The sequence below is a fragment of the Sphingobium sp. UBA5915 genome (assembly GCF_002431195.1).
Classification (GTDB): Bacteria; Pseudomonadota; Alphaproteobacteria; order Sphingomonadales; family Sphingomonadaceae; genus Sphingobium; species Sphingobium soli.
In genome coordinates this window covers 14,692-125,947 of the sequence record NZ_DJDV01000119.1, presented here as the reverse complement: position 1 = coordinate 125,947, position 111,256 = coordinate 14,692, and the positions used below count along the sequence as shown (strand labels likewise).

At 65.0% G+C, this 111,256-nt stretch carries 119 protein-coding genes and 1 pseudogene; 83 read left to right on the top strand and 37 right to left on the bottom strand.

The annotated features are described in order from the left end of the window. Positions 1-39 precede the first annotated feature (39 nt). The 12 genes from B2V90_RS21085 (at position 40) to B2V90_RS21030 (ending at position 9,201) form a co-directional block, all read left to right on the top strand. Positions 40-723 (top strand): LuxR family transcriptional regulator, encoded by a 684-nt coding sequence (locus B2V90_RS21085; RefSeq protein ID WP_223181515.1) that lies wholly within the window; start codon positions 40-42, stop codon positions 721-723. Between the two features lie 92 nt (positions 724-815). Next, entirely contained in the window at positions 816-1,430 is a 615-nt protein-coding gene (locus B2V90_RS21080) for an acyl-homoserine-lactone synthase (protein ID WP_017499961.1), read from the top strand. Positions 1,431-1,435: 5 nt separating this feature from the next. Continuing rightward, positions 1,436-2,317 carry a phytanoyl-CoA dioxygenase family protein gene (locus B2V90_RS21075; protein WP_017499960.1) on the top strand — a complete coding sequence of 294 codons (882 nt, stop codon included), beginning with the start codon at positions 1,436-1,438 and terminating at the stop codon, positions 2,315-2,317. 30 nt (positions 2,318-2,347) lie between these two features. Continuing rightward, entirely contained in the window at positions 2,348-2,659 is a 312-nt protein-coding gene (locus B2V90_RS21070; RefSeq protein ID WP_081095412.1) for a helix-turn-helix domain-containing protein, read from the top strand. After that, the gene (locus B2V90_RS21065) at positions 2,652-3,173 is read left to right on the top strand and encodes a S26 family signal peptidase (protein WP_017499958.1); all 522 of its coding nucleotides are present in this window, start codon (positions 2,652-2,654) and stop codon (positions 3,171-3,173) included. The genes B2V90_RS21070 and B2V90_RS21065 overlap by 8 nt, the downstream gene beginning before the upstream one ends. Then, on the top strand, positions 3,161-3,802 hold the full coding sequence (locus B2V90_RS21060; RefSeq protein ID WP_017499957.1) for a lytic transglycosylase domain-containing protein: 642 nt from the start codon (positions 3,161-3,163) through the stop codon (positions 3,800-3,802). The genes B2V90_RS21065 and B2V90_RS21060 overlap by 13 nt, the downstream gene beginning before the upstream one ends. 69 nt (positions 3,803-3,871) lie before the next feature. After that, the gene (locus B2V90_RS21055) at positions 3,872-4,312 is read left to right on the top strand and encodes a hypothetical protein (RefSeq protein WP_155644762.1); all 441 of its coding nucleotides are present in this window, start codon (positions 3,872-3,874) and stop codon (positions 4,310-4,312) included. A gap of 515 nt (positions 4,313-4,827) precedes the next feature. Then, positions 4,828-5,799, top strand: coding sequence for an ArdC family protein (locus B2V90_RS21050; protein ID WP_017499955.1), 972 nt, complete (start codon positions 4,828-4,830; stop codon positions 5,797-5,799). Beyond that, on the top strand, positions 5,796-6,230 hold the full coding sequence (locus B2V90_RS21045) for a DUF2958 domain-containing protein (protein WP_017499954.1): 435 nt from the start codon (positions 5,796-5,798) through the stop codon (positions 6,228-6,230). The genes B2V90_RS21050 and B2V90_RS21045 overlap by 4 nt, the downstream gene beginning before the upstream one ends. 85 nt (positions 6,231-6,315) lie before the next feature. Beyond that, the gene (locus B2V90_RS21040; RefSeq protein ID WP_017499953.1) at positions 6,316-8,127 is read left to right on the top strand and encodes a ParB/RepB/Spo0J family partition protein; all 1,812 of its coding nucleotides are present in this window, start codon (positions 6,316-6,318) and stop codon (positions 8,125-8,127) included. 110 nt (positions 8,128-8,237) lie between these two features. Continuing rightward, positions 8,238-8,705, top strand: a complete 468-nt coding sequence (locus B2V90_RS21035; protein WP_017499952.1) for a hypothetical protein — start codon at positions 8,238-8,240, stop codon at positions 8,703-8,705. Then, positions 8,698-9,201, top strand: a complete 504-nt coding sequence (locus tag B2V90_RS21030; RefSeq protein WP_017499951.1) for a hypothetical protein — start codon at positions 8,698-8,700, stop codon at positions 9,199-9,201. The genes B2V90_RS21035 and B2V90_RS21030 overlap by 8 nt, the downstream gene beginning before the upstream one ends. Positions 9,202-9,254: 53 nt before the next feature. Here the strand turns inward: B2V90_RS21030 and B2V90_RS21025 are convergent, their stop codons facing one another. Then, the gene (locus tag B2V90_RS21025) at positions 9,255-9,482 is read right to left on the bottom strand and encodes a hypothetical protein (RefSeq protein WP_017499950.1); all 228 of its coding nucleotides are present in this window, start codon (positions 9,480-9,482) and stop codon (positions 9,255-9,257) included. 360 nt (positions 9,483-9,842) lie between these two features. Between B2V90_RS21025 and B2V90_RS21020 the strand changes: the two genes are divergently transcribed. From B2V90_RS21020 to B2V90_RS21000, 5 genes are all read left to right on the top strand, one after another. Next, positions 9,843-10,163 (top strand): DUF736 domain-containing protein, encoded by a 321-nt coding sequence (locus B2V90_RS21020; protein WP_017499949.1) that lies wholly within the window; start codon positions 9,843-9,845, stop codon positions 10,161-10,163. Positions 10,164-11,003: 840 nt separating this feature from the next. Continuing rightward, positions 11,004-12,968, top strand: coding sequence for a relaxase/mobilization nuclease RlxS (gene rlxS / locus B2V90_RS21015; protein WP_017499947.1), 1,965 nt, complete (start codon positions 11,004-11,006; stop codon positions 12,966-12,968). A gap of 51 nt (positions 12,969-13,019) precedes the next feature. Then, a complete protein-coding gene (locus B2V90_RS21010; protein ID WP_017499946.1) occupies positions 13,020-13,220 on the top strand; it encodes a hypothetical protein in 201 nt (66 codons plus the stop codon). Further along, the gene (locus B2V90_RS21005) at positions 13,217-14,395 is read left to right on the top strand and encodes a nucleoside triphosphate pyrophosphohydrolase family protein (RefSeq protein WP_017499945.1); all 1,179 of its coding nucleotides are present in this window, start codon (positions 13,217-13,219) and stop codon (positions 14,393-14,395) included. Before B2V90_RS21010 ends, B2V90_RS21005 begins: the two co-directional genes overlap by 4 nt. After that, positions 14,392-15,096, top strand: coding sequence for a uracil-DNA glycosylase (locus tag B2V90_RS21000; protein ID WP_017499944.1), 705 nt, complete (start codon positions 14,392-14,394; stop codon positions 15,094-15,096). Before B2V90_RS21005 ends, B2V90_RS21000 begins: the two co-directional genes overlap by 4 nt. Here the strand turns inward: B2V90_RS21000 and B2V90_RS20995 are convergent. Genes B2V90_RS20995 through B2V90_RS20975 form a run of 5 tightly spaced genes read right to left on the bottom strand, consistent with a single transcriptional unit; the run spans position 15,063 to position 18,224 of the window. Next, entirely contained in the window at positions 15,063-15,842 is a 780-nt protein-coding gene (locus B2V90_RS20995) for a hypothetical protein (RefSeq protein ID WP_017499943.1), read from the bottom strand. The genes B2V90_RS21000 and B2V90_RS20995 overlap by 34 nt on opposite strands. Next, the gene (locus B2V90_RS20990) at positions 15,814-16,494 is read right to left on the bottom strand and encodes a C1 family peptidase (protein ID WP_017499942.1); all 681 of its coding nucleotides are present in this window, start codon (positions 16,492-16,494) and stop codon (positions 15,814-15,816) included. Before B2V90_RS20990 ends, B2V90_RS20995 begins: the two co-directional genes overlap by 29 nt. 6 nt (positions 16,495-16,500) lie before the next feature. Then, positions 16,501-17,511 (bottom strand): ImmA/IrrE family metallo-endopeptidase, encoded by a 1,011-nt coding sequence (locus tag B2V90_RS20985; protein ID WP_017499941.1) that lies wholly within the window; start codon positions 17,509-17,511, stop codon positions 16,501-16,503. Positions 17,512-17,514: 3 nt separating this feature from the next. Continuing rightward, positions 17,515-17,889, bottom strand: coding sequence for a helix-turn-helix domain-containing protein (locus B2V90_RS20980; protein ID WP_017499940.1), 375 nt, complete (start codon positions 17,887-17,889; stop codon positions 17,515-17,517). Beyond that, the gene (locus B2V90_RS20975) at positions 17,886-18,224 is read right to left on the bottom strand and encodes a hypothetical protein (RefSeq protein ID WP_017499939.1); all 339 of its coding nucleotides are present in this window, start codon (positions 18,222-18,224) and stop codon (positions 17,886-17,888) included. Before B2V90_RS20975 ends, B2V90_RS20980 begins: the two co-directional genes overlap by 4 nt. Positions 18,225-18,566: 342 nt before the next feature. Between B2V90_RS20975 and B2V90_RS20970 the strand changes: the two genes are divergently transcribed. From B2V90_RS20970 to ccoS, 23 genes are all read left to right on the top strand, one after another. Further along, entirely contained in the window at positions 18,567-20,594 is a 2,028-nt protein-coding gene (locus B2V90_RS20970; RefSeq protein WP_038292469.1) for a conjugal transfer protein TraG, read from the top strand. A gap of 2 nt (positions 20,595-20,596) precedes the next feature. Further along, entirely contained in the window at positions 20,597-21,022 is a 426-nt protein-coding gene (locus B2V90_RS20965; protein ID WP_017499937.1) for a hypothetical protein, read from the top strand. Further along, a complete protein-coding gene (trbB, locus tag B2V90_RS20960) occupies positions 21,019-22,041 on the top strand; it encodes a P-type conjugative transfer ATPase TrbB (protein WP_017499936.1) in 1,023 nt (340 codons plus the stop codon). Before B2V90_RS20965 ends, trbB begins: the two co-directional genes overlap by 4 nt. Continuing rightward, a complete protein-coding gene (locus B2V90_RS20955; RefSeq protein ID WP_017499935.1) occupies positions 22,038-22,391 on the top strand; it encodes a TrbC/VirB2 family protein in 354 nt (117 codons plus the stop codon). The genes trbB and B2V90_RS20955 overlap by 4 nt, the downstream gene beginning before the upstream one ends. A 50-nt stretch (positions 22,392-22,441) precedes the next feature. Then, positions 22,442-22,672 (top strand): VirB3 family type IV secretion system protein, encoded by a 231-nt coding sequence (locus B2V90_RS20950; protein ID WP_051035683.1) that lies wholly within the window; start codon positions 22,442-22,444, stop codon positions 22,670-22,672. Beyond that, positions 22,666-25,134 carry a conjugal transfer protein TrbE gene (gene trbE / locus B2V90_RS20945; protein ID WP_017499933.1) on the top strand — a complete coding sequence of 823 codons (2,469 nt, stop codon included), beginning with the start codon at positions 22,666-22,668 and terminating at the stop codon, positions 25,132-25,134. Before B2V90_RS20950 ends, trbE begins: the two co-directional genes overlap by 7 nt. A gap of 6 nt (positions 25,135-25,140) precedes the next feature. Further along, positions 25,141-25,893: a P-type conjugative transfer protein TrbJ gene (gene trbJ, locus B2V90_RS20940; protein WP_017499932.1), complete on the top strand. Its 753-nt coding sequence runs from the start codon at positions 25,141-25,143 to the stop codon at positions 25,891-25,893. 136 nt (positions 25,894-26,029) lie between these two features. Continuing rightward, a complete protein-coding gene (gene trbL, locus B2V90_RS20935) occupies positions 26,030-27,337 on the top strand; it encodes a P-type conjugative transfer protein TrbL (RefSeq protein WP_017499931.1) in 1,308 nt (435 codons plus the stop codon). Positions 27,338-27,340: 3 nt separating this feature from the next. Beyond that, complete coding sequence (gene trbF, locus B2V90_RS20930; RefSeq protein ID WP_026108910.1) at positions 27,341-28,183, top strand: conjugal transfer protein TrbF; 843 nt, start codon at positions 27,341-27,343, stop codon at positions 28,181-28,183. Then, the gene (trbG, locus tag B2V90_RS20925) at positions 28,180-29,031 is read left to right on the top strand and encodes a P-type conjugative transfer protein TrbG (RefSeq protein WP_006635655.1); all 852 of its coding nucleotides are present in this window, start codon (positions 28,180-28,182) and stop codon (positions 29,029-29,031) included. The genes trbF and trbG overlap by 4 nt, the downstream gene beginning before the upstream one ends. Next, positions 29,028-30,266, top strand: a complete 1,239-nt coding sequence (locus B2V90_RS20920) for a TrbI/VirB10 family protein (protein WP_017499929.1) — start codon at positions 29,028-29,030, stop codon at positions 30,264-30,266. Before trbG ends, B2V90_RS20920 begins: the two co-directional genes overlap by 4 nt. After that, the gene (locus B2V90_RS20915; RefSeq protein ID WP_017499928.1) at positions 30,259-30,471 is read left to right on the top strand and encodes a DUF2274 domain-containing protein; all 213 of its coding nucleotides are present in this window, start codon (positions 30,259-30,261) and stop codon (positions 30,469-30,471) included. The genes B2V90_RS20920 and B2V90_RS20915 overlap by 8 nt, the downstream gene beginning before the upstream one ends. 4 nt (positions 30,472-30,475) lie before the next feature. Then, positions 30,476-30,709 carry a helix-turn-helix domain-containing protein gene (locus B2V90_RS20910; RefSeq protein ID WP_051035681.1) on the top strand — a complete coding sequence of 78 codons (234 nt, stop codon included), beginning with the start codon at positions 30,476-30,478 and terminating at the stop codon, positions 30,707-30,709. 251 nt (positions 30,710-30,960) lie between these two features. Then, positions 30,961-32,187 (top strand): NAD(P)/FAD-dependent oxidoreductase, encoded by a 1,227-nt coding sequence (locus B2V90_RS20905; RefSeq protein ID WP_228220974.1) that lies wholly within the window; start codon positions 30,961-30,963, stop codon positions 32,185-32,187. Positions 32,188-32,252: 65 nt separating this feature from the next. Beyond that, positions 32,253-32,996 (top strand): Crp/Fnr family transcriptional regulator, encoded by a 744-nt coding sequence (locus B2V90_RS20900; RefSeq protein WP_228220973.1) that lies wholly within the window; start codon positions 32,253-32,255, stop codon positions 32,994-32,996. Positions 32,997-33,241: 245 nt separating this feature from the next. After that, positions 33,242-34,900 (top strand): cytochrome-c oxidase, cbb3-type subunit I, encoded by a 1,659-nt coding sequence (gene ccoN, locus B2V90_RS20895; protein WP_228220971.1) that lies wholly within the window; start codon positions 33,242-33,244, stop codon positions 34,898-34,900. Between the two features lie 14 nt (positions 34,901-34,914). Next, on the top strand, positions 34,915-35,679 hold the full coding sequence (gene ccoO, locus B2V90_RS20890; RefSeq protein WP_228220970.1) for a cytochrome-c oxidase, cbb3-type subunit II: 765 nt from the start codon (positions 34,915-34,917) through the stop codon (positions 35,677-35,679). After that, positions 35,676-35,852, top strand: a complete 177-nt coding sequence (locus tag B2V90_RS20885) for a cbb3-type cytochrome c oxidase subunit 3 (RefSeq protein ID WP_228220969.1) — start codon at positions 35,676-35,678, stop codon at positions 35,850-35,852. Before ccoO ends, B2V90_RS20885 begins: the two co-directional genes overlap by 4 nt. Then, positions 35,845-36,774 (top strand): cytochrome-c oxidase, cbb3-type subunit III, encoded by a 930-nt coding sequence (gene ccoP, locus B2V90_RS20880; RefSeq protein ID WP_228220968.1) that lies wholly within the window; start codon positions 35,845-35,847, stop codon positions 36,772-36,774. The genes B2V90_RS20885 and ccoP overlap by 8 nt, the downstream gene beginning before the upstream one ends. A gap of 11 nt (positions 36,775-36,785) precedes the next feature. Next, positions 36,786-38,219, top strand: coding sequence for a cytochrome c oxidase accessory protein CcoG (ccoG, locus tag B2V90_RS20875; RefSeq protein WP_228220967.1), 1,434 nt, complete (start codon positions 36,786-36,788; stop codon positions 38,217-38,219). A gap of 1 nt (position 38,220) precedes the next feature. Next, entirely contained in the window at positions 38,221-38,694 is a 474-nt protein-coding gene (locus B2V90_RS20870; protein WP_228220966.1) for a FixH family protein, read from the top strand. Continuing rightward, positions 38,694-40,829 (top strand): heavy metal translocating P-type ATPase, encoded by a 2,136-nt coding sequence (locus B2V90_RS20865; protein WP_228220964.1) that lies wholly within the window; start codon positions 38,694-38,696, stop codon positions 40,827-40,829. The genes B2V90_RS20870 and B2V90_RS20865 overlap by 1 nt, the downstream gene beginning before the upstream one ends. Further along, on the top strand, positions 40,826-40,972 hold the full coding sequence (gene ccoS / locus B2V90_RS20860; protein ID WP_009822804.1) for a cbb3-type cytochrome oxidase assembly protein CcoS: 147 nt from the start codon (positions 40,826-40,828) through the stop codon (positions 40,970-40,972). The genes B2V90_RS20865 and ccoS overlap by 4 nt, the downstream gene beginning before the upstream one ends. Positions 40,973-40,976: 4 nt before the next feature. Here the strand turns inward: ccoS and B2V90_RS20855 are convergent, their stop codons facing one another. Then, positions 40,977-41,339, bottom strand: a complete 363-nt coding sequence (locus B2V90_RS20855; protein WP_009822803.1) for a PilZ domain-containing protein — start codon at positions 41,337-41,339, stop codon at positions 40,977-40,979. Between the two features lie 368 nt (positions 41,340-41,707). On the opposite strand from B2V90_RS20855, the gene B2V90_RS20850 reads away from it, so the two are divergent. Continuing rightward, the gene (locus tag B2V90_RS20850) at positions 41,708-42,454 is read left to right on the top strand and encodes an SDR family NAD(P)-dependent oxidoreductase (protein ID WP_228220963.1); all 747 of its coding nucleotides are present in this window, start codon (positions 41,708-41,710) and stop codon (positions 42,452-42,454) included. Between the two features lie 19 nt (positions 42,455-42,473). Here B2V90_RS20850 and B2V90_RS20845 read toward each other — a convergent pair whose 3' ends face one another. Further along, entirely contained in the window at positions 42,474-42,692 is a 219-nt protein-coding gene (locus tag B2V90_RS20845) for a hypothetical protein (RefSeq protein ID WP_228220962.1), read from the bottom strand. A gap of 167 nt (positions 42,693-42,859) precedes the next feature. On the opposite strand from B2V90_RS20845, the gene B2V90_RS20840 reads away from it, so the two are divergent. Both B2V90_RS20840 and B2V90_RS20835 read left to right on the top strand, forming a co-directional pair. Continuing rightward, positions 42,860-43,087 (top strand): hypothetical protein, encoded by a 228-nt coding sequence (locus B2V90_RS20840; protein ID WP_009822800.1) that lies wholly within the window; start codon positions 42,860-42,862, stop codon positions 43,085-43,087. Between the two features lie 161 nt (positions 43,088-43,248). Further along, entirely contained in the window at positions 43,249-43,848 is a 600-nt protein-coding gene (locus B2V90_RS20835; protein WP_228220961.1) for a glycine zipper 2TM domain-containing protein, read from the top strand. A 43-nt stretch (positions 43,849-43,891) separates the two neighbouring features. Here the strand turns inward: B2V90_RS20835 and B2V90_RS20830 are convergent, their stop codons facing one another. After that, positions 43,892-44,494, bottom strand: coding sequence for a thermonuclease family protein (locus tag B2V90_RS20830; protein ID WP_293923025.1), 603 nt, complete (start codon positions 44,492-44,494; stop codon positions 43,892-43,894). A 147-nt stretch (positions 44,495-44,641) separates the two neighbouring features. Here B2V90_RS20830 and B2V90_RS20825 point away from each other — a divergent pair. Further along, a pseudogene (locus tag B2V90_RS20825) lies at positions 44,642-45,046 on the top strand (globin); the annotation flags it as partial. 14 nt (positions 45,047-45,060) lie between these two features. Here the strand turns inward: B2V90_RS20825 and B2V90_RS20820 are convergent. After that, on the bottom strand, positions 45,061-45,375 hold the full coding sequence (locus B2V90_RS20820; protein ID WP_228220958.1) for a hypothetical protein: 315 nt from the start codon (positions 45,373-45,375) through the stop codon (positions 45,061-45,063). A gap of 135 nt (positions 45,376-45,510) precedes the next feature. On the opposite strand from B2V90_RS20820, the gene B2V90_RS20815 reads away from it, so the two are divergent. From B2V90_RS20815 to B2V90_RS20795, 5 genes are read left to right on the top strand one after another with little or no spacing between them, the layout of a single operon-like run. Continuing rightward, positions 45,511-45,891 carry a RidA family protein gene (locus tag B2V90_RS20815; RefSeq protein ID WP_228220957.1) on the top strand — a complete coding sequence of 127 codons (381 nt, stop codon included), beginning with the start codon at positions 45,511-45,513 and terminating at the stop codon, positions 45,889-45,891. 15 nt (positions 45,892-45,906) lie between these two features. After that, a complete protein-coding gene (locus tag B2V90_RS20810; RefSeq protein WP_037543126.1) occupies positions 45,907-46,263 on the top strand; it encodes an ArsC family reductase in 357 nt (118 codons plus the stop codon). Beyond that, the gene (locus B2V90_RS20805; protein ID WP_228220956.1) at positions 46,260-47,312 is read left to right on the top strand and encodes a glycerophosphodiester phosphodiesterase; all 1,053 of its coding nucleotides are present in this window, start codon (positions 46,260-46,262) and stop codon (positions 47,310-47,312) included. Before B2V90_RS20810 ends, B2V90_RS20805 begins: the two co-directional genes overlap by 4 nt. Positions 47,313-47,351: 39 nt before the next feature. Next, entirely contained in the window at positions 47,352-47,777 is a 426-nt protein-coding gene (locus tag B2V90_RS20800; RefSeq protein ID WP_009822792.1) for an RrF2 family transcriptional regulator, read from the top strand. Between the two features lie 38 nt (positions 47,778-47,815). Continuing rightward, positions 47,816-48,475, top strand: a complete 660-nt coding sequence (locus B2V90_RS20795) for an MBL fold metallo-hydrolase (RefSeq protein ID WP_009822791.1) — start codon at positions 47,816-47,818, stop codon at positions 48,473-48,475. A 1-nt stretch (position 48,476) separates the two neighbouring features. On the opposite strand, the gene B2V90_RS20790 is transcribed toward B2V90_RS20795, so the two are convergent. Continuing rightward, a complete protein-coding gene (locus B2V90_RS20790; protein WP_228220955.1) occupies positions 48,477-48,908 on the bottom strand; it encodes an MAPEG family protein in 432 nt (143 codons plus the stop codon). Between the two features lie 219 nt (positions 48,909-49,127). Between B2V90_RS20790 and rpmF the strand changes: the two genes are divergently transcribed. The 5 genes from rpmF (at position 49,128) to B2V90_RS20765 (ending at position 52,190) form a co-directional block, all read left to right on the top strand. Continuing rightward, complete coding sequence (rpmF, locus tag B2V90_RS20785; protein WP_031298882.1) at positions 49,128-49,307, top strand: 50S ribosomal protein L32; 180 nt, start codon at positions 49,128-49,130, stop codon at positions 49,305-49,307. A gap of 68 nt (positions 49,308-49,375) precedes the next feature. Continuing rightward, complete coding sequence (gene plsX, locus B2V90_RS20780) at positions 49,376-50,401, top strand: phosphate acyltransferase PlsX (protein WP_009822788.1); 1,026 nt, start codon at positions 49,376-49,378, stop codon at positions 50,399-50,401. Beyond that, complete coding sequence (locus tag B2V90_RS20775; protein ID WP_009822787.1) at positions 50,398-51,378, top strand: beta-ketoacyl-ACP synthase III; 981 nt, start codon at positions 50,398-50,400, stop codon at positions 51,376-51,378. The genes plsX and B2V90_RS20775 overlap by 4 nt, the downstream gene beginning before the upstream one ends. Positions 51,379-51,472: 94 nt before the next feature. Then, positions 51,473-51,763 (top strand): integration host factor subunit alpha, encoded by a 291-nt coding sequence (locus B2V90_RS20770; RefSeq protein ID WP_228221083.1) that lies wholly within the window; start codon positions 51,473-51,475, stop codon positions 51,761-51,763. Between the two features lie 88 nt (positions 51,764-51,851). Next, positions 51,852-52,190 (top strand): MerR family transcriptional regulator, encoded by a 339-nt coding sequence (locus B2V90_RS20765; RefSeq protein WP_009822785.1) that lies wholly within the window; start codon positions 51,852-51,854, stop codon positions 52,188-52,190. Positions 52,191-52,207: 17 nt separating this feature from the next. Here the strand turns inward: B2V90_RS20765 and B2V90_RS20760 are convergent, their stop codons facing one another. The 3 genes from B2V90_RS20760 to B2V90_RS20750 are packed head-to-tail and all read right to left on the bottom strand — an operon-like array spanning position 52,208 to position 55,889. Next, a complete protein-coding gene (locus tag B2V90_RS20760) occupies positions 52,208-52,750 on the bottom strand; it encodes a SixA phosphatase family protein (RefSeq protein ID WP_009822784.1) in 543 nt (180 codons plus the stop codon). Between the two features lie 2 nt (positions 52,751-52,752). Continuing rightward, complete coding sequence (locus tag B2V90_RS20755) at positions 52,753-55,500, bottom strand: ATP-dependent DNA helicase (RefSeq protein WP_009822783.1); 2,748 nt, start codon at positions 55,498-55,500, stop codon at positions 52,753-52,755. 41 nt (positions 55,501-55,541) lie between these two features. Next, positions 55,542-55,889, bottom strand: a complete 348-nt coding sequence (locus tag B2V90_RS20750; RefSeq protein ID WP_228220953.1) for a PilZ domain-containing protein — start codon at positions 55,887-55,889, stop codon at positions 55,542-55,544. Between the two features lie 127 nt (positions 55,890-56,016). Here B2V90_RS20750 and B2V90_RS20745 point away from each other — a divergent pair, with 127 nt between their 5' ends. Beyond that, on the top strand, positions 56,017-57,597 hold the full coding sequence (locus B2V90_RS20745) for a lysine--tRNA ligase (RefSeq protein WP_293923020.1): 1,581 nt from the start codon (positions 56,017-56,019) through the stop codon (positions 57,595-57,597). A gap of 218 nt (positions 57,598-57,815) precedes the next feature. On the opposite strand, the gene B2V90_RS20740 is transcribed toward B2V90_RS20745, so the two are convergent. The 3 genes from B2V90_RS20740 to B2V90_RS20730 form a co-directional block, all read right to left on the bottom strand. Continuing rightward, on the bottom strand, positions 57,816-58,286 hold the full coding sequence (locus B2V90_RS20740; RefSeq protein WP_228220951.1) for an RcnB family protein: 471 nt from the start codon (positions 58,284-58,286) through the stop codon (positions 57,816-57,818). 149 nt (positions 58,287-58,435) lie between these two features. Beyond that, positions 58,436-59,125: a prolyl hydroxylase family protein gene (locus B2V90_RS20735; protein ID WP_228220950.1), complete on the bottom strand. Its 690-nt coding sequence runs from the start codon at positions 59,123-59,125 to the stop codon at positions 58,436-58,438. A 116-nt stretch (positions 59,126-59,241) separates the two neighbouring features. Next, the gene (locus B2V90_RS20730; protein WP_293923018.1) at positions 59,242-60,393 is read right to left on the bottom strand and encodes an RcnB family protein; all 1,152 of its coding nucleotides are present in this window, start codon (positions 60,391-60,393) and stop codon (positions 59,242-59,244) included. Between the two features lie 241 nt (positions 60,394-60,634). Between B2V90_RS20730 and B2V90_RS20725 the strand changes: the two genes are divergently transcribed. Continuing rightward, a complete protein-coding gene (locus B2V90_RS20725) occupies positions 60,635-61,174 on the top strand; it encodes a biliverdin-producing heme oxygenase (protein WP_228220948.1) in 540 nt (179 codons plus the stop codon). Further along, complete coding sequence (locus tag B2V90_RS20720) at positions 61,167-63,743, top strand: HWE histidine kinase domain-containing protein (RefSeq protein WP_293923016.1); 2,577 nt, start codon at positions 61,167-61,169, stop codon at positions 63,741-63,743. Before B2V90_RS20725 ends, B2V90_RS20720 begins: the two co-directional genes overlap by 8 nt. Before the next feature lie 39 nt (positions 63,744-63,782). On the opposite strand, the gene B2V90_RS20715 is transcribed toward B2V90_RS20720, so the two are convergent. The 3 genes from B2V90_RS20715 to B2V90_RS20705 are packed head-to-tail and all read right to left on the bottom strand — an operon-like array spanning position 63,783 to position 66,077. Beyond that, entirely contained in the window at positions 63,783-64,343 is a 561-nt protein-coding gene (locus B2V90_RS20715; RefSeq protein ID WP_228220946.1) for a (2Fe-2S)-binding protein, read from the bottom strand. Then, positions 64,340-64,834, bottom strand: a complete 495-nt coding sequence (locus B2V90_RS20710; protein WP_037543543.1) for a DUF2721 domain-containing protein — start codon at positions 64,832-64,834, stop codon at positions 64,340-64,342. The genes B2V90_RS20715 and B2V90_RS20710 overlap by 4 nt, the downstream gene beginning before the upstream one ends. Before the next feature lie 31 nt (positions 64,835-64,865). Further along, positions 64,866-66,077, bottom strand: coding sequence for an LL-diaminopimelate aminotransferase (locus tag B2V90_RS20705; protein ID WP_037543119.1), 1,212 nt, complete (start codon positions 66,075-66,077; stop codon positions 64,866-64,868). Between the two features lie 142 nt (positions 66,078-66,219). On the opposite strand from B2V90_RS20705, the gene B2V90_RS20700 reads away from it, so the two are divergent. From B2V90_RS20700 to B2V90_RS20670, 7 genes are all read left to right on the top strand, one after another. Beyond that, complete coding sequence (locus B2V90_RS20700; RefSeq protein WP_228220945.1) at positions 66,220-67,959, top strand: PHA/PHB synthase family protein; 1,740 nt, start codon at positions 66,220-66,222, stop codon at positions 67,957-67,959. Between the two features lie 139 nt (positions 67,960-68,098). Continuing rightward, complete coding sequence (locus tag B2V90_RS20695; protein ID WP_228220944.1) at positions 68,099-68,935, top strand: phasin family protein; 837 nt, start codon at positions 68,099-68,101, stop codon at positions 68,933-68,935. A 147-nt stretch (positions 68,936-69,082) separates the two neighbouring features. Next, positions 69,083-69,457 (top strand): ATP-dependent Clp protease adapter ClpS, encoded by a 375-nt coding sequence (clpS, locus tag B2V90_RS20690; RefSeq protein WP_009822770.1) that lies wholly within the window; start codon positions 69,083-69,085, stop codon positions 69,455-69,457. 151 nt (positions 69,458-69,608) lie between these two features. Next, positions 69,609-71,123 carry a glycerol-3-phosphate dehydrogenase gene (locus B2V90_RS20685; RefSeq protein WP_228220943.1) on the top strand — a complete coding sequence of 505 codons (1,515 nt, stop codon included), beginning with the start codon at positions 69,609-69,611 and terminating at the stop codon, positions 71,121-71,123. Then, a complete protein-coding gene (locus B2V90_RS20680) occupies positions 71,120-72,595 on the top strand; it encodes a glycerol kinase (RefSeq protein ID WP_228220942.1) in 1,476 nt (491 codons plus the stop codon). Before B2V90_RS20685 ends, B2V90_RS20680 begins: the two co-directional genes overlap by 4 nt. A 39-nt stretch (positions 72,596-72,634) precedes the next feature. Beyond that, positions 72,635-74,419 carry a sensor domain-containing diguanylate cyclase gene (locus tag B2V90_RS20675; protein ID WP_228220941.1) on the top strand — a complete coding sequence of 595 codons (1,785 nt, stop codon included), beginning with the start codon at positions 72,635-72,637 and terminating at the stop codon, positions 74,417-74,419. A gap of 76 nt (positions 74,420-74,495) precedes the next feature. Then, positions 74,496-74,873, top strand: a complete 378-nt coding sequence (locus tag B2V90_RS20670) for a MerC domain-containing protein (protein ID WP_009822766.1) — start codon at positions 74,496-74,498, stop codon at positions 74,871-74,873. A 28-nt stretch (positions 74,874-74,901) separates the two neighbouring features. On the opposite strand, the gene glpX is transcribed toward B2V90_RS20670, so the two are convergent. Beyond that, the gene (gene glpX, locus B2V90_RS20665) at positions 74,902-75,891 is read right to left on the bottom strand and encodes a class II fructose-bisphosphatase (protein WP_228220940.1); all 990 of its coding nucleotides are present in this window, start codon (positions 75,889-75,891) and stop codon (positions 74,902-74,904) included. Positions 75,892-75,992: 101 nt separating this feature from the next. Here glpX and B2V90_RS20660 point away from each other — a divergent pair, with 101 nt between their 5' ends. Further along, the gene (locus B2V90_RS20660; RefSeq protein ID WP_293923011.1) at positions 75,993-76,427 is read left to right on the top strand and encodes a hypothetical protein; all 435 of its coding nucleotides are present in this window, start codon (positions 75,993-75,995) and stop codon (positions 76,425-76,427) included. An 8-nt stretch (positions 76,428-76,435) separates the two neighbouring features. Here B2V90_RS20660 and B2V90_RS20655 read toward each other — a convergent pair whose 3' ends face one another. Together B2V90_RS20655 and B2V90_RS20650 are read right to left on the bottom strand one after the other, a co-directional pair. Beyond that, positions 76,436-77,755 carry a homoserine dehydrogenase gene (locus tag B2V90_RS20655; RefSeq protein ID WP_228220938.1) on the bottom strand — a complete coding sequence of 440 codons (1,320 nt, stop codon included), beginning with the start codon at positions 77,753-77,755 and terminating at the stop codon, positions 76,436-76,438. A 75-nt stretch (positions 77,756-77,830) separates the two neighbouring features. Then, positions 77,831-78,619, bottom strand: a complete 789-nt coding sequence (locus B2V90_RS20650; protein WP_228220937.1) for a hypothetical protein — start codon at positions 78,617-78,619, stop codon at positions 77,831-77,833. Between the two features lie 350 nt (positions 78,620-78,969). Between B2V90_RS20650 and B2V90_RS20645 the strand changes: the two genes are divergently transcribed. The 5 genes from B2V90_RS20645 (at position 78,970) to B2V90_RS20625 (ending at position 82,052) form a co-directional block, all read left to right on the top strand. Then, positions 78,970-79,632 (top strand): energy transducer TonB, encoded by a 663-nt coding sequence (locus tag B2V90_RS20645; protein ID WP_009822760.1) that lies wholly within the window; start codon positions 78,970-78,972, stop codon positions 79,630-79,632. A gap of 72 nt (positions 79,633-79,704) precedes the next feature. Continuing rightward, a complete protein-coding gene (locus tag B2V90_RS20640; protein WP_009822759.1) occupies positions 79,705-80,460 on the top strand; it encodes a MotA/TolQ/ExbB proton channel family protein in 756 nt (251 codons plus the stop codon). Between the two features lie 130 nt (positions 80,461-80,590). Further along, entirely contained in the window at positions 80,591-81,079 is a 489-nt protein-coding gene (locus B2V90_RS20635; RefSeq protein WP_021227926.1) for an ExbD/TolR family protein, read from the top strand. 24 nt (positions 81,080-81,103) lie between these two features. Beyond that, positions 81,104-81,526, top strand: coding sequence for an ExbD/TolR family protein (locus tag B2V90_RS20630; protein ID WP_021227927.1), 423 nt, complete (start codon positions 81,104-81,106; stop codon positions 81,524-81,526). 196 nt (positions 81,527-81,722) lie between these two features. After that, positions 81,723-82,052, top strand: a complete 330-nt coding sequence (locus tag B2V90_RS20625; protein WP_037543540.1) for a PilZ domain-containing protein — start codon at positions 81,723-81,725, stop codon at positions 82,050-82,052. 10 nt (positions 82,053-82,062) lie between these two features. Here the strand turns inward: B2V90_RS20625 and B2V90_RS20620 are convergent, their stop codons facing one another. From B2V90_RS20620 to B2V90_RS20600, 5 genes are all read right to left on the bottom strand, one after another. Further along, positions 82,063-83,841: an ABC transporter transmembrane domain-containing protein gene (locus B2V90_RS20620; protein WP_228220936.1), complete on the bottom strand. Its 1,779-nt coding sequence runs from the start codon at positions 83,839-83,841 to the stop codon at positions 82,063-82,065. A 43-nt stretch (positions 83,842-83,884) separates the two neighbouring features. Next, positions 83,885-85,177 carry a class I SAM-dependent methyltransferase gene (locus B2V90_RS20615; RefSeq protein WP_228220935.1) on the bottom strand — a complete coding sequence of 431 codons (1,293 nt, stop codon included), beginning with the start codon at positions 85,175-85,177 and terminating at the stop codon, positions 83,885-83,887. Between the two features lie 131 nt (positions 85,178-85,308). Beyond that, entirely contained in the window at positions 85,309-85,698 is a 390-nt protein-coding gene (locus B2V90_RS20610; RefSeq protein ID WP_228220934.1) for a hypothetical protein, read from the bottom strand. A gap of 79 nt (positions 85,699-85,777) precedes the next feature. Next, positions 85,778-86,944: a mechanosensitive ion channel family protein gene (locus B2V90_RS20605; RefSeq protein ID WP_228220933.1), complete on the bottom strand. Its 1,167-nt coding sequence runs from the start codon at positions 86,942-86,944 to the stop codon at positions 85,778-85,780. Positions 86,945-87,032: 88 nt separating this feature from the next. Further along, positions 87,033-88,040 carry a DNA topoisomerase IB gene (locus tag B2V90_RS20600; protein ID WP_228220932.1) on the bottom strand — a complete coding sequence of 336 codons (1,008 nt, stop codon included), beginning with the start codon at positions 88,038-88,040 and terminating at the stop codon, positions 87,033-87,035. A gap of 103 nt (positions 88,041-88,143) precedes the next feature. Here B2V90_RS20600 and B2V90_RS20595 point away from each other — a divergent pair, with 103 nt between their 5' ends. Then, positions 88,144-88,698 (top strand): type 1 glutamine amidotransferase domain-containing protein, encoded by a 555-nt coding sequence (locus tag B2V90_RS20595; protein ID WP_228220931.1) that lies wholly within the window; start codon positions 88,144-88,146, stop codon positions 88,696-88,698. Here B2V90_RS20595 and B2V90_RS20590 read toward each other — a convergent pair. Further along, a complete protein-coding gene (locus B2V90_RS20590; RefSeq protein ID WP_228220930.1) occupies positions 88,658-89,365 on the bottom strand; it encodes a hypothetical protein in 708 nt (235 codons plus the stop codon). The two genes, B2V90_RS20595 and B2V90_RS20590, sit on opposite strands and share 41 nt — an antisense overlap. An 8-nt stretch (positions 89,366-89,373) precedes the next feature. After that, positions 89,374-90,738 (bottom strand): putative O-glycosylation ligase, exosortase A system-associated, encoded by a 1,365-nt coding sequence (locus B2V90_RS20585; RefSeq protein ID WP_228221082.1) that lies wholly within the window; start codon positions 90,736-90,738, stop codon positions 89,374-89,376. A gap of 204 nt (positions 90,739-90,942) precedes the next feature. On the opposite strand from B2V90_RS20585, the gene B2V90_RS20580 reads away from it, so the two are divergent. Continuing rightward, positions 90,943-92,169: a TIGR04063 family PEP-CTERM/XrtA system glycosyltransferase gene (locus B2V90_RS20580; RefSeq protein WP_228220929.1), complete on the top strand. Its 1,227-nt coding sequence runs from the start codon at positions 90,943-90,945 to the stop codon at positions 92,167-92,169. Between the two features lie 54 nt (positions 92,170-92,223). Then, the gene (locus B2V90_RS20575) at positions 92,224-93,132 is read left to right on the top strand and encodes a hypothetical protein (protein ID WP_228220928.1); all 909 of its coding nucleotides are present in this window, start codon (positions 92,224-92,226) and stop codon (positions 93,130-93,132) included. 9 nt (positions 93,133-93,141) lie between these two features. On the opposite strand, the gene B2V90_RS20570 is transcribed toward B2V90_RS20575, so the two are convergent. Both B2V90_RS20570 and B2V90_RS20565 read right to left on the bottom strand, forming a co-directional pair. Then, complete coding sequence (locus B2V90_RS20570) at positions 93,142-93,513, bottom strand: hypothetical protein (protein WP_009822744.1); 372 nt, start codon at positions 93,511-93,513, stop codon at positions 93,142-93,144. Next, the gene (locus B2V90_RS20565; protein WP_228220927.1) at positions 93,510-93,695 is read right to left on the bottom strand and encodes a hypothetical protein; all 186 of its coding nucleotides are present in this window, start codon (positions 93,693-93,695) and stop codon (positions 93,510-93,512) included. The genes B2V90_RS20570 and B2V90_RS20565 overlap by 4 nt, the downstream gene beginning before the upstream one ends. A gap of 119 nt (positions 93,696-93,814) precedes the next feature. On the opposite strand from B2V90_RS20565, the gene B2V90_RS20560 reads away from it, so the two are divergent. Then, positions 93,815-94,483, top strand: coding sequence for a S24 family peptidase (locus B2V90_RS20560; RefSeq protein WP_228220926.1), 669 nt, complete (start codon positions 93,815-93,817; stop codon positions 94,481-94,483). Between the two features lie 64 nt (positions 94,484-94,547). After that, positions 94,548-95,465 carry an XdhC family protein gene (locus B2V90_RS20555; RefSeq protein WP_228221081.1) on the top strand — a complete coding sequence of 306 codons (918 nt, stop codon included), beginning with the start codon at positions 94,548-94,550 and terminating at the stop codon, positions 95,463-95,465. 170 nt (positions 95,466-95,635) lie between these two features. On the opposite strand, the gene B2V90_RS20550 is transcribed toward B2V90_RS20555, so the two are convergent. From B2V90_RS20550 to B2V90_RS20540, 3 genes are all read right to left on the bottom strand, one after another. Then, the gene (locus B2V90_RS20550) at positions 95,636-95,821 is read right to left on the bottom strand and encodes a YbdD/YjiX family protein (protein ID WP_037543102.1); all 186 of its coding nucleotides are present in this window, start codon (positions 95,819-95,821) and stop codon (positions 95,636-95,638) included. Further along, complete coding sequence (locus B2V90_RS20545; RefSeq protein ID WP_228220925.1) at positions 95,818-97,866, bottom strand: carbon starvation CstA family protein; 2,049 nt, start codon at positions 97,864-97,866, stop codon at positions 95,818-95,820. Before B2V90_RS20545 ends, B2V90_RS20550 begins: the two co-directional genes overlap by 4 nt. A gap of 68 nt (positions 97,867-97,934) precedes the next feature. Continuing rightward, the gene (locus tag B2V90_RS20540) at positions 97,935-98,342 is read right to left on the bottom strand and encodes a DoxX family protein (RefSeq protein WP_228220924.1); all 408 of its coding nucleotides are present in this window, start codon (positions 98,340-98,342) and stop codon (positions 97,935-97,937) included. 103 nt (positions 98,343-98,445) lie between these two features. Here B2V90_RS20540 and B2V90_RS20535 point away from each other — a divergent pair, with 103 nt between their 5' ends. Beyond that, positions 98,446-99,321 (top strand): class I SAM-dependent methyltransferase, encoded by an 876-nt coding sequence (locus tag B2V90_RS20535; protein ID WP_293923007.1) that lies wholly within the window; start codon positions 98,446-98,448, stop codon positions 99,319-99,321. Between the two features lie 28 nt (positions 99,322-99,349). Here the strand turns inward: B2V90_RS20535 and B2V90_RS20530 are convergent, their stop codons facing one another. Beyond that, complete coding sequence (locus B2V90_RS20530) at positions 99,350-101,893, bottom strand: penicillin-binding protein 1A (protein ID WP_228220922.1); 2,544 nt, start codon at positions 101,891-101,893, stop codon at positions 99,350-99,352. 62 nt (positions 101,894-101,955) lie between these two features. Then, positions 101,956-103,233, bottom strand: coding sequence for an N-acetylmuramoyl-L-alanine amidase (locus tag B2V90_RS20525; RefSeq protein ID WP_228221080.1), 1,278 nt, complete (start codon positions 103,231-103,233; stop codon positions 101,956-101,958). Positions 103,234-103,743: 510 nt separating this feature from the next. On the opposite strand from B2V90_RS20525, the gene B2V90_RS20520 reads away from it, so the two are divergent. The 7 genes from B2V90_RS20520 to yidC form a co-directional block, all read left to right on the top strand. Continuing rightward, positions 103,744-106,512 (top strand): Rne/Rng family ribonuclease, encoded by a 2,769-nt coding sequence (locus B2V90_RS20520; protein WP_228220921.1) that lies wholly within the window; start codon positions 103,744-103,746, stop codon positions 106,510-106,512. Between the two features lie 124 nt (positions 106,513-106,636). Continuing rightward, positions 106,637-107,986 carry a M48 family metalloprotease gene (locus B2V90_RS20515; RefSeq protein ID WP_228220920.1) on the top strand — a complete coding sequence of 450 codons (1,350 nt, stop codon included), beginning with the start codon at positions 106,637-106,639 and terminating at the stop codon, positions 107,984-107,986. Positions 107,987-107,988: 2 nt separating this feature from the next. Next, positions 107,989-108,756 (top strand): DsbA family protein, encoded by a 768-nt coding sequence (locus B2V90_RS20510; protein ID WP_228220919.1) that lies wholly within the window; start codon positions 107,989-107,991, stop codon positions 108,754-108,756. 147 nt (positions 108,757-108,903) lie between these two features. Beyond that, positions 108,904-109,038, top strand: a complete 135-nt coding sequence (gene rpmH, locus B2V90_RS20505; protein ID WP_021227954.1) for a 50S ribosomal protein L34 — start codon at positions 108,904-108,906, stop codon at positions 109,036-109,038. Positions 109,039-109,073: 35 nt separating this feature from the next. Further along, entirely contained in the window at positions 109,074-109,469 is a 396-nt protein-coding gene (gene rnpA / locus B2V90_RS20500; RefSeq protein WP_228220918.1) for a ribonuclease P protein component, read from the top strand. After that, positions 109,466-109,678 carry a membrane protein insertion efficiency factor YidD gene (yidD, locus tag B2V90_RS20495; protein WP_009822730.1) on the top strand — a complete coding sequence of 71 codons (213 nt, stop codon included), beginning with the start codon at positions 109,466-109,468 and terminating at the stop codon, positions 109,676-109,678. Before rnpA ends, yidD begins: the two co-directional genes overlap by 4 nt. A 34-nt stretch (positions 109,679-109,712) precedes the next feature. After that, positions 109,713-111,256, top strand: a 1,544-nt coding sequence (gene yidC, locus B2V90_RS20490) for a membrane protein insertase YidC (protein WP_293923001.1), incomplete at its 3' end; no start/stop codon positions are given.

Here is a 111,256-nt window from a genome sequence, read left to right as displayed (position 1 = left end):
GTGGGCTGAGAACATCGCTTACCGAACAGTGATCGCGAGCTGTTCAGTTGCAGCGAGGCCGCCGCACGCCAGCTCGGCCTCCCATGGCTCGCGATCGTCCAGAGCATGGCCTTCTTTCAGCCCGGTGGGCGATATTTCCGCATGGACAATTTCCAGAGCTGGGGCGACGTTTTCGTCGCCGAAGGCTATTACCGCGACGATCCCGCCTTGCTCGCGGCGCGCTCGACAAGCCGGGCGTTCTGCTGGCACGAAATGGAGCGACTGCTGGGCGGCTTCACGCGGCGACAGGCGCGCATCGTGCGCGAAGCCGCGCGTCATGGCCTGCGCAACGGCCTCACCGTTCCGATTGGCGTCGCCGGCGAGCCGCCCGGATGCTGTACGTTCGCAACGCGCGACGGGCAATTGCCGCCATCGCATATCTGCCGGATCGCGACGCTGATGGCGAGCGAGGCGTTTACCGAGGCGCGGCGCTTGCACGGCTTTCCGGCGCGCCCGCTGAAATTACCCCATCTCAGCCCAAAGCGGCTCGAATGCTTTCGCTTGGCGGCGATGGGCAAGAGCGACGTCGAGATCGGGATCATGATGAACATCGCCCCGACGACAGTGCGCACCTACATGCGTGACCTGCGCGAACATTTCGGAATCTATTCCCGCGCGCAGCTCCCGGCGATCGCGCTCGCCTGCGGAATCGTCTGCATCGAGGAGATCGTCCCGCGGTTCTGAGCGGGATCGCCGCATCCTCAATATTGACGACTGTTTGAGCCCTTCATCTCTGCTCCCTTCGCGACTGTTCAATTTGAACGGGAGCTACTGCCATGATCCATATTGTCAAAGGGTGCTCGCTTACCGATGCGCGCGCCGCCTCGATGTTCGAGGACCGCAAGACCCTGTTCGTCGATCTGCTGGGCTGGGATGTTCCGGTCGTCGGCGGCCGCTATGAAATCGACAGCTATGACGGCGACAAGGCGGTCTATCTGATCGCCACCGACGATGGCTGCATTCACCAGGGGTCGATGCGGCTGCTATCGACAGAGGGCGCACATCTTCTCGCCGATCGTTTCGCGTCGCTCTGCGAGTGCGATGCGCCCCGGGGGGAGCAGGTTCGCGAGATTACGCGACTTTGCCTGCCGCAACGATTGGGCGCCCCCGGACGCCTGCGTGTCCGCAACCGGCTCATCTCGGCGATGGTCGATCATGCGCTCGGCAGCGGAATCACCATGCTAACCGGCGTCGTGACCGCTGCTTTTCGCGAGGAGGTTTTGGCGATGGGCTGGCGCGCAGCGCCGCTCGGCCCCGCGCGCCGCATCGATGGCGCGTTCCTTGGAGCGTTCCGCATCGAGATCTGCGCCGGTACGCCTGCGCTGCTGGCGTCGAACGGCATCTATGTACCGGGTGCGATCACTCCCGATGCGGCGGCAAGAGCCGCGTGAAGGGAATGGCGATGCACGACCCCGCCCGCCTCGCCGCGATGCTGCTCGCCGACGGTTATGTCATTGTCGATAACGCCGTGCCGACCGAGCTAATCACCGCGCTCGAAGCCGAACTCGCACCGCGCTTCGTCGCCACGCCCTTTTGCGAAGGCGGATTCTACGGAGCCCGCACCAAGCGCTTTGGCGCGTTGTTGCGGCGTTCACGGCATATCGCCGGCCTTGTGCTGCACCCGATCATCCGCGGTATCGCCGAAACGGTGCTCGGGGAATGGTGCGATCGTATCGTTCTCAACCTCACCCAGGCGATCGAAATCCATCCCGGCGCGCTCGCGCAGGTGCCGCACCGCGACCAGGATCTCTGGGGCGGCGTCAAGACCGGGATGCACTATCAGATCAACGTCATCTGGCCGATCGATCCGTTCACGCTGGAGAGTGGCGCGACGCTGGTCTGGCCGGGCAGCCATCACGATGCGGCATCGCAACCGGGCGATGCACGTCCGGTCGCCGCCGAAATGCCACCCGGCTCCGCGCTGCTGTTCCTCGGATCGATCCTGCATGGTGCCGGCGCTAACCAGTCCGATCATGTGCGCCGCGCGGTCATCACCTCCTATTGCCTCGGATGGCTGCGGACGTTCGAGAATCAGTATCTCGTCTATCCGCCCGCCATCGCTCGAGCGTTCGATCCCGATCTGGCCGCGCTCATCGGCTATGCCCAGCATCGCCCCAATCTCGGCAATGTCGAAGGCCAGTGCCCGTCCGTGCTGCTTCACCGGGACGATATCGACGGCCTCCCTGCGATCGACGCGCTGCTCCCCGGCCAGGCCGACATGCTGGATGCCTATGTCGCCGAACAGGAAGCCGCGCGTGCGGGCCTGATCGGCGGGTAACGCGGGTTCGTCGGACCGGGCGCTGCACTCATGACACACGATCCAAACCCCGAAGCAGGCGGCGGCGCGCGAACACGGATCGAGGCGGATTCATCCGCTGTGGACGGTGGAGCCACGGCGTCGTCGGCCGCGGAGCGCGCTCGGCGGGCACGCGAGCATTGCCCGTTTCTGACAACCAAGCAGGCCGCGTTCCATCTCGGTCTCGCGGGGGACACGCTCAAGAAGATGCGCCGGGAGCGGCGCGGCCCGCCGTGCCGAAAGCATGGCACCGTCTGGCGCTACCATATCGACGATATCGAGGCCTGGTCGCGCGCGAACATGCGGGAGGGAGGCAATGGCTAGGCTGCTACCCTCCCGTCTGCCGGCTAAACCCACCGCGCTGATCGGTCTCGGCGCGGCCGCGCTGGCGACCACGATCGCGCTGCCGCCAACGCCGTGGCTGGTCTGGAACGCATCGGCCAGCGCGCCGATCGGTCTCTATGCCGTCAGCGGACGGCAGGACATCGCATCGGGCGACATGGTGCTGGTCCGGGTGCCCGACCGCTGGCGCCGGCTCGCCGCCGAGCGGCGCTACATTCCGATCAATATCCCGCTGGTCAAGCGCGTCGCGGCCGCGCCCGGCGATCGCGTCTGTGCGCGCGGGCGGGAGATCTATGTCAACGGCCACCCGGTGGCCGAACGCCGCGAAGCCGATGGCCGCGACCGTCCGATGCCGTGGTGGAATGGCTGCGTGATGTTGCGTTCGGGCGCATTGTTCCTGCTGATGGACAGCCCGGATTCGTTCGATGGGCGTTATTTCGGACCGACATCGCGCGGCGACGTCATCGGCGAGGTGCGACTGCTGTGGCTGGGCTGAGGGTCGCCATCACCGCCCTGGCGCTGCTGGCGGCGGCACCGGCTGACGCGCAGTCGGTCGTTCACTGGCGGCCCTATATCGAGGCAGCCTCGGCGCGTTTCGGCGTGCCGGTAGAATGGATCGAGCGCGTCATGCGCGCCGAGAGCGGCGGGCGCACGGTGCTGGACGGGCGCCCGATTACCAGCCACGCCGGCGCGATGGGACTGATGCAGCTCATGCCCGGCACCTGGTCCGAAATGCGCGCGCGGCTCGGGCTCGGACGTGATCCCCATAGCCCGCGCGACAACATATTGGCGGGGACGCTCTATCTTCGTCTGATGTATGACCGCTTCGGTTATCCCGGACTGTTCGCAGCCTATAACGCGGGACCGGCACGCTATGCCGAGCACGTGCGGACCGGCCGCGCGCTGCCCGGTGAGACCCGCGCCTATCTCGCGAGCGTCGCCGGAGTGCCCGTCAATTCCCGGTCGGCTGTCACGGCCGCCAGTGCAACGCCGCGTACCGTCAATGCCATCTTCTTCGCGATCGGCGACCGGCCCCCTGCCGGCCGGAGCGAAGCCGGTGCGGCCACGCTGTTCGTCGCGCTGCGATCGACGTCGCCCGAGAAGAACGCGCCAGACCGCCCATAGTGCGAGCCGATCGGGGCTTCATGCCGAATCGTGTTTCTGCTATGTTCCGAGCCTATGGAGTTGGTCGTGATGTTGCTCGGTCTGATCCTGTCCGCCACCGGCATCGTCCTCTTCGCCTGGGCGATGTTCCGGCTCGCCGTCTTCGCACTCCCGGTCGGGCTCGGTGCGGCCGCATTTCTGTGGGCGGGGGGTGGCGAACTGGGGCCGTTGCTCGGTCTGCTTCTCGGCCTCGTCGTCGGCGTCGCGGTCTTGCTGATCGGACGCATGCTCATCGCGTCGCGGTTGCCCGTTCCGCTTCGCGGAGCGATCGCGCTTCTCTTCGCCGTGCCCGCCGGGATCGCCGGCGGCAGTGTCGTCTCCAGCCTGATGCAGCTCGGCGGTGCGGGGCCGACCGCGACCGGCATCGCCGCGGCGGTCGGCGCGATCATCATCGCCGGTGCCGCCATGATGAGCCTGTTGCCCGCGATGACCGCTTGCACCGGTTCGAACGGATCCCCGCTGCACGGTTGATCTGTTGGGGCCAGTGGGCCGAGTGCTCGCTCCTCGTGTCACCGCGCGCATGGCGACCACGACGAGAGTGCTTCAAGACGGCAGGGTCTGACCTGACGCATCCGGGTTTTCAGGCGCCTCGCGCCTGCGGCGCGACCGCCGCTCTATTCCGCTAGGCTCACATCCGTTCGCCAAGCTCCACCGGGCCACGCTTCGCGCGTCCCGGCCAAAGGTGACGATCGGACTGGCGGGATGCCGGAGCCTTGCTCCGGCCTGTCGTCGCCGCGCCTGACCGGCGCGGCGGCATTTTTCGTTGGGCCTTCCCCTCGTCGCGCGGGTGGGCGGCGCTCCCTTCTGGGCCCGGCCCGGCGTCCCGCAAGCCGGCCTTCGACTGCGCTCGGGTCCGGCTCCTCCATTGCATTTCGGCCCTGCGGGTGCGGACCGCCTCCTGGCCGCGCCCGGCAGGTCGCAATTCGCCGCCCACCCCCGCTCCGGGGGAGGCCCTGGGGTTTTTGGGGCGGCATTGGAGGATAGCCATGCACCAGACCGGCAGCCAACGCGCGCGCGCAGAGGGCAGCAAACGCCAGCCCCCGGCGGAGCGCGCCAATCTTTACGACGAGGTGACGGGCCGCATTGTTTCCGAACTTGAGGCGGGCCGCTTCCCTTGGGTCCAGCCTTGGGGCCGCCCCAATGGTCAAGGCTTCTCCGCCGCCCCCGGCCTCCCGCGCAACGGGCTCACCAGCCGCAATTACAGCGGCGTCAATGTCCTGATCCTGTGGGGAGCAGTGATCGAGAACGGCTATCCGTCGCAATCGTGGCTGACCTTCCGCCAAGCCTTGGAGGCGGGCGGCAATGTCAGGAAAGGCGAGCGCGGGACAAGGGTTGTCTATGCCGACCGCTTCACCCCCGAAGCCGAGAAGGAACGCGCGCGCCAGACCGGCGGCGAAGCCCGCGCGGTGCCGTTCCTCAAACGCTTCACCGTGTTCAACGTCGCACAGTGCGAAGGCTTGCGCCCCGGCCTTGCCACCGACCCCGCACCGCTTCCCGAACGCCAAGTCGTGCCGATCGCCGAAGCGGTCATTGCGGCATCGGGCGTCGATTTCCGCATCGGTGGGGACAAGGCCTACTATGTCCCGAGCGCCGACTATGTGCAGGTGCCCCCGCAACCGGCCTTCCACGAACAGATCAATTTCTACCGGACGGCGCTGCACGAACTCTGTCATGCCAGCGGCCACCCGTCGCGCCTCAATCGCAATCTGCGCAATGCGTTCGGCAGCAAGGACTATGCGCGCGAAGAATTGATCGCCGAGATGGGATCGGCCTTCCTTTGCGCCGCGCTCGGCATCGTGCCGACCGTTCGTCACGCCGATTATCTGGCATCATGGCTCGACGTGCTGCGCGAGGACAATCGCGCGATCTTTCGCGCGGCCAGTCAGGCGAGCAAGGCCGCCGATTGGCTGCTTGCCCGCTACGCCGAGACGCAGGACGAAGGGAGGGAAGCGGCATGATTACGCTCCCCCATGCGATCCTTTCGGCGCTGCGCGCGAATGCGCGCGCCAGCCGCCTCCACGAGCAGCGCGACGAACGGTTCGACCCGTTCCCGGTGGTCAAATTCTTCAATCCGGTCGGCGCGGCGACGTGGATCGCCACCGAGCTTTACGACGATGGAGACACGCTGTTCGGCCTCGCCGACTTGGGGTTCGGATGCCCGGAAATGGGCGTGTTCTCGCTTACCGAGATTGCGGGCGTCCGCTTGCCCTTCGGCCTGTTCATCGAGCGCGACGAGCATTTCGAGCCGCTGGCCCCGCTTTCGCTATGGTCCGATACCGCGCGGCGCATGGGTGCAATCGTTCTGGCCGAAGCCGAACTTCGCCGCATCACCGATAGCCGGAACGGCAACGAGCTTCCGCCGCCTCTTGATGATCGAGGGGCCGGATGACGCGCGGCGCGTTTCGCCGCATTGAGTGCCGGTCCCGCCCATCCAGCAAGACAAACGGGACCGGCGCTCCAGAAGGAGCAGACCAATGAAACTCGACTTTATCGACCATAGCAAGCTGGTTCCGTCCAAGGTGAACATGCGGCACGGACCCAAGCCCCCGGACGTGGGCGACATTCTGCCCTCGATCCGCAAGCGCGGTGTCATCGTGCCGCTGATCGTGCGCCCGCAGGCGGGCAACGATAATGGCGTCCACGAAATCGTCGCCGGGCGGCGGCGCTGGACGGCGAACGCCATCGCGCTTGTCGAGGGCATCGACCACGGCCCGCTTCCCGTCGCCATCCTCGACGCCGGGGACGACGCCGACGCCATCGAGGCATCGCTTCTCGAGAACACCCGGCTCGATCCCGACGAGGTGACGCGATGGGAAACCTTCGCACGGCTGGTCAAGGAGGGCCGCGACATTGCGGATATCTCCGCGACGTTCGGCATTCCCGAGCTTGGCGTGAAGCGTATCCTAGCGCTCGGCAACCTGCTTCCGCGCATCCGCGATCTTTACCGCAAGGAGAAGATCAACGCGGCGACCGTCCGGCATCTGACGCTGGCGAGCAAGCAGCAGCAGAAGGCATGGCTGGCGCTCTACGACGATGACGACGCCTATTGCCCGACCGGCCAGCAATTGAAGGCATGGCTGTTCGGCGGGCAGTCGATCAAGGTCGAACATGCCCTGTTCGACGTCGATGCGAGCGGCCTTGCGATCGTCGCCGATCTGTTCGGCGAAGACCGCTATTTTGCAGATGCCGACGCGTTCTGGACCGCGCAGAACGCCGTAATCGACGCGCGCAAGGAGGACTATCTGGATGCCGGATGGTTCGACGTGGTGATCGTCCCGCCCGGCGAATATTTCTACCGCTATGAGTTCGCCAAGGCACCCAAGCGCAAGGGCGGGCGCGTGTATATAGATGTGCGCGAAAGCGGCGAGGTCGAGGTCCACGAAGGCTATGTGACGAGCAAGGAGGCCAAGCGGCTCGAACGCGGCGAGGCAATCGAAACCGGCCCCAAAGTGCCGCGCCCCGAAGTGACGAGCACGATGCAGACCTATATCAACCTGCACCGTCATGCCGCTGTCCGCGCCTCGCTGACCCGTCATCCCAAGGTCGCGCTGCGCTTGATGGTCGCCCATGTCATCGTCGGGTCGCCACTGTGGACGGTCAAGCCCGAGCCGCAGACCGCGCGCAACGACGATGTGCGCGAAAGCGTCGAAACTTGCCGCGCGGAAACCGACTTCGACGCGAAGCGCCGCGCCGTATTGGACCTTCTCGGCTTCTCGCCCGAGGAACCGACCGTCACAGGCGGCAACGGCGACGACTTCGGACTGGTCGGCGTGTTCCTGCGCTTGCTCGACGTGCCCGACCGCGCCGTAATGGACGTGATCGTCATCGTCATGGGCGAAACGCTCGCCAGCGGCAGCGCCGCCATCGAGGCGGTCGGCGGCGAGATCGGCGTCGATATGGCCCGCTACTGGCAGGCCGACGACGCCTTTTTCGAGTGTGTCCGCGACAAGGAGGTGCTGACCCGCATCGTCGCCGAGGTGGCGGGCGAACCTGTCGCCGCCGCCAATGCGAAGGAACCGGGCAAGGTCTTGAAGCGCATCGTCCGCGACCATCTGGAGGGTGCGAACGGGCGGCCCAAGGTCGAGGGTTGGGTGCCGAAATGGATGGCGTTCCCGCCCGCTACCTATACGGCGCGCGGCGGCGTCGGCACCGTCGCGGCTCATGCCAAGGTGCTCGCGGCGCGCCCCGACCGCGAGCCGGAACCGACCGGCCCCGGCGCGGTGATTGCGCTTCCGGCCCCTGCCAAGGCCGAGCCGCAGGAACAGCCCGAGCGCGAAGCCGCATGAAACTGGACGGGCGGCGGCGCACCCGCCGCCCGTTCCGTCCCCCATAAAATCGCCGCGCCGCTCGGCCGCAAGCGGCCCTCGCGGCGCGGATTTCAGACAGGAGACTTGTCATGGCCGACCGTGTTTCGGCATCCATCACCATCGGCGGGACGCTCCCCGCCAGCCAGCTTCCCGCCTTCGCCGAGGCCATCGCGAACGAAGGGCTGTCCACCGAATGGGACGGCGAACCCTTCGCGCTCGGCGATCTGCCCGAGGGCGAGCCCTTGGCGCTCATGGCGCACGAGGTCGCCTGGGGGCGGTTCGAGGGACTCGAAGCCTTCTGCATCGCGCATGGGCTTTTCTTCGCGCGCTGGTCGGGCGCCTATGCCTGCCAGTGGGGTGCGGAACGCACCGTGTTCACCGGCAGCGGCGAACCGCAAAGCTACGCTGCCGACGAGGACGACTATATCCTCATGGGGCGCTGCACCGCCGAGCGATTGGGCAGCTATGCGGCGATCATCGCGCATTTCGATGCGGCCGACTTCGCGGTGCCCCCGCTTGTCATCACGCCCGAACGGGAGGAGGCGAGCAATGGCTGACATCTGGATTCAGGGCAGCTTCGCCTTTCGCTGCACCGCCGCCGAGTGCGCGCTGATCGAGGAAGTCGCAAACGCTGGCTACGCGCTAGCGAATGACGACGCGCCCGATCCGCCGAGCGCGGCGCTGCTCGCAGCCTTTCCGCCGGACGATGCGAACGCGCGGTGGAGCGGGTTTCGCGAGGCGTTCAACGATCCCGAATTTCCCACCATCGGAGCCGATTTCATCGCTGAAACCTGCCCCGACGATCCATCCGCGCGGATCGTGTGTTTCGCCAGCATGGACGATTTCGATGCCGCTGCCATCGCGGTGGTGATCCAGCGATGTTGCCCCGAAACGCTCGCCAAGGGGCCGATCGGCTTTGAATGGGCCATGACCTGTTCCAAGCCCCGCATCGGGGAGTTCGGTGGCGGCTGGTGCGCGATTTTCGCAGACCGCATCGAGATCGACGCGACCAACGAGGCGCTGTCGCGCGCGCTCGCGGGCGACGGCAACTAGCCCAAATCGCGCCGCACTGCGCGCTCGCGTGCCGAAAACCCCTGCCGCCTGACCTACCGGGCGGTGCGGCGGATCACCGTCCGGGCGCTTCCGCATAACGTGCATTCGTCCTTCTGCCGCTCGAATCCGCGCGTGCCGCCGAGCGCGCAGGTGACGACATTGGCCTGTGCGGTAACCGACAGGTTGAGCCGGTCAGTCACGCAGGCATCGCACACCGCCGCGCCGTCCAGCCGCACGATCAGCCGTTCGATCTGCCCCGCAATCGTCGTTCCTTCGTTCATCGCCGTGAGGCTATAGCCGCGGCCTCGTGGCCGCGAAAGCAATCATGGCTTCCCGGAAAGACGCCGGACTGGGCTTCCTGTCCGCGCGCGCATCTCGTCCTTTCGTGTCTCACCAACCCGTCGCCGGCTCCTTGGGCGCATGACCTGGGACGGCCGCGCGCCTCGCGAAACCATCGCGCGGAACTGATTTCCCCGCGCCGCTTTGGCGGCGCTCCTCGCGGCCGCTTCGCTCCAAATCAGCCCCGCGCTTCCGGTCCTCCGCTTCGCTTCGGCCTGCGGTTCGCAGCGCGCTCAAGGGCCGTCCCTTCGGTCCGCCCATCGCCCGGCATCGGGTCGGGCGAATGTGCAAGGAGACGAGAAATGCCCTCAATCGGTCATGTCCAGCGCCAGAACGACGGTTCGTTCCGGGGCGCCTTGAAGACGCTTTCGGTCAATGCCGAGATCGCCATCATCCCCAACCGCAGTAAGACCGGGGACCAGCCCGACTACCGCGTGCTGTCGAACGGCGTCGAACTGGGCGGCGGCTGGATCCGCACCGGCGAGGTGAGCCAGCGCGAATATGTCCGCCTCGCCATGTCGGCCCCCGAACTTGGCGGCCGCACCCTCTACGCCAATCTCGGCCGCGCCGCCGGGCAGGACGACGACGACGCGTTCGCCGTTATCTGGAACCCCGGCGACTGAGCCGGATCGGCCCCGCGCCGGTCACCCGGCGCGGGGCTTTCCTCATGCCTTGAGGGCTTGGCGTGGGCCTTTTCCTGCACCGGAACGCGCTTGCGGGCCTGCAGAGAGGAAGAAATCCGCTCAGCAAGCACCGAGTATCCGGCGGCGAACGGACCGCCTCAACCATCGACGGTTCCCCCAATTTTCACGCCACCTGCGTTCCGCTTCGCTCCACTCCGGCGACGAGAAAATCGGCTCCCCCGTCGCCCGCTTCGCGGCCGCTGCGCGGTGGTTGACCCCGCCCGCTCCCCGCCGGGCGATGGCTCATCTTTCGCTTGTATCAGGAGGATGAGATGTCGGTTGAACAACAGATCGAGGAGCTTCGCGCGGAGCTTTCATGGTGCGATGACGCGGGAGAACGGCGGCAGATCGAAGCCGAATTAAGGGCCGCTGAGAAGAGGCTGAAGCGGTGCAATCGGGCGCTGCGTCAGGCCGAACAGGCAGGCTGGCAATAAGGCGATGCGCTGTTGAAGGGGCAGGTTCGCGGGAGTGGTGCCGCATGGCGCCGCTCCCCTTTTTTGATCGGGAAGGCGGGAAGGCAAAGCGGGCGTCTGGGGCGGCAGGTGGCAGTCGGGCTCGATGGCAAGATAGAGGCAAAATCTCGCGATTTTGTAAGTGTTTGTCTGCACATCGTTTTTTGAAGGCTTTTGCGAGACTCGCCCTTTGAGTGCGAGACAGGGTTACCAGGAGTGGCGGTTTTCTGGGCTTTTCCGATCCCAATCGCGAGACTCCTTGCGCTCTGGCGAGGACGCGCCATTCTTATCGGCGGGGAGCGTCATTCCGGCATGGAAGGACGCCGCTATGCGCGATGATGAGTTCGAACCGCAGCTGGGCCGGATGCGCGGCCGGGGCAAGGAGCAGCGCTACCTGAGCCGCGTCGTGAAAGCGGCAAAGCGGGCCGGCATGAAAACGGGCAGGCGCGGCCGTTTCGACGGCAGCCGGATCGGGCGCGGCGCGAGTGTTGCGCGGGTGCTCAGATCGCGCGACCGATTGGGCGCGTTCCGGTCGCGCCGCGTGATCGTCAAGATACGGCCTGTCGGCCTTGGCGGGAAAGGCATGGGCGGTGCGAAGGCGCACCTTCGCTATATTCAGCGCGACGGCGTGACCCGTGAGGGCGAGGCTGGTGCGCTCTACTCGCCCGACAGCGACGTCGCCGATGGCAAGGCGTTCCTCGAACGGTGTGACGGCGACCGCCGCCAGTTCCGGTTCATCGTGTCGGCCGAGGACGCCGACCAGTATCCCGACTTGAAGCCGTTCGTGCGCCGGCTGATGACGCAGATGGAGCAGGATCTTGGGACAAAGCTCGATTGGGTGGCGGTCGACCATTTCAATACCGGCCATCCGCACACGCATATCGTGGTGCGCGGCGTAAACGATCGGGGTGAGAATCTGCTGATCGCGCGCGAGTATATCTCGCACGGGAGCCGGCAGCGGGCGATCGAGATCGTCAACCTCGACCTGGGGCCGCGCACCGACCTTGAAATCGAAGAGCGGCTTCGCAGCGATACGGGTGCCGAGCGGCTGACCGCGATCGACAGACGGCTGATCCGCGACATGGATACCGCGCGGCTGGTCAGCGCGAGCGATGGCGATCCCTTCCAGCAATCGCTTCGCGTCGGTCGCCTGCAGAAACTCGGGCGCATGGGACTCGCCTCGCATGTCGGCAACGGCACCTGGCGGCTTGAGCCCGACCTTGCGAACACACTGCGCCAGATCGGCGAGCGCGGCGACATCATCCGCACCATGCAGCGCGAGCTGACCGCGCGGAAGCTCGATCGTGCTGCGGTCGATCGCGTCATCTACGACCCGGTCGCGAAGGAGGCGACGCCGATCATCGGCCGCGTCGTGATGCGCGGGCTCGCCGACGAACATGAAGACCGTCATTATCTGCTGGTCGACGGCATCGACGGGCGCACCCATTATGCCGAGATCGGCAAGGGCGAGCTGGTCGACACGATCCCCGAAAATGCCATCGTCCGGATCGCGCCACGCGAGGGCGGCATTCGCGCCGTCGATCGGACGATCGACGAGATCGCGGCGGCGAACGGCGGGCGCTATTCGATCGACGCCCATCTGAAGCACGATCCGACCGCCAGCGAACGCTTCGCCGAAACGCATGTCCGGCGGCTTGAAGCGATGCGAAAAATCTCGGGCGTCGTCGAGCGCGAGCCCGACGGAAGCTGGATCATCGCGCCGGACCATCTCGCCAGGGTCGAGAGGTTCGAAGCCATGCAGTTCCGCGACCACCCCGTTGCCATTGAAACCCTGTCGGCGATCCCGCTCGACAAATTACCGGGAACCGATGCCGCGACCTGGCTCGATCGCGAGCTGGTCGCCGAAGCGCCGGTGCCAGTGCGCGATGCTGGGTTCGGGCACGAGGTTCGTTCAGCGCAGGCGATGCGACGGCAATGGCTGATCACCGAACAGCTTGCAGACGAACAGGATGGGCAGACGGTCTATCGGCGAGGGATGCTCGCCGCGCTCCAGCGGCGAGAATTGCTGCGTGTCGCCCGCCAGCTCTCCGACAAGTTAGGCGTTCCGTTCGCCGAGGCCAGAGAGGGGGAGGCTGTTCAAGGCAGGCTCGTGCGCGCAGTCGAGATGACGAGTGGTCGCCATGCGCTCATCGAACGGTCGCGCGATTTCACGCTGGTGCCGTGGCGCTCTGTTCTCGATCGCCATGTCGGTAAATCGGTCTCGGGCATCATGCGCGACGGCGGGATCAACTGGACACTCGGGCGGCAGCGCAGCGGGCCGAGCGTCTCCTGATCCGGAGGATTCGGGCTTTCTATTTTCATGAAATTATGTTTTCATGGATTCATGAAAAATATCGCAGCGCAAACCGATGTCGGCGACGAGCATCTTCAGGTGCAGATTCCTGCCGTTACGAAACGCGATCTCGGTCAACGGTCGCTCGATTCCCGCGAGCCGATCCGGATGATCGTACTGCGGGCACTTGAAGCCTATGGCGTGAGCGTCCCCGCAGACGCGATATCGGATCGCCGGAAGGGCAGGCGATGAGCGAGGATTTCGAAGCTCTCACTGTTGCGGATTATGCGAAGCAGGCCGCGCGGACTGATCAACGCAGCGGTGGCCGCGCACTGGGCTTCTCGATGCTTGGCCTTTTCGGCGAAGTCGGCAGCTTGCTCAGTGAGGCCAAGAAAAAGCAGCGCGACGATGCCTCCTACCTGGGTTACGCTCACGCCGTCGCGGAAGAGCTTGGTGACGTCCTTTGGTATCTGGCGGCGATCGCACGGCGCAGCCGCATGGCGCTCAGCGACATCGCTGCCGCCGCGGCGACAAACGGCGGACAATGGCAGACGGGCGGCAACGAAACGCTCAGTTTCCATGCGCTGCAGCCGCAGCACATTCCGCTTGCCAAGGCACCGATGCCGCAGTTCGAGCATAGCCTGCTCGCGCTGGCAGGCGACGTTGGGCTGCTCATCAACGATTTCCAGGCGGGCGGTCTTGCGAAGGACCGCGAAGCACTCGCGGGCCGGCTGGTCGCGGTCATGCGCCGGTTGATCCAGGCGGCAAACGAATCCGGTGTTACCATCGAGGCTGCCGCCGTGAAGAATCTTCACAAGATCTTCGATCGCTGGCCGCGCGAGCGCATCTATCCGGCGCCGACCGATGCGGCGCTCGACCCAGAAGAGCAATTGCCGCGGCGGATGGCGATCGACGTCTATGAACGCACCGTTCGCGGGCAGACATTCGTGTATCAACGCTCAAGCGGTGTGTATGTCGGCGACCGGCTCACCGACAACGCGCTCGAACCCGACGACTATCGTTTCCACGATGTCTTTCACTACGCTTATGTCGCGGTGCTTGGCTGGTCGCCAGTGCTGCGTGCGCTGCTCCGTCTCAAGCGCAAGAGCGATCCGAAACTCGACGACGCCGAAGACGGTGCTCGGGCGATTCTCATCGAAGAGGGCATAACTTCCTGGATTTTCGGACAAGCGCAGCAACTCCGGTACTTTGAAAACGTGAAGCGCGGTGGCCTTCCGCTGGACATGCTGAAGCATGTCCGCCAGTTCGTCGCCGGCTACGAATCAGAACGCTGTCCGCTGTGGCTTTGGGAGGAAGCGATCCTCCAGGGCTATACGGCTTTCCGCTTCCTTCAGGAGCATCGGCGCGGCCGCGTCCTGATCGACTTCGCCAATCGCCGCCTGCGTATCAAGGAATTGCCGTCATGACCCCGAAATCCTTTGTGTCCACCCTGGCGGCGACCGAACTTCCCTCAGTGTTCAATCCCTGGCGCGATCGCTGCACGGTCCATGACCGCAGCGACGCCGCCGCCCGGCGCCGCGACAATCTCGAAATGCTGCTCACCGCGGCGCTTGATCATCGCGTCGAAACGATCTGGATCGCGCGTGATCTCGGCTATCGCGGGGGGCGGCGTACGGGCGTACCGCTGACCGACGAAATTCACCTCGGACATGCCGGCACGCTGATGGGCGGCATCGCATTTGAACGTGCGACGCAGGGACCCGCCGTGGCGGAGCGCACCGCGGCGATCGTCTGGCGTGTGCTAGAGCGGATCGGTCAGCCTGTCATGCTCTGGAACGTTTTCCCGTTCCATCCCCATGAAGCGGATGATCCGATGTCGAACCGATGCCACACGCGAAGCGAGCGCGAGGCGACCTGGCCGATATTGCAAGCCCTCGTGTCAATGATCCGGCCCCGCCAGATCGTCGCGATCGGGCGCGACGCTCACCTGGCGCTGGACGGTCTCGACATTCCGACCACCGCGGTCCGCCATCCGAGCTACGGCGGGCAGCGCGAGTTCATCGAGGGCATGTTCAGCCTGTACGGTGTCGCGGATGACAACGATGAGCCGCTAGAACTGCCGTTGGGCGCGCCTCACGCCGCAGCACGGAGATGTGCGCTCGCCTGATCGCAGCGTTCAAAGAGTTGCTTAAGATCGCCGCGGTTCCAGTTGGCGGTGTCGACCGTGGCGTTGGTCGAGACGATCGTGAGCGGACCCAGCGCGACCCCGCCTTCCTTGGCGATGAATTCGAGCAGACGGCCGAGGCCGATCAGATTGCCGAGCAGTTTTTCGATATAGTAGTGATTGCGGTAGAGCGCGGTCATGCCGAGGCGACGATCGTCGCCCTTGCCGATCAGCTTGAGACTGGCAAAGCTCAGGCACTGACCGCCGTAGGGCGAGTCATTCACGTCGCGGGCGGGGTCGAAGATCAGCAGTTCGAATTTGTTGAGCGCTCGGACGTTCGGGTTGCGCAGGCGCTCGACGATGCCCCAGATTTGATTGATTGGCTGGCCGTCGGCGCGGGGCAATTCCATCATCCGTTCGAAATAATAGCCCGACCAAGCGCCCGACCTCCGGACCTTCGGCAGCACGTTGTCGCGAAACCGGTCGAAGAATTGCGGCGCGCCGTAGCGCCTGTACAGCGCTGCCGGAAAAATCGTGTTGGCGACCGTCTCGATGGGCTTCTTGCCATGGCCCGAAAGGAAGGCATCGACTTCCGCCACGACGGGATCGGCGAGTGTTGCGCGCGCAGTCGGCTCGGCCACGGAGATGACGACATTCTGCGCCTGGTGTCCGGTGGCGAGGTCGACGAGCCGGACCGCCTCGCGCCAGCCAGCAACGCAGTCAGGCTGCGGCGGTATGGGAAGATACATCGACTTCCTCCGTCAAATTTGCCGTGGCGAAAAGGCGCGGCGCTAGAAAGCGCTCAGTAAGCCAGGCGTGGCCTTCCAAGCCCCAACCTGGTCCCCAGCTGTTGCGGATGAGAATGGCCGGGGTGCCGTCCACGGTTCCATGCCCGACCGCGACGACCGCGTGCCGTTGCGCTGGCTCGGGGAGTTCGTCGTTCGCCGGATCGACGACGCCATCACCGCGCGGCTGGAAGAAAGACCGTGACAGCATCGTCAGCATGAGCACCGGCGTGTCACGATCCAGCGCGGCAAGGATGGATGACAGGTCGGTTCCATCCCTCTGTCCGTTGCGGCCATAGAGCGGGCCAACGGTCGCCGGCGGCGTCCACAGTCGATGATCGGCTGGAACCGCTGCCAGATACGGCCAGCCTTTCTCGTCGGGTTGGCCATCGAGCCGTAGCGCGTCCAGCATTGTGGATAGCAGTGCGCCGCTCGTCGGCGGTCTGCCCGCCCGTTTCTGCGCGGCATAAAAGGCGAATTCACACGACAGCGGTGCCCAGCCGTCGCGAAGCCCGGCGTGGGTGTCGCTCGCGGCGAATGCGAGGCATGTCGGCCGCGCGCCTTGATCGCGCGCAGGCCCGAACAGCGGCCGAAGGTCACGGACGATATCGATCATGGGGCGTCAGGCGGCCTCGAGCAGGTGCCGCCGTTCGGCGCGCGACAGGCCCGTCTGTTCCGGGCCGGTGAGGTCGAAATCGAGCGTCAGGCTGGTGAGGGCCGGCGCAGGCTGCCACGGCCGCCGCTCGTCGAGCGACATGCGGCCGCGCCGCGGCGCATCGGGCGCCGCGGTGACACGGCGGACAACGGGACCACCGATGCCATCGCCGTCGATTGCCTCACGCTCGTCTCGAACGACGGCGAAGCCGCTGGCGATCAGTTGGTCGAGATCCCAGAGATACCCACCGCCGCTATGTTCTTCGAGCTGCAGCACGAAAAGATCATTGCGACTGCCATCGATCCGCGAGCCGGCATCGCGCTCGGTCAGCAGCCAGACGTCGCCGCGATAGTTGTCGGGCCGATAGTCCTTGAGGAGATCGACCTTCAGGCTGCGCGGCTGCGTCCGGAGCAGGTCGGTCATCACCGATGGCGAAATCAGATTGTAGCGAACCAGGGTGCGGCACGTCGCCTCATAGCTGGCGCCGATCCGCAGCGAGAGCTGATAGACGACATTGGGGCGCCGGAAATGATCGATCTGCCATCCTTGTCGCGCGCTGTGCGCGAGCACCAGCCATTTCGGCATCATGAAGGCGATCGCAAAGGCGTCGGCTTCGGTTTCCTCGAAGTTGTTTCCCGGTTCGGGCGACATCGGCATCCGGCGCAGGATGCTCTCATCGTCGAGGCTCGGCTCGTGTCGCATCGAAAAATGCCCGAGTTCGTGCGCGGCCGTGAAGCGCTGGATGCTCATCGGTCGTTCCGTCGTGACGAGAACGCCAGGAGCAGGTGCGCTGAGATAGGCGCCGAGCAGGCCTTTCAGAGGACGAAGCAGCAAGGGTAGACCCACGGCATGGATCGCGCCGAAGACATCGACGCTGCCGCCTTGGGTCTCGATCAGTGCGCGCGTATCGAGTTCGCGATGCAGGCGGCCCGCTGCCATCGTACCAGCGCGAACCGCGCTCGCATAATCCGACGCCATCGATCAGCTCCGTTCGCCGCCAGACCGCGAGCGGAGATATTCGGCAAACCGGCTCAGCTCGGCCCGGTCCTCAGTCGACAAGGCCGCAACGCGTCGCGCCAGATGGGCGACATCGGCGGGAAGGCTCGCGGAGGCCTCGTCTTCGCCGGTAAAATAGGCCACCGACTGGCGGTAAAGACGGGCAAGCCGCGTCAGTTCGATCGCTTCAACGCGGCGCTGGCCATTCTCGATATCGGTAAGCGCGGTCCGGGGAATCTTGAGATAGGCAGCAACTTCTTCCTGCTTGAGGCCGAGATATTTCCGTGCTTCGCGCAGACGGTCGCCCAAGCGCCGCCGCTCCTGCTCGTCGCCTTCCTGGCGGAGTGCGAGATTGGTCATGGCTTCGACCCTTTCTTCTTAACCCAGACGCGTTCGATCTTAGGGAGGAGGTCGTCAATCGCCTTCTCGATCGAATTGTAGCCGCCGGTGCGGACGATGCTGTCGCGAAGCTCGATGTCGAGGACCTGCTCCACCGCGCAAAGCGTGTCGACCACGGACAAGGAGTCGAGTGGCACGGGCGCCTGGATGATCTTCGGGTTTTCCGGAGGCAGGGCAATTCCGCGCACCTGTGCCTCAGCCCTGGCCACTTGCAGCAGTTCGTCGACCAACGCCCTAATGGCGTCGGCTTTGGGAAACGCGGTTGCCGCGGGCTGCGGAGGAGCGATTGTCGCCATGCATGCCTCGCACGATTTCACTACATTAAATGCGATATAATGTCTGATAATCCGACACGCAAGCCCGAATTTGCAGCTCGGATTTTTGCAGGGTGTAGCGGGTCATCGGCGGTGCGGTGTGGTGGTCAGTGCCACCTCGAGGGACAACGACAGGGCAGAATCATCAACTCGGGTCATAGCTCGATCAAAAGAACAGAGCTGGAATATTGAGTCAGTCGCCGACGAGTGATCTCCTTCGGTCACCCACCAGCCCCCAGCGGCTCCGTTCATTTCGGGCGGCCCATAGCCGAGTCTTGAAGCCGCGCCCCGACCGCATCCGGCGGTATGGGCGGGAGCTTCAACGTGACCCCGACCAAATTGCTCATCGGCCAGATCCTTGTCGTGTTCGCAATCGTGATCGCGGGCCTCTGGGCGGCGACCCAATGGGCGGCGGCGATGCTCGCCTACCAGCCCGAACTTGGTCCGGCCTGGTTCATGGCTGGAAGCACGCCGGTCTATCGTCCCTGGGCGCTCTTCCCCTGGTGGTATCACTACGATGCCTATGCGCCGCATGTTTTCGACAAGGCCGGCGCGCTCGCCGGCGCGAGCGGTTTCATCGGCTGCGGCGCGGCGATCGCAGGCTCGCTCTGGCGCGCGCGGCAGTCGCGTCACGTCACCACCTATGGTTCGGCGCGCTGGGCCAGGCCGAACGAGATCGAGCGGGCCGGCCTTTACGGTGATGCCGGCGTATTCCTGGGCCGCTCGCGCGGCCGCTATCTCCGGCATGACGGCCCCGAACATATCATGGCGTTCGCGCCAACCCGTTCGGGCAAGGGCGTCGGGCTGGTCATACCGACACTGCTTGGCTGGACCGGCAGCGCCGTGGTTCACGACATCAAGGGCGAGAACTGGCAGCTCACCGCCGGCTGGCGCGCGCGCTTCTCCCACGTCCTGCTGTTCAATCCGACCGATCCCGCTTCCGCCAAATACAACCCGCTGCTGGAGGTCCGGCGCGGCGAGCATGAGGTCCGCGACGTCCAGAACATCGCCGACATCCTGGTCGATCCCGAAGGCGCGCTCGAACGGCGCAACCACTGGGAGAAAACCTCCCATTCGCTCCTGGTCGGCGCGATCCTCCACGTCCTTTATGCGGAGGAAGAAAAGACGCTCGCACGGGTAGCCACATTCCTGTCGGACCCGCAGCGGCCGTTCACCGCCACGCTCCGGCGGATGATGACCACCAATCACCTCGGCACGAAGGATGCGCCGCAGATCCATCCCGTCGTCGCCTCGGCGGCGCGCGAGGTGCTCAACAAGAGCGAGAACGAGCGCAGCGGCGTCCTCTCCACCGCAATGTCGTTTCTCGGGCTCTATCGCGACCCGACCGTCGCCGCGGTGACATCGCGCTGCGACTGGCGGATCGCCGATCTCGTCGAGGCCGGCCATCCGGTCTCGCTCTACCTTGTCATCCCGCCATCGGACATCAGCCGCACCAAGCCGCTGGTGCGGTTGGTGCTCAACCAGATCGGCCGCCGCCTCACCGAAAAGCTCGATGCCGATCCCGCCAGGGCGGGCAAGCACAAGCTCCTGATGATGCTCGACGAGTTCCCGGCATTGGGGCGGCTCGACTTCTTCGAGACCAGTCTTGCCTTTCTCGCGGGCTATGGAGTGCGCGCCTTCCTGATCGCGCAGTCCTTGAACCAGATCGAGAAGGCTTATGGCGAGCACAACTCGATCCTCGACAACTGCCATGTCCGCGTCGCGTTTGCGACCAACGACGAGCGCACGGCGCGGCGGATTTCGGACGCGCTCGGCATCGCCACCGAACAGCGCGCGATGCGCAACTATGCCGGCCACCGGCTCGCGCCCTGGCTGGCGCACGTCATGGTCAGCCGGCAGGAGACCGCCCGGCCACTCCTGACCACCGGCGAGGTGATGCAGCTCCCGCCCAAGGATGAGCTTGTCCTTGTCTCCGGCATGGCCCCGATCCGCGCGAGGAAGCTGCGCTATTACGAGGACCGCAATTTCCGCGAGCGGATCGCACCGCCGCCGCAGCCCGCGCCCGGAGACTATCCCGACCGGCCGCAGGCACGCCCCAACGACTGGAGCGGACTGGTCCGCGCGCCCGATACCCGGCTCGGCAAGCCCGATGACGATGCGAAGGCGGATGAGGACGGCGGCTTGCAACAGCAGCGCCACCCCGGCCTCGGCGAAGAACCCGCCAAAAAACCCGAGCCGCCAAAGCAGCTCGACCTGCTCGGCCTGGACAGCGACGACACCGACACGATCGCCGACAAGCACGCGATGGACCGCGCCGGCGCCACCGGCACGCTGATCCGCGCTCACGCGATCAATCAGGGTCGCAGCGCCGACATGCTGCCGGACTTCTGACAATGGCCGCGATCAAACCCAACCGCGTCCGCTACCAGCTCTTCCTGCCCGAAGATCTGAGCCACCGCTTCGAGGCGCTGGCGAGCCAGCCCGGCGCGTCCAAATCGGCGATCCTCACCGACGCGCTCACCGCCTGGCTCAACCGGCAGGCGGCGAGCGAGCTGGAGAACAAGTTCAGCCAGCGGCTCGATCGCATGTCGCTCGCGCTGGGGCGTGTCGAGCGTGACGGGCATGTGCTGCTCGAGAGCCTGGCGCTGTTCATCCGCTATGAACTGATGGTGCAGGCCCCTTTGGCCGAAGCCGACGAAGCGGCGCGTGCGATCGGCCGAGACCGCTTCGAGGCGTTCATTGCCCGCGTCGGCGAAGCGCTCGCCAGCGGCCAGCGCACGCTTGCTGCCTCCGCGAAAGACAATGGAGGTGGGCGATGAGCGACACGCTTTTCGGCTCCGATAATTCCGCAGGGCGTCGGCGCGCGATGCTGCGCACCGCGATGGGGCCGACCATCGCCGCAGCGCTGGCCGATCCGGTGGTCATCGAGATCATGGTGAACCCGGACGGCGTGTTGCGCCTTGATCGACTCGGCGAAGGCCGGATCGATACCGGCACCAAATATGAGCCCGCGCAGGTCGAGCGGATCATCCGCCTGGTTGCCAGCCACGCACGGACAGAGGTTCATGGCAATGCGCCGATCGTGTCAGCCGAGCTGCCACCGCACGGCGAAGGCGCGGGCGAGCGGTTCGAGGGTATCCTGCCGCCGGTCAGCCTCGCGCCGTGCTTCTCGATCCGCAAGCCCGCGGCGCGCATCTACACTTTGCTCGACTATGTGCGGGACGGCATCATGCCCGCCGACACGGCGCGACTGCTGTCGATGGCCGTGGTCGAGCGCAAGAACATCCTGGTCGCGGGTGGCACCAGTTCGGGCAAGACGACGCTTGCCAACGCGCTGCTCGCCGAGATGGCGCACCTCGACGAACGCGTCATCATCATTGAAGACACGCGTGAGTTGCAATGCGCCGCGCCCGACGTGGTGGGGCTGCGCACGCGTACGATTGGCACTGCCGGAGCCGGCGGCGTCACGATGGCTGATCTTGTCCGCTCGACATTGCGGCTCCGCCCCGATCGCATCGTCGTTGGCGAGGTGCGCGGGCGCGAAGCGCTCGACATGCTCAAAGCCTGGAACACCGGGCATCCGGGCGGCATCGCAACCGTCCACGCCAATTCGGCAGTGTCGGCGCTCTACCGGCTCGAGCAGCTCGTGCAGGAAAGCGTCGTCACCGTTCCGCGCCGGCTGATCGCCGACGCCATCGACATGATCGTGTTCATCGCCGGGCGCGGCCTCGCGCGCCGCGTCGACACGATCGCGCGCGTCGCCGGCCTCGATCCCGACGGCGGCTACGCCGTCCTCGACCTTACTCCCGACCACGCCCTCGAACCCCAAGGAGAATGACCATGCGCTTGTCCCGTATTCCTGCCCGTATTCCCGATCGTCGGAGCATCTTCCTCACCGGCGCCGCCATCGGCCTCGGGCTTGCGCTCGCCGCCACCGCGCAGGCCGCCGGCTCGGGCATGCCGTGGGAGGAACCGCTTCAGCAGGTCCTCGAATCGGTCCAGGGTCCTGTCGCCAAGATCGTCGCGGTGATCATCATCATCGTCACCGGTTTGACGCTCGCGTTCGGCGAGACGGCAGGCGGGTTCCGGCGCCTCATCCAGATCATCTTCGGCCTGTCGATCGCGTTTGCGGCGTCGAGCTTCTTCCTCAGCTTCTTCAGCTTCGGCGGCGGGGCGCTCATCTCGTGAACGCGCCAAATTCCTATGGCGCCAGCCATATCGAGGGGTTCGAGGCGCCGATGCACCGCGCGCTTGCCGAGCCGATCCTGCTTGGCGGGGCGCCGCGAGCGATCGCGATCGTCAATGGTACGATCGCGGCCGCGCTCGGACTCGGTCTCCAGCAGTGGATCGCCGGGCTGGCCATGTGGGCGTTCGGGCACACTCTCGCGGTGTTCGCCGCCAAGCGCGATCCCGACTTCGCCCCGGTCCTTGTCCGCCACCTTCGCCAGAAGGGGCATCTGTCATGCTGAATCTGCGCGAATACCGTCAGAAGGCCGACCGGCTCGCCGATCATCTTCCATGGGCGGCGCTTGTCGCGCCCGGCGTGGTGCTCAACAAGGACGGCAGCTTTTTGCGCGTCCTCAGGTTCCGCGGCCCCGATCTAGAATCCGCCACCGAAGCCGAGCTTGTCGCCGCCTGCGCGCGGGCGAACAATGTCCTGAAGCGCTTCGGCTCGGGCTGGGCACTCCATTTCGAGGCCGAGCGGCGCGAAGCGCTGGGTTATCCCGACAGCAGCTTTCCCGATGCGGCGTCGTGGCTGGTCGATGAGGAACGGCGCGCGGCGTTCGAAAGCGCGGGCGCGCATTTCGAGAGCCGCTATTATCTGACGCTCACCCTCCTGCCTCCGCCCGATCAGGCGGACACGGCGGGCCGAGCGCTGATCGAGCGCAGCGACGACGCGAAGGGCCGCGACTGGCGACAAGCGCTTGCCGGCTTCATCGCCGAGACGGATCGTGCGCTTGACCTGTTCAGAGGCTTCATGCCCGAGGTGCGCGCGCTCGGCGACAGCGAAATGCTGACCTTTCTCCACGGTGCGATCTCCGCGCGCCGCCATGTCGTCGCCGTGCCCGAAACGCCCATCTATCTGGACGGGCTGCTCGCCGACACGCCGCTGACCGGCGGGCTCGAACCGATGCTCGGCGACGAGCATCTGCGGACGCTCACCATCCTCGGATTTCCGAACGCGAGCCGTCCCGGCATCCTCGACGGACTCAACCATGAGGATTTTGGCTATCGCTGGGTGACGCGCTTCATTGCGCTCGACAAGACCGACGCAACCAAAGCGCTCACTCGCCTGCGGCGGCAGTGGTTCAACAAGCGCAAGTCGATCACCGCGCTGCTGCGCGAAGTCATCTACAACCAGCCGGTCCAGCTTCTCGACAGCGATGCCGACAACAAGGTGGTCGATGCCGACCTCGCCTTGCAGGCGCTCGGCGGCGATCATGTCGCGTTCGGCTATCTGACGACGACGATCACCGTTGCCGATATCGACCGCGCCCGCGTCGAGGAAAAGGTCCGCGCGGTCGAGCGCATCGTCAACGGGCTCGGCTTCACCTGCATCCGCGAGGGCATGAATGTGGTCGAGGCGTGGCTGTCGAGCCTGCCGGGCCATGTCTATGCGAACGTCCGGCAACCGATCGTCCACACCCTGAATCTCGCGCATCTCATGCCGCTGTCCTCGGTATGGGCAGGACCGGCGCGTAATCCGCACCTCGACGGTCCGCCGCTGCTTTATGCGGAAACCAGCGGCTCGACGCCGTTCCGTCTCAGCACGCATGTCGGCGACGTCGGTCATATGCTGATCGTCGGACCCACCGGGGCCGGAAAGTCGGTGCTGCTCGCAATGCTCGCGCTTCAGTTCCGGCGATATCCAGACTCCCAGGTCTATGTCTTCGACAAGGGATTTTCGGCGCGCGCGGCCGTGCTGGCGATGGGCGGCGCGCATCACGCGCTCGGGCTTGGCGGTGAGAGCGGTCATGCCGATGACGTGGGCGGGCGAACGATCGCCTTCCAGCCGCTGCGCCACATCGATCGCTCCAACGCACGCGCCTGGGCGACCGAATGGATCGGCGCGCTGCTCGCCCATGAGAAAGTACTGGTCACACCCGAGATCAAGGAGGCCGTCTGGTCGGCGCTCACCAATCTCGCGACCGCCCCGATCGAGGAACGCACGCTCACCGGCCTGTCGCTGCTGCTGCAATCGGCACCGCTGCGATCGGCGCTCGCGCCCTATACGCTCGAAGGATCGTTCGGCCGCCTGCTCGACGCCGCCGAAGACGATCTAGCGATCGCCGACGTGCAGTGCTTCGAGACTGAAGCGCTGATGGGGCAGGCGGGCGTCGTTGCGCCCGTGCTGACCTACCTGTTCCATCGTCTCGAGGAGCGCTTCACCGGGCGGCCGACGCTTCTCGTACTGGATGAAGCCTGGGTGTTCCTCGACCACCCGCTGTTCGCCGCGCGCATCCGTGAGTGGCTGAAGGTGCTGCGCAAGAAGAACGTCAGCGTCGTGTTCGCGACACAGAGCCTAGCCGATATCGCCGACAGCACGATCGCGCCGGCCATCATCGAAAGCTGTCCGCAGCGCATCTTGCTGCCCAATGATCGGGCGATCGAGCCGCAGGGCCAGACGGTCTACGTCCGCTTCGGTCTCAACGCGCGCCAGATCGAACTGGTCAGCCGCGCGACGCCCAAGCGGCAATATTATCTGCAATCAGCGCGCGGCAACCGGCTGTTCGAGCTTGGGCTAGGCCCGATCGCGCTGGCGTTGTGCGGCGCGTCCGATCCCGACAGCCAGAAGCGCATAGACGCGGTGCTGGCCGAAAAGGGCCAGGCCGACTTCGCCGCGACCTTTCTCTCCCAAGCCGGCCTCGATTGGGCGGCCGACCTGCTTGGGCGTCACCCTGCCGCCCGCCCCCCAGAAGACAAGGAGTAATTTCCCGTGCCCCGTATCCCTATCCGCAAATATGCGTGCCTCTCCGCTCTCGCGCTCGGCGCCGTCGGCTCGCTCGGTATCGGCATCGCGTTGACCTCGACGCCCGTCGCGGCCCAGCTCAGTGTGTTCGATCCATCGAACTATTCGCAAAACCTGCTCACCGCCGCGCGCACGCTTGCCCAGATCAACAACCAGATCCAGAGTCTCCAGAACGAAGCGCAGATGCTGATCAACCAGGGCAAGAACCTGTCCCGGATCGATTTCCCGCAACTTCAGGAGCTTCGCCAGCGCCTCCAGCAGATCGACCAGCTCATGGGCCAGGCGCAGGGCGTCGACTTCCGCATCGATCAGCTCGACGAGCGCTTCCGCCAGCTCTACCCGCAGGAGTTCGATCAGGTGTTCCGCCGCGATCAGCGTGTGGCTCGCGCACGCGATCAACTCGATACCGCGATGTCCGCGTTTCGCCAGACGATGGGGGTCCAGAACCGCATCGTCGACAACGTACGGAGCGACACGCAGGCGCTCGCCGACATCGTCGCGCGCAGCCAGGGCGCGGAAGGCTCGCTTCAGGCGCAGCAGGCCACGAACCAGCTTCTCGCGCTCACCGCCAAGCAGCAGCTCCAGCTTCAGCAAATGATGGCGGCGCAGTTCCGGGCGGAATCGGTCGAGCAGGCGCAGCGGGGCCAGATCGCGCGCGAGGCACGCGAGTCGACGCGCCGCTTCCTCGGCGACGGCAAGGCTTACACGCCACGCCAATGAGCTGAGGCAGGCGAGGACCGCGCCCCCAGCTCCCCCCGGGTCCGAACCTGTCTCGTCGCGGGGGCCGTAGGGCTTGCCCCTCTCATGGCCGCCGGTCCCCGCGACACCTTTCAACTTCAAGCAGGAACCCGCCCATATGGATGACCTGAATGTCATCGATCAGTTCATGGAGGCCTTCGCCTCCTACATCGACAGCGGGTTCGGCCTGTTGGGCGGTGACGTCGGTTTCCTGACCACGATCCTGATCGGCATCGACATCACGCTCGCCGGGCTGTTCTGGGCGCTCGGCGGCGAAGACGACGTCATCGCCAAGTTCCTCAAAAAGATCCTCTATGTCGGCGTCTTCGCCCTGATCCTCAACAGCTTCTCGACACTGTCCGATATCATCTTTCGCAGCTTCGCCGGCCTCGGCCTCACCGCAGGGGGCAGCGCGATTACGGCTGACGATTTATTGCGACCCGGCAAGCTGGCCGGGACCGGCTTCGAGGCAGCATGGCCGCTCCTCGAGCAGGCGAAGGAGTTGGTTGGCCCGATCGCCTTCTTCGACAATTTCATCGAGATCGCCGTGCTGGTGATCGCCTGGGTCGTCGTCATCGCCGCCTTTTTCATCCTCGCGATCCAGCTTTTCATCACAATCCTCGAATTCAAGCTTACTTCGCTCGCCGGCTTCGTGCTCGTGCCCTTTGCGCTGTGGAACCGCACGTCGTTCCTCGCCGAACGGGTGCTCGGGAACGTCGTCAGTTCGGGCATCAAGGTCATGGTGCTCGCGGTCATCGTCGGCATCGGCTCTAACTATTTCGCCGACTTCACCAGTGCGATCACCGGCGACGAGGTGTCGATCGAACAGGCCGTGTCGCTGATGCTCGCGAGCCTCGCGATCTTTGGCCTCTCCATCTTCGGCCCGGGAATCGCATCCGGCCTCGTCGCCGGCGCGCCGCAGCTCGGCGCCGGATCGGTGATCGCCACTACCGTGCTTGCCGGCGGAGGTCTTGCGATGGCAGGCGCTGGCGCCGTCGGCGCGGCACGCGGTCTCGCGGGGGCCGGTCTCGGCGCGATCCGCGCCGGTACATCGATGGGGTCTGCCGCATCCACTGCCTACAAGCTCGGGCAGGAAACCTCGGGCTCGACCAGCGTCGGCGCGGGCCTCGGCGGCGTTGCGACCGCCATGCGCGGCGCGGCTGCCAACCGGATGAGCGGCGGTCTCGGCGTTAGCGCTGCCGCCGATCGTGGGCAGCGCGCCGCATGGGAAGCAGGAAGCACCCGTGCCGGCGGCGCCGCCCCCGCAGCCGCGCCGATAGGCGCAGCTGAAGGAACACCCGCCTGGGCGCAGAAGCTTCATGCCAGCCAGAATGCTCGCCACCGCCGCCAGATGGCGATCCACGCAATCCAGGGCGGCGACCGCGGCGGCGCTGGCGCCACTCCAGACATCAAGGAAAGGGACTGAGCGATGAAATTTCGACGCGCATTGCAGCGCTATGGGCGAACGCCCGAACCCGAGACACCCTACCAACGAGCGGGCCAGCTTTGGGATGAGCGTATCGGCTCGGCTCGCGCACAGGCGAAGAACTGGCGGCTGATGGCCTTCGGCGGCCTGTTCCTGACCACTGGTCTGTCGGGCGCGCTGGTCTGGCAATCGATGCAAAGCCGCGTCGTGCCCTATGTGGTCGAGGTCGATGCACTCGGGCAAGCACAGGCCGTCGCGCCTGCCGCCAAGGACTATCGGCCGACCGATCCGCAGATCGCATGGTTCCTCGGCCGGTTCATCACCGGCGTTCGAGCGCGCTCGCTCGATCCGGTATTGATGCGTGAAAACTGGCTATCAGCCTATGATTTCGCGACCGAACGTGCGTCACTGTTCCTCGGCGAATATGCCCGCACCTCCAATCCGTTCGCCGATGTCGGGCGCAAGACGGTTTCGGTGCAGGTGACGAGCGTCGTCCGCGCGTCGGATACGAGCTTCCAGGTCAAATGGACCGAGCAGCAATATGAGCGGGGAAGCCTCGCCAGCACGTCACGCTGGACGGCGATGCTCACGGTGAAGATCAAGCCGCCGCGCTTGGCCGATGTGCTCCGAAAAAACCCGCTCGGTCTCTATGTTGACGCGATCGACTGGAGCCGCGAACTGGAAACGCCTCAGGACCGGCCGCCTTCGCCGCAACCATCGGCCGTGCCCGATCCCGCACAATCACTCCCGGTCGCGCCGCCCACCGACATTCCGCTGGGCTCGCCGCTCGATCCGACCCTTGCTCAACCCGCAGCCGCACCATCCCCCGAAAGGACCGACCAATGATCCGTGCCCTCATCCTGGCGGCGAGCGCGATGGCGCTTGCCATGGGCGTCGCTGCGCAGAGCCGCGAACCCGCGTCACCCACCGCGCGCGTCACTGCCGCCAACCGGGCGGCACTGCGCGAGCCGTCGAGCGCGGGATATATATATGCCGTCCAGGTCTATCCCTGGGCGGAAGGCGTGCTCTACCGGCTCTATGCCGCGCCCGAGCGCATCACCGACATTGCCTTGCAGCCGGGCGAAACGATTGTGTCCGTCGCCGCCGGCGACACCGTGCGCTGGACTGTCGGCGATACCACCAGCGGCATCGGCGAAAGCAAGCGCGTGCACATCCTCGTCAAGCCGTTTTCGGCGGGCCTACGCACAAACCTTGTCATTGCTACCGATCGCCGGACCTACCATCTCCAGCTCGAAAGCACGCCCGCGACCGCGATGGCGGCGATCTCCTGGACCTATCCACATGACGAGCTGATCGCGCTCCGGCGTCAGCGCGATGCAGCCGTGGCGGCGACGCCGATCGCGTCGGGCCTCTCGGTCGAAAGCCTCAACTTCAACTATGCGATCTCGGGCGACAAGCCGGCCTGGCGGCCGCTGCGCGCGTTCGACGATGGGCGGCAGACCTACATCGAGTTCTCGCCTGCGATCGCCGTGGGTGAGGCGCCCCCGCTGTTCGTGATTGGCGAGGATGGCGAGGCCCAGCTCGTCAACTATCGCGTCGCCGGCCGCTATTATGTGGTCGACCGCCTGTTCGGTGTCGCCGAGCTGCGCCTTGGCGGCAAGAAACAGCAGATTGTCCGTATCACCGCCGCCCAGCCGAAGAGCCGGCAGCGCAAGGCCGGGAGGGGCGCGTGACCGATCCAACCGCTTCTTCCGCGCCGATCGCGGCGCCCAAAGCCGACCCCGAAACGCTCGTTCTGCGCGCGGCGCCGGGCCGCGTCACCCGTTTTCGCCGCGGTGCGATCGTCGCCATCGCTGCCGCCGGCTCGACCGCGATCATCGGCGTCGCCTGGCTGGCGCTCAAGCCCGCGACCCTGAGCCTGATCGCACGAAGCGATGAAAAGCTGGTTGGCGCGAAGGCGCCGCCTGATGCGCTCGCGGGCGCGCCGACGAGCTATGGCGACGTGCCGAAGCTCGGGCTACCGCTTCCCGGTGATCTCGGGCGGCCGATCCTCGAGCGCCAGCGGCAGCTTGGCGGGATGGTTCCCCCTGACCCCGCTGCCGATGCGGTGAGCCGGGCCGCGCAGGAAGCCGAAGCCGAGCGCCAGCGCATCGCCGCTGAGCAGAAGGCCGCACGCGAGTCTGGCGTCATGCTGCAATTGGCGGGCGGCGGTCGCGCCGCCGCCCCTGCACCGGTGACTACCGATGCAAGTGTTCCGCCAGCATCGGCCGAGACTGCCAAGCCGCTCCTCGACCCTGACCGAGATCCTAACGCCCAGGGGCGCAAGAACGAATTGGTCGGCCACGCCAATCGCGACGACGACATCAATCCGCACGCGCTGGCGCAGTCCGTATCGCCTTGGACCTTGCAGGCCGGCAGCATCATTGCCGCGAGCCTCATAACCGGGCTCAACTCGGATCTTCCCGGGCTCGTCACCGCGCAGATCACGGAGAACGTCTATGACAGTGTGACCGGGCGCGGTCTGCTCATTCCGCAAGGATCGCGGCTGATCGGCAGCTACGACAGCGTTGTAGCGTTTGGGCAGAGCCGTGCGCTGGTCGTCTGGCAGCGGATTATCCTGCCCGACGGCTCGTCGATTCGTATCGACAATGTGCCGGCGACCGATACGCAGGGCTATGCGGGTCTGTCCGACCGGATCGACCGGCATACTTGGCAACTTCTGAAGGGCGTCGCCCTGTCGACACTGCTGGGCGTCGGCACTGAATTGAGCTTCGGCAGCACCGAAAGCGACCTTGTCCGGGCGATCCGCGAGTCAGCGCAGCAGAGCGGCGCGCGCGCCGGCGATCAGCTCGTCACGCGCAATCTCAATATCCAGCCGACCTTGCGCGTGCGTCCCGGCTGGCCGCTACGGGTGGTCGTGCACAAAGACATCATATTGCCCGGACCCTGGGGAGGCCGTCATGGCTGATTTGAAGCTGCCAAGGCTGCCCGATCGGACGCCGGCTAAGATCACGATCAACGTCATGCCGGATCTCATCGAAGCGCTGAACGACTACGCCGAGGCCTATGAGGCGGCCTACGGCCGACGCGAGTCCGTACCGGACCTCATTCCATTCATGCTTAGCGGCTTCCTGGCGAGCGACCGCTCGTTCAGCCGGGCACGTAAGAAATAGTCCGATGTCGGCCCGGCAGCCTGCAACGAATGGCGACGACGCGCCCCCGATTGGGCCGATAAGCGTTCGCATTCCCGACGCAGTACGGATGACGGGGCTCAGCAAATCCAAGATCTACCAGCTCATCGCTTCCGGCGACATCGAGGCAGCCAAGGTCGGCCGTGCAACCGTGGTGTTTGTCGATAGTCTGCGGTCCTTTCTGCGATCACACTGTAAACAGCCGCGTTCTCGGGCGTAGCAGGGATCGCGCATGTCGGCCTGTCGATATTTCGGCACGGCCTGTCGCGAAGGGGTAAAATTGGGGGTGGATTGAGCGGAATTATCGGCACGACGATCAAGAACGTTGTTATAAATCAGTATCTTATGTTTTTCGTGTGAATCCCTCCTCCGCTACCATTTTCCCTGTCCATTCGGATATCGCCTTGCCTCCGCTGGCAAAGCGCGCCAATCACCCCCACAAAAGGCGGCAAGGTGAAGAGGATTGCGGGCATGAGCCTTTATGACGTTCTGATCGTGGGTGCGGGCCATGCCGGCGCCCAGGCGGCGATTTCGCTGCGGCAATTGGGGTTTGAAGGGTCGATCGGCATGATCGGCGACGAAAAGGACCCGCCTTATGAGCGTCCGCCGCTGTCCAAGGAATATTTCGCTGGCGACAAGCCGTTCGAGCGCATCCTGATCCGCCCCGCCGCCTTCTGGGAAGAGCGCAAGATTGACATGCTGCTGGGCAAGCGGGCGAAGAGCGTCGATCCTGCGGGCAAGTTTGTGACCGTGGGGGATAAGGAGATCGGCTATGACAAGCTGATCTGGTGCACGGGCGGCAGCCCGCGCATGCTGACCTGCAATGGCGCGGATGCCGATAACGTCCACGCCGTGCGCCGCCGCGCCGATGTCGACGCGATGATGGCCAAGATGGACAGCGTCCGGCATGTGACCATCATCGGGGGCGGTTATATCGGGCTGGAAGCGGCGGCTGTGCTTACCAAGTTTGGCAAGACGGTCGTGTTGCTCGAAGCGCTGGACCGGGTGCTGGCGCGCGTTGCGGGCGAGCCGCTGTCGCGCTTTTACGAGGCGGAACACCGCACCCATGGCGTCGACCTGCGCACCGGCGCGCAGATGGATTGCATCGAGGTGGCCGACGGCAAGGCCACGGCCGTGCTGATGGCCGATGGCGAACGGATCGAGACCGACATGGTGATCGTTGGCATCGGCATCGTGCCGGAAACCGGCCCGCTGATCGCGGCGGGCGCGGTTGGCGGCAATGGCGTCGATGTCGATGAATATTGCCGCACATCGCTGCCTGACGTTTATGCGATCGGCGACTGCGCCGCGCATGCCAACCGTTTTGCGGGCGGCGCGACGATGCGGCTGGAATCGGTGCAGAACGCCAATGACCAGGCCAAGACTGCCGTCGCGCACATTGTCGGAAAAGGCGAGCCCTATAATGCCGTGCCCTGGTTCTGGTCGAACCAATATGATCTGAAGCTCCAGACCGTGGGCCTTTCCACCGGTTTCGACGAGGTGGTGGTGCGCGGCGATCCTGACAGCCGAAGTTTTTCCGTGGTGTATCTGAAGGGCGGCAAGGTGATCGCGCTCGATTGCGTCAATGCGGTCAAGGATTATGTCCAGGGCCGCGCCCATGTCCTGTCCGGGGCGGCGTTGGATATGCAGCAACTGGCCGACCCGGCCATTCCGCTGAAGGAAGTGGGGCTGGCCTGACGGCGCCGCCTGCATAGGGACGATTACGGATAGGGCGCGACCTGCCGCTGCGTCATGCAGCAGCCATGGATATGCGATTTGACCTGGCGCAAAATGGCGCCGCGCCCGCCGCCCTTCGGCTCCGTCCGATTGACGCCTGCACCATCTGCCTGGTGCGCGACGCGGCGATCTGCGCCGACCTGTGCGACGCGGATCGTGCGGCCTTGAGCCGGATCGGGCGGCGCGTGTCGGTGAAGGCCGGGCAAACGGTGATGTGGGAAGGCGACGACAGCAGCATCGTCGCCAATGTCATCGAAGGCACGCTCAAGCTGTCCACATCGACCGGAGGCGGGCGCGAACAGATTGTCGGCGTGGTCTATCCATCGGATTTCATCGGCCGGCCTTTCGGCGCGCGCACGCCGCACAGCGTCACGGCGCTAACGGACGCGCGGCTGTGTCTTTTTCCGCGCGGCAGCTTCGATGGCTTTGCGACAGGTCATGGGGCGTTGCAGCACCGCTTGTTGCAACGCACGCTCGACGAGCTCGACCGCACCCGCGCCTGGATGCTGTTGCTAGGCCGAAAGAGCGCGCGGGAAAAGGTCGCGACATTCCTGATCGACATCGGGCGGCGATTGCACGGTGATCGCGATGGCGTGATCGCGCTGCCCTTGTCGCGCCAGCAGATTGCCGATGTGCTGGGACTGACGATCGAGACCGTATCGCGTCAGATGACGGACATGAAGCGGCAGGGGCTGATCGACCTGGTCGGGCGCAGGGGCGTACGGCTGGTGGATGAGGCCGCATTGGAGCGCCTCGCCGAAATTTCCTGAGCCGCCCGTCATCGACAAGCCTGTTTTGACGCAGCCGCCATCGCACGACATTCGAACGGGCGCGTGGAGCAGCCCCCTCGCACGGCAGAAGCCGCGGGATTGGGGAGCTTCGCCACTGCCACCAGGCGCCTACGCACTTTCCCGTAAAGACCCGCTTTCCTGCATTTGACACAGCAATCCCAGGACACGCCGCGTGCTTTTTCTGACGGGCGGCGCGGACCGGGACGTGAAGCGGGGAAAGGTCCATGGATAGACTGGTTTTGCGGACGGGAGGCTGGTTCGCGCTGGCCCTGGTCGCCTTTGCAGCGATGCTGGGTGCGCGCGATGGGGGCTTTGCCGTTCATATGGGCATTGTCAGCCTGGTCGCGCTGGGGCTGGCGATTATCGCCATGCGCCGGGCCGATTATGCAGCCGTTGCCCGCGGCCTGCTGAAGATGCCGGCCGATCAGGGGCGCTATTATGACGATGTGATCCGCTGGGGCGTGATTGCCACGGTATTCTGGGCGCTGGCGGGGTTTCTCGCCGGACTCTATATCGCGTTGCAACTCGCCTTTCCGGCGCTCAATCTGGGTCTGGAATATACCAGCTTCGGCCGGCTGCGGCCGCTGCACACATCGGCGGTGATCTTTGCCTTTGGCGGCAACGCCCTCATCGCCACCAGCTTCTATGTGGTGCAGCGCACTTGTCGCGCGCGACTGTTCGCGCCCAAACTGGCCGACTTCGTCTTCTGGGGCTATCAGCTGTTCATCGTGCTGGCCGCGACCGGCTATCTGATGGGCATTACCGAAGGCAAGGAATATGCCGAGCCCGAATGGTATGTCGACCTGTGGCTGACGATCGTCTGGGTCGCCTATTTGGTCGTGTTCGGCGGCACCATCGTCAAACGGTCCGAACCGCACATCTACGTCGCCAACTGGTTCTACCTGGCGTTCATCCTGACGATCGCGATGCTGCACATCGTCAACAACCTGTCGATGCCGGTCAGCCTGCTGGGGTCCAAAAGCTATGCCGCCTTTGCCGGCGTGCAGGATGCGCTGACCCAATGGTGGTACGGCCATAATGCGGTCGGCTTCTTCCTGACCGCCGGCTTCCTGGCCATGATGTATTATTTCGTGCCCAAACAGGCGCAGCGGCCGGTTTACAGCTATCGCCTGTCGATCATCCATTTCTGGTCGCTGATCTTCCTCTACATCTGGGCGGGGCCGCACCATCTGCACTACACCGCGCTGCCCGACTGGGCGCAGACGCTGGGCATGGTGTTTTCGATCATGCTGTGGATGCCGAGCTGGGGCGGGATGATCAACGGCCTGATGACGCTCAACGGCGCCTGGGACAAGATCCGCACCGATCCGATCATCCGTATGATGGTGATGGCGCTGGCCTTCTACGGCATGTCCACCTTCGAAGGGCCGATGATGTCGGTCAAGGCGGTCAACAGCCTGTCCCATTATACCGACTGGACCATCGGCCATGTACATTCGGGCGCACTCGGCTGGAACGGCATGATCACCTTCGCCTGCCTCTATTATCTGGCGCCGCGCCTGTGGAAGCGCGAGCGGCTCTACAGCCTGCGGCTGGTCAACTGGCACTTCTGGCTCGCGACCGTGGGTATCGTCCTTTACGCCGCGTCGATGTGGGTGGCGGGCATCATGCAAGGGCTGATGTGGCGCGAATATGGGGCCGACGGCTACCTGGTCTACGCCTTTTCCGAAGTCGTGAGCGCGATGTGGCCCATGTATCTGATCCGCGCGGCGGGCGGGCTGCTCTATCTGAGCGGGGCCATCATCATGGCCTGGAATATCGGCCGCACCATCGCGGGCAGCCCGCTGCGGCAAGAAAAGCCGATGCACGACGCGTCGCACGACATGGCGGCCGACAAGCCGCTGATCGCCCGCCCGGCCTGAAGGGGAAACAGGACATGGCTTCCAAATTTTTCAACCATGGCACGCTGGAGCGGAACGTGTCCCTGCTGGGCATTGCCGCTTTGATCACCGTTGCCATCGGCGGCATCGTGGAGATCGCGCCGCTCTTCTGGATCGACAACACGATCGAGAAGGTGGAGGGCATGCGCCCCTATACGCCGCTGGAGCTGGCCGGGCGCAACATCTACATCCGCGAAGGCTGCTATAACTGCCACAGCCAGATGATCCGCCCCTTTCGCGACGAGGTGGAACGCTATGGGCATTACAGCCTGGCCGCCGAGAGCATGTATGATCACCCGTTCCAATGGGGGTCGAAGCGCACCGGGCCGGACCTGGCGCGGGTGGGCGGCCGCTATTCCGACGAATGGCATGTCCAGCATCTGAAGGACCCCCGCGCGGTGGTGCCCGAATCCATCATGCCGACCTATCCCTTCCTCGCCGAGCGCGACCTCAAGCCCGGGGACATGCGCGCCGACCTCAAGGCCCTGACGCGGGTGGGCGTTCCCTACAGCGACGCCGACATCAGCAAGGCGAATGACGATCTGGCCGCGCAGGCCGATCCCGATACCGACACGACCGACCTGCTCAAACGCTATCCCAAGGCGCAGGCGCGCGATTTCGACGGTGATCCGAGCCGCCTGACCGAGATGGACGCGCTGGTCGCCTATCTCCAGATGATCGGCACGCTGGTCGATGTCGATGCCGCCCGACCCCAGGAATCCCTGCCGGGTCAGGTCGCGCCGAAGGAGGAAGGGCGATGAGCTACGACGCGCTGCGCCATTTCGCGGACAGCTGGGGGCTGGTGTTCATGGGGGCGACCTATGGGCTGCTGATCGGGTGGCATTTCCTGCCGCACGGGCGACAACACAGCCATCGCGCCGCGACGATGATCTTCGAAAGCGAAAGTGAAGCGACGGAGGCCGAACATGGCTGACGAACCGACAAAAGCCGTCGATGCCGCGACCGGCACGCCCTTCAAGGGGCATGAATGGGACGGTATCCGCGAACTGGACACGCCGTTGCCGCGCTGGTGGCTGTGGACCTTCTACGCGACGATCCTCTTCGCGATCGGCTACACCATCGCCTATCCCGCCTGGCCCATGATCGACAGCGCCACGCGCGGGATGCTGGGATGGTCGAGTCGGGGGGCGCTGGCGAGCGAGCTGGCCGCGCGGGATGCGCAACTGGCACCTGTGCATCAGGCGATCGCCGCCACCACCATCGAGAAGCTGGCCGGTCGGCCGGAATTGATGCGCGTTGCGGTCGAAGGCGGTCGGGCGGCGTTCAAGGTGCATTGCGTCCAATGCCATGGGGCGGGGGCGGCCGGATCGAACGGCTATCCCAATCTCAACGATGACGACTGGCTGTGGGGCGGCGATCTCGCCACCATTGAGAAGACGATCACCGATGGCATCCGCAACCCCGACCATGCCGACACGCGCCAGTCGATCATGCCGGCATTTGGCCGCGACCAGTTGCTGACGCCCCAGCAGGTGGATGATGTCGTCGCGCATGTTCGCGTCATCAGCCACCAGGGCAAGCCGAACGACGCAGCGCGTCGGGGCGCGCAGCTGTTCGCTGACAATTGCGCGGTCTGCCATGGTGCGGGCGGCACGGGCAGCCGCGAACTGGGCGCGCCCAATCTGACGGACGGCATATGGCTGTATGGCGGCGATGCAGACACGATCCGGCAGACCATATGGAACAGCCGCCAGGGGGTCATGCCGCGCTGGAACGACAAGTTGGACAAGGCGACGATCCGGATGCTGGCGGCCTATGTGCACAGCCTGGGTGGCGGCGAAGCCCTGCCAGCGGCCGCCCCAGCCCCTGCGGACAACGCCGCCGCCCAACCCTGAAGGAGGATGCCATGCTGATGCCCGCCGGCTCCGGCGATCTCTACGAGAAGCGCAAGGGTGTCTACCCCAAGGCGGTGGATGGCTTTTACCGGCGTTTCAAATGGGCGGTCATGGCGGTGACGTTGGCGATCTATTGGGGGACGCCGTGGCTTCGATGGGACCGGGGGCCTTATGCGCCCGACCAAGCGGTGCTCGTCGACCTGGCGCATCGGCGCTTCTACATGTTCGCGATCGAAATCTGGCCGCATGAATTCTATTATGTGGCGGGCCTGCTGATCATGGCGGGGATCGGGCTGTTCCTTGTGACTTCGGCGGTGGGGCGCGCCTGGTGCGGCTATGCCTGTCCGCAGACCGTATGGACCGACCTGTTCCAGCATGTCGAACGCTTCATCGATGGCGATCGCAATGCGCAGATCCGGCTTGCGAAGGCGCCATGGAGCGCGGGCAAGCTGGCGCGGCGGCTGGCGAAGTGGAGCGTCTGGCTGGTCATCGCCTTCCTGACCGGAGGTGCCTGGATCTTTTATTTCGCCGATGCGCCGACCTTGCAGCGCGCCTTCTGGAACGGCACGGCTGCGCCGGTCGCCTATGCAACGACAGCGGTGCTGACGGCGACGACGTTCCTGCTGGGCGGTTTCCTGCGCGAACAGGTCTGCATCTATATGTGCCCGTGGCCGCGCATCCAAACGGCCATGCTGGACGAAAAGTCGCTGGTCGTCACCTATAAGCACTGGCGGGGGGAAAAGCGTGGCAGCCTGAAGAAGGCTGCCGCCCATCCGCAGCAATTTGGCGATTGCGTCGATTGCGACCAGTGCGTCGCGGTCTGCCCGACCGGCATCGATATTCGCGAAGGGCCGCAGATCGGCTGCATCACCTGCGCGCTGTGCATCGATGCGTGCGACCGGGTGATGGCGCAGGTCGGCCGGCCCCGGGGCCTGATCGATTATTGCACCGAGGACGACGCCGAAGCGGAAAAGCAGGGCAGCCCGCCGCGACCCCTGTCGCAATCGCTGCTGCGTCCCCGGACGATCGCTTATCTGGCGGCGTGGAGCGCGATCGGCGCGGCGATGCTGTTCGCACTGGGCGCGCGAACGCGCATTGACATCGCGGCGCAGCAGGACCGCAACCCCATTTTCGTGCGACTTTCGGATGGCTCCATCCGCAACGCCTATACCATCAAGATCCGCAACATGGAGGCGCGGCCGCGCCCGGTTGCCATATCGACCGATGGCCTGGCCGGGGGTGCCTTGTGGACCGACGCGACGCCCAGGGACGACGCATCGAGCCGCATCGTCGCCACCGTGCCGGCCGACAGCGTCGCCAAGCTGCGCCTGTTCATTGCCGCGCCGGCCGTCGGCCCGCAGCGGCAGGATTTCCGCTTCATCGTGCGGGCGACTGATCGCGAAGGCGGCGGCGACAGCGAAGATGCTCGTTTCGAAAGGCCCTGACATGCGCGATGCAGTTTCCTCCCGCCGGTTCACCGGCTGGCACATGACCGCAATCCTGGTCGGCTTCTTTGTCGTGGTGATCGCGGTCAACATGGTGATGGCGACGGTCGCGGTCCGCAGCTTCGGTGGGACCGTGGTCGACAACAGCTATGTCGAGAGCCAGAAGTTCAATGCCTATCTAGGGCAGGCAAGGGCGCAGGCCGCACTGGGATGGCGCCAGCAAATCGCGACGGATGCGGGCCGGCATGTCATGGTGCGGCTGGACGACGAAGCGGGCGCGGCGGTGAAGGGGGCCAAGGTGCGTGCCGTCGCCCAGCATCCGTTGGGACGCGCCGACGATATCGCCCTGGTGATGCAGGAGGAACGGCCGGGGCGCTATGTCAGCGATCGCGTCCTGCCAGCCGGGCGCTGGCAACTGCGCGTGACGGTAACGCGGGATCGCCAGCAGCGGCATCTGATGGCGGAGATCGACTGATGGCGACCCAGCCCCTGGTCGACGACGCTCCGGCCGAGGCCGCCCTGAGCGAAAGCCAGTTCGTCGTTCCTTCGCTTCACTGTGCCGGATGCATCGCCAAGATCGAGAACGGCCTGGCGTGCATCGACGGGATCGCGTCCGCGCGCGTCAACATGAGCGCCAAGCGCGTGACCGTGCGCCATGATCCGGCAATGGAGCCGCCCGCGCTCAAGGCGGCGATCGTGGCGCTGGGGTTCGACGCTGAACCGCTGGCCGATCCGGGCGTCGATCTGGCGGCGGCGGAAGGCCGGGCGCTGCTGCGCGCGCTGGCGGTGGCGGGTTTCGCCGCCATGAACATCATGTTGCTGTCGGTTTCGGTGTGGTCCGGGGCGGACGGCGGCACACGGCAGATGTTCCACTGGCTTTCCGCGCTGATCGCGCTGCCCGCGATCGCCTATGCCGGTCAGACCTTTTTCCGGTCCGCCTGGGCGGCGGCACGGCAGGGGCGGACCAATATGGACGTTCCGATCAGCATCGGCGTGCTGCTGACGACGGGCATGAGCCTGTATGAAACCGCGACGGGGGGTGCGGACGCCTGGTTCGACGGCGCGGTGATGCTGCTGTTCTTCCTGCTGGCGGGGCGGAGCCTGGACGCGATGGTGCGCGGGCGCGCCCGCGCCAGCGTCGCGGCGCTGCTGAAACATGGCGCGCCCGGCGCGCTGGTGTTGACCGACAGCGGACAAAGCCGCTGGACGGCGGCGGCGCAGTTGCAGCCGGGGATGCGGATGCTGGTCGCAGCAGGGGAGCGACTGGCTGCGGACGGGCGCGTTGTCGAAGGGGCGTCGGGCATGGACATCGCGTTCCTGACCGGCGAAAGCGCGCCCGTCCGTGTCGGGCCGGGCGACGCGGTGCAGGCCGGCGCGCTGAATGTCGAGGCTCCGATCACCGTGATGGTGACGGCGGCGGGGCCGGACACGGTGATAGCCGATATCGCCCGGCTGATGGACGAAGCGGGGCAGGGCCGGTCGCGGCATGTCCGCATCGCCGACCAGGCTGCGCGCTATTATGCGCCCGCCGTGCACCTGACCGCCGCGCTGGCCTTTGCGGGATGGATGATGGCCGGGGCCGGAGTGCATCAGGCGATGCTGGTCGCCATTGCCGTGCTGTTGATCACCTGCCCCTGCGCGCTGGGACTGGCGGTGCCCGCTGCGCAGGTCGTCGCGTGCGGCGCGCTGATGCGCCGGGGTATCCTCGTCAAGGATGGGTCGGCGCTCGAGCGCATGGCCGAGGTGGACAGCATCGTCTTTGACAAGACCGGCACGCTGACGCTGGGCCGTCCGGTGCCCGAGGAAATGGATGCGATGGCGCGGCAGGATCGGGCGATCCTGCTGGCCCTAGCGCGCGCCAGTCGCCATCCGCTCAGCATCGCGCTGCGGCAGGCGCTGGAGGCGCAAGGCGTCGAGGCGGTACCGCTGGATGATTTGCGGGAGGTGCCGGGGGAGGGGCTGTTCGCGCGCCATGCGGGGGTCGCGGTATCGCTGGCGCGGCCGCGCGGCCTTGTCAGCCTGTTCGGCCTTGCCAGCGAATATCGGCGCGGGACGGAGGCGCACCTGCTGCGATTTTCGGATGCCTTGCGCCGGGACGCCGGCGAAATCCTGCCAGCCTTGCGGACCGCCGGCTACCGGATCGTGATCGCGAGCGGCGATCGGCCGGAGGCGCTGGGTCCGGTGGCGCGCGCGACGGGGGCCACCGCGATCGGGCATTTGCGGCCCGCCGACAAGCTGGCGCTGGTTGAACGCATGAAGCGCCAGGGGCGCAAGGTGCTGATGGTGGGGGACGGACTGAATGACGGACCGGCGCTGGCGGCGGGGCATGCCAGCATGGCCCCGGCCTGCGCCAGCGACGCCAGTCAGTTGGCGGCGGACATGGTGTTTCTGGGCGATGTCCTGGCGCCTGTCGGCATCACCTTGCGCGCGGCCCGGCGCACCATTCACATCGTGCGGCAGAATTTCGCGCTGGCGATCGGCTATAATATGCTGGCCGTTCCGCTGGCGGTGGCGGGCAAGGTCACGCCGCTGGTTGCTGCCGTCGCCATGTCGCTGTCGTCGCTGATCGTCGTCGCCAACGCGCTCCGGCTCAATGGCGCCGCCCGATGACCGGGCTGGCGCTGCTCATTCCCCTTGCGCTGCTGTGCGGCGGGGTGGCGCTGGCGGGCTTTTTCGCGGCTTTGCGCTCGGGCCAGTTCGACGATCCGGACGGCGCAGCGATGCGCATCCTGAGCGACGAGGAGGATCGCTAGGATTTTAGCGGGTGGGTTCAGGCCGCAGGCGCGCCGCCTGATTCATCATGTCCTCAATCCGCGCGGCACCATCGACATTGGCGCGGATAACCTGCCAAGGATCGACGCTCTGGGCGAAACGCATGCCGCACAGGTCGCCGCGCGACCACATGATGCGCGCTTCCATGTCGATATCCTTGGCCCGCAGCCGAACCGTTGTCCCAATGCGGAAGCCATCGCGATGTTCGAGCAGGCACCCGCCCGCCGAAACGTCGCCCACGATGACCTTGCGGCAGTCCTCGCCCTCCAGCAAATCCGCTTCGAACGCGGTGACGAAGCGCGCATGGCGACGCCGATCGAAACGTGCTGCCAATTCCGTGATAGTCATTGTCCGGCACCTCCGAAAATACGCCCGCAGCCCTGATGCGCCACGATGGCAAGGAGCCGAATCTGGCAGTCAATCGTTAACAACAGGTAACTCGATGCGGCCGCCACGGCAGGCGGAGTGTTTGGTGCGGGGACGTGATAATGCGCCTTGGGCCGGCCCGGCTGACAGTCCGTCGGAGGACCCCGACGAGGAATTTGCATCCAAAAGGAACTCGATCCTCCGCGATGGAAAGTCCGATCAGTGATCAGCCTGTCGCCTGAGCCCTGCCGTGAGCGGTTGTCTCGCGCGCATCGCTACGCCACATAGGCGCGACGATGCACGCGGGATGGCTGATATTCGCCGGTCCCGCCTTGCCAACAGGAGGCCGCATGACTGACCGGACCGTTCTCATCACAGGCGCCACCGCCGGCATTGGCGAAGCGGCCGCACGCGCCTTTGCAGCAGCGGGATGGCGCGTGATCGGCACGGGCCGACGGGCCGAACGGCTGGAAGCGCTGGCGACCGAAATTGGCCCTAAGATGCACATGCTTGCTTTCGACATGCGCGACGAGGCGGCGATCGACGGGGCGCTGGCATCGCTTCCCCCGGAATTTCAGGCCATCGACCTGCTGATCAACAATGCCGGTCTGGCGCTCGGCACCGCGCCGGCGCACAAGGCGGACCTGGCGCAATGGCGGCAGATGATCGACACCAATATAAACGGGCTTATCGCCATCACCCACAAGCTGCTGCCGCGTCTGGTGGAGCGCAAGGGCGCGATCATCAATCTGAGTTCGGTGGCGGCGACCTATCCCTATGCGGGCGGGAATGTCTATGGCGGGACCAAGGCGTTCGTACAGCAATTCTCGCTTGGCCTGCGGTCCGATCTGCACGGCACGGGAGTGCGCGTCACCTCGATCGAACCGGGCATGGTCGAAACCGAATTCACCTTCGTGCGCACCGGTAGCCAGGATGCTTCGGATACGCTTTACGGCGGCGCCGATCCGATGACGGGAGAGGATATTGCGCAGACCCTGTTGTGGGTCGCGACGCTGCCGCCGCACCTCAACGTCAACCGGCTGGAGTTGATGCCGGTAAGTCAGTCCTTTGCGGGATTTCAGGTCGCGCGGGGATAATCGGTCGGGGTGGTCGCCGTCAGGCGCAGAGCCCCTCCGCCTCCTCCACATGCAGCGGTTCCTGGTCCTTGGGCATTGCAGGCGCCCTGCCATAGGGAACATGCATGCCGGAAACCTGCAGCGCCTCGGCATAGAAGTCCCACCATTGGAGCGTCATCTGCCACGGGATTTGCCAGGCCTGAAACAGCGGGGTCCAGACGTCTGCAGCAGGATAATCTTCGAAACGTGCGATGGTCATGCGTCGTCTCCTTGTGAGTCGTGCTTATATCATGACCGGAAGGCAGCCCGACCCATGATGTTCCCGATTTCCCGAAAAATCGGACGGTCTGATGTGGGGGTGCGCAATCAGGTCCGAAATGGCGCAAATTGCCGCCATTTCGGCGGTAAGGGCGATAAGGTGGAGGCATGCCTCTGTCCGGACCAATCCGCCACGCCTATATTTGCCATATTTGCGGCAGCGACCATGTCGCGCGCGATGCACGGGTCATATGGGATGTATCGGCGCAGAACTGGGTGATCGAAACGCTGTTCGATCAGGCCCATTGCCAGCATTGTGACGATCGCACGCGGCTACAACGTGTGGTGCTGACCAGCCCAACCACCTTTGCCGCGCCCGAACGAGGCGTTGATTGAAGCCATCATCCTGGTTTTGGGGAACAGGGCGTCCCCCTGCGGTCCACGTAAAGCTAAGTCGCACTGTCCCCTGCCTGAACGGCAGGTTTTGTATCGTTCATGCAACATGTTTCAGAACAGCGAGTTCTGTCGCCATGATATGATTCAAGGAGCTTCGAGCCATGATGAGCCCGTTCAAGCGCGCCCTTGCGGCCCTGTCGCTGGGCGCGATGACGCTGACCGGCATCACCGCTGTGCCTGCGCTGGCCCAGCCGGGCCATAACGCACGCGAGCATCGCAGGGATGTCCGCGATGCCCGCCGTGAGTATCGCCGCGACAGCCGCCAGGCGCAGCGACGCTATGTGCAGGATCAGCGCCGCGCGCAGCGCGACTATCGCCGGGACGTGCGCGAGGCGCGGCGCGACTGGCGGGGCGACCGTCGCGGTGCTTATCGCCGGCCCGGCCGGGTCGTCTATCGCTATGACTGGAACCGGCCCGACCCGCGCTATGGCCGCTTCTATCGTCCAGACCGCTATTATCGAACCGGGTACGCGCCGATCCGTGTCGATCGCCGTACGCGCATCTATCGCGGCTATGACGATCGCTATTATTGCCGCCGTTCGGACGGCACGACCGGCCTGATCGTCGGCGCGGCGCTGGGTGGCCTGCTGGGCAGCCAGATTGATCGGGGTCAGTCCAACATCGCGGGCGTGCTGATCGGTGGTGGCGCCGGCGCGCTGCTAGGCCGGGAAATTGATCGTGGCGGATTGAACTGCCGCTGAAGATACGGCGGGAAGGGGTTAGGTTTCGTAACGTCTTCCCGCTTCAGCACCAGGGATGGCGCGCGCCATCCCAGTCTCGCGCCAGCCCCTCGGCGACCAAAATGGCCCCGATCGACTCTCCGCTGCGCGTGACAATGCGGAGCGAGCGGCCATAGCGATCCGTATCGCGATCTCCCTGCTCCAGTGAAAACGCGCCCGCGTTCATCAGGCTTTGCAATCGACGGGTTGCCCGCGCGCCGAGTGCCGCTTCGGCCGGGCAGCGGGGGCCATGGGTTTCGGGCGTATCGATGTCGGCGATGCGATATTTGGCCCCCTGGAACCAGAAGGTGTCGCCGTCGACCACGCAATTTGTCCCGCCGCCGCTGTGGCAGAAGCCGAAGCTGGCGGTCAGCATGTCGGCCGATGCCGCAGGAAGCGCGGGCGAATGCTCGCCGGCGTGATCGAATAACCGGGCGGCTTCCAGCCAGCCGGGGCCATACCAACCCAGCAACAGCCCCAGGCAAACCATATAAACGAGCGCAGGGCCGCTGACGCTGCCATCCACCGCTTTGCGCTGGAGTCTGGCGGTAGCACCGCTGCGCGACCAGCTATTATGCGCATCGCGTGTGCGTGACCGCCGCTTGGTCCGGAGAAATCCTGTTGCCATGCCCTGTTGTGCCATGGCGTCGGGAAAGGAGAGGTTAAGACTGCGCCATCTCTCCGCGAGTGTGGATCAGACAGGAATTGACCACGGTCAAAGCGCCACTTGCTGATGGTGCTACCATGGGATGATGATCCAGATTGGAGCCAGTCCATGAACGCCGCCGCATCGCCCCAGTCGCTACCCAATCCTTATGGCCGCATCGGCGGTGAGATCGTCGTGAGAGCGATCGTGGATCGCTTTTACGATCTGGTGGAACAGGACAGCCGGTTCGTGGCGCTACGCGGCATTCATGCGGCGGACCTGGGGCCGGTGCGGCACGGCCTGACGCGATTCATCGTCGGATGGCTCGGCGGTCCGCGAGACTGGTTCGAACGCGGCCCCTGCATCATGACGCTGCACCGGGTCTTTCCCGTGACCCCGGCGCTGGCCGATCAATGGGCGACGGCGATGACCTGCGCCATCGCCGGACAAGACGGGCTGGACCCGGCCATGGGTGATGCCATGGCGCAAGCACTGGGCCACCTCGCCCGGGGCATGATCAATCTGGCGCTGGATGCCGGTCAGACCGATCAGGGCAGTCCATCCTCGTCATCCGCATCCTCGGTATCGCCCAGAACGTCCTCTTCGTCGTCCATTTGCGGCTCGCCGGCATAGGCATCCATGTCGAGCCGACCCGAACGGTTCATCGCGTTCATCTTTTCTACCAGATCCTCGGTGTCGTCTGGCACGAGCTGCGCTGGATCGGTCTTGCCGCCCCGCTCGCTGTCTTCGCTCAGATCTATGGTGCGGGTGGCGGCGTCATCGGCCACGTCCTGCGCCTGGGTGCCGGCTTCGGCCTGTTCGCTATTCTCTTCCATCTCGCGATCGGGGGTGGGGCGGTCCATGATGCGTCTCCTGTCAACTATACGGCCTTGATGAACGGCCGGCCGGGGCGGCTGTTCCGGGAAAAGCGCTGGACAGGGCGCGGAGGAGGGGGCAAAGCGCCCTGCGATCCTTTCGCACCGCAGCAGGAATCCTTCATGCCTCGCCAGCTCATCTCCTCCGGCTCGCCCTTCGAGGCGCAGGTCGGCTATTCGCGCGCCGTCGTCCAGGGCAACTGGTGCTTTGTCGCCGGCACGACGGGCACGGACCCGGATACCAAAGTGATGCCCGGCGATGTGGTCGAACAGGGGCGCAACGCATTCGAGACCATTGGCAAGGCGCTCGACGAAGCGGGCTTTTCCTTCGCCGACGTGGTGCGCGTCACCTATTATATCACCGACGCCGCCTATTGGGACGTGATGGGCGACATCGCCGGCCCCATATTCGGCGACATCCGCCCGGCGGCAAGCTGCATCATCGCGGGGCTGGTCAAGCCGGAAATGAAGATCGAGATCGAAGTCACCGCGTTCAAAGGGTGACAGGAGCACAGCATCATGATTACCATGTACGGCATCAAGAATTGCGACACCATCAAGAAGGCCCGCAACTGGCTGGACAATGAGCGCGTCCCCTACAGCTTTCACGATTACAAGGTATCGGGCGTCGACAAGGACCGCCTGGAGGAATGGGTGATGGAGCATGGCTGGGAAACCATCCTCAATCGCTCTGGCACGACCTTCAAGGCGCTGGACGCGGGCGACAAGGCGCATATCGATGCGGACAAGGCGATTTTGCTGATGATGGCCAACCCCTCGATGATCAAGCGCCCGATCCTGGACACCGGCAAGGGTACGATCGTCGGGTTCAAGGCGACGACCTACGAAAATGCGCTGCATGGCGTGAAGGCATGAGCGTGCGGAGGCTGGCGCGATTAGGGCTGATTGTTCTGATGAGCCTCCTCCCTCTCTCGATAGCCCGGGCGGCGCCCGGCGCGGACCCCATCCTCATTGCGCATCGCGGCGCGAGCGGCGAACGGCCCGAACATACGCTGGCCGCCTATGAGCGCGCGATCGACCAGGGCGCGGATTATATCGAACCCGACTTGGTGCTGACCAAGGACGGTGTGCTGGTCGCCCGCCACGAAAATGAGATTGGCGGGACGACGGACGTCGCCAATCATCCCGAATTTGCCGATCGCAAGACGACCAAGGTCATTGACGGCGTCGAAATGGCGGGCTGGTTCACCGAGGACTTCACTTTGGCGGAACTGCGCACCCTGCGCGCGCGCGAACGGTTGCCCGACCTGCGCCCGGCCAACAAGCGCTTTGACGCGCTCTACCAGATCCCGACATTCGAGGAGATATTGAAGCTGGTGCGCGCCAAGGAAGCGGAAAGCGGCCGGCGGATCGGCCTTTATCCCGAAACCAAGCACCCCAGCTATTTCGCGGGCATCGGCCTGCCCCACCAGGCACCCTTGCTCGATCTGCTCAGCCGCTACGGCTATATGACGCAGGCCGATCCGGTCTTCATCCAGTCGTTCGAGGTCGGCAATCTGAAGGCGCTGCGCGCCGCCACCCGGCTGCGCCTCATCCAGTTGGTGGATGCGCAGGGCGGCCCGGCCGATATGCCGGGCACCAGCTATGACGACATGCTGACGGTCCAGGGGTTGGCGGAGATCGCGACCTATGCCGATGGCATAGGTCCGTCCGCCGCACAGGTGCTGACGCCCGAGGGCGCGACGGCGCTGGTCGGCCGCGCCCATGACGCGGGGTTGCAGGTGCATGTCTGGACGCTGCGGATGGAAAACCCCTTCCTGCCCGCCCAATATCAGCGCGGCGCCGATCCAGAAGGCCGCGGTGACTTTGCCGGCTATGTCCGCGCGATCGTCGCAGCCGGGGTCGATGGCTTTTTCACCGACTTTCCGGGGCAGGCGCGCGCGGCGATGACGGCCGCGCTCTAAGCGCTTGTCAAAAGGCGGGCGGGCGCGAATAACGGGATCATGCTGTCCCAGAAGACCCGTTACGCCATTCGCGCTCTCCAGCATCTTGCCGACCGCTACCGCCAGGGCCCCGTGCCGTTGAACGAGATCGCCACGCGGCAGAATATTCCGGCCAAGTTCCTGACCGTGATCCTGTCCGAATTGTCGCGCGAAGGGCTGGTGGCGACGCAGCGCGGCCGGGACGGGGGCTATTGGCTGGCGCTGGCGCCAGTCGATGTGAGCTATGGTGATATCGTCCGGCTGACCCGCGGATCGCTGGCCCTGACCCCCTGCGCCAGCCGCTTCGCGCATGAAAGCTGCACCAACTGCCTGCCCGAAAGCGAATGCCGCCTGCATCGCATCATGCTGCGCGTGCGCGACGAGACGGCCAAGGTGCTGGACGGCATCAGCCTGGCCGAGCCGATCCCACTGGCTGCGGAGGACTGACCCTTGCGCGGCGCGTGTGGTTTCGCCACATCGGGCGCATGACCAACCCGCCGCTCAAAGCCGCCCTGATCCCCGTCACCCCGTTGCAGCAGAATTGCACGTTGTTCTGGTGCACGGAGACGATGCGGGGTGCCTTCGTCGATCCGGGCGGCGACCTGCCGATGCTCAAAAAAGCGGCGCAGCAGCATGGCGTGACCATCGAGAAGCTGCTGATCACCCACGGGCATATCGACCATTGCGGGCAGGCGGGCGTTCTGGCGCGCGACCTGGGCGTCCCGATCGAGGGGCCGCATGAGGAGGACCGGTTCTGGATCGAGCGGTTGGCGCAGGATGGCGAGCGCTGGAATGTGCCGGGGGAAAGTTTCGAACCAGACCGCTGGCTGGCGGATGGCGACCAGGTGACGGTTGGCCATCTGACGCTGGACGTCTATCATTGCCCTGGCCACACGCCCGGCCATGTCGTGTTCCACCATGCGCCCAGCAAGCTGGCGATCGTGGGCGACGTGCTGTTCCAGGGGGCGATTGGCCGCACTGATTTCCCGCGTGGCGATCACCAGCAACTGATCGACGCCATCACCGGGAAATTATGGCCGCTGGGCGGCGAAACCGCCTTCGTGCCCGGCCATGGGCCGATGAGCAATTTCGCCCATGAACGCCGCACTAATCCGTTCGTGGCCGATTCGGTGCTGGCGCGCTGATCTAGGCCTGCGCCGCCAAGGCTGGCGGCACCGGCACTTCGCGCGTCTGGTGATAGGCCAGGGCAAGCGCGGCGCCCGCAAGCAGCACCATGACGCCCCAGGTGACGAGCGCCCCGCCCGCACGCCACAGGGTCGGTTTGTCCGCATCCATTCCGATGGCATGGGCGACGCGCGCCAGGATATAGGCCAGCGCCCCGATCCACAGCCACAGCGAAGGCCCGGCCGCCAGTTCGATCAGCGCGAACAGGATGAGGATGATCGGCGTATATTCGATGAAATTGGCGTGGGCGCGCATCCGTTTGGCGAGCAGCGCATGACCGGCATCGCCATGCATGATCTTGTCCGAAATGCGAAACCGCGCACAGCGAATCGCCAGCCACAGATTGAGCAGCGCGCAGGCGGCGGCAAAGGTCAATGTGATCGGCAGCAACATCCGGCATTCCCCTGTATATCGACGTGCGTACCCTATCGCGCGGGGCCGGGCGGGCAAGCGCAAAGGAAGGAAGGGGTTGCGTGGACGGCAAAAAGCGCTATAGGCGCATGGCTTCGCGATCACCCGGGCCGCATGGGTCTGCGGCGCCGTTGGCGTCGGCATCCCATCGGAAACCGGCCAGTCGCACAACCAGATCATTATACGGAACAAGGTGCCGACATGGCTGTCCCCAAGCGGAAAACTTCTCCCTCCCGTCGCGGCATGCGCCGCAGCCACGACGCGCTGCGCGTCGAGGCCTATCAGGAATGCTCCAACTGCGGTGAACTCAAGCGCCCGCACAATCTGTGCGACGCCTGCGGGCACTATAACGGCCGCGAAGTCGTCGCCGTCGGGGCCTGAGCCCATTCTCTACTCCGCAAAGGGGTGACCTGACAGTGTCCAGACAACCGCGAATCGCAATCGACGCGATGGGCGGGGACGAAGGCGTGCGTGTGATGATGGCCGGTGCCGCCTTGGCCCGCCATCGGCACGAAGGCCTGCGGTTCACCCTGTTCGGCGACGAAGTGCGGATCAAGGCCGCGCTTGACCGTCACCCCAATTTGCGGGCGGCGTCCGATGTCGTTCATAGCGACAGCGTGGTCGACGGTTCGGACAAGCCAAGCGTCGCTATTCGCAAGAAGAGCAGCTCCATGGCGATGGCGATCGCCGCGGTGAAGGCAGGCGACGCGGGTGCCGCGGTGTCCGCCGGCAATACCGGCGCGCTGATGGCGATGGCGAAGCTGGCGCTGCGCACCATGCCCGGCGTGGATCGGCCGGCCCTTGCCGCCATGTTACCGACGCTGGGCGACAATGATGCCATCATGCTGGATCTGGGCGCGAACACCGAATGCGACGCGCGCAACCTGGTCCAGTTCGCGGTGATGGGCGCCGCCTATGCCCGCATTGCCTTCGATCTTGACCGGCCGCGCGTGCGCCTGCTCAACATCGGCACCGAAGAATTGAAGGGCACGGACGAAATTCGTGATGCCGCGGCCATTCTGCGCGCCGCCAATGACCTGTCGCTTCAGTTCGACGGCTTCACCGAAGGCGACAAGATCGCGCGCGGGGACAGCGACGTCATCGTGTGCGACGGTTTTTCCGGCAATGTCGCGCTCAAGACGGCGGAGGGCACGGCCCGCTTCGTCACCGACGTCCTGCGCAAGGCCTTCACCAGCTCCATCCGGTCCAAGATCGGCTTCCTCATTTCGAAGCCGGCCATGTATATGCTCAAACATCATCTGGACCCGAATAACCATAATGGCGCGGTGTTCCTGGGCCTCAACGGCGTCGTGGTGAAAAGCCATGGCGGCGCGGACGAAAAGGGCGTAGCCAATGCCGTCCATGTCGCTGCGCGGTTGCTGGAAGAGGATATTACCCGCCGCATCGCCGCCGACATGGCGGGCGTCGAGGGGCTGGGCGCCGTCGCATCGAAGCTGGAGCAGCCCGTCAAGTGATCCGCCGTTCTATTCTCCTGGGGACAGGCTCCGCCCTGCCCAAGCGCGTCGTCACCAATGCCGAACTGACAGAGACGGTCGACACCAGCGATGAATGGATCGTCGAGCGCACCGGCATCCGCATGCGCCATATCGCGGGTGAGGGGGAAACCACAGCCACGCTGGCGACCGATGCCGCCAAGGCCGCGCTGGAAGCGGCTGGCCTGGCCGCGCAGGACATCGACCTCATCATCCTGGCGACGGCGACGCCCGACCAGACCTTCCCCGCTAGCGCAACCAAGGTGCAGGCGGCGCTCGGCATCGACGATTGTGTCGCGTTCGACGTCGCAGCAGTATGTTCGGGCTTTCTTTATGCCGTGACCGTGGCGGACAGCATGATCCGGTCGGGCGCGGCGCAGCATGCGCTGGTGATCGGGTCGGAAACCTTCAGCCGCATCCTCGATTGGGAAGATCGCACGACCTGCGTCCTGTTCGGCGACGGCGCGGGCGCGATCGTGCTGGGCGCGGAGGAAAGCGCGGCCACCGACCCCCGCTCCGCACGGGGCATCCTGGCGTCGAAACTCCATGCCGATGGTCGGCACAATCAGCTTCTCTATGTCGATGGCGGCCCTTCGACCACCGGCACTGTAGGCAAGCTGCGCATGAAGGGGCAGGAAGTGTTCCGCCATGCCGTGGTCAATTTGGCCTCGGTCTTGAACGAAGTCATGAGCCTGGCTGGCCTGGACGCGCGCGACATCGACTGGCTGGTGCCGCATCAGGCCAATGCCCGCATTCTCGATGCGACCGCGCGCAAGCTCAAGCTGCCTGCCGAGCGTGTGATCGTGACGGTCGACCGGCACGCCAATACGTCGGCTGCGTCGGTTCCGCTGGCGCTCGACCTTGCAATGCGCGACGGGCGGATCAAAGCCGGCGACCTCGTCGTGCTGGAAGCCATGGGCGGCGGCTTTACCTGGGGTGCCTGCGTCTTACGTCTATGATCATTGGTGCTGCTTGCCGAATCAGCAGGAATCGGTCAAATTTGCCTTTGGTCATCGGGGGGTGACTGACGCAATCGGTCGAGAGGGGACCAATATGGGCGAAATGAGCACTTTGACGCGGGCGGACTTGGCGGACAGCCTAAACCGTCATGTCGGATTGTCGCGCGCGGAAGCGGCGGCGCTGGTCGAATCCATTCTGGATCATATGTCGGACGCGCTGGAGCGCGGCGAGAATGTGAAAATCTCCAGCTTCGGCACCTTCGTCCTGCGCGACAAGACCCAGCGCATGGGGCGCAATCCAAAGACCGGCGTGGAAGTGCCGATCGAGCCGCGCCGGGTGCTGACATTCCGCGCCAGCCAGACCATGCGCGATCGCGTCGCCTGACAAGCGCAGGATTATCCGCCGCTTTTTCCTGTCGGACGCCGTCGGTTGCGGTTGACGCCCTGGTGGGGGCGGGTGCAACATTGCAGTTATGAAAAAGGCGGAGGGGGCATTTCTGACGATCAGCGAATTATCCGCTGAACTCGATGTGCCCCAGCATATCCTGCGCTATTGGGAAACGCGCTTTCCGGCCTTGCGGCCCCTGCAACGCGCCGGCAACCGCCGCTATTACCGGCCCGACGACGTGCTGCTGGCGCGGCGGATCCATCATCTGCTGAGCGTCGAGGGCTTCACGGTGAAGGGGGCGCAGAAGGCGTTGAGCGAGGGCGCGGGCAGCATGCCGCCTGCGCCGGTTGACGCCGCGCCCGAAACCCTGCTCAGCCAATTGGAAACGGTGCGCGCCATGTTGGCGCGGGCGCTCGGCGTCTGACCGACCGGCGCGCCGCGTCAGCGCGTTTCCGGCCCGAGTGCAGGATCAAGGTCGCGCGGCCGCGTAAAGCTTTTGAGCGTGGCGACGCCGGGCCGCGCATCGGCCCAGCGCTCGATCGCCAAGTCCATGACGGCCAGGCTGGCGGTGGGGAATTTGACTTCGACATCGTCGCGCAGGGCGCTTTTGCCGTCGTCGGGCACCAGATCCAGGATCAGTTCCTCAAAGCCGGGATTGTGACCTGACATGAGCGCTGCTTCCGCCGTTTCGGGCAGGTCGCGCACCACGTCGAACAGCGTCGCGGACGAGGCGAGGTAGATGCGCCGGTCCCAGCGCGCCTCCAGCGTTTCGCCATAGCCGGTGAAAAAGGCGTCCAGCGTCTGCACCACACGCTCGGCAGGGGAGGCCACCAGCTGGTCGAAACGCATCCCCTGGCGCGCGGCGAACTTTCCCATCAGCCGCGCGGCCTTTTCACCGCGCTGGTTGAGCGGGCGATCGAAATCGCGCGCCACCGGATCGTCCCAATCGGACTTCGCGTGGCGCAACAGGGTCAGCCGCTTCATTGTCACTCCTGTCGGGGCAAGCCGGATTCGTGCCCCTGATGCCCGATGGCGGGGCGTTCGCCAAGGCTTTCGCTCCGGGCGGATCGACTGACGGCGATGATCGCTTCATCCAGCGTCAGCCGACGCACCGGCGTTCCGGGCGGAAAGGCGGAGAGCAGGCGGCTGGGCATGGCGGCGGACAGGATGACGAAGCTACCCCGATCCTCGGCCCGGCGGATCAGACGACCAAAGGCCTGCGCCAGCCGCGCCCGGATCAGCCGGTCGTCATAGGCGCTACCCCCGCCGGCCAATCGGCGCGCGGCATGCAACACCGTGGGCTTGGACCATGGCACGCCCTCCATCACCACCAGTCGCAACGAATGGCCGGGCACATCGACCCCGTCGCGCAGCGCGTCGGTGCCCAGCAGGGACGCGCGCGGATCGTCGCGGAAAATATCGACCAGTGTCCCTGTGTCCATCGGATCGACATGCTGGGCATAAAGCGGCAGGCCCGCGCGTGCGAGTCGATCGGCGATGCGGGCATGGACCGCGCGCAGCCGACGGATGGCGGTGAACAGGCCCAGCGTCCCGCCGCCGGCCGCCTCGATCAAACGGCCATAGGCGCCCGACAGCGCGGCGATGTCGCCTCGCTTGATGTCGGTGACGATCAGCACTTCGGCGCGATCCGGATAGTCGAACGGGCTGCTTGCCTCGAACCGTTGGGCGCCATGGGGCAGATGGATCGCGCCAGCGCGCGCTTCGGCATTGTCCCATTCGCCCCCGCCCTTGAGCGTGGCCGAGGTGATGAGCACGCCCTGCGCGGGCTTCAGCACGGTTTCGGCCAGCGGACGGGTCGGGTCCAGCCAATGGCGGTGGATGCCGATATCATATTCGCGCCCTTCGACCCGATCGACGGTCATCCAGTCGACAAAGTCGGGATCGGCCGGGCCGCCGATCCGCGCCAGCAGCGCCAGCCAGGCCGCGATCAGATCCCGGCGCCAGCCCAGCGATGCGATCGCGCCTTCGACCCGCGCCCGCGCCGCGCCATCCAGCCAGTCGGGCGCATCCTCGATCACCGCTTCCAGCCGGCGGGCCAGGCGCACCAGCGGCTTGATGAGCGCATCGAGCGCAAGCGCGGCCTCCTGCGCCGCTTCCACCAATGCCCCGTCGGGTTCGGCCAGTTCGGTTTCCAGCCCGTAGCCCGCATCCGCTTCGCCCGCATCGGCGGCGCGGGTGTATACGGTGCCGCGCACCGCCGCGAGCAGCGCCTCCAGCGGGCCGAACGGCTCGCCCGCCACGACGCGTTTCAACCAGTCGTCGGCCGGCAGCGCCTGCGCTGCATCGATCGCGGCGCGGATGGCTTGGCCACCTTCCTCATCATAGCTGGCCAGATCTGACAGACGCGCGGCAAGGCCACGCCTGCGGCCGCGCGATCCGCCCTCCGGCCCCATGATCCAGCGGCGCAACTCGATCGCTTCCTGCCCGGAAAGGGCAACGGAAAAGGTCGAATCGGCTGCGTCGAACAGATGATGACCTTCGTCGAAGATGATGCGCTGGGGCCGCTGTCCGGTTTCGCGCCCGCGCGCGGCGTTGATCATGACCAGCGCATGATTGGCGATGACGATGTCGGCGTCCGCGCTCGCCCGGGCTGATCGTTCGATGAAGCATTTGCGATAATGGGGGCAACCGGCATAGATGCACTCGCCGCGCCGGTCGGTGAGCGCGGTGGAGCCATTGCGGCGGAACAGCGTCGGCAGCCAGCCAGGCAGGTCGCCGCCCACCATGTCGCCATCCTTGGTAAAAGCCGCCCAGCGCGCGACCAGTTGCGCCAGGATCGCGGCGCGCCCGGAAAAGCCGCCCTGCAACGCATCCTCCAGATTGAGGAGGCAGAGATAATTTTCACGCCCCTTGCGCACGACCACCCGCCTTGCCGCGAGCGCCGGGTCGGGAAACAGACGCAGGGATTCGCGATCAAGCTGGCGTTGCAGCGCCTTGGTATAGGTCGATACCCATACCGTCCCCTGCGCTTCGCTGGCCCAGAGGGAGGCTGGCGCCAGATAGCCCAAAGTCTTGCCGATGCCCGTGCCCGCTTCGGCCAGCAGCATATTGGGCTGGTCGCGATGGCGTTTGGGGGTGAAGGCATCGCCGGCGGCGGCGGCATAGGCGCGCTGGCCCGGGCGCGGCTCGGCCCCAGCGCCCGTCAGCGCGTCAAGCCGGGCGAGCACCTGATCCTCGTTCAGGCTGATGGTGCGCGGGGCAGGGCGAGGCTGCGCCTCCTCCCACTCCGGCAATTTGGAAAAAAGCCAGCGTTCAGCGTCCTTCGGGCGCGGGATGCGCGGTGCGACCAGCGGCGACCACGGCCAGCGCAAACGGTGCAGCGCCTGCGCCGCGGTCCAGCCGCCCTCTCGCTCCAGCCAGTCCGGCGCGTCCAGACGGTCCAGCAACAGCGTCGCGGCCTGTTGCAGCAAGGCGGGAATGTCGCCCTCCTGCGGCGGCGCTGGCAGTCCCAGCGCCGCCGCCAGCCCCTTGGGCGTGGGCACCAGAAAGCGGGCGGGATGGAGAAATGCCCATAGCTCCAGCAGATCGAGGCCGTTGAGTTCGGGATAGCCAAGGCGCTGGCCGGTCAGGGGCGCGTTGAGCAACAGCACCGGCGTTTCGGCCGCGCGAGCGATGGCCTGCCCCTTTGCCAGGCCCATCGTGCGGCCCTCTTCACGAAGCCAGATGCCGCCATGGCTGGCGTGGAGCGCTGGCAGGGAGGCGGGATCAATCACCCCGCCGGCTTAGAGCAGCGGGAACAAAAGGAAAACCTGTTTCAGCCCATCCGGCGGCCAAAACCAGCACCCTGCACACGAGGCGGCACAGTCATCGCCTCGGTGCGCGCGGCGCGGGCCAGCATCAGCTTGTCGAACAAGGGGCCTTCGGCCAGCGGATAGGGGAAACGGATGCCCATGCGATCCTCTTCGGACCAGCGCACCAGGCCAAAGGTGATGTGGCCATCAAGATCCAGCTGGCAGGACATTCCCGCAGGCAGGGAACACCCCGCCACCTGCGCGCCGCCCTCGCTCAGGTCGATCACCACCCCATCCTGATAGTCGAGCACGGTTGTCACGACGACAGGTATCTCAACAGACACGCGTTGATGGCTGCGTTGTATGTGCATATCGCCTCCATTTCACACATCTATAGCATATTGTACATCGATGACGCAAAGCGGCGCGTGCTCCTGTCGGCCTTTGTCATCAAAAGGCGTTTTCTTTCCTTGCCGTCAGGACTAGGGGCTGTGCATCATGACTATCCCCGATCCGCTCCGCTCCGCCGCTCAGGCGTCCAAGGCCTGGCCCTATGAAGAAGCGCGCAAGCTGCTCAAGCGCTATCCGAACGGCGCGCCGGACAAAGGGCATATCCTGTTCGAAACCGGCTATGGCCCATCGGGTCTTCCCCATATCGGCACGTTCAACGAAGTGCTGCGCACGACGATGGTGCGCAACGCCTATCATGCGCTGTCGGATATTCCCACGCGCCTGGTGGCGTTCAGCGACGACATGGACGGGCTGCGCAAGGTGCCCGACAATGTGCCCAACCAGGCGATGCTCAATGCGCATCTGGGCAAGCCGTTGACGCAGGTGCCCGACCCGTTCGAAAAGTTCGAAAGTTTCGCCCATCATAATAATGCGATGCTGCGGGAATTTCTCGACCGCTTCGGTTTCGATTACGAGTTCGTGTCTGCGACCGAACAATATCGCGCCGGTGCCTTCGACGACGCGCTGCGGCAGGTGCTGCGGCGCTATCAGGCAATCATGGACATCATGCTGCCGACGCTGCGCAAGGAACGGCAGGCAACCTATTCGCCCGTCCTGCCGATTTCACCCAAGAGCGGCATCGTGCTCCAGGTGCCGGTTGAGGTGATCGACTCGGAAGCAGGTCTCGTGCGCTTCGAGGATGATGGCGAGACGATCGAGCAGTCGATCCTGTCGGGCGGCGCCAAGCTGCAATGGAAGGTCGACTGGGCGATGCGCTGGTATGCGCTGGGCGTCGATTATGAGATGGCGGGCAAGGACCTGATCGATTCGGTCACGCAATCGTCCAAGATTTGCCGCGCGCTGGACGGACGCCCGCCCGAAGGCTTCAACTACGAAATGTTCCTGGACGAAAAGGGCGAGAAAATCTCCAAGTCCAAGGGCAACGGCCTCAGTCTCGAACAATGGCTGACCTATGGCCCGCAGGAAAGCCTGGCCTTCTACGCCTATCGCGAGCCGAAAAAGGCGAAGCAGCTGCACATGGGCGTCATTCCGCGCGCGGTGGACGAATATTGGCAGTTCCGCGGCAACTATCCGCGCCAGACCATCGAGCAGCAACTCGGCAATCCGGTGCATCATATCCATGACGGCAAGCTGCCGCAGGGCGAGCTGCCGGTGACGTTCGGCCTGCTGTTGAATTTGGTCGGCGTGATGGGCGATGCCAGTCGCGAACAGGTATGGGGCTATCTGCAAAATTATGTGCCGGGCGCGAGCGTCGACACCTATCCCGAACTCGACGGGCTGATCGGTCATGCGCTCGCCTATCACCGCGATTTCGTCGCGCCGACGCTCCAGCGCCGCGCGCCGGAGGCGAACGAGGCAGCGGCGCTCAAGCGGCTGGACTTGGAATTGGCGGCGCTGCCGGCCGATGCCAGCGGGGAGGACATCCAGAATATCGTCTATGCCATCGGCAAGGACGAAGCATTCGGATTCGCCGAGCTGCGGGACTGGTTCAAGGCGCTGTATCAGACGCTGCTAGGCGCGGATCAGGGGCCACGCATGGGCAGCTTCATCGCCCTTTACGGCATCGAAAACAGCCGCAAACTGATCGCGGAGGCGCTGGCCGCCTGATGCGGAAAAAATGGGGAACAATGGCCATAAAACGGCGTTTGCCCCTATGGTCCACCCCCCTTTCGGACTGATGATGCGCCTCGCGCGCATTATCGGCCGCGTGCGCCTGGCAACGGGCGGCGCGGCCAAGGGCGGCATGATGCTAATCTGAATGGTATGCGCAGCAAAGCGGCCCCGCTCCATATGGAGCGGGGCCGCTGCGCTATTGGTCTGACGGCTTACCAGAAGAAGCCGCGATGCACCTGCATCACCCGCCCAGTGCGGACGTTCACCAGCAGCACGTCGTTATAGTGGCGGACCCAGCGCAGGTTCGCGCCCGGGCGGGGGAGGCGATAGCGATAGGGGTCGGCGATATAATAGCGCGAGCTGTAATAAGCCGGACGCAGCCGCGCGCCGGTATTCCAGGCGGTGTAGCGGAAGGGCGCGCGCCAGTTGCCGCCGCGATAGACATTTCGATGGCTGCGGCGATAGTCGCGCCAGTCCTCGCGCACTTCGCGACGGGCTTCGCGCACGTCGCGGCGCTGTTCGCGCACGTCACGGCGATCGCCATAGCGCTGTGCCTTGCGCAGATCGCGCTTTTCCTCGCGCAATTGCCGCTCGCTGCGGCGCGCTTCGCCATAGGATTGCGCCGAAGCGACACTGGGGGCGACGGTGGCGGCCAGCAGGCCCAATAGGATCAGTTTACGCATCTTTGGTCTCCCATTCAGCTTGGCGTCGAACCGATTTTGGCTTTCCGGTTCCTGCGCCAGTGAAGAGAGATATGGCCCCGCGCATCTGAACGAACCGGGAATGGCGCCGTCAGATTCCAGTCATTTATGTCGCAATGTGTATCAGCCTTTCAGCCCCAGGGACGTTCGCGAAACCATTTGGTGACGACATATTTGGTGCCGCGCTCCACGGGCAGGGCGGCATGCAGGCTGAAGCGATTGGGCGCGCCATCCCGGTCCATATTATTCCAGATCAGGATCATCCCTTCGACCGGTGGGACCATGAATTCGCATTGCGGGAAATGCGTCTCTCCCCCGGCCTCGACAGCGGACAGATAGATCATCGCCGTCCATGTGCGTTGCCCGCCCGTCCCGCGCATCCGTTGCCAATAGTCCGCCGTCGCCGGGAAATAGTCGCAATGGACCTTATATTCCTGGCCAGGGGTATAGCGCTGTCCCTGGAGCGTTTCGCCGTTGATCGCCGGCAATCCGGTCAGCGCGCAGATGCGCTCGGTAATCCGTTCGACCAGCGGATCGCGAGGCGACAGGTTGCCGCTGTGGCTGGTGCGATAGTCTGCGTTGGCGCTGCCGGAAAAAAGCGTCGACGGCTGCGCATTCGCGTCGATCAGGCGGCGCAGTTCGGCGCATTCTTCCGGACTGAGGAAGTCCTGCCGCCCGAATATCTCCAGGTGCGGCGTATCGATACGGCTCACCATCGGGTTGCGCTCCAGCCGCGCACGCACGGCATCGCCTATGGCGGCGCGAGCAGGAGAGGCGATGCCGCCGTCATCGGCAGCGTCTGCATCGGAAGAACCGGTCATAGGCCCTCCCTGCCACAGGGAGGGCGGCGATGAAAAGACCCCGACGCGTCGCCGCGCCGGGGCCAGGGACTCCTGAAGGCCAGTTCAGGAAGCCGCGAATTCAGGAAACCGGCGCGTCACCAGAAAAAGTCGCGGATGACGTCGACGACATAGCCGTCGCGAACATCGACCAGCAGCGCATCGTCATAATAGCGGATCCAGCGCAGTGTGCCGTAGGCGGGAGGAAGCCGATAGGCATAGGGATCGTTGATCCAATAATTATTGGCGTAGAGCAGGTCGTTCAGGAAAAGCCCGACCGAAAAGGATCGATAGCCATAGCTCCATCCGCGCGGCGCATAATAGCGCCCGACCCGGTAGCGATCGCCATAGCGGTTGCGATAGCTGCGCCAGTCATAGCGGCGGTCCTGACGCCAGCCATTGTCCCAGCGCCGCTGGTTATTCCACCGTGTCCTTTCGTCAAAGCGCCGCACATCGACCCGTTCGCGCCCGCCTGTCCAGCGCCAGTCGCCCGGCCTGGCACCGCGGCGATCATTGCGCCAATCGATCCGGTCGTCCCGCCGGTCGGAACGCCAGTCGCGACGATCACCCTGGCGATCCGCGCGCTGGTCCTGCCGGTCATCCCGACGATCGGCCCGTCGGTCCTGCCGCTCGTTGCGCCAATCGATCCGGTCGTCCCGCCGGTCGGAACGCCAGTCGCGACGATCACCCTGGCGATCCGCGCGCTGGTCCTGCCGGTCATCCCGACGATCGGCCCGTCGGTCCTGCCGCTCGTTGCGCCAATCGATCCGGTCGTCCCGCCGGTCGGAACGCCAGTCGCGACGATCACCCTGGCGATCCGCGCGCTGGTCCTGCCGGTCATCCCGACGATCGGCCCGTCGGTCCTGCCGCTCGTTGCGCCAATCCTGCCTGCCATCGCGACGATCGCCGCGCCGGTCATCCATGCCCGGTCGACGTTCGGCGCGCCCGGCCTGCCATTGTTCGCGCCGTTCGCGCGCCTGCTCGACCGCGCGGGCGGCGTTTCCGCGCAGGCGATTGTCGGGTTGCGCCGGCGCCATCTGACGCGGCGGCTGGGCGCGCGGCTGCGTTCCGGCGTCGCGGCCGGCGTCACCGCGCGGCTGGTTCATGCGATTTCCGCGCGACACGGCGGCGCCATCGCCATTACGCATGCCGCGTTCGCCACGGGGTGCACGTTCCTGCGCATAGGCCGGCACGATCCCGCCCAGCACCGTCGCACTCATCAATCCTGCCAGCATGATCCTCTTGAACATGGGTCCAGCACTTTCCTGATACGGGGCACAGCGCCCCTAATGATCAGCTTATAGGCGCATGGTGGTGAGCGATCGCTGAACCTTCATGTCAGCATTGCGAAAGAATCTTGCGACCCAATATGGTCTTTGGGGAAGGTTTTACGTAGGGTGCAAGACTGGTGCGTCAGCGCAGCCACCCCGGGGCTGACCGAAGCTGATGCAGATTAAAGACATTTTCTCCCATCCCTCTTAGGACCACCGAGTGACGAAATCCCCCGATGCTGGCCGCACCCGTCAGGCCCTGCGTGAAGCGACGATGGCGAGCCATGATCGGGTTGATGCCCTGTTTGCCGACTTTTCGCTCGATAACGCTCGGGATTATGCTGATTTTCTAAGCGCGCACAGCCGCGCTTTGTCGGCGCTGGAGCCGGCGGCGCAGCCGGACCAGACGCGTATGCCGTTTCTGGCGCAGGATCTCGCCGCTCTGGGCGTCGCGCCGCCGCAGTCGCTCAGCCTCGAATCCGCGGGGGGCGACGGGTATCGCTGGGGCTTGCTCTATGCGTTGGAAGGGTCGCGCCTTGGCGGCGCCTTCCTCGCCCGCCGGGTCGGCCCGGGGCTCCCCAGCGCCTATCTTTCCGCGACTCATGACAAGGGGGAATGGTTGGCCTTCCAGCGCGCGCTTGACGGCGCTGCTGCGGAAGGCGGCGAAGGCTGGCTGAACGACGCCGTGCAGGGCGCGCTCGCCGCCTTCGCCCTTTTTGCCGCCGGCGCGGCGGCGCAAAAGGCGGTGGCGCATGGCTGAAGGCGATCCCGGCAGCGACGCGACCGACCCCGGTTTCGCCGTCGACCTGAGCAATTGTGATCGCGAGCCGATCCATATTCTGGGGGCGGTGCAGCCGTTCGGCTTTCTCATCGCCCTGACGGCCGACTGGCTGGTGGCGCGCGCGTCCGCCAACAGCGCGCAATTTATCGGTCTGTCCCCCGACGATATGCTGGGCCGCCCGGTCGCTGATATTTTCGAAGCAGATGCGATCCACGCGCTGCGCAATCGCATCACGTTGCTGCGCGGTCCTGATTCGGTGGAGCGGCTCTTTTCGCTTCCGCTCATCAAGGATGGCCCCGCCTTCGACGTGGCGGTGCATTTTTCCGGCCCGATGGTGATCGTGGAGGCGGAACCCGCCAGCCATGACGAGATGGAGGCGAGCAGCACGGTTCGCTCCATGGTGTCGCGCCTGGCGCAGGCCGAATCCATGTCCGCCTTCCTGCGCGATGGCGCAAGGCAGGTGCGCGCGCTTACCGGGTTCGACCGCGTGATGGTCTATCGCTTCGCCGATGGCGGCGATGGCGAGGTCGTCGCCGAAGCGTTGCGGCCCGGCATCGAAAGCTTTTTCGGACTCCACTACCCCGCGTCGGACATTCCCTCGCAGGCGCGCGCCCTGTATCTGCGCAACATATTCCGCATCATCGCCGATGTGCAGGCGCAGCCGGTGCCGGTCGTGCCCGCGCTCGACCCCCATGGCGCGGCGCTCGACATGTCGCTGTGTCTGACCCGCGCGGTATCGCCCATCCATATCGAATATCTGCACAACATGGGCGTCGGCGCATCCCTGTCGATCTCGATCATCGTCGGCGGCAAGCTGTGGGGGCTGTTCGCCTGCCACCATTATGAGCCGCGATTGCCGACCTTTGCGCAGCGCAGCGCCGCTGAGTTGTTCGGCCAGATATTCTCGATGATGCTCGAAAGCCGCGAGCGGGCGGAAACCGCCCATTATGAAGGCATGGCGCGGCAGGTGGCTGACCGGTTGCTGTCGGCGGTGGCCCAGGATCATGACCTGCTGTCCAACGCGCGCTGGCTGGGCGACATCATGTTCGACACCATTCCCGCCGATGGCGTGGGCGTTTATATTGACGGGCATATCAGCCTGTCTGGGCTGACCCCGGATGAACACGCTTTTGCCGCGATCGTGTCGATGCTCAATCGAACGGCGGCGAGCCAGATATTCACCACGGACAACCTGTCCCAACTGTTGCCCGATGCGGCCCGTCATGCCGACCGGGCGGCGGGGGTACTGGCCATCCCGATTTCCCGCCGGCCACGCGATTATGTCGTGCTGTTTCGCGCCGAACAGCTGCGCTCCGTGCGGTGGGCGGGCAAGCAGGACAAGCATATCGAATATGGTCCCAACGGCCCGCGCCTGACGCCGCGCAAGAGTTTCGAGGAATGGTCGGAACTGGTCAAAGGCACCGCGCGACCCTTTACGCCCGCCGAACTGCGCGTGGCAGAGGCGATGCGCACCGCCTTGCTGGAAGTCATCCTGCGCCTGTCCGATTCGGCAGACGCGGAACGGCAACGGGCAAACGAGAAGCAGGAATTGCTGATCGCCGAATTGAATCACCGCGTTCGCAACATCCTGTCGCTTATTCGCGGCCTGATCTCCCAGACGCGGGAGAGCGCGCAGTCGGTCGAAGATTTTATTGGCACGCTGGAAAGTCGCGTCCACGCATTGGCCCGCGCGCATGACCAGATCACCGCCGACCGCTGGAGCCCGGCCCGGCTCATCGACCTCATTGAAGTGGAAGCCGGCGCCTATCTGGCCGAGCGTAGCGATCGCGTGCGCCTGACCGGCCCCAACGTCCTGTTGACCCCTGCCTGTTTCACGGTACTGGCGCTCGTCATTCATGAAATGCTGACCAACGCCGCCAAATATGGCGCGTTGTCCGATGGCGGCATCGTCGCGATCGACTGGCGGGTGGATGCGGATGGCAGCCTGCTGATCGACTGGACCGAAAGCGGCGGGCCGCCGGTCGTCGCGCCGACCCGGCGCGGTTTCGGCTCCACTGTGATCGAACGGTCCATCCCCTATGATCTGGGCGGCGATGCGGAGATCAACTATCGCCTGGCGGGGATCGAGGCGCATTTCTGCATCCCGTCGCGCCATGTCGTGTCGGTGCTGCCCGACAGCGTGGGACGCGATCGCGTAAAGCCTGCTGCCGCTCCCGTGCCCGGGTTGCTGCGCGACCGCCATGTCCTGCTGGTCGAAGACAATATGATCATCGCCATGGATGGCGAGGACGCCTTGCGCGATCTGGGCGCGGAGGTGTTTACCGCCGCCAGCGTCGGACGCGCGCGCGAAGCGATCGCGCTTCAGCCCGTCGATCTGGCCGTGCTGGATTTCAACCTTGGCCATGAAAACAGCCTGCCCATCGCCGACCTGCTGGCCGAGCGGGGCGTGCCGTTCATCTTTGCCACCGGCTATGGCGACGGGCTGGAACTGCCGCCGCGTTTTCAGCATGTGACGCTGGTCAAGAAACCCTATTCGGGCGCGACGCTGGCGCAGGCGCTGGAGCCGGTGATCGGAAAGCAGGGGTGAGCGAGGCGCAGTCCCGCTGCGCCGGGGCTACGCCATGCTTCACGGCTGCCGCTTTGGCGGGCTGGCGGATCGGCCCAGCGCCGGCACGCTGCGCGCCGCTTCCTCCGGCGTGATGCCGGGCGGCGGGGCGGCGGCGATCCGTTCCTCGCCGCGCATGATCCGGCCTGCGTGCTTGATCGCGCCCCGCAGCCGGGGATAGATGCCGCAGCGGCAGATATTGGTGATCGCAGCGTCGATCTGTTCGTCGGTTGGATTGCTGTTTCGCCGCAGCAAAACGGAAGCCGCCATGATGACGCCCGGCACGCAATAGCCGCATTGCGACACATTGTCGGCGGCAAAGGCCTGTTGCAGCGGATGGCCGCGGTCGGGCGACAAGGCTTCTATGGTGGTGACGAAACGCCCTTCGGCGTTGGCGATGCTGAGCTGGCAGGATCGCACCGCTTCCCCGTCGATATCGACCGTGCAGGCGCCGCAATCGCCCGTGCCGCAGCCATATTTGGTGCCGGTCAGGTTGGACGCGTCGCGCAACGCCCATAATAAGGGCGTGTCGGGGTCCATGCGATATTGGACCGGCCGGTCGTTAACGGTGAATTTGGTCATGCGCCGGTCGGAGCCTCGCTATCATCCTCATCCTCGGCCTGATGGAACAGCACCTCGTTGCGGATGTGGATGGTGCGCGACGCCAGCCGGATTTCCTGGATGAAGGTGGCGAAGGCGGCGGTCTGGAGCAGCATCGCGAAAATGAAGATCAACGCGATCGCCGTGCCCAGGTGCGCGTTGAACAATTCGGCGGCGAACAGCAGCATGACGACCAGACAGATGGCGCAGCCCGATGCGACCGACAGAAAGATCGCGCCGTTGACCACGCTCATCCGCTTGTCGAGCACGCGGATTTCCGCAACCAGCCGGTCATGTTCGCGCCCGCGCGTCACCAGCACGCTCTGTTCCACCTTGCGCGCCCGGTCGATCACGCGCGCCAGCCGCCCGGCGCAGACATTGAGGAACGCGCCCAGCCCCGCCAGCATGAACACCGGCGCGACCGCCAGCTGGATGGTGGCCGCCACCTGGCTGACCTGGGGAAGCAGGATCATGCCGCTCATGCGATCGGCTCCGATACCAAGCTCAGGCCGCGCCCTTGGACGATGGCGTGTTGATGCCCATGGATTTGAGATAGGCCTTGATGTTGCGCGCCGCCTGCCGCAGCCGCTGCTCATTTTCGACCATTGCGATGCGAACATAGCCTTCGCCATCCTCGCCATAGCCCACGCCCGGCGCGACCGCGACCTTGGCATGGGTGAGCAACTGCTTGGAAAATTCCAGGCTGCCCATCTCTTTCAGCGCAGGCGGCAAGGGCGCCCAGCAGAACATCGAGGCGCGCGCTGCAGGAATGTCCCATCCGGCGCGGCCGAAGCTTTCAACCAGCACGTCCCGGCGCTTGTGGTAGAGCAGGCGGTTCTTCTCCACGATATCCTGCGGCCCGTTGAGCGCGGCGCAGGCCGCCGCCTGGATGGGGGTGAAGGCGCCATAGTCTAGATAGGATTTCACCCGCGTCATCGCCGCGATCAGCTTGGCATTGCCCACGGCAAAGCCCATGCGCCAGCCGGCCATGGAATATGTCTTGGACAGGGATGTGAACTCGATCGCCACGTCCTTGGCGCCGGGCACCTGCAGGATCGACGGCGTGGGATTGCCGTCATAATAAAGTTCGGAATAGGCGAGGTCGGAGAGTATCCAGACCTTGTTCTCCTTCGCCCAAGCGACCAGCCGCTCGTAAAAGGCAAGGTCGACCGTCTCGGCCGTCGGGTTGGACGGATAGTTGACCACCAGGATCGACGGGCGCGGCACGGTGAAGGCCATGGCCCGGTCAAGCGAGCGGAAATAATTTTCGTCCGGCGTGGTCGGCACCGACCGGATGGTCGCGCCCGCGATGATGAAACCGAAAGTGTGGATTGGATAGCTGGGGTTTGGGGCCAGCACGACGTCGCCCGGCTCGGTGATCGCGGTGGCAAGGCTTGCCAGCCCCTCCTTCGATCCCATGGTGACGACGACTTCGGTTTCCGGGTCGATGTCCACGCCAAAGCGGCGGCCATAATAATTGGCCTGCGCCTTGCGCAGCCCAGGGATGCCGCGCGACTGGCTATAGCCATGGGCGCTTGGCTTGCGCGCCACTTCGACCAGCTTGTCGATGACATGGTCTGGCGGGGGCAGATCGGGATTGCCCATGCCCAGGTCAATAATATCCTCGCCCGCCGCCCGCGCCGTGGCCCGCATCGCATTGACCTCAGCGATGACATAGGGCGGCAGGCGCTTCATGCGGTAGAATTCTTCGGACATTATTGGGGCTTTCCTGAAAGCATCCTGTAGGGAATAGTGCGTGACGCGCCTCTGGCACGTCATAATCGGGCTATAACCGGCCGTATAGGGACATGCCAGCGAAAGCCGCGCCGCGCGCAATGCCAGGAAGAGGATGGTGGCCATGGAAAAAAGCAACGTCATGGAGCCCCGCCTGCCGACGCTGGAGGAGATGCAGCAATGGACGCAGGTGCTGGGCCGCGCCCAGCAATTGATGCTGGAGCAGGCGGCCGGATCGACCGGCCAGGCGCTGCCGTTCGATCCCGCACTCGTCGCGCGCATCCAGACAAGCTTCGCCGACGAAGGGCTGGCGCTGTGGCAGCGTTTTCTCGATGCGGGCGGCCTGCTGCGCGAGCGGCCCGATCCCGCGCCGGCCACCAGCCCGGCCGCCTCCAGGGACCGGCGCTTTGCCGATCCGGCGTGGACCGAGCATCCCTTCTACGACCTTATCCGCCAGAGCTATCTGCTGCTGTCCGACTATCTGATGAAGATGGCCGATGCGGTCGATGGCGTCGATCCCCGGCAGAAAGCCAAGCTGCGCTTCGCCACTACCGGGCTGCTCGATGCGATGGCCCCCAGCAATTTCCCGCTCACCAATCCGCAGGTGATGCGCAAGACAATCGAAAGCGGCGGCGAAAATCTGCTCACTGGCCTTAAGCATATGCTGGCCGACATGGAGAAGGGGCAACTCACCCACACCGATGGCACGACGTTCGAGCTTGGGCGCAATATCGCGGCGACGCCGGGCAAGGTGATCCATGAAACCCCACTTTACCAGTTGATCCACTACGCGCCCTCGACCCAAGAGGTGCTGGAAACGCCGCTCATCATCTTCCCGCCGTGGATCAACCGCTTCTACATCCTCGACCTGTCGCCGGAAAAAAGCTTCGTCAAATGGGCGGTGGACCAGGGGATCAGCGTCTTCCTCGTCTCGTGGAAATCCGCTGACGCCTCGATGAAGGACCTTATCTGGGACGATTATATCCTGGGCGGCCAGATCGACGCGATCGACACGGTGCGCGATTTGCTGGGCGTGGAGAGCGTCCACACGATCGGCTATTGCGTGGCCGGCACCACATTGGCCGCGACGCTGGCGCTGCTCGCGGCGCGGGGCGAAGCGGACAAGGTGGCGAGCGCGACCTTCTTCACCGCGCAGGTGGATTTCAGCCAGGCCGGCGACCTTGGCCTGTTCGTCGACGATGAGCAGATGAAGTTGGTGGATCAGTTGTCGGCGCAAGGGTTCCTCGATGGGCGCTATATGGCCGCGACCTTCAATTTGCTGCGCGGGCGGGACCTGATCTGGAACTATGTCGTCAACAATTATCTGCTCGGCATGGATTATCCCCCGTTCGACCTGCTTTACTGGAATGGCGACACGACCAATTTGCCGGCCCGCTGGCACAAGGATTATTTGACGCAACTCTATCGCGACAATCTGCTGGTTTCGCCCGGAGCGATCAGCGTCGCGGGCACGCCGATCGACCTGCGCGCCATCCGCACCCCGGCCTATGTCCAGGCCGGCAGGGAGGACCATATCGCGCCGCTGGACAGCGTGTGGAAGCTGACCGAACATTTTGGCGGGCCGGTGCGGTTTTTGCTGGCCGGGTCGGGCCATATCGCGGGCGTGGTCAACCCGCCGGCGGCCGGCAAATATCAATATTGGGCGTGCGAGGAGGCGCAGCCATCCCTGGCGCAGTTCCTGGAACAGGCAAAGGAGACCAAGGGTAGCTGGTGGCCGGACTGGCGTGCATGGCTCGGCGCTATCCATCCGCACATGGCGCCTGTTGAAGGCGCCCGGGTGCCCGGGAAAGGCCGTCTGAAAGCTATCGAAGATGCGCCGGGCCGATATGTAAAGGCCCGGTAAACGCTATGATTCCGTAGCGAAAGTCAGACTTCCAGAAAAATACGACGAACCGTTGGTACATTTTTGCTGCACCGCACAACAGGCCTTGCAACGGCAACCTGATTTCTATATTGTGCAGTGCAGCAAACGGAGGATGGTCATGGCCGATACCCCGAAGGGACCGAGGAATACAGCGCGCGCGAAAGCAGGGTCGACCACAATGTCGGCTGCAGAAGCCTTGATGGCGGCCGAAGCCGCCATTGGCACGGAGCCAGCGCGAAAGAAGCCCGCGCCGCGTAAGGCGGCCAGCGCCAATCCGGTCAAGGAAGCACCGGAAGGGGCGCTCAAGCCGGTTGAGACGAACCCGCAATCGGAACCTGCGCCTAAGCCGGTGGAGCCGCCTGCGCCCCCGCCGCCTGCGCCCCCGCCGCCGCCTGCTCCGGCCGCGCCCGCCTCCAGCATGATCAAGAGCCCGACAGAAATGGCCGCAACCGCCAGCACCCAGCCGCTGCCCCCGATAGAAGGAACCAAGATGATGAACGACGTTATGGAAACCGGAAAGAAGTTCGCCGAAGACGCCAAGGCGAAGTTTGAAACCGCTTATTCAGACTTCAACGACAAGGCCAAGGCCCATGTCGAAAAGTCGACCAAGGCGGTTGAGGAAATGAGCGACATGGCCAAGGGCAACATGGAAGCCATGGTCGAATCCGGCAAGATCGCCGCCAAGGGCATGGAAATGATGGGCCAGGAAGCCGTCGATTTCACCCGCAAGAATTTCGAAAAGGCGACGGCTTCGTTCAAGAGCTTGGCCACCGCCAAGACGCCGACCGAATTTTTCCAGCTGCAGAGCCAGCTGTTTTCCAGCAGCTTCGACGACTTCACCAAGGAAGCCGCGAAGAACAGCGAAGCGATGATGAAGCTGGCCGGCGACGTTGCCCAGCCGCTGACCGCGCGCATGTCGCTGGTCACCGACAAGGTGAAGTCGATCGCCGCCTGATCGGCGCGATCCGCTAAAATCCATTGAGTCACGGGCGTTCTCTTCCGCTGGAAGGGGGCGCCCTTGTCCTTTGGAGGCGGGACGAGCGGCGAACGGCGCCGTCGCCCCCTTGCCATATCAGGGCGAATCGCCATATCCTTGCGCATCATGAACAGTCTCATCACCGCATCATGGCCCGTGAACATGGCGGGCCGGGACCAGGACGATCAGGGCGAAGGCCCCGGCGGTCCCAATGTCGGCATCGCCACCCGCACGCGCACCCGCACCAAAAAGCCGTCGCTCTACAAGGTGCTGATGCTCAACGATGACTACACCCCGATGGAGTTCGTGGTGCATGTCCTGCAAAGCTTTTTTCGCATGGACATGGAGGAAGCCACGCGGGTGATGCTGCACGTCCATCAGCGCGGCGTCGGCATTTGCGGCATCTTCAGCTACGAAGTCGCGGAGACGAAGGTGAACCAGGTGATGGATTTCGCCCGGCAGAACCAGCACCCGCTTCAGTGCACGCTGGAGAAGGCCTGACCATATCCGCTTAGCCACATGGGTCCTGCTCTCGCCGCAGATCTTGGCGAGGCCTGTCTGACCCGCTGATCGACCCTGTTTGCCGTATCGACTGACAGGCCGAGGCGCTCCTCTCTTTTCATGCCTGCCGCGTCCGCCTACACCCGATGGCGTGACCCAGCAGAGCCCACCAGCCGCCCTCTATGATCTGGCCGTGATTGGCGGCGGGGTGAATGGCTGCGGCATCGCCCGCGATGCGTCGGGCCGGGGCGCGAAGGTATTGTTGCTGGAGCGAGGCGACCTGGCGCAGGGCACGTCCTCCGCCTCCACCAAGCTCATCCATGGCGGGCTGCGCTATCTGGAACATCGCGAATTCGGTTTGGTGCGCGAGGCGCTGGCCGAGCGGGAGCGTCTGTGGCGCATCGCGCCGCATATCATCCATCCGATGCGCTTCGTCCTGCCATGGACGCCGGGGCTGCGCCCACGCTGGCTGCTGCGCCTGGGCTTGTTCGTCTACGATCATCTGGGCGGACGGCGTGTCCTGCCGGCGACGCAGGGCATCGATCTGCGCCGTCATGCAGCCGGCGTGCCGCTGAAACCGGGCTTTGCCACCGGCTATTGCTATTCCGATGCCTGGGTCGATGACGCCCGGCTGGTGCTGCTCAACGCGCGCGACGCTGCTGCACACGGCGCATCCATCCAGACCCGGACGCAGGTTGTCGGGTTGACGCGGGAAGAAGGGCTGTGGGCGATAGACGCGCGTGCGGCCGATGGCGCGGGCCTGCGTTTCCACGCCCGCGCGATCGTCAACGCGACCGGGCCGTCGGTGCTGGCGCTGCCGGGGGGCGGGGAAGGGCTGGCGGGTCGCAGGATGCGGCTGGTGCGCGGATCGCATATCGTGGTGCCACGTCTGTTCGATCATGACTTTGCTTATTTCTTCCAGCTGCCCGATGGTCGGATTTTCTTCGTCATCCCCTATGAGCGTGATTTCACGCTGATCGGCACGACCGACCAGGATCATGACAGCGAAACCGACAGCATCGCGGCGAGCGCGAAGGAAATTGCCTATCTCTGCGACGCCGCCAGCGGCTATTTCGCACGACCAGTGACACCGGACGATGTGGTGTGGAGCTATGCCGGCGTGCGGCCGCTGATCGATGATGGCTCCGACCGGCCGGAAGCGGCGACGCGTGGCTATCGGCTGGAGCTTGACCAGGGCGGGAAGGGGGAAGCCCCGGCCTTGCACGTGCTGGGCGGCAAAATTACCACCTACCGGCATCTGGCCGCCGAGGCGGTCGATATGCTCAAGCCGCACCTTCCCATGTTGCGCGGCGGCGACTGGACAGCGGATGCCCCATTGCCTGGCGGGGATTTTACCATGACGGGGTTGTCGGCACTGCTGGACAGGCTGGCGCAGGACTATCCGTTTCTCGATGCCGCCAGTGTCGATCGCATCGGCCGCGCCTATGGCGCCGATGCCTGGACATGGCTGGGGACAGCGCGGGGATGGAGCGATCTGGGTGTCGCTTTCGGCGTCGGCTTCACACAGGCGGAAGCGATCTGGCAGATTGAGCGAGAATGGGCGCGCACCGCCGAGGATATGCTGTGGCGGCGGACGAAGCTGGGCCTGCGCTTCACCCCGGACCAGGTGGTCCGGCTGGACCGCTGGATAAGGGAGGGCCAATGACGGACGCCCGATTGCTGGTGCTGGACGCGGGCACCACGTCCACGCGCGCGATGCTTTACACTCCCGATGGAACGCGCATGGCGACGGCGCAGCGCAACCTTGGCCAGCATTATCCCCGCCCCGGCTGGGTCGAGCAGGACCCCATCGAGATATGGGCGCAAAGCCTGGCGTGCGCGCGCGATATGGTGGCCCAGGCCGGCGGCGCGGACCGGATCGCCGCCATCGGCATCACCAATCAGCGGGAAACCGTCATCGCCTGGGACAAACGCAACGGTCGGCCGCTCGCCCCTGCAATCGTCTGGCAGGACCGTCGCACCGCCGACCAGTGCCGGGCCTTGCGCGACGCGGGCCATGAACCGATGATCCAGGAACGGACCGGGCTAGTCATCGACCCCTATTTTTCCGCGAGCAAGATGCGCTGGCTGATCGACCATGAAACAGCTGTTGCGCAGGCCGGGGATGCGCTGGCGCTGGGCACGGTCGAAAGCTGGCTGGTCTGGAATCTGACCGGCGGCCTGCATATCAGCGACGCCAGCAATGCCAGCCGCACCCAGTTGCTGGCGCTTGATGGCGCAAACTGGGACAGCGCCTTATGCGACCTGTTCGGCGTGCCGGTCGCCGCGTTGCCCGACATCGTCGACAATGAAGGGGATTTCGGCGCGGCCAGCCCCGGCCTGCTGGGCGGCGCGATTCGGATCTGCGGCCTGGCCGGCGATCAGCAGTCCGCGACGATCGGGCAGGGGTGCCTGTCGCCCGGCCCGGCGAAAGCGACGCTGGGCACCGGCGCGTTCATCCTGGCGCCGACCGGGACTGTCCTGCCCCGATCGGACAACCGGCTGCTTGGCACGATCCTGCGCCAGCAGGGCGGTTGCCGTCACTATGCCCTGGAAGGGTCGATCTTCGTCGCGGGCAGCCTTATCAAGTGGCTGCGGGACGAACTGGGGCTGATCCGCGCGGCGCAAGAGACCGAGGCGTTGGCCCGTTCCGTTACGGACAATGGCGGCGTATCCCTGCTGCCTGCCTTGTCCGGCCTTGGCGCGCCGCACTGGCGGCCTGAAGCGCGCGGGGTGATCGCCGGGCTGACCCAGGGAACGACCCGTGCGCATATCGTGCGGGCCGCGCTCGAATCCATGGCGCATCAGGTTCATGATCTGGCCGGCGCCTTCGCGGCTGATGGCGCGCCCTGGACGAACTTGCGCATCGATGGGGGCATGAGTGCCAATGACTGGATCGCGCAGGACCTGGCCGACATACTGAACCTCCCCGTCGAGCGACCCGCCGATGTCGAAACCACCGCGCGCGGCGCTGCAATGCTGGCGGCCGTGGGCGCAGGACTGCATGCTTCGCTGGAGGATGCGGCGGCGGCGATGCCGATCCGGCAGCGTTTCAAACCCCGCATGACCGCGCCGACGCGGGCGGCGCGGCTTGGGAATTGGAACGACATTTTGCGGACCGCGATCGGGGGATCATGAGCGAAAAATTAAGGATGCCGTCCTAAATCCGATTTTACCATGTCGCGCTTCTCTTTTCGTAGCCCGAACTCTCCTTTTGCGCCCGTCATCACAGGCTGCGTCTATTTTGCTGCGGCCAGTTTCACTGTGTCGATTTCGCGCTTCGAAGGGGGGCTGGCTTTCATCTGGATCGCCAATGCGTTCCTGATGGCGGAGCTGTTGACCACCCGCATGTCCTACTGGCCACGCGCGGTATTTGCCTGTGCCCTCGCCAGCGCCGTTGCGACCGCCCTGTTTGGGATCGGTCCTGTAGCCGCCTTGCCGATGGCCTTCATCAACGTCAGCGAATCGCTGATCGTGGCGGCGATCTGCCGCTATTTCCTCAAGGACGATATCGTCACAGGGTCGGTCCGACCGCTGGTTGTCTTCATCCTGGCCCTGTGCGGCGTGGCGGACATTGTCACGGGGCTGGCGGCCGCATCCGTTGCGTCGGCGACTACGCCGGTGGGGTTCAGCGCATCCTGGCTGCAATGGTATGCCGGGCATGCGCTGGGCGGACTGACATGCACCCCGGTCGTCATCCTGTTGCTCCAGGGCGAATGGTCCCGCTGGCTGCGCGATACGCCCAAGGCCGTGAAGATCGAAGCGTTGATCTTGCTCGCCCTGTTCACGCTGGTCACGGTCCATGTCTTCTACTGGGCGCGCTATCCCATGTTGTTCGCGCCCATGCTGCCCTTGGTGCTGATCGCCTTTCGTGTGGGGCATGTCGGGGCGGCCGCCTCTATCGTGATCCTTGCGGTGATAGGCGGGGTGGCGACGATGTCGGACACCGGCCCGCTGATGCTGATCCCACTTTCGACGGGTGAGCGGGTGCTGGCGTTTCAATTCTATCTGGCGCTCAGCTTCCTGTTGTCGATGCCCGTCGCGGCCGAGCTGAACGGGCGTCGTCGCCTGTTCCAGATGTTGCAGGAAAGCGAATCGCGCTTTCGCGCCATCGCCGAACATAGCGGCGACGTCGTGCTCAACGTCAATCTTGCCGGCGTGATCGAATATGCCTCTCCGTCTGCGTTGGAACAGATGGGCTGCGCGCCCGCGCTTCTGGTGGGACAGGGCGTGACCGATCTGGCCGATGCGCGGGATCGGGAAATGGTGCGCGCGATATGCCAGAGCGCACTGGCGCATCCCGGCAGCGTCCATCAGGCGGAATTTCGCCCGCTGACGGCGCTGAGCGATCTGGACTGTTGCGAGATGGTCAGCCGCGCGGTCGTGGACGAACGCGGCCAGCCGGTTGGTGTCGTCAGCATGATCCGCGACATATCCCGGCACAAGGCGCGTCAGCGCGCCCTGCAACAGGTCGCCGCACGCGACGCGCTGACCGGCGCGGACAGCCGCCGCGCCTTTCTGGACAAGCTGGACGCCGAAATGCTGCGCGCCGCCGACGGCGCGCGGTCCAGCCTGCTGCTGATGGACCTGGATCATTTCAAGTCGGTCAATGATCGTTACGGCCATGGCGGGGGGGATCGCGTACTGACCGGTTTCGTGCAGGCGATCCAGCCCGAACTGCGGGACGGGGACAGCATCGGCCGGCTGGGCGGAGAGGAGTTTGCGATCCTGCTGGTCGATTGCGACCGGCGCGCCGCCGCGCAGTTGTGCGACCGGCTGCGCCAGCGGCTTTCGGCGCCGATCCGCGTCAACGACAAGGACGATACGATCGCCGTGACGTTCAGCGCCGGACTGGTGCAACTGGATGGCGGATCGACCCGATCGGCGATGCTGGAGGCCGCCGACCGCGCCCTCTATGACGCCAAGCATAGCGGCCGCAACTGCCTGCGTCAGGCCGCCTGACCGGGCGTTTCCAGCCCCGGTAAATTTTCGATGATATGTTGTAACTTGGTTTGAACTGGCCTATGTAGCCGGGACCATGTCGCAAAGCCTTCGCCAAGCCCTTATTTCGGGACGACTGGATCGTCTGGCGATCGCCGTATCGGGCTTGTGCGTCGCTCATTGTTTCGTGACCGCCGTCGTGCTTGGTTTGCTCGCGTCCGCCGGCGGGATTTTCGAAAGTCCGATCTTTCATGAAGCCGGCCTGATGATCGCAATCACACTGGGCGCGATCGCGCTGGGGCATGGCGCGATCGTCCATGGTTTCATGATGCCGGCCGCCGTCGGATCGCTGGGCCTGGGCGTCATGACGGGCGCGCTGACCATGGATCATGGGTTGCAGGAAAGCGTCTACACGCTGATCGGCGTTGGCATATTGGCGCTTGGCCATGATCTCAATCACAGGGCCAGCCACTAGCGCCTGGCCGGCGCTATGCACCGTTGGTTCATCCCTCGCCCGACGTGGTGCGGACGCGATGTTCGCCCTTCACCCAACGCACGGTGCCGGTGCTGGCGCGCATCACCACGCTTTCGGTCGTCAGCTTGCCGCCGGGCAGCCGCTTGACCCCGTCGAGCAGTGATCCGTCGGTCACGCCCGTCGCGGCAAAGATGCAGTCTCCTTTCGCCAGGTCCTTAAGGTCGTAGACCTTGTCGAAATCGGTGATGCCCCATTTGCGGGCGCGGTGCCGCTCATCCTCATTGCGGAAAAGAAGACGGCCCTTGAACTGGCCGCCGACACAGCGCAGCGCGGCGCAGGCCAGCACGCCCTCGGGCGCGCCGCCCGATCCCATATAGATGTCGATATTGGTTTCCGGGTCGGTCGTCGCGATGACGCCGGCCACGTCGCCATCGGGAATCAGCATGATGCCGCAGCCGATCGCCCGCAGTTCGGTGATCAGCTTTTCATGACGCGGCCGGTCGAGCACGCATACGATGATTTCATGCGGTTCGACGCCCTTGGCCGCCGCCACCGCCGCGACATTGTCGCGGACGGACCGGTCCAGGTCGATGACGCCTTCGGGATAGCCGGGACCCACGGCCAGCTTGTCCATATAGACGTCGGGCGCATTGAGCAGCCCGCCTTCCTCCGCGATGGCCAGCACGGCCAGTGCATTCGGCCCGGCCTTGGCGGTGATGGTGGTGCCCTCCAGCGGGTCGAGCGCAATGTCGATCCGTGGCCCCTTGCCGATCGCGCTGCCGACCTTCTCGCCGATATAGAGCATTGGCGCTTCGTCGCGTTCGCCTTCGCCGATCACGACGGTGCCGTCCATGTAAAGATCGTTGAAGGCCAGCCGCATGGCTTCGACCGCGGCGGCGTCGGCGGCTTTTTCGTCACCGCGCCCGATCAGCCGGGAAGCGGCGATCGCTGCTGCTTCGGTCACGCGGACCATCTCCAGAACCAGCACCCGGTCCAGATTCGCGCCTGCCTGTTCCATCACATCCTCTTTTCTTCTTTGTCGCCCAGCCGATAGGCGGTCGCTGCCGCCTTGTCGAGCATGGCCATCATTCCGCCATGATCGGATGATCCTGTGGTCGCATGCGCCTAGCAGCCCTTTTTTTCACTTTGATGCTGCTGTGGCCGGGCAGGGGGCTGGCGCAGGACGAGCCCGATCCGATGGTGGCCTACCGCGCGAAAACGCAGGTGGTAAAGCCATGCGACCGCAGCGGCGGAGGCATCATAGTGTGCGGCAACCGGGCGGAGCGCAACGCGCGTCAGCGGCTGCCATTGCCGCGCGAGCCCGATGCAGACCGCATCCTTCCGGGCGACGCGCCACGCGCTTCGGCCGCGCCGGTGCGGCAGGGGGCGTGCGGCGTGGTCGGCGGGCAAGGCGCGGGCTGCACCGGCGGCCTGTCGGTCTTTCAGGTGGTCGATGTCCTGGGCAAAGCCGCGACCGCGATCGTCGACGCGGACGCTGACTTGGCCCCGCCGCCGCCACTGCCGGATCGTTTCCGGGGCGCAACGCCGCGCTGACCCCGTGCCTAGTCCAAGATGTGCATCACCATCGGCGCTTCGAGCAGGCTGTCCGATCCGCTGAGCCGTTCCAGCGTTTCGCGCACGCACCGTTCCGCGCCCGCATGGGTGACGATCGCCACCAGAACGCCATCTTCCTGATTGGCGCCGCGCTGGATCATGCTCTCGATCGACACGCCCGCGTCACGCGTCGCCGCCGCGATCTCCGCCAGCACGCCAGGACGGTCCTTGACCCGGAAACGCAGATAGGCGCGGCCCAGGCGCGCGCCGGCGTCAGCCGACTGATGGGGCGTGAGCGCGGCGACCGGCATGGCGAAGGCGTCGCCATATTCGTCCCGCGCCACGTCGATCAGGTCGGCGACGACCGCCGATGCGGTGGGGCCATCGCCAGCCCCGCGTCCCTGGAAGAAGAGCCGGCCGACGAAATTGCCCTCCGCCACGACCGCGTTCAGCGACCCGTCGACATGGGCGAGCGGATGATCGAGCGGCACCAGCATGGGATGGACGCGCTGGAACAGGCCGCCGTCAGGCCCATCGACCGCCGCGTTCTGCGCCATGCCGACCAGGCGGATGCGATAGCCCAGCGCCGCAGCTTCCGCGATGTCGGCGGCGATGACATGACGGATGCCGGTGGTGGCCACCGCATCGAAATCCAATTCGGTGCCGAACGCCAGGCTGGCGAGGATCGACAGCTTGTGCGCGGCGTCCACCCCGTCGATGTCGATGCCGGGATCGGCCTCGGCAAAGCCGAGATCCTGCGCCTCCTTGAGCACATCGGCGAAGCTGCGCCCCTCCTTCTCCATGGTGGTCAGGATGTAATTACAGGTGCCGTTGAGAATGCCGTAGACGCGGCTGATCTCATTGGCCGCCGCGCCTTCGCGCATGCCCTTGATAACCGGGATGCCGCCCGCGACTGCCGCTTCATATTTGAGCGCGATGCCGCCCGTTTCGGCCAGCCGGGCAAGGTCAAGGCCATGATGCGCCAGCATCGCCTTGTTGGCGGTCACGAAGGGCTTGCCCGCGTTGAGGCACTGGCGTGCCAGGGTCAGCGCGGGGCCATCCGCGCCGCCGATCAGTTCGACCACCACGTCGACATCGTCGCGTGCCGCCAGCGTGGTCATGTCGTCGACCCACTCATAGGGCGACAGGTCGACGCCGCGATCCTTGTTGCGGTCGCGCGCGGAAATGGCGACGATCTGGATCGGACAGCCGGCGCGGCGGGCGATCAGGTCGCCATTGGTTTCCAGCAACCGGATGACGCCGCCGCCCACCGTGCCGAGACCGACGAGCGCGACGCGCAGCGGGGCATGGCGGTGCAGATTGGTCATGGCGGCGGCTTCCCTTCTAATTCCCAATGCCGCGCTGATAGCCATGTCTGCCCGCCTGTCCAAGGAAAAGCGCCCTTATTGGACGCTGCGGCTCCGGCGGCAGGGACCGAGCGCGGCGATCACCAATTGATAATCGGCGCGGGCGGCCTGGGCATCGGGGGGCGACAAGGTGCGAACCGATTGTGGCGGCAGGACTGGGGGGAGTCCGCAGGCGAGACGGTACCAGAGCAGGCTGCCCTCCCCAGGCGGGCGGGCAGCCTCGTCGACGATCTCGCCCAGCGCGACCGCCCAGCGCGGCGCCTGCCCCGGCCGGCGCAGGATGGAAAGCGACACTGGATCGCCCGTTTCCGTTCGCAGGAATATCTGCGTCTCGCCTTCTCCCGCGATGGTGCCCGCGACATGGAAGGCTTCGCCCGGTCCCAGGATGCGGGGCGGGGCATTGGGCGCAACCAGTGCGGACAGGATCGTCCGGACCCGCGCGACAGCCTGAGGCGTCGCCGGGACCTGGGCGTCGGGGCTTACCAACTGGATTTCACCAGGCCGGCTTCCGGCGCGGGCGAAGATGATCACCTCATCCTTCTTGAGCTTGGGCAGCTTGCCGCGCGCGTCAAGCGGCGCGTCGTAAAGATAGGTGACGGTAGGGCTGATGCCGCCTTCGCCGCGAATCAGGCCCAGGGTTTCCGCCTCGATATAGACGCGCCGATGCCCCTGCGGCACGCCCGTCGCGCGCTCAGGCTTCAGCGCGATGCTGTTGCGAATCCGCACATGGGCGACCAGCGGGGCCTGTTCGGCCAGATCAACGACATCCGCATAGGTCAGTCCGCCGACATCACGCGTTGACGCGCCGGATGATGACGTTACCATTGGAGTGTCCTGTGCAAATGCCGGAGAAACCCCGGCAGTTGCGGCGGAAATGAGGCAGGCCAGCATCAGTCTGCAAGGGCAAGTGGCGGGTTTCATCTACTGCTTCGTCCTGTATTTTCAGCCCGTGGCGCGGATGTCACAGGCAAGTGTTTCTGATAGGAAATGGTAAACGCAAATGAAGATAACGATAAAGCGTTTGCGTGCCACGATGCGTCGCGATAGGAGTTCGCTCGGTAGCAAATGAACGGACAGGGGCCAAAGGTGGCCGGGATCAGCCCGGACAGCTTGGGTCGTTTTTGGCTGATTTGTATAAACCACTGGTAAGATGAGTTAAGGAGTGTCGTTGCCGAATGGCCTATGCTGACCACTCGCAAGGATCGAGTCGCACGATATCGATCGTCATCGTCGCCCTGATTCACGCTGTTCTCGGCTATGCCTTCGTCACCGGTCTTGGCATGAAATATGTCAAAAAGGCGGCGGAACAGCTGAACGTGATCGACGTGAAGGAGGAGCCCCCGCCACCTGACGAGGAACCGCCGCCGCCGCCGCCAGACCAGCCGGTCGAGCCGCCGCCGGTCGTTGCCCCGCCGCCTATCGTTCGGACCCCGGCGCCTGCGCCGCCGATCCAGACCGTGCGGACGCCGCCCCCGGTGTTCAACCCGGTTCCGGTCGCCGCACCGCCGCCGCCACCGCCGGCTCCACCGCCGCCGCCCGTTGCTGCATCGCGTGCTTCGCCACGTGGCAATCCGGGTTCGTGGCTGAGCGATGCGGACTATCCTAGCCGCGCTCAGCGTGAAGAACGCTCGGGCACTGCTGGGTTCCGCCTGGACATCGGCGCGGACGGTCGGGTGACCAACTGCACCATCACCTCCTCGACCGGTCATAGTGATCTCGATGAGGCCACCTGTCGCCTGCTGCCGCGCCGCGCGCGGTTCAAGCCGGCGAAGGGTTCCGATGGTAAGGACATGCCCGACACTTACACCGGGCGCATCACCTGGCGTCTGCCGGAATAATCCAAATGGGCGAGGCGCGCGCCCGGCGCCGCCTTTCCCAAGCTTGATCTCATTGAGAGGGAAGTCTTGAACATGTTGATGTATCTCGCAGCTGCGGCTCCCCAGGCCGAAAACCCGTACGGCCTGATGGAAGCCCTTGAACAGGGCGGCACCATCGCCTGGACCGTATTCATCATCCTGTGCGCCATGTCGGTCGGCACTTTCTACATCCTGTTCACCAAGCTGATCGAACAGCAGAAGGTGATCAGCCAGGGCAAGAAGGTCCGCGCGACCTTCTGGCGTTCGGCCTCGCTGCGCGAAGCGTCGGCCAAGCTCGAAAAGAACTCGGCCTACAAGCAGATCGTCGACGACGGCATCAAGGCGCAGGAAGAGCATGGCAAGCTGAAGGATCCGGTCGAAGCGCATGACTGGCTGCACGGTTCGCTTGCCCGTTCGGAAGGCGCGATCAACTCGTCGCTCAACGGCGGCCTGGCGTTCCTCGCCACCGTGGGTTCGACCTCGCCGTTCATCGGTCTGTTCGGTACGGTTATCGGCATCTACCGCGCGCTCATCAAGATCGGCGCCGCCGGTCAGGCCTCGATCGACGCCGTTGCCGGTCCGGTCGGTGAAGCGCTGATCATGACCGCTCTGGGTCTGGCCGTCGCCGTTCCCGCGGTGCTTGCTTACAACTTCCTGCAGCGCCGCAACAAGGCGATCGCCGAGCAGCTGAACGGCTTCACCGTCGACCTGCTGGCCTATCTGGTTTCGGACGGTGCCGTGAAGCCGACCGTTGCTGCCGCGCCCGGCGCCCCGGTTGCCAAGCCGGCCGCCACGCCGACCAAGGCCTGATCGGTCTCAAGACGACGGTTGCGGGAATCGGGTGGCGGCTGCGACCGCCCGGTTCCCCGCCGACCATGGCTCCCATACCCGTCTCCCAGACTGATGGGCGGCCATCGACACCAAGGTTAGGATAATATCAATGGCAATGAGTGTTGGCTCCGACGGCGGTGACGACAAGCCGATGTCCGACATCAACACGACGCCGCTCGTCGACGTCATGCTGGTGTTGCTCATCATCTTTCTCATCGCGGTCCCGGTCGTCGTACAGACGGTTGAGCTGCAGCTTCCCAAGGTGGAGTTCGAGCCGACCACGACGAAGCCGGAAAATGTTTCCCTGTCGATCACGCAAGCCGCCGACGGCAGCTGTGCGGTTTTCTGGGGCATGACGCCGGTGACGTCGAGCGAACTGCTCGATCGCGCCGTCGCAAAGCTGGAAGCGGACATCAAGAAGGCGGGTGGCGTCGAAAATCTGAAGCCCGAAGATCTGCCCGAAGTGCATATCCGCGGTGACATCAATACACCCTATCGGTGCATTGGCGGCACCATCTACACGATGCAGCGCGCCGGTTTCCCCCGCGTGGGCTTCATCTCTGAACCGGAACCCGGTTCGGGCACCGTCCGCCTCTGATCGGTTGAAGAAGGAGAAATTCCCATGGCAATGAGTGCCGGCTCCGAAGATGGCGAACCGATGGTGGAAATGAACACGACGCCGTTGATCGACGTCATGCTCGTTCTGCTCATCATGTTCATCATCACCATCCCGATCCAGACCCACGCGGTGAAGATCGACCTGCCACAAAATGCGCCGCCTTCCGACAGCGTCATCGACCCGGTCAAGAACAAGGTTGCGATCGATGCCGGTGGCGTCATCACCTGGAACGGATCGCCGATCGACCTGCTGACCCTGCGTCAGTATCTGCAGCAGTCGCTGCGGTTGCCGGTCGAACCGGAACTCCAGTTCCAGCCCGATGCGCAGACCCGTTATGTGGTCGTCGATTCGGTGCTTGCGGAAATCAAGCGCGCAGGCGTTACCAAGCTGGGTTTCGTCGGCAACGAACAATATGGCAATTTCTGACGGCTGATTTCAGGCGCGGTGCGCTTCGCAAGGACTTCCCCTTCGCGCTTCTTGCCTGAGATCATTGGATAAAGATTGCACGGATCAAGGGTCGCCATCGGCGGCCCTTTTTTTGCGCCTTATCGTCAAGCCATGGCGCGTAGCGGTTTAACATTTTGCTTACCCGTGCGCGCTAATGTCCCGCAAAGGACTGATCATGAGCGCTAACCCGCAATTCGAACAGGATCGCAAACGCCGCGCTGCCGAACGACGCGCTGTCCAGATCGGCATTAAGGTTCGTCGTCCCGGCGAAACCTGGTTCAGCAGCCACATCGCGGATTTGTCCATCACCGGCTTTCGCCTGCAAAGCTTCATGAAATTGCGCCCTGGCGATGATCTCTGGATCATGCTGCCCGGCTTTGAAGGGCGGCGCGCGCGTGTTCTGTGGACCCGCGGGCATGAATCAGGCTGTAGCTTCGAACGGCCGTTACACCCTGCAATTCTGGATCATGTGGTGCAGATCGGGCGGCGGCAGGCCGACGCCTGACCCCGGCCATTCAGTCGGCCATGCCATCCTGAAACTGCAATCGCGCCAGTCGGGCGTAAAGGCCGTCGCGCGCGATCAGGGCCGCATGGTTGCCCTGTTCGACGATACGCCCTTCGTCCAGTACGATGATGCGATCGGCCGACCGGACCGTCGCCAGCCGATGCGCGATCACAATTGTTGTCCGCCCCTGCATCAACGTTGCGAGCGCGTCCTGCACCAGTCGTTCGGATTCAGCGTCCAGTGCGGACGTCGCTTCATCCAGCAACAGGATGGGGGAATCGCGCAGCAGCGCGCGGGCAATGGCGATACGTTGTCGCTGGCCGCCGGACAACCGCGCGCCGCCTTCGCCCAGGAAGCTGTCCAGCCCCTGAGGCAGGTCGCGCAGAAACATCTCGGCATTGGCTGCCCGCGCCGCGTCCCATATCTGCGCATCCGTTGCATCCCAGCGCCCATAGCGCAGGTTGTCGCGCGCGGACGCGGCAAAGATGACGCTGTCCTGCGGCACCATCGCCATCATCGCCCGGAGATCCGCCGGCGCCAAATCAGGCAGGGCGACGCCGTTCAGGCGGATGGCCCCGGCATCGGGATCATAAAAGCGCAGCGCCAGCTGGATCAGCGTTGATTTGCCGGCGCCCGAAGGTCCGACCACGGCCACCGTCTCCCCGGGATGGATGTCGAGATCGATGCCGTGAAGCGCCGCCTGGTCGGGCCGCGTGGGATAGTGGAACCGCACCTGATCGAATGTCAGGCGCGCGCCGCGCTCCATCGGCGGAAGCATGTGCGTCCGCGCGGGCGGGCTGATCTCTGGCGCAGCGGTCATGAGTTCGCCCAGCCGGCTTGCCGCGCCTGCGCCGCGCAGCAGGTCGCCCCAGCTTTCCGACAGCGATCCGAACGCGCCAGCAACAAGGCCCCCGGTCAGGACGAAGGCGGCAATGCTGCCACCCGACAGCCGTCCCGCGGCAACGTCGATCGCGCCCAGCCACATGACGCCGGTAATCGCGCCGAAAATGAGCGCGAAGGCGACCGCCGTCATCATCGCGCGCAGCCGGATGCGCTGCCGCGCCGTGGCAAAGCCGCGTTCCACCGTCGCACGGAAGCGGGCCGCTTCCCGCTCTTCCTGCCCGAAAGCCTGCACGATCTTCATCGCGCCCAGCACTTCGGTCGCGGCGCTGCCAATGTCGGCCAGCCGGTCCTGGCTGGCGCGCGAAAGGGTGCGCACCCGCCGGGCAAGGCCGATCAGCACCAGCAGGACGACCGGAATGCCGAGCAGCAGCAGCGCGGCGAGTTTCGGCGCGAGTGCGAACAGGTAGACAAGGCCACCGATCGCCGTGACCATGTTGCGCAGCGCTACCGACACGGTCGACCCCACGACCTGTTCCACGATGGCGGTGTCGGCGGTCATGCGCGACGCGATTTCGGACGGACGATTTTCTTCGAAGAACCGGGGTGCCTGTCGCAGCAGATTGGCCTGCGTCGCACAGCGTATGTCGGCCACGACGCGCTCGCCCAGCCAGGATACGAAGTAGAAGCGCAGCGCGCTGGCCAGCGCCAGCACGATGACGATCATCAGCAGATATTCGAACCAGCGGCCAATGTCGCCGCCGCCCATGAACCCCTTGTCGATGACCAGGCGAAATCCGTTGGGAATGGCGAGCGTCGCGGCTGATGAGACGATAAGGGCGATCAGCGCGCCCGCGATCCTGCCGGGATAACGACGCGCGAAGCGCCAGAGCATCGCCAGATTGCCAAGCGCCGGCCGCGTGTTCGAAATGCTGCTGTCATCCGCCATGACGAGCGCTTAGCAGCCTGCCTTGTCGCCCTCAATGGCTCCTTCAGCCCGCCGGCGCGACGGCCCCGGCCAGTTCCATGATCCGCGCCGGCGCGGCTTGCCCGGTCAGGGCATAGGCCATGTTCCCGACCTCCCAATAGGCGACGACGTCGGCGGCGCGCCGTTCGATCAGGGGCTTGGCCTCGGCCGGTGTTTCGGCGCGGTCGGCGAAAAAGGACAGATGTTCGCCGCGCGGCGTTTCCAGCGCCATGGCGATGGCCGGGCTGTCGGACGTCGGGAACAGCTGAACGTCCGTAATGCGCCAATCGCGCGGCAGTTCGGGCAGGACGATGCCGGTGGCGTTCTCGATCTCCTGCGGGTTGAGGGTGGCGCTTTCGACCTGCGACACCATGGCCTGACGCAACAGTCCCGCGCGGCGCGATGCGGCGGCTTCGTCAAGGAAGCTGCTGGCCTGCGCGGACTGCGGAAATTCGCCCAGTTCGCCGCGCGCGATCCAACCCGCGCCGATCAAAGCCGCGATCCCGGCGGCGCGCTGGATATGACGCCAGGTCCGGCCGCGGTCGTTGTCATTGGCGACCGGCACAGAGGTGTCGCGTCGACGGCCGACCAGCGTCCCTTTGGTCCCGTCCTTTACCAGCCGAAAGTCGATATGGGGCCAGCGTTGTCGCCAGCGGCGCGCGACCAGTCGTTCGCCGGGCCGCGCCGCATCGTCCAGCAGTACGACGCCATTGGGGGACAATCGTGCGAACAGGGCGTCTGCCGCGCCGCGCACGAGCGGATGCACGCTCCAGGGCGGACCGTCGATGATGATGAGGTCGATCTGGTCCGGCACCCCGTCCAGCGCATACCAGCGCCCCGGCCAGTCGCTGCTGTCCTGCGTCAGCGGAGCGTGGCGAATGTCGACCGACAGGCCATGGTCGCCCAGCCATTGCCGCGTCGCATCAACGAACCCACCATGCTGGTCGAAACTGTGCAATTGCCCGCCGCCATGTAGTTGCAAAGCGCGCGCAGCCACCAGCGATGACGCGCCCGCGCCGAGTTCCACCACATGGGCCGGGCGCAGCCGGGCAATTTCCCGAACAATATGCCGTAAAAAGCCGACATCCGCCTTCCAGCTTCCCAGATGCGGCAGGGCGTCATGGGCAAGACCCAAATCGTCAAGCAAGGCCCGCTTGTCCGCCTTGCGACCGCCCGACAGGCTGGCGAGCAGCCACGGCCAGCCCATCGCCCCGAAACCGATGCGCCACGCCATGTCGGACAGCCGGCGCGACCATTGCGCGTCCGTCAAGTGCCTGTCGTCAAGGGGCAGGAAACCGGTAAGCTCACGGGACGTCACGGACAATCATCTCCTGATGCAAGGCGGCGACTCTATGCCCGTTCATGCGGCGCGCGCATAGGGTGCAAGATGATCCGGCACGCAATTGCGGTAAAACAACCGGCCTGTGACAGTATCTTAGCGGTCGTCTTTCAATAACCCAGCGTCAGGCCCAGGGCATAATATTTCGGCCCGACATTGGCCTTGGCCCGAACCTTGGGCAGCAATGGCATGGCGACAGTGGCATAGGGGCGGACGTCGTCGCCGCTAATCCGCGCACCAGCTCCGATCCTGGCTGACAGGGGGATGGTATAGGCCGCTTCCACCCGCCCATAGAGCTTGGTGTCGCCATCGCGGAGATAAACACCGCCGCCGGGCGTCAGGCTGAAACCGGCCATGTCGAAGGCATAGCCCGCCCCGATTTCGGTGCCCCAATGACCGTCGGCGCGGCCATAGTTGATTTCAGCGCCCAACCCCTGGGCCAAGGCGGCCTGAGGCGCGGCAAAAGCGGCGGCAGCGAGCAGGAATGGCATGATCTTCATGATCAAGGCCGCTAGGGAACTGGCCTCGCCCCAGCAAGCGCGCGCCGATGAGGCGAGTCGCCTGCGCGCCAGACCGCCGTCATCCCTCCAGGTCGACGCGCTTGACCGGCTGCACTTCCGCATAGGGCATGATCATCCGGCCGTCCGGTGCAGCGGTGAAGGTCGTCTGTGTCGGATAGGCGAACTCGATGCCGCGCTCGTTGAACTGACGCAGGATGGCGAGGCCGATATTGTGGCGGATTTTGTAGATGTCGTCCCACCCTGGAAGATAGACTTCGAACTCCAGCTCGAAATCAAGGCTGGACGCGCCAAATCCGACAAAGCCGGACCGAACGAAGGTGCCGCCCAGATCATCGACGATGCCCTTGAGGATGTCGGGGATCTGTTCGGCGACATCCGGGGCGGTCTGGTAAATGACGCCGATGGCGAATTTCAGCCGGCGATGGTCGAGCGTGTGGTAGCTGGTGATTTCCTTTTGCAGCAGATTGGCGTTGGAAATCACTTTCTTCTCGCCCGTCAACGCGCGCAGCCGGGTCGATTTAAGGCCGATCTTTTCCACTGTGGCGGTCGTCGTATCATAGGAAATGGATTCGCCCCGGCGAAACGGCTTGTCGAAAATGATCGACAGCGCTGCGAAGAGGTCGGAAAAAATCCCCTGCGCGGCGAGGCCGATGGCGATGCCGCCGATGCCAAGGCCCGCGACCAGGCCGGTGACGTTGACGCCCAGATTGTCGAGCACGACGATCCCTGCGATCGCGAACAACGCCACCGTCACCAGCACGCGGATCAGGCCCATGGCATTGGCGAGCGTTTCGCCCTGGCCATCCTCCGCCAATGTGCGCCGTTCGATTAGGCCCAATATGACTTCGCGCGCCCAGATCGCGCCCTGCAAGACGGTGGCGATGGTGAACAGGAAAACGATGGTGCGATAGACGACGGGCGGCGCGTCGGCATAACCCGCCACCAGCCGGGCGGACACCATCACCATGAAGAAATGCGTGGTCTTGGAGACCGTCCGGCCCAGCACATTGGTGTAGCCGATCGTATCACCGCGGCTGCCCTTGTACCGCTTGCCCAGTCCCTTGAGCGTGGCGAGCAGCAGATAGATGACGATGGCCGCGCCGATGGCGATCAGGATCTGCATATAATGGACGGCAAACCAGTCGGCCGTATCTCTCCACATCGCCTGAAAGTCGGGCGCGCGCATGGTTTTTGTCGGGAGGGCGGGGTCTTTTGCGTCGGCCATGCCTGTCCTGTCTTGCTGGCTGGAATATCGAGGCGGATCGCGGACCCGCCGGTTTAGCTCCGGGGGTAGAGCATGACGGTGGTCGGATTCAAGCCGCTGCGGCCAATGGGCTACAATCGGCGATGTCGTCGAGGAAGGCGATGAGGCCCCGTTCCATGCGGGAGAGATAGCGGGTGCGGCGCGGCAGACGCAGCGTGCTGCGCCAATCCTCCTGGCCATCCTTGCACAAGGCGATAAGGGCCGGATGGATATAGGATTTGCGGCTGATCGCCGGCGTGTTGCCGAGCGCTTCAGCGACCGGCGCGATCATTGCCTTAAGCGACACCGGGCCGGTCGCAAGCTGTTCGAACGCGATGACGGACGCGCCCCAGGTGCGGAAATGCTTGGCCGTAAAGGGCGCGCCCATGGCCTCGGCAATATAGGCGTTGACGTCGGACGAATTGATCGGACGGGCGTCGCCGTCTTCATCCAGATATTGGAACAAATGCTGGCCGGGCAGGTCCTGCACCTGCCGCACGAAGCGCAACAGCCGCGTATCCGTCACCGCCAGTTCCCGTTCCTGGCCCGATTTGGCGCGATAGCGCAGCATGATCTTGCGTCCGGCGATGTCAAAATGGCGCCGCCGCAGCGTTGTGGCGCCGAAACTTTTGTTGGTGGTGGCATAATGTTCATTGCCCACGCGCAGCTTGGCCAGATCCAGCAGGCGGACGACGGCGGCAATCGTGCGGTCCTTGCGCAGGCCGTGCTTCGACAGGTCGCTGTCCAGCCGGGCGCGCAACCTGGGCAGGGCGCGGCCGAAGTCCGGGCAGCCGGCATATTTCGCCGCTTCCTGCGCTGCGCGGAAATCGGGATGATAGCGATATTGCTTGCGTCCCTTGTCGTCATAACCCGTCGCCTGGATATGGCCAAAGGGGGACGCGCAGAACCAGCAGTCGCTATAGGCGGGGGGCAGGGCGATGGCGTTCAGCCGGTCGATTTCGTCCCGGTCGGTGATTCGCTGCCCGTCACCGTTATAATAGGCCCATCCGCGTTTGAGTGCGCGTCGCGTGATGCCGGGGCTTGTATCATTCGTGTGGACGAGTGCGGACTGGACCATATTTTCCTTCTCATGCCGCAAAACCCGCCGTTCGTCGCTTCGTTCCGCAACCCCGCGGGCGCTCGCCCGTTGAAGGATCTCACCCCAAACGAAGGAGAGATTTATGCCAGCCATTGAGCAGAGCCGCATCCTGATCGTCGCCACCGACGGGTTTGAACAGTCCGAATTGTTCGAGCCGCGCCAGAAGCTGATCGACGCCGGTGCGAAGGTCACGCTCGCGTCGCCCGCCACTGATCCGATCCAGGGCATGCAGCATGATGAAAAGGGCGATACGATCACGCCCGACATGACCTTGGAGTCCGTCAAGATCGAGGACTATGACGGGCTGGTGCTGCCCGGCGGCGTCGCCAATCCCGACACGCTGCGGACCAATGAGCGCGCGGTGCGCATCGTCCGCGACTTTGTCGCATCGGGCAAGCCCGTCGCCGCCATCTGTCACGGTCCCTGGCTCTTGGTCGAAGCAGACTGCGTCGATGGCAAGACCGTTACATCCTGGCCGTCCGTGCGTACCGATCTTGCCAATGCCGGCGCGCAGGTCGTCGATCAGGAAGTCGTGGTCGACGGCAATCTGATCACCAGCCGGAACCCGGACGACATCCCCGCCTTTGTCGACGCCTTCAAGAAGGCGGTGACGCAAGGGGCTGCGGTCCCCGCCTGAATCGACGGATAGCGTCGCCGCCTGATTGCCACGGCATGGGGCGGCGGCGCAGCATCGACAGATGCGCCAGCGCCAATGTCGCGCTGATGGCCGTCAACGGCCACGCGAGCGGCAGCAGTTGAGGAACTGTGACTGCCACGCCGACAGCGATGGCGACACTTGTGATGGCCAGCATGGTCGTCCTAAGGTCGCCGTCCGGTCCCCGAAGCCAGAGGATACCGGTCGCGACGCCCGCCATGAATGACAGGGCGAAGCGGGCATTGCTGCCGTCCATCATCCCAAGCGTCGCCAACAGTATCAACAAAAGTGCGCCGGCGATGGCGCGGGTCGTTTTGCCCAGCAGGCGAACGCAAGCCGGATAGACCAGCGTTTCGCTCAGGATCGCTGCCAGGGCTATCGCCTGCGCATCCTGCGGGCGACGCGCGATTACGGCAATGATCGCCATTGCGCCCCAGGGCAGCAGCCGCGCCGGGGCCATGCGGATATGGCTGATCCAGTCCAGTGGGCCGCCACGCGCGTTCCAGCGCCGATCCGCCACCCGCACCTGAAATCCGCCGACCAGGAACAGCACCTCCCCGCCCCAGGGTAGCCATTCGCTCCGCCCCAGCCATGGCAAGGCCAGGAACAGGCCAAGCAGCAGTCCGTGTGCCGCGGTGAGCGGCGTCATATCGCCCCTCACGCCATCGCCCCGTTGCCCTGAGCGATGGCTCTGTCCAGTTGCTGTTTGGCCGCCGCCTTGCGCTTGCGCGTCAGATAGGTGTCGAGCCCGATCTGCAATGCCAGCATCATGAAGATGAAGGGCTGATAGGCGATGCCCACGAACAGCGATCCGATCATGTAGATGATGTGGCCTTGTTGCAGCGCCAGCGCGAAGGGCGCGACCCAGGCATCGTCCGGGCCATCACGCTTGCGATAGGCGCGGCGGATCGCTTCGGTACGGATGAAGCAGATGAGGTGCAGCAACGCCCACACCGCAAAGCCAAAATAGCCCTGCTCGCCCAAAAGTTCGAAATAGGCGCTATGATAGGCGCGGCCCCGGTCCGTCACCAACCGCCGCTCGACTCGCGTGCCGCCGCTGTCCGTGACCGTGCTCTGCGCGAAATAGGTAAAGCTGTTCTGCAGATAATTGTCGAAGCCGCCCCCGCCCGGATGCTCCTTCACATAATCGAGCGTCCACATCCACACCGCGACCCGGGTAGAGGCGCTTTCATCCCCCTGGTGATTTTCGATGGTCTGCATCCGCTGCGTGAAGCTGGCCGGCAGGAAGGGGATGGAGATCAGCGCCGCCAGCAGCATCAGCGGGCCGTAAACAAATTTGCGCTTCGAACGCATCAGCATCAGCCCGGCCAGAATGACGATGCAGACAAGGCCGGTGCGCGCCTCTGTCCCGACCGGCATCAGCAGGCAAGCGAGGCACAGGCAGTAGCAAAACATCTTCACCTTCCAGTCGGGCCGGAAGACGGTGCCATGTTTCGACAGCCACAGGATCAGCGGGATCAGCGAGATCGCCACGCAGGAAATGATGCTGCCTTCATAGAGGCCGCTGTTATTTTCAACCATCAGGTTGAGCACGCCATAGCCGCCGCCCGACAGGGCCGTCTTCATGCCGCCATTGATGATGATCGTGCTGGCGCACAGCACCATGAACAGGGCCAGCGCCTCGATCCGCAGCCTCGTGCGCAGCACCAGCGGCAGGAAGACGCCCGCGATGATCGCCTTCCAAACCCAATTCCATTTGGTCAGCGCCTCGACCGGGAAATCGGCCGTCAGCGTGGTATAGCCGCACCAGGCGAGCAGCAGCAGCATCAATCCCTGCCGCGCGGAAAAACGGCAATCCTTCTTGTCATCGACCAGCAGCCATGCGCCCACCATCATCGCAAAGGCGATTGCGGAAATCGGAATCGAATTGAGCAGGAAATAGGAAAGTCGCTGCGGCGAAACGATGTCGATATAGGCATAGACCGCGACCAGCAGGAACGGCCGCCGCAGCCCCATCAACCCGAACAGGCCCAGAAACGCGATGAAGAACAGGTCACGCATCGCCATGCGGCTCCTGCGCCGGCGGATCGCGATCCAGATCGGCACGCGGCAAAAGCCGCCAGGCGGCGAGCAGGATGACGCCATGGCTGATCAACAGGGACAAAGTGTCTATCATGGCTCGCTTGGACTATCGCTTCGGGACCTGTGTCCTAGCCTGACAGAGTTGACGGGCCGTTAAACCTTTTGCCGCAGACAGGACCGGCTATGACTCGCATTCTTCATGTGCTGGACCACAGTCTGCCGATGCACAGCGGCTATACGTTCCGGACCCGGGCGATCCTGCGTGCGCAGATCGCCAAGGGGTGGGATGTACGCGGGATTACCGGGCGGCGGCATAGTGCCGCCGGACCGGATGAGCAGATGGTGGACGGTCTGGTCTTTCACCGCACGCCTGGAACGCCGGCGGCGGGCAATGCACTGGTGCGCGAGTGGCGCGATCTTGCCGCCCATACCGAAGCGATCGAGGCCCTGGTGCAGCGATGGCGGCCCGATGTGATTCATGCGCATTCGCCGGTCCTGAACGCCATCGCCGCGCAGCGCGTCGCGCGGCGGCACGGCATTCCGATGATCTACGAAATCCGCGCTTTCTGGGAGGATGCGGCGGTCGGCAACGGCACGGGGCGGGAAGGCAGCCCCCGATATTGGCTGACGCGGCAGCTGGAAACCCGCGCCGTGCGGGATGCCGATGCGGTCGCGGTGATATGCGAAGGCCTGCGCGGCGATCTTGTCGCGCGCGGCATTGATCCGTCCAAGATCATCGTGTCGCCCAATGGCGTCGATATGGATCAGTTCGGGGCGCCGGTGCCGCGCGATCCCGGCCTGACGGCAAAGCTGGGGCTGAACGGCGCGGACGTGGTCGGCTTCATCGGCAGCTTCTATGATTATGAGGGGCTGGACGACCTGATCGCCGCCATGCCGCGACTCGTGCGCGCGCGGCCGCAGGCAAAGCTGCTGCTGGTCGGTGGCGGACCCATGGAGCAGGCGTTGCGCGCGCAGGCGATGGCGTCGCCCTTCGCCGATCATATCGCCTTCGTCGGCCGCGTGCCGCATGATCAAGTCGAACATTATTATGCGCAAGTCGATGTGCTGGCCTATCCCCGCAAGGCGATGCGGCTGACCGATCTGGTGACGCCGCTCAAGCCGCTGGAGGCGATGGCCCAGGGCAGGCTGGTGGCTGCTTCCGATGTCGGCGGTCATCGCGAACTAATTGAGGACGGGGTGACGGGCATGTTGTTCGCCCCCGACGATCCGGCGGCGATCGCCGATTCGCTGGCCGCCCTGTTCGCCGATCGCGCGCAATGGGATGAACGCCGCCGGGTCGCGCGCGCCTATGTCGAGCGTGAACGGAACTGGTCATCCAATATTCTGCGTTACGAACCTGTTTACCAACTGTTGCTAACACGGTCGCGTGAGAGTCGCGCGGCGGCGTGAACGAAAACGAAGGTCGAGAGGTTGAACAGGGCGAGCGCCAGACGGGGAACGGCAATGGCGGCGCTGGCAGGCGTCGCTGCCGCTGTCGCCTTGCTGGCGACGCCGGTCGGCCTGCTGGAAATGCTGGTGGCCTCGAGTGGCCTGAGCGAAGCGGTGCCGGCAGCCGCGCCGCCACTCGGGGTGACGGCGCGGCTGATGATGGCCGGGTTTGTGGGCCTATTGATTGCGGGGGCTGTCGCGGCGGTCCGCGATCCGCGCCAGGCCGAGGATGAACGGGATACGGACGGGCGACAGCAGAGCGCCCAAGGAGCAAGACAGATGGGTTTCGCCTTTTCCAAGCTGACAGCCCTTGCGCGGGGCCGCGCTACGCCGACCGGCGTGGCGGAGGCCCCGGCGCTTCGCCGCGCCGATGCGCATCCCGACGCGCCGCCGCGTCCGCCCATCTTCGCCAGCCGCGATTTTGACGGGGTCGAGATTTTTGCCCGGCCCGACGCCAAGCGCCGCCCCTTGGTCGTCGCGCCCGAGCCAGAGGCGCGCTCTGTCGTGCCGATGCAGGGTTTTGCCGCGCGCTCGCCTGATGACATGGCGAAAGAGGATCAACCCGTACCGGCCTTTGCGCGCCCGGTGGATCTAGCCGAGCCAACAGCCGAACCGTCCGCATTTCGGGCGGACACAGAACAGCCCGCAGCACTTCGGGACGATGAACCTGCCGATCACGAGCCGGTCGAGGCAGCCCGGCCCGCGCCGCTACCGCTGCCCACGCATGGCCTGTCGGTCGCCGAACTGACCGATCGGTTGGAACGGGGCCTGGCGTCCCGCCGCCGCGCCACCCCTGCGCCCGTGCTGGCCGACATGCCGGTAGCACCGGCCGTGCCAGTGCGCGACAGCGTCGCACCTGACGCGGACGAAGCCTTGCGCGCGGCGCTCGGCACCTTGCGCACGATGGCGGAACGGCGGCGCTGATTCGCGCGGTTACCAGTCGCGGATGGTCAGGGCCGACAACCGGACCCAGACATCCTCATCCGCAACCCCTTCGCCATCGACTGCGATGTCTGCCACAAAATGGCCGGGTAGGGTCCATTCCGCGTCGTCCAGACCAGCGAGCAGCCGATCTTTTTGTTTCTGCGCCTCCGCGCCGCTGAAGCGCAGCCAGATCGTATGGCGCTGCCCTTCGAACAGGGCGCTGGCCCATGGGCGGCTGGTCGTGCGATCGATCACCGTCGGACGGCCTGCCCTCAGCAGTAATTGCGCCAGCAGAAGCGGCAGCGGATCGGCCCCACGGCGGCGGATATCTTTATTTCGGAGCAGATTGGGGCGGCCGAAATGCGCATCCATGCTTGTCATTGGCCATGGCTCCTGCGATAAGTGTTCATGAAATGTTCTACACGTCTCGTCAGTCGTGCGCCGGGCTCGCGACCATGCCGCAGGTCGAATACCAACCGCGGATCACGCGCGCTGTCCCGCCCGAAACGCGTCGGCGGCATGTCGTGTTGACGTAGGAAAGTTTCGATCAATGGCAGCAGCATCAGCCCGTATCTCCCCGTTAAAGGCGACTCGCCCCATGCGAGCCGCTATGCATATTCCTATCTCCTCTGCGCGATTTTCCTACTTGTCTAGGAAAAATCTTATCGATAATGGATAGATAATGGATCAACCGCAGGACGCCCGCGCCACGCTGGAACGGCTGATTGCCGACCGGGGGGACAATTATGCTGATCTGTCCCGCCTGATCGGCCGCAACGCCGCTTATATTCAGCAGTTCATCAAGCGTGGCACGCCGCGCAAGCTGGACGAGGATGATCGGCGCGTATTGGCGCGCTATTTCGGCGTGTCGGAAGATATGCTGGGGGGGGTGGCGTCCGCCGCTCCTGCGCCCTTGCGCGGTCGCGGTCTGCCCGCCGTCGTTTCCGTTCCGCGGCTGGCGCTGGGTGCGTCGGCCGGCGGCGGCACATTGGATGATGATGAGCGTACGGCCGGCGTCATGGCCTTCGACGCGCGCTGGCTCCGCCATCTGGGGGTGCGGCCGCAGCGCGTCTCGATCATTCGCGTCGATGGCGAATCGATGGCGCCGACGCTGAGCGACGGGGACGACATCATGGTGGATCATGATGATGACGCCGACCGGTTGCGCGATGGCGTCTATGTGCTGCGGCTGGATGGCGTATTGATGGTGAAGCGCATCGCCATGGGGCCGCTGCGGGGTCGGTTCAGCGTCTTGAGCGACAATGCCCATTATCCCGACTGGACCGACATCGACCCGGCACTGGTCGACATCGTCGGACGCGTCGTATGGACGGGCCGGCGCTTGCACTAGCCCCGCTTCATCCCCATTGCTTGGCGGCAGCGCGATGCTGGGCACGAACCGGGAGCAGGATGTTTTGAACGACAATGGCGCGGTGATTCGCAAGGCGATCGAATGGCGCGGCGCGCCGATGGCACTGGCGACCGTGATTTCCACCTGGGGTTCCGCGCCGCGCCCGCGTGGCAGCCATATGCTGGTGCACCAGGATGGCCGACTGGAAGGAAGCATTTCGGGCGGGTGCGTGGAAACCGACGTGTTGCAACGCGCGGCGGAGGTCATTGCCGGCCGGCCCGCGCATGTGCACCGCTATGGCGTTGCGGACGGCGATGCCTGGGATGTCGGCTTGCCGTGCGGCGGCGAGATCGCAGTGCTGGTGCAGCCGGTATCGGACGCAGGCTTTCCGCCCCATCTGTTCGACCTTGTGGCGAAGGCCAGCGCAGTGGGACGGGCTGCGACGCTGGCCACCGATCTTGCCACTGGCCAGACACGCGAGGGCGATGGGGAGGGCGCATTCCTCAACCGCTACGATCCGCCGCGCCGCCTGTTGATCGTCGGCGCGGTGCAGATCGCCCAGTCGCTGGTTCCCCTGGCCCAGGCGATCGGGGTTGCCCCGGTCGTGATCGATCCGCGCGGGCGCTTCTTGACGGCGGAGCGGTTTCCGGGCGTGGAACTGGACGATCGCTGGCCCGATGACGCCATTGCCGCGTGCCATCCCGGTGAATCGACGGCGGTCGTGACGCTCAGCCATGACATCAAGATCGACGACCCCGCGCTGACGGCCGCGTTGAACGCGCCGACCGGCTATATCGCCGCCCTGGGTTCGCGGCGCAGCCATGCGGCGCGGCTCGACAGGTTGACCGCCGCGGGGTTTGACGCGGATGCGCTTGCGCGAATCGACGGCCCGGCAGGGCTGGATATCGGCGCGATCGGTCCCGCAGAAATCGCCCTGTCAATCACGGCAGGCATGATTGCGGGTTTCAACGCAAAGGGTTAGGGATGGGCGCCCCCCGCCGCAAGGGATGGGCAGGGGGCGTGTCCTGAAGCTGTCGGGCACCAGTGACGGCCGCCCCGTATCAGAGCGTCGGGAAACAGCAATAGAAAAACGGGCAATCTATTAAACTTTATATTCGTAAAATTGCAAATATTTGTAATATAATTGCAAGATTAGCAGCACCGGCCTCCATTGCGTCCTCCATAACGGGCTTGCTGCCGGTCTCGGAAAAAGCTGGTGCGGTCCATCACCGGCTTGGTGGGGTGGTGATCGGCCATATGGCGCAGATAGGCGTCATAATCGGGGATGCCAACCATCATATGGGCCGCCTGCCGCAGCTTTTTGATAAACCCCGTCATCGCGCCGGTGCCAGACTGGTAGGGATCTCCCATGCCGTAGGGGCGGCGCTGCGCCGGGCCGCGATACAGGTGCGGATGGTGAAATAGAGGATCGCAAGGACAACCGCCAGGAACAGGCCCACCAACGCGGCATCGATTCGATCGTTGAAGATGATGCGCTGCATCTCGCCCATGGATTTCGCCGGGCTAAGCAGCGTGCCGGCTTCTGCCGCTTCGCTGAATTTCGCGGCATGCGCCAGGAAACCAACCTTGGGATCAGCGGAAAACAGCTTGAGCCAGCCTGCCGACAATGTGCAGATCAGCAGCCAGACGGTTGGCAGCATCGTCACCCAGGCGAACCGGTCCCGCTTCATGCGGAACAGCACGGCGGTGCCCAGCATCAGCGCAATCGCCGCCAGCATCTGGTTCGAAATGCCGAACACCGGCCACAAGGTATTCACCCCTCCCAGCGGATCGGTGACGCCCTGATAGAGGAAAAACCCCCAGGCCGCGACGCACAGGGCAGTGGCGATGATGCCGGGCATGTGGCTGTCGCTGTGCTTGAAGGCCGGGACGACAAGGGCGATCAGATCCTGCAACATGAAGCGACCCGCCCGCGTGCCCGCGTCGACGGCTGTCAGGATGAACAGCGCTTCAAACAGGATGGCAAAATGATACCAGAAGGCCTTCATTGCCGGCCCGCCTACGACATGGCTGAAGATTTCCGCCATTGCTACGGCTAGCGTCGGCGCGCCGCCCGCGCGGCTGATGATCGTATGTTCGCCCACATCCCGCGCTGTCTGGGCGATGGTATCGGCCGATATGGGAAAACCCATGGCGGTGACGGCGGCGGACGCGCTGGCGGCGTCAGTGCCGATCAAAGCCGTCGGGCTGTTCATGGTGAAATAGATGCCCGGGTCGAGGATCGACGCGCCGACCAGCGCCATGATCGCCACGAACGCCTCCATCAGCATCGCGCCATAGCCGATCATGGGCGCGTCGCCTTCGCTGGCGATCAGCTTGGGGGTAGTCCCGCTGGAAATCAGCGCATGAAATCCCGACACCGCGCCGCAGGCGATGGTGATGAACAGGAAGGGAAACAGGCCACCGGCCCAGACCGGCCCGTCGCCGGCGACGAATCGCGTCAGCGCCGGCATCTGGAGCGGCGGCGCCATGATGACGATGCCGATGGCGAGTGCGGCGATTGCCCCGATCTTGAGAAAGGTCGACAGATAGTCGCGCGGCGCGAGCAACAGCCAGACAGGCAGCACGGACGCCACCGCGCCATAGCCGATCAGGATCCAGCAAAGCTGTATCGGCGTGAAGGTGAAGGCCGGCCCCCAGGTCGGAGATTGCGCAACCGCCTGTCCGTACATGATCGCGGCGATCAGACCGATGAGGCCCAGCACCGACACCTCGCCGATCCGGCCCGGCCTGATCCAGCGTGTATAGGCGCCCATTGCCATGGCGAGCGGCACGGTGGCCGCAACGGTGAACATGCCCCAGGGGCTTTCGGCCAGCGCCTTGACCACGATCAGCGCCAACACGGCCAGAATGATGACCATGATCATGAACGCGCCGAGCAGGGCGATCGTGCCGGCAACCTGACCCATCTCCATGCGGATGAGTTCGCCCAGCGACTTGCCGTCGCGGCGCATGGAAATGAACAGGACCATGAAATCCTGCACCGCGCCGGCCAGCACCACGCCGAAGATGATCCACAGCGTGCCGGGCAGATAGCCCATCTGGGCGGCGAGCACGGGCCCTACCAGCGGCCCGGCGCCCGCGATCGCGGCGAAATGATGGCCGAACAGGACGGTGCGGTCGGTCGCGACATAGTCCAGGCCATCGGCGCGCCGCACGGCGGGGGTGGGCCGTGCAGGATCTATCCGCATGACATGCCGCGCGATGAACAGCGCATAATAGCGATAGGCGACCAGGAAGCAGCTGACTGCCGCGACGACGATCCACAGGGCGTTGACGCTTTCCCCCCGTGAAATCGCCACGACGGTCAGGGCCACGACGCCGATAATGGCTGTCACTATCCAGGGAATATGCCGGGTCACGCCGCCTTGCTCCGCTTGTTCAGGACTTTGGCCTCACCCTAGGGGGGCGGGCGGCAAAGACAACCGCCTTAGCGCCGCCGCGCAAATGGCCAGTCGGTCACCCCGCTCGCCCACAGCGCCCACCAGATGATGACCGGTTGCAGCGCCAGCCTTGGTCCATGATACCACCAGCTCAGGTGCACGCCGTTCAGCGGAATGTCGCTGAGCGCATGATGGATATTGGCTGGCCATACACACAGGGCATAGAGCGCCAGTCCGATGCCTGCGGCGCGGCGAAAGGGCGGCAGCATCAGGCCTATCGACCCGGCGATTTCGGCGATGCCGGTCAGCCAGATGACAGTGGCGGGATAGGGCACCCAGTCGGGCGTGATCGCGATGAATCCCCCTGGCGAACGCAAATGCGCTACCCCTGCGATCAGATAGGCCAATGCCAGGACGGCGCGGGCGATCCGGCGGGGGCGGCTGTCAGCGATCATTTCATCCCGATCGGAAAAAAGGCATATCGTTCATAATGCTGGGGCTGGCAGGGACATGTCCGTATTGTCCGGCTGTCTTTGGCGGGTCACGAAGGAATGACGATTGCGACTATCATCGATACGACGCCATATTGCGCGCAAATTCAAGGGTGGTGAAGCGAAAACGGAGCGACAGCCCGTTCCCGACCAGCAAAAGAGCACCGACGACGATATCAGTTTTCTGCCGGACATGAACGAATGGGTCCGCAACCATTATGTCGGCGTCGTCGACGAATTTGTCGCGGCCATCGGCAGTCTGGAAGGGAAACGCATCCTGGACCTGGGGTGCGGCGAGATGTTGATGACCTATGGCCTCGCCTCGCGCGGCGCAGAGGAGGTTATCGGTCTTGATATTACCAAGCCAGACCCGGACAAAAGCCTCAAGACCCTGGTCGATGGCGGTTTTCCCGACGCCGCCAATTTCAGGGATCGTGTCACCGCTGTCGTCTATGACGGCAAATCCATGCCGTTTCCGGACGCGCATTTCGACATCATATTCTGCTGGGGCGTCATGGAGCATGTCGCCGATGTCCCCGCTGTGCTGGCCGAAATCAAGCGCGTGCTCAGGACAGGCGGGGTCGCCTTCATCAAGGTTTTCCCCTGGTTCCATTCCTATTTCGGCAGTCATCTGTCGGATTTCGTCCCCGTGCCTTTCGCGCATCTGACGCATGACAGGGCGGCGATGCGCGCCATCATTGAAAAGACGGCACACGAGCAGTCGGTTGTGCACCCCAACATGATCCTAGGTCATATGTGGAGGGAATATCTGACGCTGAACCGCTATTCGGCAGACATGTTCTACCGCGACGTCAAGGCGGCGGGCTTTTCGCGCGACATATGGACGCTCATCAGCCGCCAGCACGACCTGACGGATGCGCCGCCGGGATATGAGTTGTCCCAGCTCATGGTGTCCGGTTCCGACACGATCCTGTACAAATGAAGCGGGCGCCTCCGCACGAAGGCGCCCGTCAGTAAATCCCGCCCTGATCCTGCAGGAAGTCGGCGTCGGTACGCTGCCGCCCGCGCGCCACGGCGGCTGCCGCCTTGGCATCGGCCGCCTTCGCCTGCGCTTCGGCCTCTTCCTTGCGGATCGACCGGCGCGGCTCGGTTTCGGGCTTGAACGCTTCCCAGATGACCGCGGGTTTGGGATCGTTGGTTGGCCACACGCCATAGACGCGCTTGCCCGAACGACGGTCGATCGTGACCATGCGGATGCCCGCCGGCGCGACAAAGGGCGTCTTGGGCATGGTTTCCAGGATCGGCGCCATCGCCGCCTTCCAGATCGGCGCGGCGATGCGGCCGCCCTGCGCCCATCCACCCAGGCTCCGGGGCTTGTCATAGCCGACATAGACTCCCGCGACCAGGTCGGGCGATCCGCCCACGAACCAGACATTGGTGGGACCGTTGGTCGTGCCTGTCTTGCCGAACAGCGGGCGCTTGAGGTCGGCCAGCACGGTGGCGGTCCCGCGCAGCACCACGCCTTCGGCGATATGCACGACCTGATAGGCGGTCATCGGGTTCATCACCTGCCGCCCTTCAAAGCCGAAGCGCGGCATGGGCTTTCCGTCCCAATTGGCCATGTTGCATCCGTCGCACGGGCGCCAGCGTTCGGGCCAGATCACCTTGCCGCGCCGGTCCTGCACATAATCCATCACCTTGGACGGATTCTGTTTTCCCTGGTTCGCCAGCGTCGCATAGGCGTTGACCATCCGCTCCACCGTCGTTTCGCCCGCACCCAGCGCGAAGGAGAGGTAGGGCTGATAATCGCCAATCCCCATCGCCTTGATCGTGCGCACGACCCGGTCCATGCCGGTCTGGCTGGCGGCGCGCACCGTCATCAGGTTGCGCGACTGCTCCACGCCCCAGCGCATGGTCTGCGGCCCGGCGCTGCCGCCGGAAAAGTTGCGGAAGCATTTCTGCCCCAGCCCCGCACCCTGGTAAACGCATAACGGCCCATCGACGATGATCGACGCGGGCGTCATGCCATTGTCCAGCGCGGCGGCATAGACGAAGGGCTTGATCGTGGAGCCGGGCTGGCGCTGCGCCTGCGTCGCGCGGTTATAGGAGGACAGGCGGGAATCGAACCCGCCCTGCATCGCGCGAATACGGCCGGAATGCACTTCCTGCACCACCATGCCGCCTGACACTTCCGGGACGGTGCGCAAAGCCCAGTCTTCGCCATTCTTGGCCACGACAATCAGGTCGCCGGCCTTCAACGCGGAAAAGGCGGGGCCGCCGGTTCGGCGATAGGGCGTCTGCGCCAGCGACGCGGGCAGGGTGCCGGTGCTGCCGTCCGAAAAGCCGATCTGCGCCTGGGACGATGATCGATCGATGACGACGGCGATGCGCCAGCCCTCATAATCGACGCCGACATAGCTGGCGGCCAGTTCACGCTCCCAGCCCCGGTCGGGATCGATATGGCCCACCGGACCAGACCAACCGCGCCCCGCGCCAAAGCGCAGCAATCCGTTGCGCAGTGCATCCTTGGTGCGTTCCTGCGCCACGGGATCATAGGGGCTGCGCACCCACAGGCCACCGGCATAGACGCTATTGGGGCCGTCCTGCGCCTTTTCACCGAAGCGGTCGATCAGGCGACGGCGTACCTCTTCCATATAATAGCCCCCTGCGCGCGCGTCGAAGCTCGATCCGCGCACAGTGACGGTGCCCAGGGGTTGCGCCTGCGCCTGCGCGCGCTGCGTGGCGGAGATCCAGCCATTGCGCTCCATTTCGCCCAGCGCCCAGTTGCGCCGTTCGATCGCGCGGGCGTGGCCGGTCTCGCTTTCGGGGCGATAATTGGCCGGCCCCTTGGGCAGGATCGCCAGATAGGCCATTTCAGGCAGACTGAGGTCGGCGACATCCTTGTCGAAATAGGCGCGCGCCGCCGCCTGCACGCCATAGGCGTTGCGGCCAAGGAAGATCTGGTTGAGGTAGAGTTCCAATATCTGCTGCTTGGACAGCACATTTTCCATGCGCCAGGCCAGGATCATCTCCTTGACCTTGCGCGTGGGCGAATATTCGTCGCCGATCAGCAGGTTCTTGGCCACCTGCTGCGTGATGGTCGACCCGCCGCGCGCGCGCTGGCCCGATCCCAGCTTGCTGACATAGTCCGCGACCGCGCCGGCAAAGCCCGGAAAATCGACGCCATGATGTTCGAAAAACGTCTTGTCCTCCGCCGCCAGATAGGCGCGGATCAACAGCGGGGGATAATCGCTATATTGCAACTGCACCCGCCGTTCGCGGGCGTAGCTGTGCACCGGCTGTCCGTTGATGTCGCGCACCATGGTGGGCAGCGGCGGCTCATATTCCAGCAATGTCGCCGCATCGGGCAGGCCGCGCGCGAAGATTAGCCAGAACAGGAAGATCGCGAGCAGGAATCCGCCTAGCAGGATCGCCAGCCAGCGGAACAGCCGCCGGCCCCATAGCGGCCGCAGCCGCGCCATGGCGCCGCCCGCGTCACGGCGCAGGCGATAGGCAAAGGATGTCGGGGCGGTATCGGAATGGGCCTCTTCCATGGGGAAGAGGCTCTAGGGTCAAATCGCTGCTAAGGCCAGTGGCGTTTCGACGGGCCGCGCCATCAGCCGCCCGCCGCCACGCCGCTCATCGCGAGCTTGCGCGCGAAATGCACTTCGATCGCCTTTGCCACGCCGCGCGCGATTTTCTGCTGCCCCTCGCGCGAGGACAAGAAGGCAGAGTCCGCTTCATTGCTGATATAGCCGGTTTCGAACAGGATCGACGGCGTGTCCGGGGCCTTGAGCACCATCAGCGACGCGAAGCGATGATAGGCGCTGCGAAAGGGCACATAGGGCGATGCCTCGCGCTGGAGCAACCGCGCGAAACTGGACGATATGTTGAGCGATTCGCGTTGCGTCAGGTCGATCAGGATCGACGACACATCGCCCGACTGGCCGCCCAGATTGACGCCGTTGATGATGTCGGCCTTGTTCTCGCGCGCGGCCAGGCGCGCGGCTTCCCGGTCCGACGCGGTTTCCGATAATGTGTAGACCGTCGCGCCATGCGCGTCGGTGTTTTCCGCGGCATCGGCATGGATAGAAATGAACAGGTCCGCGCCCATCTTGCGCGCAATGCCATAGCGTTCCTGCAACACCAGGAAGCGATCATCGTCCCGCGTCAGCGCGACGCGCACCCGTCCGCCCTTGACCAGCTGATCGCGGATCGCCTGCGCGATCGCCAGCGTCACGTCCTTTTCGCGTTTGCCATTATCCTTGTTGATCGCGCCGGGATCATGGCCGCCATGGCCCGCGTCGATCACCACCAGCGGACGCGCGCCGTCATTGACGCCCTGGACCGGCGGCAGGGCGACGCCGCGCGCGGCAGGCGGGATCGGCACGGTGATCGAATGCAGCCGCTTTTGCGGGCGCGCGGCCATGTCGGCCGGCGCGTCGAACGCCATGCGGCCGCGGCCCAGTTCGCTACGAAAGCGGCTGTCGCTTACGCCCTGGATCGCGAAGCTCAGCGATTTGCCGTCCGGCGCGATGCGCGCCTCGGCCAGCGTCGCCGGGCTGGCAAGGTCGAGCACCACCCGCGCGCGTTCCGGGCTCAATTGTCCCTGACGAACACTCGCCACCGCGCCATTGCCCGGCGAAAAGGGAAAGCGCCCCGTTTGCGCGCCATCGATATCAAGGGCGATGCGCTGCGGTCCGTCGAGCAGGAAGGCGGACGCGCCCTCCACCCGCTCATCGAAACGCACCACCACCCGGTCCCCCTGCACATCGACGCCGGCGATGCCGCCCGCCTGGCCGGGGGAGGAAAGAAGAATGCTTGCCAAGGCAAGGCTCTGCAACATGCGCCGCTTGTGCACCGCAGGCCTGTCGGCCGTCCAGCCAAATATCATCGACGTTGACCCGTCCAGCGTCCCCACGCTGAACACCGGATTAAGCATCGCCCTCTTTTAACCCGGTAAAATGAGCTGGTTAACGACATCTTCACCATGCTGGCGCATGACGCCGATGGCGGAGGCGGCGCAAAGGCATAATATTTCGACCAACCGTTGCCGCCCGGGCTATTGACTGCTAACCATTCCCATTCCTGCAAGAATTGCCGTATGTTCGGTCAGTCTTCAGGTCAGACGAGCGCCCGCTGTTGTGCGGGCGAGACAGAACAGGTTGACGCTGCATGAGGCATGATTTTCCATCCACGCTTGCCCCGGTAACGGGCATGGCGGTGTGGATGGTGCGGCCCGGCGCCTTGTCCGGCCCTGCCGATGCAGCAGACGCGCAGATTTTCCTTCAAAACCGGATGCTTGCCTGCGCCGCGCCCGATGGCGCGCGCCGGCCGGCATTCTTTTCTTATCGCGTGGCGGCGCGGCTTCATGCCGCAGCCCGCGCACGCCGGAGACTTATAAATGACAATGCGTATGCTGATCGATGCGCGCCACCGGGAAGAAACCCGGGTCGCGGTCGTCAAAGGTAACCGGATCGAGGAGTTCGATTTCGAATCGGCCGAGCACAAGCAGCTCAAGGGCAATATCTATCTCGCCAAAGTGACGCGCGTGGAGCCTTCGCTCCAGGCCGCCTTCGTCGATTATGGCGGCAACCGTCACGGTTTCCTGGCTTTCAGCGAAATTCACCCCGATTATTATCAGATCCCGCGCGAGGACCGTGAGGCGCTGCTGCAGGAAGAGCGCGCCCATGCCGAGGAAGAGGCCGCGTTGCGCGCCGAAATCGAGGATGACGAGGACGCGGGCGAGGACGGCGTCGAGCTGGTCGAGGCGACTCATCATCATGAGGATGAGGACGCGGCCGAGGCGGATGCCGAGAGCCCGGCGCCCGAAGCCGCCAAGGGTGGCCGCCGCAAGCGCGGGAAGAATGGCGACGATGCTGCGGACGAACTGCGTCGCAAGCGCATGGCCCTGCGTCGCCGTTACAAGATCCAGGACGTCATCAAGCGCCGCCAGGTGCTGCTGGTGCAGGTCGTCAAGGAAGAGCGCGGCAACAAGGGTGCGGCGCTGACCACATATCTGTCGCTGGCGGGCCGCTATTGCGTGCTCATGCCCAACACGTCGCATGGCGGCGGCATCAGCCGCAAGATCAGCAACGCGGCCGATCGCAAGCGGTTGAAGACCATCATCGCGGAGATGAACCTGCCCTCCTCCATGGGCTGCATCGTTCGCACGGCGGGACTTCAGCGCACCAAGCCCGAAATCAAGCGCGACTTCGATTATCTCGCGCGGTTGTGGGACGAGATCCGCGAAAAGACGCTCCAGGCGTCGGCGCCCGAGCTGATCCACAATGACAGCGATCTGATCAAGCGCGCCATCCGCGACATCTACAACAAGGATATCGAGGAAGTCATCGTCGAGGGCGAGGATGGCTACAAGGCCGCCAAGGACTTCATGAAGCTGCTGATGCCGAGCCATGCCCGGCGCGTGAAGCAATATGCCGACGCTGTCTCGCTGTTCCAGCGCGCCAGTGTCGAGGATCAGCTGGCGGCGATGTACAACCCTGTCGTCCAGCTCAAATCGGGCGGCTATCTGGTCATCAACCCGACCGAGGCGCTGGTGTCGATCGACATCAACTCCGGCCGGTCGACGCGCGAACATGGCATCGAGCAGACCGCCGTCGCAACCAACCTGGAAGCCGCGCGCGAAATCGCACGTCAGCTGCGCCTGCGCGACATGGCGGGCCTCGTCGTCATCGACTTTATCGACATGGAGATGAACTCCAACATCCGTAAGGTCGAAAAGGCGATGAAGGAGGCGCTCAAGGACGATCGCGCCCGCATCCAGGTCGGCCGCATTTCTGGCTTCGGCCTCATGGAAATGAGCCGCCAGCGGCTGCGCACCGGCGTATTGGAAGCCTCCACCCGCCAATGTCCGCATTGCGAGGGCACCGGCCTTGTCCGCACGGCGTCGTCAGCGGGCCTCAGCGCGCTGCGCATGCTGGAGGAGGAAGCGGCGCGCGGTCGCGGCAACCTCATCACCCTGCGCGCCAGCCAGGAAGCGGCCTTCTACGTCCTCAACAACAAGCGCCGCGAATTGGACGAGATCGAGCAGCGTTATGGCGTGCGCATCGAAATCCTGCCCGATGGCGAGATTGAGGGTGCGCGCATGTCGGTCGAAGCCAGCGGCCCCCGTCCGGAGCGTGTCGTCACCTACGCGCCGCTGGTCGAGGATGATGACGATATCGACCTGCCCGAGGATGACGACGACATCGAAGAGGTCGAGGACGCCGAGGACAGCGCCGAGCGCGAGGAGCGGGGCGACAGGGGGGACGAGGATCGCGAAGGCGGCCGCCGTCGCCGTCGCCGTCGCCGTCGCCGGGGCGGCCAGCGCGAGGACCAGCGCGATGCCGGCTCCGAAGCGGAAACGGATGATAATGAGTCCGGTGACGAGACCGACGCCGAGGACGGCGATGAAGCCGAGGATCGCGATGTCGCCGCGCACGCGGGCGATGCCGATGGTGAAGAAGGCGGCGCGCGCCGTCGCGGCCGTCGTGGTCGTCGCGGTGGCCGCCGTCGGCGCGAAGCGGGCGAAACCGCCGCGATCGAGCAGGACGATGCAACGGCCCCGGCCGACGCCGAGGAAGCGGTTGCAGAACCGGTCGCCGAAGAAGCCCCTGCCGCTGAGCCGGTAAGCGAGGAAGCGGCCGAACCAGCGCCCAAGACGCGTCGCCGTCCCCGCGCCCGCAAGAAAGCGGACACGGACACCGCCGAGGCAGCGGCAACGACCGAGGCTCCGGCCGACGTCGCTCCGGTCGCGGCGGAAGAGCCTGCACCCGCGCCCGAAGCGGATGCCGCGCCGGCAAAGCCCAAGCGCACGCGTCGCAAGAAGGCGGTGGCGAGCGAAGGCGCGGCGGCTGAAGCCGATACGCCGGCAGCAGATGCGCCGGCCGCCGACGCAGATGCCGCGCCAGCCAAGCCCAAGCGCACGCGCCGCAAGAAGGTGGTCGCTGCCGAGGCAGAGGCGGCGGAGCCCGCCGTCGAAGCTGTACCGCAGGCCCCGGCTGACGCTGCGCCTGTCGCGCAGCCCGAGCCGACCGCTTCGGCGGAACCGGTGCCAGCCGATGCCGCCGCTGCCGACGGCGATGCCGCCGCTGCCGACGGCGATGCAGCAGGCGAGGACGCCGATGGTGCGCCCCGTCGCGGCTGGTGGCAGCGCACCTTCGGTCAGTAAGCACGCGAAGAGTTGGAATATGAAGCGCCGCTGCCCGTCCGGTTCCCCCCGGTGCGCAGCGGCGCTTTTCCTTGTGGCGCGCTTCACGGCGCGTTCAGGACGGCCATGGCAAGGGCGGCGGGTGATGGCCCGTTTGCTCCAGTTTCTGGCTCTTGCGCTGGCGTCGCTTGCGCTGATGACCCGCCCCGCGCTCGCTCAGCAGATTTTGCGCGATGCCGAAACCGAAGCCTTCATGGCCGACATGTCCGCGCCGCTGGTCAAGGCGGCGGGCATGACGCCGAAAAATGTCCAGGTCCTCGTCATCAACGACCCGGAAATCAACGCCTTCGTCGCCGGCGGCCAATATGTCTGGGTTCATAGCGGCCTGATCGCGCAGGCGGACAATGTGAATCAGTTGCAGGGCGTGGTCGCGCACGAACTGGGACATATCGAGGGCGGGCACATCATCCGCTCGGGCGAGGGGATCAAGGACGCGACAAGCGTCACCCTGCTCAGCCTGGTACTCGGCGCGGCGGCGATCGCGGCGGGCGGCGCGGAAGCGGGCATGGGTATCATGGGCCTTGGCCAGCAGGCCGCGATGAGCAAATTCCTTGCCTTCTCCCGTGCGCAGGAAAGCTCCGCCGACCTTGCCGGCGCGCGCTATCTCCACAGTGCCGGGATCAGTGGCCGGGGGAGCCTTGAATTTTTCAAGAAGCTGCAAAATCAGGAATATCGCTTGGCCATTCCGCAGGACAATAGCTATGGGCGCACCCACCCGCTGTCGGGCGAACGCATCAGCGTCCTGCGGGAGGTCTATGAGGTCGATCCCGCCTGGGACAGGTCGGTCGACCCGCAGCTGGAGGCGCGGTTCGAGCGGATCAAGGCGAAGCTGATCGGCTTCGTGTCCGAACCGCAGCAAACGCTCATCAAATATCCCGAAAGCGATCAGTCGCTCCCCGCCCATTATGCCCGGGCCTATGCCTGGCACAAAAGCGCCTATCCGCAAAAGGCGCTGGCCGAGGCCGATGCGTTGCTCGCCGCCGCGCCGCATGATCCCTATTTCCTGGAATTGAAGGGCCAGATCCTGCTGGAGAGCGGGCGGCCCGCTGACGCGATCGCGCCGCTGCGCGAAGCGGTGAAGATCACCAATCAGCCGCTGATTTCCGTGCTTCTTTCTCACGCGCTCATCGCGACCGAGGACCCGGCCAATTTTGCGGAGGCCGAACAGGTGTTGCGCGTGGCAGTACAGCGTGATCGCGAAAATCCCTTTGCCTGGTATCAGCTGGGTGTCGTTTACGAGCGGCGCGGCGACACGCCGCGCGCCGCGCTCGCCACGGCGGAACGCTATGCGATGATGGGCGATCATAATCTGGCGCTGCGCAGCGCCGACGTTGCGGTGCAGGGATTGCAGCCCGGCACGGTTGACTATCTGCGCGCGCAGGATATCGCCATGACCTCGCGCGCCGCGGTCGAGCAGCAGCGGAAGAAAAGATAGCAATGACAAATCAGAACCGGCCGAGCTTTCGTGCGGCCCTTTCCAACAGGACCATCCAGATGACCCTTGGCGCTTTCGCCTTCATCGCCGCCGCTGCCGGCGCCGCGCTCGCCGTTCAGGCTCCCGCCAGCGTCGGCGCGACCGATAAGGCCGCGATCGAGCAGATCGTCCATGATTATATTCTGGAGCATCCCGAAATCATTCCGCAGGCGATCGAGAAGCTGCAATCCAAGCGCCTCTCCAGCGTGATCGACGCCAGCCGCAGCGCGCTCGAAACCCCCTATGCCGGCGCATGGGAAGGGGCGGCGGACGCTGACGTCACCGTGGTCGAATTTTTCGACTATGCCTGCGGTTATTGCCGTGCCTCGCTGCCTGATCTAGGCAAGCTGGTGGGGTCGGACAAGAAGGTGAAGGTCGTCTATCGCGAGTTGCCGATCCTGTCGGAAGAAAGCGGCGACGCGGCCAAGGTGTCGCTGCTCGCGGCCGAGCGCGGCCAGTATATGCCCTATCACAAGGCGCTCTACGCCGCCGGGCGCGTGACGCGCGACACCATCCTCGCCGCAGCGGCAAAGGCCGGGATCAGCAAGGCGGATGCCGAAGCGGCGATGGCGTCCAGCAAATATGATTCGGAAATCCAGTCGAACATCGCGCTCGCCCAGAAATTGCAGGCGACCGGCACGCCCACTTTCGTCATCGGCGATCAGGTGCTGAGCGGCGCGGTCGGCTATGATGCGCTCAAGGAAGGTGTGGCAACGGCGCGCGGCAAGTAAGTCATACCGATTGCCGGACTGCCTGCCTTCCCCGCCATTGACTTCCCCATCCCTTTTCCCTATCGGACGCCCCCTGACTGGCGGCCGCTGCGTAAGCGGCCCTTTTTTGTCACACCCGATTCTCTTGTTGTTTTTGAGGAATGAACGATGAAGCGCACCTTTCAGCCGAGCAATCTGGTTCGGAAGCGCCGTCACGGTTTCCGCGCCCGCATGGCGACCCCCGGCGGCCGCAATGTGATGCGCGCCCGTCGCGCCCGCGGCCGCAAGAATCTCTGCGCCTGACATCATCGCCGGATCAGCCTGTCGCGCCGGCCATCATGGTCCGGCGCGCAGATTTTCTGGCGGCGAATCGCGGACGGCGTGCGCCGATGCCGGGCTTTGTCCTGCTGGTGCGCGAACGCGGCGATGGTGATCCGGCGATGCGCTATGGCATCACGGTCACGAAAAAGATTGGCGGCGCTGTCATCCGCAACCGGATGAAGCGCCGTTTTCGCGTTCTGGCGCGCGAATTGCTGCCCGCCCTTGGCATTGCCGGCGCCGATCATGTGCTGATCGGCCGGGAAGGCGGGATTGAGCGGGACTTCTCCCTGCTGCGTGCTGAACTGGAAAAGGCGCTTGGCAAGATCATGACGCGGCCGGTCGATGCGCCGCGCGATCCCGCGCACCGCAAGGGCAAGCCTGCGCGCGCGAAAAGTCCCGGCAGCCCCCGATGATCGCGCGCCTGCTCATCCTGATCGCGCGTTTCTGGCAACTTGGTCCGTCGCGAATCCTGCCGCCGACCTGCCGCTATGCGCCCTCCTGTTCGGAATATGCGATTCAGGCCGTGCGCAAATATGGCGCGATCAAGGGTAGCTGGTTGGGGTTCAAGCGGCTAATGCGATGCCACCCATGGGGCGGATCGGGCTACGATCCGGTGCCCTGACACGACAGATCACAAGACGGCGGAGCCGAAAAGCGTGGACGACAAGAAGAATATCATCCTGGCGGTGCTGCTGACCGCGGCGATCCTTTTCGGCTGGCCCTATATCTCCAACTATTTCTTCCCCACGGCCAATCCGCCCGCAACGAAGATCGAGGACGGCAAGCAGGTGCCCGTCGCCCGGCCCGATGCGGACCCCGCCGCAGACAGCCCCGCCGCGATCCGCGACCGCGCGCTTGTGCTCAGGGAAAGCCCGCGCATTCCCATCCGCACGCCCAAGCTGACCGGCTCGATCAACCTCAAGGGCGCGCGCATCGATGACATCGTGCTGCCGACCTATAAGGAAACGATCGCCAAGGACTCGCCGGCCGTCCGCCTTTACAGCCCGTCGGGCACGCAGGACGCCTATTTCGCAGGCTTCGGCTGGCAGGGTGAAGGGCTGCGCGCGCCTGATCGCAACACGCTCTGGACCGCGCAGGGCAGCGCGCTGACGCCCAGCAGCCCGGTGACGCTCAGCTGGAACAACGGCGCGGGGCAGCTCTTTGAAATCCGCCTGTCGGTCGATGACAATTACATGATCACCGCCGCGCAAAAGGTGTCTAACACCGGTGCTGGCACGGTCGGTGTCAAACCCTATGCCTATATCAGCCGCAACGGCATTCCCAAGGATCCCGATACCTGGACCATCCATGTCGGCCCCATGGGTGTGTTCAACGGCGCGGCCAATTATGACGTGAATTACACGGATCTGGACAAGGGGCCGTCGGTCCAGAGCTTCCAGTCCAAGGGCGGCTGGATCGGCTTTACCGACAAATATTGGCTGTCTGCTCTCGTGCCGGCCGCCGACGCCGATTTCGCTGGCCAGTTCCGCAAGGGCGCAGGCACGCAATATCAGGCCGATGTCGCGCTTGGCTCCAACATGGTCGCGCCTGGCAAGGCGGTGACGCAGACGCAGCGCCTGTTCGTCGGCGCCAAGGAAGTGAAGACGCTCGAAGCCTATCAGGACGCCGGCGTGCCGCTGTTCGATCGGGCCATCGACTGGGGCTGGTTCTACTGGTTCGAAAAGCCGATCTTCGCCCTGTTGCACTGGCTGTTTGAACATATCGGCAATTTCGGCGTCGCCATCATCTGCCTGACGCTGGTCGTGCGCGCGATCATGTTCCCGATCGCCCAGCGCCAGTTTTCCAGCATGGCCGCGATGCGCGCGCTCCAGCCCAAGATGAAGGCGCTGCAGGAAAAGCATAAAGACGACAAGCAGCAGCTTCAGATGAAGATGATGGAGCTGTACAAGCAGGAGAAGGTGAACCCGCTCGCCGGCTGCCTGCCCATCTTCATCCAGATCCCGATCTTCTTCGCGCTGTACAAGGTGCTGATGCTGACGATCGAAATGCGGCACCAGCCCTTCGTCCTGTGGATCAAGGACTTGTCCGCGCCCGATCCGCTGCATATCCTAAACCTCTTCGGCCTGCTCGACTTCACGCCGCCCGCGTTCCTGGGCATCGGCGTGCTGGCGCTGCTGCTGGGCATCAGCATGTATTTCCAGTTCAAGCTCAATCCGACGCAGATGGACCCGATGCAGCA

Coding starts and splice junctions, on each gene's coding strand:
- B2V90_RS21025 (WP_017499950.1), bottom strand. CDS start 9,482: ATGAACGAAGGAACGACGATTGCGGGGCAGATCGAACGGCTGATCGTG.
- B2V90_RS20560 (WP_228220926.1), top strand. CDS start 93,815: ATGGATCAACCGCAGGACGCCCGCGCCACGCTGGAACGGCTGATTGCC.
- trbG (WP_006635655.1), top strand. CDS start 28,180: ATGATCCGTGCCCTCATCCTGGCGGCGAGCGCGATGGCGCTTGCCATG.
- B2V90_RS20530 (WP_228220922.1), bottom strand. CDS start 101,893: ATGGAAGAGGCCCATTCCGATACCGCCCCGACATCCTTTGCCTATCGC.
- B2V90_RS20625 (WP_037543540.1), top strand. CDS start 81,723: ATGAGCGCTAACCCGCAATTCGAACAGGATCGCAAACGCCGCGCTGCC.
- B2V90_RS20630 (WP_021227927.1), top strand. CDS start 81,104: ATGGCAATGAGTGCCGGCTCCGAAGATGGCGAACCGATGGTGGAAATG.
- B2V90_RS21045 (WP_017499954.1), top strand. CDS start 5,796: ATGATTACGCTCCCCCATGCGATCCTTTCGGCGCTGCGCGCGAATGCG.
- B2V90_RS20955 (WP_017499935.1), top strand. CDS start 22,038: ATGACCATGCGCTTGTCCCGTATTCCTGCCCGTATTCCCGATCGTCGG.
- trbL (WP_017499931.1), top strand. CDS start 26,030: ATGGATGACCTGAATGTCATCGATCAGTTCATGGAGGCCTTCGCCTCC.
- B2V90_RS20850 (WP_228220963.1), top strand. CDS start 41,708: ATGACTGACCGGACCGTTCTCATCACAGGCGCCACCGCCGGCATTGGC.
- B2V90_RS20885 (WP_228220969.1), top strand. CDS start 35,676: ATGAGCTACGACGCGCTGCGCCATTTCGCGGACAGCTGGGGGCTGGTG.
- yidD (WP_009822730.1), top strand. CDS start 109,466: ATGATCGCGCGCCTGCTCATCCTGATCGCGCGTTTCTGGCAACTTGGT.
- B2V90_RS20570 (WP_009822744.1), bottom strand. CDS start 93,513: ATGACAAGCATGGATGCGCATTTCGGCCGCCCCAATCTGCTCCGAAAT.
- ccoO (WP_228220970.1), top strand. CDS start 34,915: ATGGCTTCCAAATTTTTCAACCATGGCACGCTGGAGCGGAACGTGTCC.
- ccoS (WP_009822804.1), top strand. CDS start 40,826: ATGACCGGGCTGGCGCTGCTCATTCCCCTTGCGCTGCTGTGCGGCGGG.
- B2V90_RS20740 (WP_228220951.1), bottom strand. CDS start 58,286: ATGCGTAAACTGATCCTATTGGGCCTGCTGGCCGCCACCGTCGCCCCC.
- B2V90_RS20865 (WP_228220964.1), top strand. CDS start 38,694: ATGGCGACCCAGCCCCTGGTCGACGACGCTCCGGCCGAGGCCGCCCTG.
- B2V90_RS20840 (WP_009822800.1), top strand. CDS start 42,860: ATGCCTCTGTCCGGACCAATCCGCCACGCCTATATTTGCCATATTTGC.
- B2V90_RS20815 (WP_228220957.1), top strand. CDS start 45,511: ATGCCTCGCCAGCTCATCTCCTCCGGCTCGCCCTTCGAGGCGCAGGTC.
- trbE (WP_017499933.1), top strand. CDS start 22,666: ATGCTGAATCTGCGCGAATACCGTCAGAAGGCCGACCGGCTCGCCGAT.
- B2V90_RS20830 (WP_293923025.1), bottom strand. CDS start 44,494: ATGGCAACAGGATTTCTCCGGACCAAGCGGCGGTCACGCACACGCGAT.
- B2V90_RS20800 (WP_009822792.1), top strand. CDS start 47,352: ATGCTGTCCCAGAAGACCCGTTACGCCATTCGCGCTCTCCAGCATCTT.
- B2V90_RS21075 (WP_017499960.1), top strand. CDS start 1,436: ATGGCGATGCACGACCCCGCCCGCCTCGCCGCGATGCTGCTCGCCGAC.
- B2V90_RS21010 (WP_017499946.1), top strand. CDS start 13,020: ATGAAAAATATCGCAGCGCAAACCGATGTCGGCGACGAGCATCTTCAG.
- plsX (WP_009822788.1), top strand. CDS start 49,376: ATGGGCGGGGACGAAGGCGTGCGTGTGATGATGGCCGGTGCCGCCTTG.
- B2V90_RS20980 (WP_017499940.1), bottom strand. CDS start 17,889: ATGACCAATCTCGCACTCCGCCAGGAAGGCGACGAGCAGGAGCGGCGG.
- B2V90_RS20835 (WP_228220961.1), top strand. CDS start 43,249: ATGATGAGCCCGTTCAAGCGCGCCCTTGCGGCCCTGTCGCTGGGCGCG.
- B2V90_RS21050 (WP_017499955.1), top strand. CDS start 4,828: ATGCACCAGACCGGCAGCCAACGCGCGCGCGCAGAGGGCAGCAAACGC.
- B2V90_RS20905 (WP_228220974.1), top strand. CDS start 30,961: ATGAGCCTTTATGACGTTCTGATCGTGGGTGCGGGCCATGCCGGCGCC.
- B2V90_RS20915 (WP_017499928.1), top strand. CDS start 30,259: ATGGCTGATTTGAAGCTGCCAAGGCTGCCCGATCGGACGCCGGCTAAG.
- B2V90_RS20810 (WP_037543126.1), top strand. CDS start 45,907: ATGATTACCATGTACGGCATCAAGAATTGCGACACCATCAAGAAGGCC.
- B2V90_RS20585 (WP_228221082.1), bottom strand. CDS start 90,738: ATGCGTGACCTGTTCTTCATCGCGTTTCTGGGCCTGTTCGGGTTGATG.
- B2V90_RS20510 (WP_228220919.1), top strand. CDS start 107,989: ATGACAAATCAGAACCGGCCGAGCTTTCGTGCGGCCCTTTCCAACAGG.
- B2V90_RS20605 (WP_228220933.1), bottom strand. CDS start 86,944: ATGGCCGACGCAAAAGACCCCGCCCTCCCGACAAAAACCATGCGCGCG.
- B2V90_RS20870 (WP_228220966.1), top strand. CDS start 38,221: ATGCGCGATGCAGTTTCCTCCCGCCGGTTCACCGGCTGGCACATGACC.
- B2V90_RS20595 (WP_228220931.1), top strand. CDS start 88,144: ATGCCAGCCATTGAGCAGAGCCGCATCCTGATCGTCGCCACCGACGGG.
- B2V90_RS20610 (WP_228220934.1), bottom strand. CDS start 85,698: ATGAAGATCATGCCATTCCTGCTCGCTGCCGCCGCTTTTGCCGCGCCT.
- B2V90_RS20635 (WP_021227926.1), top strand. CDS start 80,591: ATGGCAATGAGTGTTGGCTCCGACGGCGGTGACGACAAGCCGATGTCC.
- B2V90_RS20910 (WP_051035681.1), top strand. CDS start 30,476: ATGTCGGCCCGGCAGCCTGCAACGAATGGCGACGACGCGCCCCCGATT.
- B2V90_RS20645 (WP_009822760.1), top strand. CDS start 78,970: ATGGCCTATGCTGACCACTCGCAAGGATCGAGTCGCACGATATCGATC.
- B2V90_RS20950 (WP_051035683.1), top strand. CDS start 22,442: ATGCACCGCGCGCTTGCCGAGCCGATCCTGCTTGGCGGGGCGCCGCGA.
- B2V90_RS21040 (WP_017499953.1), top strand. CDS start 6,316: ATGAAACTCGACTTTATCGACCATAGCAAGCTGGTTCCGTCCAAGGTG.
- B2V90_RS20600 (WP_228220932.1), bottom strand. CDS start 88,040: ATGGTCCAGTCCGCACTCGTCCACACGAATGATACAAGCCCCGGCATC.
- B2V90_RS20750 (WP_228220953.1), bottom strand. CDS start 55,889: ATGCACATACAACGCAGCCATCAACGCGTGTCTGTTGAGATACCTGTC.
- B2V90_RS20985 (WP_017499941.1), bottom strand. CDS start 17,511: ATGGCGTCGGATTATGCGAGCGCGGTTCGCGCTGGTACGATGGCAGCG.
- B2V90_RS20705 (WP_037543119.1), bottom strand. CDS start 66,077: ATGTCCGAAGAATTCTACCGCATGAAGCGCCTGCCGCCCTATGTCATC.
- B2V90_RS20795 (WP_009822791.1), top strand. CDS start 47,816: ATGACCAACCCGCCGCTCAAAGCCGCCCTGATCCCCGTCACCCCGTTG.
- glpX (WP_228220940.1), bottom strand. CDS start 75,891: ATGGAACAGGCAGGCGCGAATCTGGACCGGGTGCTGGTTCTGGAGATG.
- B2V90_RS20660 (WP_293923011.1), top strand. CDS start 75,993: ATGCGCCTAGCAGCCCTTTTTTTCACTTTGATGCTGCTGTGGCCGGGC.
- B2V90_RS21065 (WP_017499958.1), top strand. CDS start 2,652: ATGGCTAGGCTGCTACCCTCCCGTCTGCCGGCTAAACCCACCGCGCTG.
- clpS (WP_009822770.1), top strand. CDS start 69,083: ATGAACAGTCTCATCACCGCATCATGGCCCGTGAACATGGCGGGCCGG.
- trbF (WP_026108910.1), top strand. CDS start 27,341: ATGAAATTTCGACGCGCATTGCAGCGCTATGGGCGAACGCCCGAACCC.
- B2V90_RS20900 (WP_228220973.1), top strand. CDS start 32,253: ATGGATATGCGATTTGACCTGGCGCAAAATGGCGCCGCGCCCGCCGCC.
- B2V90_RS20790 (WP_228220955.1), bottom strand. CDS start 48,908: ATGTTGCTGCCGATCACATTGACCTTTGCCGCCGCCTGCGCGCTGCTC.
- B2V90_RS20820 (WP_228220958.1), bottom strand. CDS start 45,375: ATGGACCGCCCCACCCCCGATCGCGAGATGGAAGAGAATAGCGAACAG.
- ccoP (WP_228220968.1), top strand. CDS start 35,845: ATGGCTGACGAACCGACAAAAGCCGTCGATGCCGCGACCGGCACGCCC.
- B2V90_RS21020 (WP_017499949.1), top strand. CDS start 9,843: ATGCCCTCAATCGGTCATGTCCAGCGCCAGAACGACGGTTCGTTCCGG.
- B2V90_RS20965 (WP_017499937.1), top strand. CDS start 20,597: ATGGCCGCGATCAAACCCAACCGCGTCCGCTACCAGCTCTTCCTGCCC.
- B2V90_RS20855 (WP_009822803.1), bottom strand. CDS start 41,339: ATGACTATCACGGAATTGGCAGCACGTTTCGATCGGCGTCGCCATGCG.
- B2V90_RS20845 (WP_228220962.1), bottom strand. CDS start 42,692: ATGACCATCGCACGTTTCGAAGATTATCCTGCTGCAGACGTCTGGACC.
- B2V90_RS21080 (WP_017499961.1), top strand. CDS start 816: ATGATCCATATTGTCAAAGGGTGCTCGCTTACCGATGCGCGCGCCGCC.
- B2V90_RS21005 (WP_017499945.1), top strand. CDS start 13,217: ATGAGCGAGGATTTCGAAGCTCTCACTGTTGCGGATTATGCGAAGCAG.
- B2V90_RS20695 (WP_228220944.1), top strand. CDS start 68,099: ATGGCCGATACCCCGAAGGGACCGAGGAATACAGCGCGCGCGAAAGCA.
- B2V90_RS21070 (WP_081095412.1), top strand. CDS start 2,348: ATGACACACGATCCAAACCCCGAAGCAGGCGGCGGCGCGCGAACACGG.
- B2V90_RS20975 (WP_017499939.1), bottom strand. CDS start 18,224: ATGGCGACAATCGCTCCTCCGCAGCCCGCGGCAACCGCGTTTCCCAAA.
- B2V90_RS20580 (WP_228220929.1), top strand. CDS start 90,943: ATGACTCGCATTCTTCATGTGCTGGACCACAGTCTGCCGATGCACAGC.
- B2V90_RS20805 (WP_228220956.1), top strand. CDS start 46,260: ATGAGCGTGCGGAGGCTGGCGCGATTAGGGCTGATTGTTCTGATGAGC.
- B2V90_RS20715 (WP_228220946.1), bottom strand. CDS start 64,343: ATGACCAAATTCACCGTTAACGACCGGCCGGTCCAATATCGCATGGAC.
- B2V90_RS20675 (WP_228220941.1), top strand. CDS start 72,635: ATGTCGCGCTTCTCTTTTCGTAGCCCGAACTCTCCTTTTGCGCCCGTC.
- B2V90_RS21000 (WP_017499944.1), top strand. CDS start 14,392: ATGACCCCGAAATCCTTTGTGTCCACCCTGGCGGCGACCGAACTTCCC.
- B2V90_RS20520 (WP_228220921.1), top strand. CDS start 103,744: ATGACAATGCGTATGCTGATCGATGCGCGCCACCGGGAAGAAACCCGG.
- B2V90_RS20565 (WP_228220927.1), bottom strand. CDS start 93,695: ATGCTGCTGCCATTGATCGAAACTTTCCTACGTCAACACGACATGCCG.
- rpmF (WP_031298882.1), top strand. CDS start 49,128: ATGGCTGTCCCCAAGCGGAAAACTTCTCCCTCCCGTCGCGGCATGCGC.
- B2V90_RS20550 (WP_037543102.1), bottom strand. CDS start 95,821: ATGACGGGGTTTATCAAAAAGCTGCGGCAGGCGGCCCATATGATGGTT.
- B2V90_RS20720 (WP_293923016.1), top strand. CDS start 61,167: ATGGCTGAAGGCGATCCCGGCAGCGACGCGACCGACCCCGGTTTCGCC.
- rlxS (WP_017499947.1), top strand. CDS start 11,004: ATGCGCGATGATGAGTTCGAACCGCAGCTGGGCCGGATGCGCGGCCGG.
- B2V90_RS20735 (WP_228220950.1), bottom strand. CDS start 59,125: ATGACCGGTTCTTCCGATGCAGACGCTGCCGATGACGGCGGCATCGCC.
- B2V90_RS20620 (WP_228220936.1), bottom strand. CDS start 83,841: ATGGCGGATGACAGCAGCATTTCGAACACGCGGCCGGCGCTTGGCAAT.
- ccoN (WP_228220971.1), top strand. CDS start 33,242: ATGGATAGACTGGTTTTGCGGACGGGAGGCTGGTTCGCGCTGGCCCTG.
- B2V90_RS20575 (WP_228220928.1), top strand. CDS start 92,224: ATGGCGGCGCTGGCAGGCGTCGCTGCCGCTGTCGCCTTGCTGGCGACG.
- B2V90_RS20590 (WP_228220930.1), bottom strand. CDS start 89,365: ATGACGCCGCTCACCGCGGCACACGGACTGCTGCTTGGCCTGTTCCTG.
- B2V90_RS20770 (WP_228221083.1), top strand. CDS start 51,473: ATGGGCGAAATGAGCACTTTGACGCGGGCGGACTTGGCGGACAGCCTA.
- B2V90_RS20670 (WP_009822766.1), top strand. CDS start 74,496: ATGTCGCAAAGCCTTCGCCAAGCCCTTATTTCGGGACGACTGGATCGT.
- ccoG (WP_228220967.1), top strand. CDS start 36,786: ATGCTGATGCCCGCCGGCTCCGGCGATCTCTACGAGAAGCGCAAGGGT.
- B2V90_RS20700 (WP_228220945.1), top strand. CDS start 66,220: ATGGAAAAAAGCAACGTCATGGAGCCCCGCCTGCCGACGCTGGAGGAG.
- B2V90_RS20745 (WP_293923020.1), top strand. CDS start 56,017: ATGACTATCCCCGATCCGCTCCGCTCCGCCGCTCAGGCGTCCAAGGCC.
- B2V90_RS20650 (WP_228220937.1), bottom strand. CDS start 78,619: ATGGTAACGTCATCATCCGGCGCGTCAACGCGTGATGTCGGCGGACTG.
- B2V90_RS20730 (WP_293923018.1), bottom strand. CDS start 60,393: ATGTTCAAGAGGATCATGCTGGCAGGATTGATGAGTGCGACGGTGCTG.
- B2V90_RS21035 (WP_017499952.1), top strand. CDS start 8,238: ATGGCCGACCGTGTTTCGGCATCCATCACCATCGGCGGGACGCTCCCC.
- B2V90_RS20655 (WP_228220938.1), bottom strand. CDS start 77,755: ATGACCAATCTGCACCGCCATGCCCCGCTGCGCGTCGCGCTCGTCGGT.
- B2V90_RS20765 (WP_009822785.1), top strand. CDS start 51,852: ATGAAAAAGGCGGAGGGGGCATTTCTGACGATCAGCGAATTATCCGCT.
- B2V90_RS21055 (WP_155644762.1), top strand. CDS start 3,872: ATGTTGCTCGGTCTGATCCTGTCCGCCACCGGCATCGTCCTCTTCGCC.
- rnpA (WP_228220918.1), top strand. CDS start 109,074: ATGGTCCGGCGCGCAGATTTTCTGGCGGCGAATCGCGGACGGCGTGCG.
- B2V90_RS20995 (WP_017499943.1), bottom strand. CDS start 15,842: ATGTATCTTCCCATACCGCCGCAGCCTGACTGCGTTGCTGGCTGGCGC.
- B2V90_RS20525 (WP_228221080.1), bottom strand. CDS start 103,233: ATGATATTTGGCTGGACGGCCGACAGGCCTGCGGTGCACAAGCGGCGC.
- trbB (WP_017499936.1), top strand. CDS start 21,019: ATGAGCGACACGCTTTTCGGCTCCGATAATTCCGCAGGGCGTCGGCGC.
- B2V90_RS20990 (WP_017499942.1), bottom strand. CDS start 16,494: ATGATCGATATCGTCCGTGACCTTCGGCCGCTGTTCGGGCCTGCGCGC.
- B2V90_RS20640 (WP_009822759.1), top strand. CDS start 79,705: ATGTTGATGTATCTCGCAGCTGCGGCTCCCCAGGCCGAAAACCCGTAC.
- B2V90_RS20760 (WP_009822784.1), bottom strand. CDS start 52,750: ATGAAGCGGCTGACCCTGTTGCGCCACGCGAAGTCCGATTGGGACGAT.
- B2V90_RS20680 (WP_228220942.1), top strand. CDS start 71,120: ATGACGGACGCCCGATTGCTGGTGCTGGACGCGGGCACCACGTCCACG.
- B2V90_RS21030 (WP_017499951.1), top strand. CDS start 8,698: ATGGCTGACATCTGGATTCAGGGCAGCTTCGCCTTTCGCTGCACCGCC.
- B2V90_RS20515 (WP_228220920.1), top strand. CDS start 106,637: ATGGCCCGTTTGCTCCAGTTTCTGGCTCTTGCGCTGGCGTCGCTTGCG.
- B2V90_RS20710 (WP_037543543.1), bottom strand. CDS start 64,834: ATGATCCTGCTTCCCCAGGTCAGCCAGGTGGCGGCCACCATCCAGCTG.
- rpmH (WP_021227954.1), top strand. CDS start 108,904: ATGAAGCGCACCTTTCAGCCGAGCAATCTGGTTCGGAAGCGCCGTCAC.
- B2V90_RS20540 (WP_228220924.1), bottom strand. CDS start 98,342: ATGATCGCTGACAGCCGCCCCCGCCGGATCGCCCGCGCCGTCCTGGCA.